The sequence below is a fragment of the Ruegeria sp. YTSC192 genome (genome assembly GCF_059609705.1).
The window spans coordinates 115,093-220,510 of record NZ_JBXWMG010000007.1 but is presented as its reverse complement, the minus strand read 5'-3'; the positions used below and the strand labels follow the sequence as shown (position 1 = coordinate 220,510).

Here is a 105,418-nt window from a genome sequence, read left to right as displayed (position 1 = left end):
CGCAGAATAAACGCGCCTATATCGCTTCGGGTAAAACCCGAAGCGCTATAAACACAAACAAAACAAGCGCCGCCAAAACAAAAGGCGGCGCTTTTTTGTTGCTTAACTATTGGCCCTTTGAATGGGCGCAACCGGTTATCCGGCGACGACACTTTGTCGTTGCACACCCAACCCAGCGATCCCAAGCTCCATCTTGTCACCGGGTTTCAGGTAGATTTGCGGATCTTGCCCCATGCCAACGCCCGGAGGCGTCCCGGTCGAGATCACGTCGCCCGGTTGCAGCGACATGAATTGCGACAGGTGCGAAATGACCGTCGCAACACCGAAATGCATCGTTCTGGTCGAACCATCCTGATAGCGATGCCCGTTCACCTCAAGATACATCGGCAGGTTTTGCGGATCCGAGACCTCATCCCGGGTCACCAGCCAGGGGCCGATGGGACCGAAGGTATCGGCGGACTTGCCCTTTACCCACTGGCCCGAGCGATGGAGTTGAAAATCACGCTCGGACAGGTCGTTGATCACACAGTACCCTGCGACATGATCCAGCGCTTGGTCTTCCGGGATATACTTGGCCTCTTTCCCGATGACGACGCCCAGTTCGACCTCCCAATCGGTTTTGACCGACCCGCGCGGAATTTCGACGGAATCGTCCGGGCCCATGATCGCCGAAGTGGCCTTGAAGAAAATCACCGGCTCTTGTGGCAGATCCATACCACTTTCGGCGGCGTGATCCGCGTAGTTCAGGCCGATACAGATAAACTTGCCAACCTGACCGACACACGCGCCGATGCGGGGGGTGCCTTCGACCTTTGGCAGCGTGGCCGGATCAATCGCCCGCAACCGCGCAAGCGTTTCATCCCCCAGCACCTCGCCCGAGATATCAGCGACCGCTCCCGAGAGATCACGGATCGTACCTTCGGCATCAAGCAGTCCAGGTTTTTCAGCGCCCTTTAGGCCATAACGGAGCAGTTTCATATCAATTTCCTTCGTTGCTTTGATCGTTCTGCCGCCGCTTAGGGTAACGGCTGTTCGATGGTTTTTCTGCTGAAATGCTCTGAAAGTCGCAAGGTGCGTTCGGCGGCGCTAAACATCCTCGGGCAGCAGATCGGTGGGAATGTCCTGATAGCAGACTGGCCGCAGGAAACGACGGATCGACAAAGTGCCTACCGAGGTCGCGCCGAAGTTTGTCGATGCCGGGTAGGGACCTCCGTGAACCATGCTATCGCAGACCTCGACCCCTGTGGGAAAGCTGTTGGCCAGCAGGCGCCCGGCCTTGCGTTCCAGCAACGGTAGCAACGCTTGCGCGTCGGCTTTGTCGCCCGGATCCAAATGCAATGTGCAGGTCAATTGGCCTTCGATGGCGCGGGCAATCTGCTGCATCTGAGCCGTGTCGCGGACGCGGACAACGATGCCGAGGGGGCCAAAGACCTCCTCCTGCAGTTTGTGATCGGTCAGCCAGCCATCGCCGGATACCGTGAACAGACAGGGCGCAGCATCGCGTTTTGCGCAGCTGGTGCCCATGATCTGAGTGACCCCGCTGCCCGCCGCGACGCGTGAAACCCCCTGACGGTAGGCTTCGGCGATGCCGTCAGTCAGCATGGTCTGCTCGGCCACTGCGGACAGGCCAGCTTCGGCGGCGGATTGAAACGCATCCGCCTCGGGGCCATCAACGATGACCGCAATACCGGGATTGGTGCAGAACTGACCAACACCCATGGTCAGCGAGCCAGACCAGCCGGTCCCGATTTCAGCCCCGCGCGCAGCGGCGGCTTGCGGCAGGATGAACATCGGATTGACCGAGCCAAGCTCGCCGAAGAACGGGATCGGTTCGTCACGTTGTGCGCAGAGGTCAAACAGGGCACGACCACCTGCAAGGCTACCGGTAAACCCAACCGCCCGGATCAGGGGATGCTGCACCAGACGCGTTCCCACGTCCCGCTTGCCGCCTTGTACCATCGAGAACACGCCGGGGTGAACGCCGGTTGCTTTGATGGCGGCATCAATGGCCTGCGCGACGATTTCACCCGTGCCGGGATGTGCTGAATGGCCTTTGACCACAACCGGGCATCCTGCGGCCAAAGCAGCCGCCGTGTCGCCCCCCGCGACCGAGAAGGCCAGCGGGAAGTTGGACGCGCCGAACACAGCCACGGGCCCCAGCGGGCGCTGTATCATGCGCAGGTCGGGGCGGGGCAGGGGCGCGCGGTCGGGCATGGCCGGGTCGTGGCGCATATCCAGATAGTCGCCCGCCTCAATGTGATCGGCGAACAATCGCAGCTGACCGACGGTACGGCCACGTTCGCCTTGCAAACGGGCCTCGGGCAGGCCGGTTTCTTGCGTTCCGATTTCAGTGATCGCATCGCCACGTGCGTCAATCTCGTCTGCAATTTCGCGCAACAACGCGGCGCGCTCGGCCCGGGTTGACCAACCGAACGAGGCAAAAGCTTCCTCGGCGGCGTCTACGGCACGGTCGACCAGTGCGGGCGTGCCTATGGCAAAGTCATGGCTGGGACCATGGGCGGGTTCCGATGCAAAAGTGGCGTCTGCGCCGACCCATTCGCCAGCGATCAGGTGTTTTCCAGTCAACATTTTCGTTCTCTCTTAAAGCAGGCCGCGTTGGGCGAGGTTTCGCATCAGGTGTGAGGTCCCGAAGGTCCATTCAGGGCATTCCGTGGACAGGCGCACCGTGTTTGTCAGCGCCCCAAGCTGGCTGTTGGCGATGGTGACGATATCGCCCAGTTTATGGGTGAAGCCGCCTCCGGGCGTGTCGCGGTCCTGGGTTGGGGCAAAGAGCGTGCCCAGAAACAGCATCAAACCGTCCGGATATTGGTGGTGCCGTCCGATCGTCTGTTTCACAAGATCCGCCGGATCGCGGCTGATCTGGGACATCGAAGACGCACCGTTCAGAACAAACCCGTCCGCCCCTGTGACAGTCAGCGTCAACTCGGCCTTGCGCACGTCGTCGAGGGTGAAGCCATCGTCGAACAGCCGGATCATTGGGCCGATCGCGCATGAGGCATTGTTGTCCTTGGCCTTGCTGAGCAACAGGGCCGAGCGCCCCTCGACATCGCGCAGGTTCACATCGTTGCCCAAGGTCGCGCCCTTGATTTCGCCGCTTGAAGTTACGGCCAGAACCACCTCGGGTTCGGGGTTGTTCCAGGTGGAAATCGGGTGCAGCCCGATATCTGCGCCCGCGCCGACCGAAGATAAAACCTGGGCTTTGGAGAATACTTCGGCATCCGGTCCGATCCCGACCTCAAGGTATTGGCTCCAGAGGCCCTCTTCGATCAGCGCCTCTTTGACTTTTGCGGCCTCATCCGAGCCGGGCGTGATATTGGACAGGCTGTCGCCAATCCGCGCGCCGATGCGCGACCGTATCGCCTCGGCTTTGGCTGGATCGCCTGCGGCTTGTTCCTCGATCACGCGCTCGACCATTGAACCGGCAAAGGTGACACCACAAGCTTTGATCGCTTGCAGGTCGCACGGCGCGAGCCATTGATGATCCCCGTCCAATGGGCCTAGGTCTTCGCCCTGCGCCGTACGGACGTAGCCTGCTGCATCGTCCCGCTCAAGGATATCCCGAGCGGTTGGTGCGACTTTCGATGTGATGTCGACCACACGGCCATCCCGCAAGGTGACGACGCAGGGGCCAATCCCGGCGCGCTCGATACGTCCGAGCCACAGCCCGTTGGTGTCCAGATTTGGAAGTGTCATATCAATCCCTGAGGTTATAGGCCCGCGCGGCGTTGCCACCCATGACGGCATCGCGTTCAGAGCGGCTGAGCTGGCTCAGCAAAAGGTCTGTGGTTTCCAGCCAGCGCTCAAAGCTGCTGGCCAATGTGCAAACCGGCCAGTCGCTGCCCCAGATCAGGCGCGACGGGCCGAAGGTGTTCAGAAGGTGGTCCACGTAAGGTCGCAAATCATCGACGGCCCAATCAGGGGCCGCTTCGGTGACAAGGCCGGACAGTTTGCACCATGCGTTGGTCTCACTGGCCAACGCTGCCAAATCCTCGGCCCATCCCTTGCGTATTGCGTCCCGGATCAACGGCTTGGAGCCGTGATCAATGACAACCTTCATGTCCGGATGGCGGGCCAGCAGCTTTCTGAGCGGTCCCAGATGCTGCGGCAAGGTCAATGCGTCGAACGTCAGTCCCCTTGCTGTCAGTTCGGTAAATGCGGGGGTCAGAGCGTCGCCGAGCATCCAGTCCGGGTCGGCAATGTCCTGTATCATCGGGCGCAGACCGACCAGCGAAGTGTGCGCATCCAGCGCCGCGATCTGAGTCACCACATCCGGGGCTTCAAAATCGACCCAACCCACAACACCTTTGATAAATGGGGTCTCATCGGCCAAGGACAACATATATTCCGTCTCGGCCACCGTCGGCGCGGCTTGCACCAGAACGGTGCCGTCAATCCCGGCGTCTTTCAGCAACGGCGCCAGATCATCAGGGGAAAAGTCGCGGTAGATCACGCCCAAGTCAGGCGTCAGCCAGCCATAGTCCCCCCGCGCCACGGCCCAGAAGTGCTGATGCGCGTCAATCCTCATCCGATCACGCCTTTTTTCAGGATGATATTGCCATAAAGCCTGCGTTCACCCGTTTGAACGATGACAAACGCGTTTGCCGCTCGCTCATAGAAGGCAAACCGTTCAAGTCCCTGAATCTTGGCGGGATTGTCCGCTGTCGCGTCGATGATGTCCTGAAAATCGGCAACGGCTTCGGGAAATGCGTCCGGGTCGCCAACCACTTGCATGGTCAGGGCCGGATCGCTCACGAACGTATCCAGCGGCATCACGGACAGCACCGCCCGCAGAACCTCACTGGCACTGGAACCATCCGCCCGGATGCAATCCGGGCCGGTGCTTGTACCCGGAAAGTTCGCATCGGCGAGTACGATATCATCGCCATGACCCATAGCCCTGAGCGCATGAAGAAGGCTGGGCGACAGAATGGGGTCGATGTTACGCAGCATTTGCATCCTCCCTCGGGAGAGGGGCGTCCGACCGGATCAACCCCTCGGACCGCAGATCAGACCAGAGGCTTGCGGGAATGTCCCGTTCCAGCAGCGAAACGTTGGATTGCACCTCGGCGGCACTGACAGCGCCCGGCACGACTGTTTTGACACAAGGATGGCCCAGCACGAATTGCAGCGCCGCCGCAATCAGAGGTGTGTCATGCGCAGTGCAAACCGCCTCGATCCTGCGGACGCGTTCCAGTATTTCCTCGGGCGCATCGGCGTAGTTGTATTTTGCCCCCGGCACCGCTCCGGTCGCGAGGATGCCAGAGTTATAGGGCCCGCCCAGAATGATCCCCACGTCGCGCTTTTCACAAAGGGGCAGGAAGCTGTCCAACGCCTCTTGTTCAAGCAGCGTATAACGACCGGCCAGCAGGAAGCCGTCGAAATCGCCCAGACCGAGCAGTTTTTCACACACCTGCCATTCGTTGACGCCTGCACCGATGGCGGCGATCTCTCCGGCGTCGCGCAGCTCGACAAGTGCGTTGTAGCCGCCGCCGTCGAACAGCTCACGGACCTTGGCGTCAGACATTTCCTGACTGCCCTGGCTGAACACGCAGACGTCATGGACCAGAAGGATGTCGGCATTCGCAACGCCGATCCGTTCGCGGCTGGCCTCATAAGAGCGCATCACGCCGTCATAGGTATAGTCGAAAACGATCCGTTTCTGCGGGACGTCTACAAAAGCCTCGGGCGTGACCTCATGGGGCTCGCAGTCCAGCAGCAGACGCCCGATCTTGGTGGACAGTTGGATATTTTCGCGCCCAAAGCGGGCAATCGCCTCGCCAAAGCGATGCTCGGATCGCCCAAGGCCGTATTGCGGTGCGGTATCAAAAAACCGAATACCCGCATCATAAGCGGCCTGCAGCGCCGCCTGCGCGTCTTCATCCGAAACCTTGCGGTACAGGTTTCCCAGCGGGGCACCGCCAAATCCCATCCGGGTCAGCGGAACGGGTCGCGCGGTGCGGTTGTTGAGCAATTCTGTTTTTGAAGCGGTCATCCTGCCTCGCTATGCGGTTGTTGGGTAAGATTGAAAAGTTGAGGTTTTTGCTGCCTGAGTTCCTCAATGCGCGGCATCAACTGCCCCAAATGGACGCGCATTGCGTCCTGAGCGGCCTGTTCATCGCGGCTGCAAATCGCGTCAAAGATGGCTTTGTGTTCCGCAAGCGTTTCTGCAATCCGTCCGGGGGTCGGCAGCAAAAGCATCCGCGCCCTGCTCACCTGTAGGGACACGTTCTGCGCCACGTTGGCGAGGCGACGAAAACCGGTGAAGTCCATCAGCATGCCGTGAAACTCTTCATCAGCCTGATAAAAGCCCGGAATATCTTCATCTTCGATCAAAAGCTCTTGCAGGCGCATGTTGCGGCTCAGGCGTTTGCGCTGATCTTCGGTCAGGTCCCGCGTCACTTTGGCGACGGTTGCCAGCTCCAATGCCTCACGCAGAAAAGCGCCTTCGCGAATTTCGTCCATCGAGAAATAGGACACGCGCGTCCCCGATTGCGGAATCACATCCACCAGACCTTCAGAGGCTAGCCGGGTGATGGCGTCGGCAACAGGCGCACGCGACACGCCCAGACGCTCGCAGACCGGGGCCTTCCGAAGCTTCGCGCCCGGCGGAAAATCCAGCGCAAGGATTGCCGCTTTTAAAGAGTAGTGTACCCGCTGCGCCAGCGATCCCTCGATCGCCGCAATCTCGGGCAGGAGAGAGACATCAATATCTTCGATCTTGTTCATACGCTAGGTTTAACATTCTAACATGTTAGTTGACAAGAGGGAGTCTAACACGTAGCAACATGAGCGAAGCAAGCGGGGAAGTGATGCAAGCGCACGATGGCAAAAATGTTCTGGAAAGGGCGGCGCGGGACGTCGTTCAGCTGAACCCTGATGACAATATTGTTATTGCCCTGCGTGACTTGCAGGTGGGCGAGCAGCCGTCACATGTGCCGACACCTCTGACCTCGCAAGTGGCCCGCGGACACAAGATTGCGACGATGCCGATTCGGGCTGGCGAAAATGTCATCCGCTACGGCCAGATCATTGGGCAGGCCAAAAGCGACATCGCACCGGGGGATCACATCCATGTCCACAATCTGGGGATGGGCGCGCATCAACAGGACTATTCCTATGCCAGTTCCAATACTCCGCTGCCGGCGCTGACTGCAGGTCGGACGTTTGACGGGTATCACCGTGCCGACGGTCGGGTAGGGACCCGCAACTATATTGGCATCCTGACCAGCGTGAATTGCTCGGGTTCGGTGGCAAGGTTCATTGCCGAAGCGGCCGAGAGGTCCGGTCTGCTGGACAGTTTTCCCAATGTGGATGGCATTGTGCCGATCGTGCATGGCACCGGCTGCGGTATGTCCAGCAAGGACGAAGGCTACGCCACCCTGTTCCGTACGTTGTCCGGCTATGCGCAGCACCCGAATTTTGGGGGTATCCTGCTGATCGGGCTGGGATGTGAGGTCATGCAGGTCGCAGACCTTGTCGGCGGGCGCCCGATCCGGCCCGACGGCGCGTTGCGTTACATGACCATTCAGAACGAGGGCGGCACGCGCCGCACCATCGAACGCGGGCTGGATGAGCTGCGGGGGATCGCCGAACTGGCCAATCAGGCGCAGCGTTCGCCTGCGCCCGTCAGCGCGATCACGGTTGGAATGCAATGCGGTGGGTCGGACGGGTATTCCGGGATCACGGCAAATCCGGCCCTTGGGTATGCCTCGGACCTGCTGGTGCGCCATGGCGGCACAACAATATTGTCTGAGACCTCAGAGATTTACGGGGCTGAACATCTTTTGACGCGCCGCGCCGAGACCATCGAAGTGGGCGAAAAGCTCATCGAGCGCATTCACTGGTGGGAAGACTACACTGCGCGCAATGGCGGCGAGATGGACAACAACCCAAGCCCCGGCAACAAGCGCGGCGGGCTGACGACCATTCTGGAGAAATCGCTTGGTGCTGTCGCAAAAGGCGGCACGGCCCCGCTGCGCGATGTCTATAAGTTCGGCGAGAAGGTGGACAAACACGGGTTCGTCTTCATGGACAGCCCCGGATTTGATCCATGCTCGGTCACGGGGCAGGTGGCATCAGGCGCGAACCTGATTGTGTTCACCACCGGGCGCGGTTCGGTGTCGGGCTATCAGCCGACACCTTGCATCAAACTGGCGACCAACTCGGAAATGTATGCCCGGATGGCCGACGACATGGATCTGAACTGCGGCGACATCGTCACCGATGGTGTCAGCATCGAGGCCAAGGGCGAAGAGCTGTTCGAGATACTGATCCGTGTCGCCTCGGGCGAGAAAACTAAAAGTGAGGAACTTGGCTTTGGGGGCGTGGAATTCGTCCCCTGGCAAATCGGCGCGGTGATGTAAGCCGCACCGCCCTTGGGGAGAGGGGCAGAATGGGAGGAGAAATGACGAAACTGGTCGACATGACGGGGATTGATAAGCACTTCCCCGGTGTGCATGCGCTGAAATCCGTGCAGTTCGATCTGTTTCCGGGTGAAGTTCACGCGCTGATGGGCGAGAACGGTGCCGGGAAAAGCACGCTGATGAAGATCCTCTCGGGGATCTATCAGCGCGACGGCGGCGATCTGGTGATCGAAGGGAAATCCGTTAGCCCAACCACCCCGCGCGAGGCGCAGGATCTGGGCATCGGTATCATCCATCAGGAACTGAGCCTGATGAATGACCTGACCGTTGCGCAGAATATCTTCATCGGACGCGAACCGCGCAAAAGCTTTGGTCGTCTGGACGAAGCCGCGCTGAATGCGCAAACGGCCGAGATCTTCGCCTCGATGAACCTGAACCTCGACCCCAAGGCTCTGGTTGGCAGCCTCACCATTGCAAAACAGCAGATGGTCGAGATCGCCAAGGCTTTGTCCTTCCGGTCGAAAGTTCTAATCATGGACGAGCCGACCGCAGCTCTGAACGACGCCGAAATCGCCGAGCTCTTCGTCATCATCCGCCGCCTCAAGTCTGAGGGTGTGGGCATCGTCTATATCAGCCACAAAATGGACGAGCTAAAGCAGATCTCGGACCGGGTCACGGTCATGCGCGACGGGGAATATGTGGGCACGGTTGGTGCCGCAGAGACCCCGATAAGCCAGATCATCGCAATGATGGTGGGGCGCGAAGTGAATGAGGAGCCCCTAGACGTTCCCGATCTGGGCGATGCAGAGATTTCTCTGCAAGTCACGGGCCTGAACCGCAGCAAAGAGATTCAGGATGTCAGCTTTTCGGTTCAGAAAGGTGAGATACTTGGCTTTGCCGGTCTGATGGGCGCTGGCCGGACCGAGGTCGCGCGAGCAATCTTCGGCGCTGATCCAAAAGATGCCGGAGAAATCCGGGTGCATGGTCAGGTAGTCTCGATCAAATCGCCAACCGATGCCGTGAAAGCGGGGATCGGGTATCTATCTGAGGATCGCAAGCATTTCGGCCTCGCCACGGGGATGAATGTGCGGGACAATATCGCGCTGGCCTCGATGGATCTTTTCACAAGCACCGGCGGCGTTCTGAACGACGGCGAAATCAGTACCACCGCCAAGGGCTATATCGCGCAGCTGGGCATCCGGACGCCATCGGATGTGCAAGAGGTTCGGCTGCTGTCCGGCGGTAATCAGCAAAAGGTGGTCATCGCCAAATGGCTGCTGCGCGATTGCGATATCCTGATCTTCGATGAACCCACACGGGGCATCGACGTCGGTGCAAAATCCGAAATCTACAAACTGCTCGAGGAGCTGGCTGAGCAGGGCAAGACGATCATCGTGATCTCGTCCGAATTGCCCGAGATCATGCGCCTTAGCCATCGTATCGCCGTGATGTGCGAAGGCCGGCTGACCGGCATTCTGCCCGGCGGAAAAGACACCACACAAGAAGACATCATGCATCTGGCCACGCAACGCGCGGCGGCGATGCAGGTAACAGGGACAATGCAATGACCACAGCTACGGATATCGACAAGAAAAAGCCCCTTGGGGGATTGTCGGAAAGCGGTGCCTACCAGAAACTACTGGCCTTCGCGAGCCTGATCGCGCTGCTTATCGGCTTTTCGATCGCGTCACCGAACTTCATGCAAACCTCGAACATGATTGCGATTTTGCAGGCGACCTCGGTCAATGGGGTGCTGGCTGTTGCCGCGACCCTGGTGATCATCACCGGCGGGATTGACCTGTCGGTCGGCACACTGATGACTTTCTGCGCCGTGATCGCGGGTGTCGTGCTGACCTATTTGGGCATGCCGTTGTTGGTGGGTGTTGTCGCCGCAATTGCGGCGGGTGCGCTCTGTGGCATGTGTTCGGGGACATTCGTCGCCAAGATGAAAATCCCGCCATTTATCGCCACACTTGGCATGATGCTGATCCTCAAAGGGCTGTCTTTGGTGATCTCGGGGACGCGGCCGATCTATTTCAACGACACGCCGGGCTTTGACCAGATCTCGCGCGGATCGCTGATCGGAGAGGTTTTTCCCGCACTACCCATCCCTAACGGCGTGCTGATCCTGTTCATCGTTGCCATCGCCGCCTCGTATATTCTGGGGCGCACGGTTCTGGGCCGCTATACATTTGCGCTGGGGTCAAACGAAGAGGCGGTGCGCCTGTCGGGCGTCAACACCGATATGTGGAAGATCCGCATTTATGCGCTGGCCGGAGCTATCTGCGGCATCGGCGGCATCCTGATCGCCTCGCGTCTGAACTCGGCACAGCCCGCATTGGGCCTTGGGTACGAGCTTGAGGCCATCGCGGCGGTTGTCATCGGTGGCACATCGCTCTCGGGCGGTCGCGGCACGATCCTAGGCACATTGATCGGCGCCTTGATCATGGCAGTGCTGACCAACGGGCTGCGGGTCCTGTCCGTCGCGCAGGAGTGGCAGACCGTTGTTACCGGCGCGATCATCATTCTGGCTGTTTATGCCGACATGGCACGGCGCAAGAAATCCGGTTGAAAACTACCAATCTTAGAACGACCAACTGTGGAGGAAAAAACATGTTTTCACGTCGTTTCATTCTGGGGGCGCTGAGTGCGGCCACCCTGGCAGGCCCCGCCTCGATGGCAGCTGCCGAAGAAATCTATATCCCGCTGGTATCCAAGGGCTTCCAGCACCAGTTCTGGCAGGCGGTGAAGTCCGGGGCCGAGCAGGCGGCGGATGAGTTTAACGTCACCATCACCTTCGAGGGTCCCGACAACGAAACCATGGTGGACCGTCAAATCGACATGCTGGCAGCAGCCCTGGCCAACAATCCCAAGGCCATCGGCTTTGCGGCGCTGGACAGCCAGGCGGCGATCCCGCTGCTGAAACAGGCCAACGACAAAGGTATTCCGATCATTGCCTTTGACAGCGGCGTCGACAGCGACATCCCGCTTTCGACCGCCACCACTGACAACCTTGCGGCGGCGGGTCTTGCTGCAGACAAGATGGCCGAGAAGATTGGCGGTAAAGGCAAGGTTGCCGTTGTGGCGCATGACCAGACCAGCCAGACCGGTATCGACCGCCGTGATGGCTTTGTGAACCGTATCGAAGAAAAATATCCCGATATCGAAGTCGTCACGGTTCAATACGGACAGGGTGATCACCTGAAGTCGACCGAGGTGACCAAGGCGATCCTGACCGCGAACCCAGATCTGAATGGTATCTTCGGTACCAACGAAGGTTCGGCCATTGGTGTTGTGAATGGGGTTCAGGAACTGGGCACCGAAGGTCTGGTCATCATCGGTTATGACAGCGGCAAGGCGCAGAAAGACGCGATCAAAAGCGGTCTAATGGCTGGTGCGATCACGCAAAACCCCGTTGGAATCGGCTATGAAACCGTCAAAGCTGCCGTTTCCGCCCTGAACGGGGAAGAAGTGCCGACCCTCATCGACACAGGCTTCTACTATTACGATGCCTCGAACATCGACGATCCGAAAATCGCGGCCGTCCTGTACGACTGAGACCACCCACTCACGATGAACTGTCCGGCCTGCCCTTACTGGGTGGGCCGGATGTTCTAGAGGCAGCTCGTGTCAACTATTGGCCATGTGTCCTAGGCTTGGGGTGCGGGCCCGAGTGACTCGCGTATTTTTGTCGTCGCCTTGAGCTGCACACTTGACACCGGCTCCTCTGCTTTTCGCAAAGTAACCAGCATACGGGCGGCCCCCACGCCCATGTTGCGATGCGGAACGTGAACCGTTGTCAGGGCCGGTGTTACGATCTCTGCTATTTCAATATCATCAAAACCCGTTATGGACACGTCCCGCGGCACTTCAAGCCCCATTTTTCGGGCCTGCCTGAGTGCCCCGGCGGCAAGCACGTCGTTGCCACACATGATCGCAGTCGGCCTGGGTTTCAGTTCCATCGCCGCCTCAAGGGCGCGGGCTCCGTTGTCGATCGAGTAGGGCGTTTCGATGACATGCAGGTTTCCGATATCCAGATTCCGAGACAGCATTGCTTGCTTTACGCCCTCACAGCGCAACCGAGCCCTGTCATTGCCCTCGCGCTCTGCCGTGACAAAGGCAATGGAGCGATGCCCAAGGTCAAGAACCTGTTCTGTCAGCGCCTGCATCGCGCTTCGGTTATCGAACCCGATGGACAGTTGCGTTTGGTCAGGATCATAGACCCAGGCAACTACACACGGGATACGTTGTTTCTTGAGGAACTCATAAACCTGCGGAGTTCGGTCAAAACCAATCAGCAACAACGCATCTGCACCGCGTGCTACAAGGCTGCGGATTTGTTCTTCTTCAAGCTCGGGGTTGTAGGACGAACTGGCGACGAGAAGGGTGATGCCGTGCCGCTGAAGTTCTTCCTGAAAGGCTTGCAGGCCACGTGCGAAGATGGCGTTTTCCATCGTCGGGACAATGGCACCAAACGTTCTGGTGCGTTTCGCAGCAAGGGCCTGAGCTCCGAAGTTCGGAGTATAGCCAAGTGTTTTGACCGCGCTTAGGACCCGTTCGCGGGTTTTCTCGGACACCATTTTGGGATTGTTGAGGCACCTTGAAACCGTCGCAGTCGAAACGCCTGCACGTTGCGCAACGTCTTCCAGCGTTGGTGAGTTCGCCGAGTCCTTGATTGGCGAGTCTGGAAAAGGTGCCTTCGTCATCTACCTAAATACACTTGTGGGTTTGACGCTCCATTTGCGCTCTTCGGATCGCGAGGTCAACCGGGGTGCCACTACAGGTACATTGCAAGCGCTTGCAATGCAAAATGTAAGCGCTTACAGTGAATTCGAATCGATGTGGAGGGGTTTGGCAATGTTCATATTCGCGGCCATTGCGCTATTTCTGGCGTTCCTGACCAACGTTGTTGCGGGTGCCTTTGGCTACGGCCAATTTCTGGGCGACGTAGGAGAGATGATTTTGCTGTTCGCGGCATCGCTCGCGTTCGTTGTCGTCACGCTCAGCAAAGAAACGGCCGCAAAATCAAAAAACAATAAATAACATGACCCATAGGGAGGAAAACATGGATCGTGATAAGCAGGAATTGGCTTCGGCTTCGCGCCGAAACTTCTTGAAGCTTGCAGGAAGCGGTAGCTTCACTGCGGCACTGGTAGCGGGGGCTGCGGGGACTTTGTGGTCCAGCGAGGCCGCAGCGCAAACCGCCAAGGAAGAGCGTGAACGCGAGGATACAGCGGAATTCACGATGACCCTTGCGACAGCGTATGTCTTGGGTGCGTCGCGCAGCTATCCGATCATGCAGTTGGACCTGAAGGAAAACATCCAGAACGCCACCAACGGCAAGGTCTATGTCAAGCTGGCGCCGGGTGGCCAGCTTGGGGCCGGTGGCGCCCTGGTGCAAGCGGTGCAGGCTGGCACCATCCAATGTGCGCAGCATTCCCTGTCGAATTTCGCGCCCTATGCCAGCGCGGCTGACCTGATCAACATGCCCTATTTCTGTGGCTCGAACCAGCGTTTCACCAACCTTGTGACCTCGGATGCGTGGAAAGCCGAAGTACACCCCAAGATCGAAGCCGCAGGTTTCAAGGCGCTTTTCTACATCAATATCGATCCACGCGTTGTGGCCGTGCGCAAAGGCGGCAACGCCGTGATCACACCCGGCGACATGGCGGGGGTCAAGTTCCGCGTGCCCGGATCAAAAATGCTGCAGCAGTACTATCGCATGGTCGGCGCAAACCCGACGCCGGTGGCCTGGGGTGAAACGCCTTCGGCGATCAAGCAGGGCGTTGCAGATGCTCTGGACCCGTCGGTTGGCGCGCTCTTTGTATTTGGCTTCAAGGACATCCTGAGCCATGTCACCTTTACCCAAGCGGTGCCGGACAGCCAGATTTACTCGATGAATCTGGAATGGTTCAACTCGCTGCCGTCGGACGTTCAGGACGGTATCGAATTCGCAGGCGAACTGACATCGCATCAGAACCTGGCCAAGGTTCCGTCTGCTCGCACCTACGCAATGGCGGAGCTGCGCAAGGCAGGTGTCGAGTTCCACAGCCTGAGCGAGGATCAGCTGGCGGAATGGCAGGCTGCGGGCGGGTACCAACTGTCCGAATGGGACGAGTTCAAGGTCGAACTGGCCGGTTCCATGGACAACTTTACCAAGCTGGAAGAAGCGGCTGGCACGAAAGGGCGCTACTACGTCCACGATGCTTGATACGCTTGGTCGCGTTTCAGGGGCGGCACATTAACCTGCCGCCCCACAGATTTGACGACAACTTGGAAATCCGGCTGCCGGCCGCCCTTGAGGTGCCGGTTAACGGGAGGATTGCATGCAAAGAATACTGCAAGAACTGAACCGGAATGCCGAGCGCTGGCTGCTGCTCGTGTTCTACACGATGCTGGTGGCAACGATGTTCATCGAGGTACTTCGGCGCGAATTGTTGTCCTATTCCTCGATCTGGGGCGAGGAAATCGTCCGATACTCTTTCATCTACCTCGCGTGGATCGGCGCTGCTGCTGCGGTTCGTGAACGCGGCCATATCCGCATTGACGTGATCATGCACTACGTCAGCCCACGTCTTAAGGCGTTGCTGTATCTTTTCGGCGATTTTGTGATGGTCGCCGTGTCGGTCGTGGCGCTCTATTATTCTTATGAAACGGTCCACGTTTCCGCAAAATTTGGATCCGTGACAGACGGGCTGCGCATCAGCCGTGTCTGGTTCCTGATGGCCGTTCCAATCGGGTTTGCACTGGTTCTGTTGCGCCTCTTCCAATCCATCCTCCGCGACATCGCGGACCTTCGTGCGGGTCGTCCTGTCTACGAAGGCGACAAACTGTTCGACTGAGGGGGCTGGACATGCTTTGGAACCAACTCGATCAATCCGTTATTCTCGGCTGGGATTTTTATGGCCCGGTCATCCTGTTCGTCGTCCTTGTCGCACTTGCCGTTCCCGTCTGGGCCGCCATCGGCTCGGCCGCGATCCTGATGCTTGTCTGGTCAGGGGCTCTGCCTTTGAGCCTCGTCGGGGAAAAGCTGTTCTCTGGCATCGACTTTTTCGCGCTGACGGCTGTGCCGCTGTTCATCTTAACAGGCGACGTCCTCGTCAGAACCGGGCTCAGTCGAAAATTTCTTGATGTGGCCGAGGCTCTAACACAATTCGCCAAGGGCGGCTTTGGATCAGCCACGGTGCTTGTCTGCGGTATGTTCGCCGCGATTTCGGGCTCGGACGCCGCAGGGGCAGCAGCTGTTGGCCGCATGACGATCGACCGGCTGGTCGAATCCGGCTACCCCCGGCCTTATGCCTGCGCTCTTGTTGCGGCTGGTGCCTGTACCGGTATCCTTATCCCGCCATCGATCGCCTATATCATCATCGGCCTTGTTTTGGGGATTTCTGCCTCGACACTGTTCCTGGCCGCTCTGATCCCCGGCATCGCGATCCTTCTGTCCATTCTTGCCACCAACATCATCATGAACCGCCTCAAGGGCTGGGAAGGTGGTGGCAACATCAGCATGGGCGAATACTTCTCGCGGCTAGGCAAAGCTCTGAAGTCCGGTTGGTATGCCTTTCTGGTGCCCGGCATCATCTTCTACGGCATCTTTTCAGGTCGTCTGACGCCGACCGAAGCAGGCGCTACAGCCGTGGTGGTGACGATCGTCATGGGGTTCATCCTGCGCACTCTGAGCCTGAGCGATTTTCCCGCGATGCTGGTCAGTTCAGCCAAGGTGAACGGGGTCATTCTGCCAATCATCGCCTTTTCGGCCCCCTTGGCCGAAGCACTGGCCATCATCGGTGTCCCGCAAGGCTTTGTGGCAGCCGCCACCTCGGTCAGTGACGAACCACTTGTCCTTATCCTGATGATGGTCGGCATCCTGATCGCAGCGGGCTGCGTTATGGAAACCACGCCGAACATCGTGATCCTCGCGCCGATCCTGAAGCCGTTGGCGGATGACATCGGCATGAACGAGATCCAGTTCTGCATCATGATGATCACCGCTTTGGGCGTTGGTTTTATCACGCCACCTTTGGGGCTGAACCTTTTCGTGGTCGCAGGAATAACGGGTGAGTCGATCCTGAAGATCGCTTATCGCGCGATCCCGTTCGTCCTGTTCATGCTGATCGTCACCCTGTTCATTGCCTACGTGCCGACGATCTCGACCGTTCTTCTGCCAGATATCTACAAGTAGGAAGCAATCAATGCCGAGAGAATATCTCAAAAAAGCGACGCTGACCTCGAAAAGCGATGCTTCGGAAACCAAGAAAATCGTCCGTGACATTCTTGATGAAATCGAGGCCGGCGGGGATGAGGCTGCCATGGCCTATGCCCGGAAGTTTGACAACTATGATGGCGAAATCCTGCTGTCCGCTGAAGCCATCGAGGCGGCGTCGGCTCTGGTACCCGAAAAGCTGAAGCAGGACATCCAGTTCAGCCACGCCAACGTTAAGAAATTCGCCGAGGCGCAGCTGGGCACGGTCAAGGACTTTGAAACCGAGGTCGTGCCGGGCTTTATCGCCGGTCAAAAGGCAATTCCGGTGGATGCCGCGGGCTGCTATGTGCCCGGAGGGCGATATAGCCATATCGCAAGTGCGATCATGACCGTCACCACGGCGAAAGTCGCTGGGTGCAAGAACATCGTCGCTTGTTCTCCACCACGTCCCGATGTGGGTATTGCGCCTGCTATCATCTATGCGGCGCATATCTGTGGGGCAGACAAAATCCTGGCCATGGGCGGTGTTCAGGGCGTTGCAGCGATGACGTTTGGTCTGTTTGGATTGCCCAAGGCCAATATTCTTGTGGGTCCGGGAAATCAGTTCGTGGCTGAGGCAAAGCGGATGCTGTTTGGCCGTGTCGGCATCGACATGATTGCCGGCCCGACCGACAGCCTGATCCTGGCCGATAAAACAGCCGATCCGATGGTGGTTGCAGCCGATCTCGTGGGGCAGGCCGAGCATGGCTATAACTCACCGGTTTGGCTGGTCACCGATGATCGCGCCCTGGCCGAAGAGGTCATGCAACTGGTGCCAGAGCTGATTGCAGATCTGCCGGAAGTAAACCGTGACAATGCCACCGCCGCCTGGCGCGATTACGCAGAGGTCATCCTGTGCGCGGACCGCGAGGAAATGGCAGCAACTTCCGATACTTACGCCCCCGAACACCTGACGGTGCAGGCCGAGGATCTGGATTGGTGGCTGGATCGCCTCAGCTGCTATGGATCGTTGTTTCTGGGCGAAGAAACCACCGTGGCCTTTGGTGACAAGGCGGCAGGGACAAACCACGTTCTTCCGACCTCGGGGGCGGCCAGCTACACAGGTGGCCTGAGTGTCCACAAGTACATGAAAATCGTGACCTGGCAGCGCGCGACTCGCGAAGGTGCTAAGCCCGTAGCCGAAGCGACCGCACGGATTGCACGCCTCGAAGGCATGGAGGGCCACGCACGCACGGCTGACATCCGCCTGAAAAAGTACTTCCCGGACGAAGAATTCACCCTGACGGCGGAAGGCTAAGCACTTGTCCGCATCTGGTTTATTCAGCGTTAGCGGCCGCGTGGCCGTGGTGACAGGTGCCAGTTCCGGCCTTGGGCGGCAGGCGGCCACTATCTTGGCAAAATCTGGTGCCAAGGTGGTGGGCGTGGCTCGCCGCGCCGAGGCACTGGCAAGCTGGTCCGACGAGTTGGATGGCGACGTGGCCGGGGTTGCTGGCGATGTTGCCGACCTTGAAAACCTGCCGGAACTGGTGCGCGAAATCTCCGCTCCTTTCGGCGCGCCGGATATTCTTGTTCACGCTGCGGGCCTCAACCCCAGACTGCCTGCCGAGGACCTGTCACCGGATATTTGGAATGCGACGCTTGCAGTCAACTTGTCTGCCCCGTTCTTCCTGAGCCAGGCTTTTGTTCCGGCCATGAAGGAAAAAGGCTGGGGGCGGATCGTCAACTTTGCCTCACTGCAATCCTTCCGGGCCTTTCCAAACGGTCTGCCTTATGGCGCATCAAAAGGCGGAGTGGCCCAAATGACGCGTGCAATGGCCGAGGCGTGGTCGTCTTCTGGGATTACCGCGAATGCGATTGGTCCGGGCTTTTTTGAGACCGAACTGACAGCAGCGGTCTTTGCAGATCCCGAACGGGCCGCACGAAACGCGGCCCTGACCTGCATGGGGCGCAACGGGGAACTCGACGATCTTGACGGGCCTCTGATCTTTCTGTGCTCAGAAGCCTCTCGCTATGTGACTGGCCAAATTCTGATGCTGGATGGGGGGTTCACCGCCAAATGAAAGCTCTTGTTTATACCGACGTTCAGGCCCTTTCCTATGAAGAGACCAGGGACCCAACCCCACTGCTGGGCGAAGCGCTGATCCGGGTGGAAAGCGTGGGTATCTGTGGCTCGGACATGCATGCCTATCTGGGTCACGACAACCGTCGCCCGGCCCCTCTTATCCTTGGGCACGAAGCGGCTGGCACCATCGTTGACGGACCCCGCGCAGGTGAACGTGTGACGATCAACCCTCTGGTCACCTGCGGTGCCTGCCCTGCATGTCTGTCCGGGCGTGAGAACCTGTGTCCCAAGCGCCAGATCATCTCGATGCCCCCGCGCGAGGGCGCCTTTGCCGAGCTTGTTCGGATTCCTGAAGCCAATCTGGTCACGGTTCCTGACGATGTTTCACTGGCCAAGGCCGCACTGGCCGAACCCATCGCCGTTGGCTGGCATGCGGCCCGGCTTGGTGTCGAGGTGTTGCATCCATCGGAACCCCGCCGCGCGCTGGTCATCGGCGGTGGAGCGATCGGTGTCGCTGCCGCTTTGTCCCTGCAAGCGATGGGGTTCGAGGACGTCGTGATCGTCGAAAGAAACGACGTCCGTCGAGAATACCTTGCCACCACCTGCGGGATGAAGGTCGCGCAAGAGGTCGAGGGCGAAGCCCCGCTGGTTGTGGACGCCGTCGGATTTGCAGCCACGCGGGCGGTGGCCTCGGCGGTTGCCGCACCCGGAGGCGTGGTTCTGCATATCGGACTGGGTGAAGACACCGGGGGTCTGGATGTGCGTCGCATGACGCTGCAGGAAATCACTTTTATCGGCACCTACACCTATACCGCACAAGATTTCCGCGACACCGCCGCCGCCATGTTCGAGGGCAGGCTGGGCGCGCTGGACTGGGTGGAAAGCCGCCCGTTGTCAGATGGCGCGCAAGCCTTCGAAGACATTCTGGCAGGGCGTGTCGCGGCCCCGAAAATCATTCTAAAACCTGACGCCTGAGGAGACTACAAATGGCTGAAATCCCCCACCTGCTTGTCCACGAACATGCCGACAATGTCGGTGTTGTCGTGGTCGAGGGCCTGACAGCCGGCACTGATATGCTGGTCTGTGTAACCCACGACAATTCGACCTTTCGCCTGACATCTGGCGCTGATGTGCCAATCGGCCACAAGATCGCGCTGAAAGACTTCAAGGACGGCGATACCGCGATCAAATACGGCGAAGACATCGGCAAGATCATCGCCGATATCCCCAAGGGTGCCCACGTCCACACTCACAATTGCAAAACGAAGCGCTGGTAAGGAGTCCGTCTCATGGCACTCGATTTCAAAAATATGTCCGTGCATGCTTACCGCCGCGAAAATGGCCGTGTAGGTGTTCGAAACCATGTGGTTATCCTGCCGGTCGACGATATCTCGAACGCGGCCTGTGAGGCCGTTGCCAACAACGTCAAAGGCACGCTGGCCATCCCGCATGCCTATGGTCGCTTGCAGTTTGGCGCGGATCTGGACCTGCATTTCCGCACCATGATTGGCACCGGGGCAAACCCGAATGTGGCCGCCGTTGTCGTGATCGGTATTGAGCCGGGTTGGACCAAACGGATTGCGGACGGCATTCGCGAAACCGGCAAACCGGTCGCCGAATTCTCGATCGAGCAGAAGGGTGACTTTGAAACCATCCGTCAGGCCAGCTGGGCCGCCAAGGAATTCGTACATCTGACCTCGGAATACCAGCGCGAAGAATGTGCGTTGAACGAGCTGTGGATCTCAACCAAATGCGGTGAGTCCGACACAACCACCGGTCTGGGGTCCTGCCCGACAGTTGGTAACATGTACGACAAGCTGCTGCCCGAAGGCATCACAGGCTTTTTCGGCGAGACCTCGGAAATTACTGGCGCTGAACACATCTGCCAGAAGCGCGCGATCAACGAAGAAGTTGGCGAGCGCTGGTACAAGATGTGGAAAGCCTATCAGGACGACGTGATCTTTGCGCACCAGACCGACGACCTGTCGGATTCCCAGCCGACCAAAGGCAACATCGAAGGCGGCCTGACCACGATCGAGGAAAAAGCCCTGGGCAACCTCGAAAAAATCGGTCGGACCTCGCAATATATCGACATCCTCGATGCCGCCGAAGCGCCAAGCGCGGGCGCGGGGCTTTACTTCATGGACAGCTCCTCGGCTGCGGCGGAGTGTGTGACCCTGATGGCGGCCGGTGGCGCCGTTATCCACACCTTCCCCACGGGTCAGGGCAATGTGGTGGGCAACCCGATTGTTCCGGTTGTCAAGATCACCGCGAACCCCCGGACCGTGCGCACGATGGGAGAGCACGTAGACGTTGACGTGTCGGGTATCCTGCGCCGGGAACAGACCATTGACGAAGCAGGCGATGCCTTGATCGAAATGATCCGCCGCACGGCCAATGGCCGCAACACAGCCGCCGAAGCTCTTGGCCATCGCGAGTTCTCGATGACCAAGCTCTATCGCAGCGCCTAAGTCGGGCAGGGGCGGCGCAAAGGCGCCGTCCCACCTAAAGACAAAACCATGGCACATATGGAAAACATCAGCCTTTCCGAGGCAAAAACTCTGATTTCAGGGGCATTGATGGCTGAGGGGGTTTCAAAGGAACACTCTGAATCCGTCGCCAATGCGCTGGTTGCGGCCGAAGCCGAAGGTCAGACGGGTCACGGGTTTTCGCGCCTTGGGGACTATGTCGCGCAGGTGCGCAGCGGCAAGATAAACCGGAACGCACACATTGCGTCGCGGCTGACCAGTCAAACCGCTGTTTTGACCGACGCCGATTTCGGTTTTGCATACCCGGCGCTGGATCATGCCATTTCACAAGGCATAAGCGTGGCGCGTTCATACGGCACAGCAACGATGTCGATCAAAAACTCACATCATGCGGGGGCACTGTCGGTGCAGGTCGAAAAACTCGCAGCTGCGGGTCTTGTAGGGCTGATGTTTGCCAATGCCCCGCCGGCAATCGCCCCCTGGGGTGCCGCGAGCCCGGTTTTTGGCACCAACCCCATCGCCTTTGCAACCCCGCGACACGATGCACCGCCACTGGTGATTGATTTGGCGCTGTCGCATGTTGCACGTGGCAAGGTCATGCATGCCAAAAAGACAGGCCAGCCCATCCCACCGGGCTGGGCCTTTGACAAAGACGGCAAGCCCACCACCGACCCGGCAGCCGCGCTGGCTGGTTCCATGGCACCAGCCGGAGGGGCAAAGGGAACCGTACTTGCCTTGATGGTCGAGGTTTTTGCCGCAGTTTTCACCGGCGCAAACCCAAGCCTGGGCGTGGCCTCGTTTTTTGACGCGGATGGTCCTGCTCCGGGCTCTGGTCAATTCCTGATTGCCATGAGGCCAGACAATCTGGACTCTTTTACGGACCGCCTCGATACGGTTCTGAACGTCATTGAAAGTCTTGAAGGCGCAAGGCTTCCGGGGGATCGGCGCGCAAAGTCGATCACCCGCGCGCAATCCCATGGCATAGCTGTTCCCCGCCAATATCTTGATCTGGCTCGTGACCTAGCGCGTGCAGATGTCTGAGCCCGCCAAAAGTTGCCGAGACCGCCTTTTCTGCGTTGCTGGTCAGTATGTCGACTGACCTGATGGACGCTTCAACCACCACCTGAAACGACAAAGGAACTGACTATGTACACGCACGTTCTGATCCCGGTTGCACTGGACCACGAAGGCGTTGTCGCCAAGAAAATCGCCACTGGGCGGCGTCTGCTTGCTGAAGGCGGCAAGATAACGTTGCTGACAGTGCTGGAAGACATACCCGGTTTTGTCGCCGAGTTTGTGGAATCCAAACCCGAAAACCACCTTACGTCGCGTATCAAGGACGAACTGGATCGTCTTGCTGGTGGCGCAGGTGATATTTCGACCGAAGTTGTCACTGGCAAGCCGGGTCTGAAGGTGGCGGAATATGCACGCGACAACCATGTTGATCTGGTAATTGTCGGATCTCACAAACCGGGTGTTCGTGATTATTTTCTGGGCTCGACAGCATCGCGTATTTCGCGCCGTGCGCCTTGTTCCGTTTTCATCCATCGGTGAGGGGCAGGGTGTCTCAGACCTTCAAAAGACCCGGCACTGCGCGCCCGAAAAAACAGACTCGGCTGTTGCTTGGCCAAAGCGACGGAAAAAACCTGAGCGAACAGCCCTATGACCGGCGCCGTTTGTCTTACGCCTCCACATTCAGCAACCCGGTTCAGCGACGAACGATCCAAGCGATCGAACTTGTCACAAGCAAATTCCATTTGTTGCGTCGCATCCGCAAATTCGAGGCAATGGGCGTTCCCTCCGGGCAACCGTTCTGGGGACAGGCCCTCAAGGTGATGGGCATTGCGCTGCAGACACCCGACGAAGAAATACGCCATATCCCACGCAGGGGGCCCGTGGTGGTGGTCGCCAACCATCCGCATGGGCTTGTCGATGGCATGATCCTGGCAGAGCTGATTGGTCGGGTTCGTACCGACTATAAAATTTTAACAAGGTCGCTGCTGACTGGTGTCGTTGAAATCGACCAGTTCATGATACCGGTGCCCTTCGATCATGAACCCGACGCACTTGAAAAGAGCCTTGAGATGCGCCGAAAAGCTATGGAGCATCTTGCCAGCGGAGGGTTGATTGCATTGTTCCCATCGGGGGTTGTTGCCTCGTCGGACAGTTGGTGGGGGCCTGCGGTCGAACGCGAATGGAATCCCTTTACAGCCAAGTTGATTCAGCGCTCTGGGGCCACAGTTGTCCCGATCCGCTTTCCCGGAAGCAACAGCCGCGCCTATCAAATCGCAAGCAACATCTCTGCCACCCTGCGCCAAGGGCTACTTCTATACGAAGTGCGGCACGCCTTGGACAAACCTCAGCGCCCTATCGTTGGTGACCCTGTTGCAAGAGACGAAGTTGAAAAACGGGCAAGCAACCCTCGGAAGCTGCTCAGCTTTTTAAGACAGCATACGGTCTCATTGACCAGTCGATACTGAACATCCGGGCAGCTGAAAGAAATAGGGTCAGCATTGAAGAAGCGCTTAAATTCCGGCGCCATTCATTTGGTTGCAGCAATCTTTTCTATCTTCACCGGAAATGAACATACCTTCGATCCGCTGTCCCTGCTCGCTACTGTTGTAAGAGGTCGCTTTTCAAAGAAAATGGCGATTGTTCAAGAAGCCCCAATTCCAAAGGCCCGCTTTGCCGCAGAACTCGTGGAGTTTGTTCAGGTAAATATCTTCTTGATCCACATTTCAAATAGCTTTCTGGCAACGTCATTTGGCTTTGATTTCTGTCCTCCGACAAGAAAATGACCTTGTTGGATCGGAATTGCACCACCGACAATTGATATGGCCCGGCCCGTTTCAATAGCTGTTTTCGCGAACCTTTCCAGAACCACAGCATATCCTCCACCAGAGGCCACAATATCGACAGCGGCGATGGTCGTATCCACTGCGATTGAAGACGGAGGGGGCGAATATTGAGTGTCAAAGGCCGACAGATATTTTGGCCACAAGTCCTGAAAGCCCAAAATCTGGATGTGAGGTCCCAGCAGAAGTTCCGTGGTCGAGAGTTTCCCCTCTCCGTTTCTGCTGGACGCAATTGGAACGATACGCTCATCCGAAACCCTCTCGAAGGGGGCATCGTTCCAGTCACCCTTTCCCAGGCGCAGTTCTACATCGACGTGTTCGCGGCCAGCGGATTCAGCCCAAATATTGGAAACCAACCTGATCGAGAATTTGGGATCGCTGCGGGTGAATTCGGGCAGCCGGTGCGCAAGAAACAGGGTCGCCGTGGAAATCGGCACTCTGACCACCAGTTCTTGCGACTGACTGGTTCCAAAAAGGCTGGTTGTCGATAGATCGATGTCGCCCAAAGCCCGCCGGACCGAGAAGGCATAAGCTTGACCCATTTCTGTCAGGCTGAGATGCCGCGCGGCGCGAAGGAACAGGGGGCAGCCAAGCTCTGCCTCCAGCGAACGCACATGCAGGCTGAGCGCGGATTGCGTGATGCCCAGCTCTTGCGCGGCGACAGTAAAGCTCAGGTGCCGGGCTGCGCATTCGAAAGACCGAAGCCAGATAAGGTTAGGAGAGTTCGGCATTCTTAGCACCTAAAATTTTCGCTGATAACTACGATTTTTATTCGTTTTACACGACACAAACAATGCTCATAAGTTTGGGCAAATTGCACCAATGCCGATCAAGGTTTCGGCTTGAGCCAGAGGAACGCACAAATGAAAGTTGGATTTATCGGTCTTGGGAATGTCGGCGGCAAACTGTCGGGATCTTTACTGCGCAATGGTGCTGATCTTACGGTTCACGATCTGGATGCCGATCTGGTCGCGGATTTCGTCAGTCGCGGCGCCAAAGCAGCCGAAGGCCCGGCCCAGCTGATGCGCGATTGCGACGCTGTCATTACCTGTCTGCCATCTCCTGCGGCCTCGGATGCGGTCATGCAACAGATGTTGCCCGAGGTGAAAGAGGGTAAAATCTGGATGGAGATGTCGACCACCGACGAGGAAGAGGTCAAGCGCCTCGGCGCGATGGTCATGGACGCAGGCGGTGCCGCGGTGGATTGTCCGGTTTCGGGTGGCTGTCACCGGGCCGCGACCGGCAATATCTCGATCTTTGCGGGATGTGACCGTGCAACCTTTGACCGAATTGCACCGTTCTTGAAAACCATGGGTCGCCGCATTCTGCACACTGGCGAGTTGGGTTCTGCTTCGGTTCTGAAGGTGGTAACCAACTATCTGGCCACCGCCAATCTTGTGACCTGTTGCGAAGCACTGGTGACCGCCAAGGCGGCAGGCATGGACCTCAACACCACCTATGAGGCGATGAAGATCTCCTCGGGCACGTCATTTGTACACGAAACCGAAAGTCAGGTGATCCTGAACGGGTCGCGCGACATCTCTTTCACCATGGACCTGGTGAAAAAGGATGCGGGTTTGTTTCAACAGGTGGCCGACCGCCACAATGTCCCTCTGGAAATTTCTCCCAAGCTGGTGGAAATCTTTGACGATGGCATCTCGCGCTACGGCGAACGCTGCTATTCGCCCAACATCATCAAACGCCTGGAAGAGGCTACCGGTCTCGACATCCGCGCACCGGGCTTCCCGCCTGAGATGCTGGACGATGAGCCCGAAGAGCCGGGTTACGAGGTGATCCCGCAGGGCTTAGACCTCAAGGCTGTGGAATAAGCCGGGAGGGCGGCACGCAACGGCCTTTGCTGGCCTTGTCAGCGCGCGGCAGGATTGGAACAAGAACGTGCGAAAGGCCTGACCGCCTTTTGCGATACTGTTCAGAATGCGACATTCCCAGATGCCGCGACCAGCAAAGTAGTGAAACCGGAAGGGCATGATAAACAGCGTCAACCGATAGTAGATCGCCGCCTGTTTCACGAATATCCAAGGACGCCCGCCATGCTGCAAGCAAGTTCAGACCGCCAGCGCACACCGGACGCAACATACTACATCAGCGAAGATGTGCTGGGAGTAGAACGCGAAAGGATATTTTTTGACAGCTGGCAGTTCGCTGGCCATATCTCGCAGGTGACGAACCCCGGTGATTTTGTCACCACGTCGATCTTTGATCAGAATATTCTGATCGTGCGCGGTCAGGACAATGAAATTCGCGCGTTTTACAATGTTTGCCCGCACCGCGGCCATCAGCTGGTGACAGGCGAAGGCAACAAACGTGTCATTACCTGCCCCTATCACGCATGGACTTTCGGGCTTGAGGGGAACCTGCGTGGTCTGAAGAAAGCGGCCAATACCAAGACGCCAGACCGCTCTGAGGTGTGCCTGTCATCAGTGCGCGTGGATCAGCTGGCTGGTTTCTTGTTTGTAAATCTCAGCCCGGAAGCCGCTCGGTTGGCCGATTTTGCTCCGGGGCTTGAGGCACAAATTCTTGAGACCTGTCCTGAATTGCCGGACCTCGTGCTGGAAGAGGGCGCCGCATTGGGCCACACTTATGAATGTGAGGCCAACTGGAAAGTGTTGTTGGACAATTATCTGGAATGCCACCATTGCGGGCCAGCCCATGACAGTTTCAACGACATGATGGATATCGCCAACAGCAAGTTCGAACTGTTTGAGAACTACACCTATCAGATTGCCCCAACGGCCCAAAAGACCCAGAGCAAGGCCTTTCCTCTGGACCTTGAACACGATGTTACCGTGGGCAATTTCTGGTTTCTTTTCCCGAACACGGTATTTGGCCAATTCCCCGGTACGCGTGGCTTTTATATCTCGCGATTTGATCCCGTAACGCCAGATTTGACCCAGCGTCGCACACTGTCCCTGATCACGGCCGAACCGACGGACCCGGATATGATGCGCCGCCACAAGCTGCGATCTGACTGGTCGGTAAATGTGGTCAGCCAGGAAGATCGCGCCCTGTGTGAAAACGTCCAACGCGGCATGCATCAACGTGGATATCAGCGAGGGTGGTATATCACCGACCCGGACGAGCATGGCATTTCCGAACATGCGATGCGTTACTTCCATGACCTGTATCTGACTGCGCTAGAGGCTTAACCCATGTGCGGAGCCACCCGGAAAGCAAGCCGAAAATACCCTTTTGAGCCGCCCCCTGTTGCGATCTGAGGCCCCTTCAGATCACGAAAAACAGGAGAAATGACATGACAACCGCTGATACCAATGCCGATGCCAAAGACAAACCTATAGACCCCGGCCCGATGAGCCGGGAATGGCACTGGCACCCGGACTTGCCGGTCAAATATGCGCCCTATTGGGCCTGGCCGCCGAAATTTGGCGCGTTGGCGAAATGGGTCTGGCAGAACTGGCTGCAATTCTCGGATCGGTCAATCTTTCTGGCTTTGGCGTTTCTGGTGGCGTTTGTGCTGCAACCGGTTGGACCGGATCAGGCAAGCCTGTCCTTTGGCTGGATCTGTCATGTATTTGTCCGCAACTGGATCTTGTTGCTGATCGTCGCCGGTGGTCTGCACATGTGGTTCTATGGGGTCGATGGGCAAGGCAAGCTGCTGAAATACGACCCGCGCCCCTACATGAAACGCAAGAACGCGCTGTATAAATTCGGCTACCAGACCTGGGACAATATGTACTACTCTCTGGTCTTCGGTGCGCCAATCCTGTCACTACTCGAGTGCTTTTTGCGCTGGATGTATGCCAATGACTATATCGGCACGCTCAGCTTTGCTGCCCATCCGATCTGGTTCATTGCCCTGTTTCCGATCTTGGCGATCTGGCAGAGCTTCCATTTCTACGCCGTGCATCTCTTTCTGCACCAGCCATTCATCTACAAGCACGTCCACGCCGTGCATCACCGCAATGTCAATACCGGCCCATGGTCGGGCATGTCGATGCATCCGGTTGAATCCTTCGGCTATCTCAGCGCCATCCTGATCGTGCTGATCCTGCCCAGCAACCCGGTGCATATGCTGTTTCTGGGCTATTGGCTGATGCTGGGTGCCGCGTCATCCCATTCCGGGTATGAGGCGATCTGGGCGCGTGACCGTCAGGCCTTGCTGATTGGTGCGTTTTTTCACCAGCTGCACCACCGCTACTACGAATGCAACTACGGCAACGCGGAAATGCCATGGGACAAGTGGTTCGGGACTTATCATGACGGATCCGAAGACGCGACAAAACGCACACGGAACCGCAAACGCGAAATGCACGTAAGGTAAAGTGCCATGAAGAAAATCTATACATATGGCGGCGAATACGCCCAGCGAAACCTGACTGTTGCAGATATTGTTGAGCGTAAAGCCAAGAATATCCCGATGACGCAGACGACTGCCACCAATGCAGAGGAGGCCGCCGCAGCCGAAGCTGCGGGAATCGACATGTTCTCGATGGTCAGCGAGGACATTCATGCAGTTCGTGCTGGTGCGCCCAATACTTTTGCGGTGAGTGCTGTGATGATGACCAGCTACGTCACCAATGACGAAATCCTGCGCGAGGCTGTCCGCGCCTGCGAAGCCGGGAGTGATGCCATCTACACCTGCCGTGGACTTGATGTCGTTGAAATGCTGTCGAAACAGGGAATGGCCGTTCAGGGACATCTGGGACTTGTTCCGCGCAAATCGACATTGGTAGGGGGTCTACGCACGATAGGAAAAACCGCCGAAGAGGCGATGCGCCTGTTTGAGGATTTCCGCAGGCTGGAAGATGCCGGGGCCTATGCTGTAGAAGTGGAATGTGTTGCCAGCGAGGCGCTGGCCGAGATCAAGAAACACAGCCGCCTTGTCACCCATTCAATCGGGTCAGGCCCTGCTGGTGACGTCACATTCCTGTTCATGGAAGATCTGGGCGGCGACGTTGAAAACCCGCCGCGTCACGCGAAGGCGTTTGGCGACATGCTCAGCATTCGCAACCAATTGCGCGAAGAACGTGACCGCGCACTCCGGGCATTTCGGGATGCCGTTCACGAAAGGCAGTTCCCGGACGCTGCTCATTCTGTTTCTATGCCTGCGCAGGAACGTGAAAAGCTCAGAGAAGCGCTGAGCCGTTGGAAATCAGTTCACAGTTGATGAACTCAGACAGAAAATGGGGAAAAATGCAAAATCGCAACATGCTCAACGGGGTGATGACCAGAGCTATTCATGCCGGAGAAGAGCCCGATCCGTCCACTGGAGCGTCGGCCCCGGCGTTGCATATGTCTTCGACATTTGTGACAGACCAGGTGGCCGGGTTTTCAGCCCATGATCTGGAAGACGAGGCACCCTATCTTTATGCGCGCTGGTCCAACCCCAATGTAAGAACGCTTGAAGCAAAGATCAGTGCGCTTGAAGGCACAGAAGATTGCCTTTGCCTTGCCTCGGGCATGGCCGCTGCAACCGGGATCTTCTTAACCTTTCTGTCTGCAGGCGATCATGTGGTCATGTCCGATGTCTCGTATGCGGGCGTTGCAGAACTTGCGCGTGATACCCTGCCGCGATTGGGGATCGAGGTCAGTCTTGTCGATATGTCCGACTTGGCCGCCGTGTCCGCGGCGATCCGGGCGAACACCCGCCTGGTTCACACCGAAAGCCCGGTAAACCCTATCGGTCGGTTGACCGATCTGGCGGCGGTCTCACGGATTGCCCATCAAGCGGGGGCACTTGTTTCTTGTGATGCAACCTTCGCCTCACCTCTGGGGCAGGCTCATGTTGAACTTGGCATCGATCTTATCATGCATTCCGTGACCAAATATATCGGGGGGCATGGCGATGCTGTCGGGGGCGCAATTGCCGGTAGCAGGGAATTGATTGCTAAAATTCGCAACGAAGCTGCCATCCATCACGGTAGCATCATGTCACCGTTCAATGCCTGGCTGATTGCGCGCGGAATGGCCACGCTGCCACTGCGTATGCGCGCCCATCAAGCGGGCGCTCAGGCGGTTGCCGAATGGTTGGAAACCCGCGCAGATGTGACGCAGGTTGTGTATCCGGGTCTTCCGTCCCACCCGCAGTTCGATCTGGCCCAACGCCAGATGAAAAACACATCAGGCATGATCAGCTTTCAGGTTGGCGATGCAGCCAAGGGCGAGGAATTGGCGCAAAAGATGATCGAGAGATTGCAGATCATCCACTATGCGGTGTCTCTTGGGCATCACCGCAGCCTCATCTTCTGGATGGAGACCGATGCTTTGATGACAACGTCTTTCAGGCTTAGCGGTCCACAGCTGGAAAGCTATCGCGCCTTTGCTGGAGACGGCGTTTTCCGTCTTTCCGTTGGGCTTGAGGACGCCGAAGATCTGATCGCTGATCTTGCACAGGTTCTCTAATTGCTCCAATCGGCTCACTTGTCGCTTCGGGTTAAACCCGAAACGACAAGTGACACGAATATCCCGAGAGCGCTGAAAGCGTGGCAGGGTAGCGGATTTCCGGGTGGACGGCACGAATCCTCGGAACACAGGAAAAGTGGGCCTTCACCGACACGTGCCAAAGCCCGCTGCCCAGCTATGCCAAAGGCGCGCAATGGGCAATGAAGACCGAAGTTTTTCATACGGATTGAGGACGACATGACTAAATCACAGGGCCGTCTGGCCGGAAAGAAAGCACTGGTAACGGCCGCAGGGCAGGGTATTGGTCGCGCCAGTGTCGAAAAATATGTGGCCGAAGGCGCGCAGGTTATCGCCTGTGATATCAATGATGCAACGGTCACGGAACTGGCTGCGATCGAGGGTGTGACCGCACTGAAGCTGGACGTCACCGATGCGGATGCCGTGGCTGAGGTCGTCTCAACCTCCGGCGCTTTGGACGTATTGTTCAACTGCGCCGGGTTCGTCGGTGCCGGGTCCATTCTGGATTGCGACGATGATCAATGGGATTTCAGCTTTGATCTGAACGTCAAGGCGATGTACCGGCTGGCCAAGCTGGTTCTACCCGGCATGTTGGAGCAGGGCGGTGGCGCGATCATCAATATGTCCTCGGTCGCTTCGTCGATCAAGGGCGTGCCGAACCGCTTCTCGTATTGTGCGTCCAAAGCGGCCGTGATTGGCCTGACCAAGTCCATCGCTGCCGACTTCATCACGCAAGGTGTCCGTTGCAACGCGATCTGCCCCGGTACCGTCGACAGCCCCAGCCTGCACGACCGCCTTCGCGCGACTGGCGACTATGAGCAGGCGATGAAAGACTTCATCGCGCGTCAACCTATGGGCCGCATCGGCCACGCAGACGAGATTGCTGCTCTGGCCGTCTATCTCGCCAGCGACGAGGCCGCATTCACCACCGGACAGACCTTCGCCATCGATGGAGGCTGGACCGTATGATACGGAAAATCTGAGAGAAAACCGCTGTGTTTTGGTCCGGTTGTTCAAGAAAAACCGGGCCTGATGGCCGATATTGTTCTTTACCGAACCCAAATGGCAGAAACCCGTTTTTCTGCTTGGTTTGCAAAAACGCCTGCGTCAGCGGCCACCTTTATCGCGTCGTGCCCCAGACAAGTTCGCCGCCATCAATGGCGTCGCGTAGGCGACGTTGGGTGACAGCGCCCCAACCAGATACATAAAATGCACTGCGCTCGATGATCAAAGGCGTAGCAATGCCCGTTTGGCGAGAGAACTTTGTTAATAATTTACCATAATCATCATTATGCGTCACATCAGCTTTATCGGCGCCCGCTACTCTGAAGTGCGGCTACTAGAAAACGATGTGTTACTTAGTTGGAGAAAATCGCATGGCACAAGCTTCTCTGGACATAAAAAGCTACGCGAACGCGTTGTGAACGCTACCTTTTTCCGGTCCAACCTGACAACTGTTCAGCGCCAGACTAGACTTCGCATTCAACAGACAATTGCCCTGATTGTCAAATTTTCGCAGAGAGAGTTGTCACCTCCTTCTGGCTGGTTCGCTCCCCGGAACCAGAGCATATGTAGACGGGCACGGCTTTTCTTCAGGAGCACACATGAGCACGCAGTACTACGCACCCCATGGCGGACACCCCGGCCAAGACCAACTGCTGACAGACCGCGCCGTGTTTACGGATGCTTATGCCGTGATCCCCAAGGGCACCATGCGGGACATCGTGACAAGCTTCCTGCCGTTCTGGGACGATACACGCCTGTGGGTGATCTCGCGCCCACTGACAGGATTTGCCGAGACATTCTCGCAATATATCATGGAGGTGCAGCCGGGCGGAGGTTCTGACCGGCCCGAGACCGACCCCGAGGCCCAAGGCGTGCTGTTCGTAGTCGAAGGCACCGCGACACTGATCGCTGAAGGAACGCGCCATGAGCTGACCCCTGGCGGCTATGCTTATCTTCCTCCCGGATGCGACTGGACCCTGCGCAACCACTCTGAAAACACCTTGCGATTTCATTGGATTCGCAAAGCCTATGAGGCCGTTGAAGGGCTGGACACGCCGGATGTTCTTGTGCTGAACGAAAACGATATCGCGCCGACGCCGATGCCCGGCACTGATGGGAAATGGGCGACAACGCGTTTTGTCGACCCGAGCGACCTACGCCACGACATGCATGTGACCGTCGTGACGTTCGAACCCGGTGCGGTCATCCCGTTCCTCGAAACCCATGTCATGGAACACGGTCTTTACGTGCTTGAGGGAAAGGCGGTGTATCGGCTCAACAATGACTGGGTCGAGGTCGAGGCCGGAGACTACATGTGGCTGCGCGCGTTCTGCCCACAGGCCTGCTATGCAGGCGGCCCGGGAAAGTTCCGGTACCTGCTCTATAAGGATGTGAACCGACACATGCCTCTGCGCCTTGGATCTGCCGCCAACCGGCGATAGAACTCTCTCAGTTCACAGTGCCTCCGATGGCCTGGGTCAGCGCCCGGCCCGCCTCGATCACGGGGCGGCTGAGTTGTTCGATCCCGTCCTCGCGCACCCGGCTGGTTGGTCCAGAAACAGAAATCCCTGCTACTGCTTCACCGTTCACGTCGAATACCGGCGCCGCGATACAGCGCATGCCTTCGTTCTTTTCTTCATTGTCGATCGAAAAGCCTCGCGCGCGGATAGAATTCAGATCGTGCTTTAGGCTTTCTACAGTCGTAATCGATCGGTCCGTGAATGCCTGCAATTCGAACGAGGCCAGCAACCTGTCCAATCGGTCCTCATCCATATGCGCCAGCAGGACCTTCCCGATCCCTGATGCGTGCATGGGCGACAATGTTCCGGGCGGAAAAAAGGCCCGAATGCTGGCATGCGTTTCCACCTGGCTTAGAAAGAGGACGGAACCTTCTTTCTGAATGCCCAGATTGGCGGTCTCACCCGTGGCTTCCATCAGCTTGCGCATTACCGGCCTTGCCCGGTCCACAAGGCTGGTGCGCCTCAGGAACCGCGCCCCGATGACGAAGGCACGGGGGCCGATATGCCAGATCTGTTCGACAGGATCAAACTCGACCAGCCCCCTGCCCTCAAGCGTGACAAGGATGCGGTAGACCGTGGCCGGGGACTGCTGCATTTCATCGGACAACATCGTTAGCGACTTGCCTTGCGCCTCGCTCAGATACTCGAAAACCTCCATCGCCCGGTCGAGGGATTTGATCGTGTTCTGAGCCGTTTTGTCATCCCAACCCCGCGGCCTTCCCCTGGCTTTTCGAAGGGAACCAGCGCCATTTTTTTGAGAAACCATAAGAACCTTCAGAGCCATTCGAAATATTAATTCATCATATGAAAAATATAAGTATCTGACAATTAATATTTAAATTGCTCATCATGTGTTTTGAAAAACGTTTTCAAAAAAATTTTCCTACAGAAGACTTGCACATATGGTGACCTCAACGACGGAAGGAGACCATCCATGAGCTTTCAAAACCCCGTTTTCATTCCGGGCCCGACCAATATCCCTGAAAGCCTGCGCAAGGCCTGTGACATGCCCACGATCGACCACCGGTCGCCGCTGTTTGGGCAAATCCTGCACCCTGCCCGTGCGGGTGTTCGGAAAGTTCTGAAAAGCGACAGCGCCGAGGTATTCATCTTTCCCTCGACCGGGACAGGCGGCTGGGAAACAGCGTTGACCAATACCCTATCCGCCGGAGACAAGGTTCTGGCCGCGCGCAACGGTATGTTCAGCCATCGCTGGATTGACATGTGCCAGCGCCACGGCCTGAACGTCGAGATCGTCGAAACTCCTTGGGGCCAGGGCCTGCCCACTGACCGATACGAAGAGATCCTGACCGCCGACACGAACCACGAAATCAAGGCGGTTCTTGCCACCCACAATGAGACGGCAACCGGCGTAAAGTCGGATATCGCAGCTGTGCGCAAGGCGCTGAACGCGGTAGGGCATCCCGCGTTGCTGTTCGTTGATGGCGTCTCGTCCATCGCGTCGATGGATTTCCGCTTTGATGAGTGGGGCGTCGATGTGGCCGTTACCGGATCGCAAAAAGGGTTCATGCTGCCCGCAGGCCTCGCGATCACAGGCTTTAGCCAGAAGGCGATGGACGCGACCAAAACCGGCACCCTGCCCCGCACTTTCTTTGACGTCCATGACATGGCCAAGGGCTACGCAAACAACGCCTATCCCTACACGCCTGCCGTCGGCTTGATGAATGGCCTCAACCAAGCCTGTGACATGTTGCTGACGGAAGGGTTGGAGAACGTCTTTGCCCGCCATACCCGCATCGCCGAAGGCGTGCGTGCCGCCGTCGGCGCGTGGGGGCTGGAGCTTTGTGCCACGAACCCTGCGGTCTATTCCGACACGGTCAGCGCGATCCGCACGCCGGATGGTTTCAACGCGACCGATATCGTCACCCATGCGGCCGAGAAATATGGTGTCGCCTTTGGCGTGGGCCTTGGCGAAGTCGCGGGCAAGGTCTTCCGGATCGGACATCTGGGCAGCCTGACCGACGTCATGGCCCTGTCGGGGATCGCTACGGCTGAAATGTGCATGGTCGATCTGGGTTTGAACATCCAACTGGGTTCGGGCGTGGCTGCGGCGCAGGATTACTATCGCGGTCATCCAGCCGCCGTTCAGAAGGACGCTGCATGATGAAGGACCTCTCCATGTATATCCCGACCTATGAGGACATGCTCGAAGCGCATACCCGGATCGAGCCTTACATCCGCCGGACCCCGGTTCGGACCTCGGATTACCTGAATGAATTGACGGGCGCCCAGCTGTTCTTCAAATGCGAGAACTTTCAGGAACCGGGTGCCTTCAAGGTACGCGGCGCCACCAACGCGGTGTTCGGCCTTGACGAGGAACAGGCGAATAAAGGTGTTGCCACCCATTCCTCTGGCAACCACGCGTCATGCTTGTCCTACGCCGCAATGAAGCGCGGCATTCCGTGCAACGTTGTCATGCCGCGCACGGCACCTCAGGCCAAGAAAGACACGGTGCGTCGCTACGGAGGCAAAATCACCGAGTGTGAGCCTTCGACCACCTCGCGCGAGGCGACATTCGCCCAGGTTCAGGCGGCCACGCGCGGGGATTTTGTCCATCCATACAACGATCCGCGGGTGATCGCAGGACAAGGGACTTGTTCACGTGAGTTCATCGAACAGACCGATGGTCTGGACGCAGTGGTAGCCCCCATCGGCGGCGGCGGCATGGTGTCCGGCACTTGCCTGACCCTGTCCACCCTTGCGCCTGAAACCGCAATCATTGCGGCGGAACCCGAGCAGGCGGATGACGCCTATCGCAGTTTCAAAGCGGGTCACATCATTGCCGATGACGCGCCGAAGACCATCGCTGACGGCCTGTTGGTCCCCCTGAAAGATCTCACGTGGCACTTCGTGTCGAACCACGTCTCCGAGATCTACACGGCCTCGGAACAAGAGATCATCGACGCGATGAAGCTGACGTGGAAACACCTGCGGATCGTGATGGAGCCGTCCTCGGCTGTGCCTTTGGCCACGATCCTCAAGAACCCTGACGCGTTCAAAGGCAAGCGGGTTGGCCTGATCATCACCGGTGGCAATGTCGATCTGGACAAGCTGCCCTGGCTGAACACCTGACCCAGTCGCAACAGACATCAATCCCGACACAGGAATACGGACATGAAAGATATGACCAATCTCGATGCATTCGAAGTAGGCTATGACATTCCGGCCAAGCCCGGAATGGATGAAGCAGATATCCAGACCCCCAGCCTCGTGCTGGATCTCGATGCGCTGGAACGCAATATCAAGAAGATGGGTGACTATGCCAAGGCCCACGGTATGCGCCACCGCGTCCACGGCAAAATGCACAAATCCGTCGATGTGGCGAAACTTCAGGAACGCATCGGCGGAGCAGTGGGCGTGTGCTGTCAGAAGGTTTCGGAGGCCGAAGTTTTTGTGCGTGGTGGGATCAAGGATGTGTTGGTGTCGAACCAGGTGCGCGACCCCGCCAAGATCGACCGCCTGGCCAGCCTGCCAAAACTCGGCAGTCGCATCATTGTATGTGTCGACGATGTTGACAATATCGCAGATCTTTCCGGTGCAGCCGTCGATCACGGTACTCAGCTTGAGGTCTTCGTCGAGATCGACTGCGGCGCGGGACGGTGCGGCGTGACTACGACACCTCAGGTGATCGAAATCGCCAAAGCCGTCGAGGCGGCCGACAACCTCAAATTCACCGGCATTCAGGCCTATCAGGGTGCGATGCAGCATCTCGACAACTTTGATGCGCGCAAGGAAAAGCTGGATACCGCAATTGCGATGGTCAAAGACGCCGTTGACGGCCTTAAGGCGGAAGGCATCGATTGCGAGCTGGTTTCCGGCGGTGGTACCGGCTCTTACTACTTCGAGTCTAACTCGGGCGTATATAATGAGCTTCAATGCGGGTCCTACGCCTTCATGGATGCCGACTATGGTCGCATTCTGGACAAGGACGGTAATCGCATCGACCGGGGAGAGTGGGAGAACGCCTTGTTCATTCTGACCAGCGTCATGAGCCACGCCAAGGCAGACAAGGCAATTGTCGATGCGGGCCTCAAGGCGCAATCGGTGGACAGCGGCTTGCCCGTCGTGTTTGGACGTGACGATGTCGAGTACATCAAATGTTCGGACGAACATGGCGTTGTGATGGATACAGATGGTGTTCTCAAGGTCAACGACAAGCTCAAGCTGGTGCCCGGTCACTGCGACCCGACCGCCAATGTGCATGATTGGTATGTCGGCGTGCGCAAGGGCAAGGTCGAGGCCGTCTGGCCCGTATCCGCCCGCGGTCGCGCCTATTAAGGCCCGACAATCAAAGAAATACGGCTCGATAGTAGCCTGAGCCTTGCCCGTGTGCCTCCTCTCCCTTCGGGACAAGTGCAAGGGCGAACGAATTCCAAGTGGAGATTGACATGTTGATCGTACCCGAGCGCGAGATCGCCGGATTGATGACCCGCCAAGCGGCCTTTGATGCCGTCGAAAGCGTCTTTGCAGCAATGGCCGCAGGCGATGCCTATAACTTCCCTGTCGTGCGTGAGGCCATCGGCTATGAGGACGCTCTGTATGGCTTCAAGGGTGGTTTTGACCGCGCCGGCCTGACTTTGGGCCTGAAGGCCGGTGGCTACTGGCCGAACAATCTTGAGAAACGCGGTTTGATCAACCATCAGTCCACAGTTTTCCTGTTCGATCCCGACACTGGCAAACCTTCGGCGATGGTTGGAGGCAATCTGCTGACGGCGCTGCGCACGGCGGCAGCCTCGTCCGTGTCGATCAAACATCTAGCGCGCTCAGACGCAAAGGTGATCGGCATGATCGGGGCGGGCCATCAGGCCGGTTTTCAACTGCGCGCGGCACTGGAACAGCGTAGCTTCGAAAAGGTCATCGGCTGGAACTATCACCCGGAAATGCTGCCCAATATCGAGAAGGTCGCTGTTGACGCAGGTGTCCCGTTTGAGGCGGTCGAACTTGACGGGATGACCGAAGCGGATGTGATCATCTCGATCACTTCAGCCTTTGCGCCGTCGCTGATGGCGCACCATGTCAGCCCCGGAACGCATGTGGCCTGCATGGGAACAGACACCAAGGGCAAGCAAGAGGTCGAATCCGCCCTGCTGGCCAAGGCGCGCGTCTTCACTGACGAGGTCGCGCAATCCGTCACAATCGGCGAAGCACAGCACGCCGTGGCCGAAGGCCTGATCCGCCAAAGCGACATCGCGCAGCTTGGTGCGGTCATCAATGGAACGCATGAGGGCCGCTCGGCAGATGATCAGATCACAGTGTTCGACGGCACGGGCGTTGGCCTTCAAGATCTAGCGGTGGCCGCATCTGTTGTGGACCTTGCCGTCCAGAAGGGGGTCGCAGTCGAGGTCGATTTCTGACGCCAGAAACAGGCGCTGATGCATAGGTCAGAGCTGCCAGTCGCGCTCGGTTTGAAACAAATGGGTTGGCCGACGGTTGGGGTAACGCCCCGGCCAATGTCTATACGCAGGGAAATCGCGATACGCCTCGCATTTTTTCGCGTTATTATTCGACGATAAGGAACGGCACCTCGAACCAATGCTCCTGCAGGTTGGGTCCGGTGCCAATTCTGTCCACGACCGCAAAAAGCCCCGGATCATGGAGCGGGGTCAGTACCCCGTGCCAGGTGTTGCGGTGATAATTCACCCCCTGCCCCGGCGCAGTTATGAACGCAATCGGATGCCCGGGTTTTCCGTTTTCATCGGAGGCCACAACCACAACGAACGGCTTTTCGGACAATGGTAGAAACGCCTGGCTGCCCTCAGGGTGACGCTCCATCATATCAAGCGTGATCGGCAGGCTGAAAGCCTCGGACTGGAACACGCTGATCCCGGCGCGGCCGTTTTGGAAATCCAACTCCGCGCGGTCATGATAGCGAGCGCATTTGCCCTGATTGATGTACTTGTCCACCTCACCCGCCGCTTGGATCACATCTCCAAACGGTGCAAAGGCATCGGAGGTCAGGGGCTGCAGCTTCAACTCGATGGTCATTCCGAGAACTTCTCGATCAAGCGCAACTCGGCGATCCGTTCGACCTGACGGCAGGCTTCGTCGAACTCGGTGTCCCGATCACTGTCAATGCGACGGTGAAAGGCCTCCAGGATGCTGGCCTTCGTGTTGTCCTTGACGGCGATGATGAAAGGAAAGCCGAATTTGGTCGTGTAGGCCTCATTCAACACGGTGAAGGCCTCGCGCTCTTCATCGGTCAGCATGTCAAGACCTGCCCCGGCCTGTTCCGCCGTGCTTTCCTTGGTCAACCGCCCTGCCGCGGCAAGCTTGCCTGCCAGATCGGGGTGCGCGGTCAGAACGCCAAGGCGCTGTTCGGTCGTGGCCGTGCGGAAAACACGCGCAAGCACGTTGTGAACACCAGCCGCATTGTCATGGGTCGGTCCGAGTTCAAGGTCAAACGCGCCTTCGGCAATCCATGGGCTGTGTTCGAACACGCCGCCAAATTCGGACACAAAGGTGGGCTGGTCCATTTCGGACGGGGTGAGGCCTTGCATCGGAGGGTGCTCCTTTGCCCAGTGATCGGCGATTTTCTCACGCGTCGCGAACCAGACGCCGTCGTGTTTTCTGAAATAGTCCAGCGCGCGTTTCAGCGCCATGGCGCGACCGGGACGGCCAATCAAGCGGCAGTGCAACCCGATCGACAGCATTTTCGGCATGCCCGCCGTGCCCTCGGCATAGAGCATGTCGAAACTGTCCTTCAGATAGCTTTCGAACTGCGCACCATTGGTATACCCGGCCTGAATCGCAAAACGCATGTCGTTGCAATCCATAGTATAAGGCACGATCAGTTGATCCTTGCCCCCTGCCTTGATCCAATAGGGCAGATCATCGGCATAGCTATCCGCGATATAGGCAAAGTCACCCTCTTGCGCGGCAAGATCGATCGTATTCATCGAACACCGACCAGTATACCAACCGCGCGGAGGCTGGCCGGTGACTTCGGTGTGCAAACGGATGGCTTCGCGGATCTGGGCGCGCTCGTCTTGCGGGTCCATATCCTTGTGTTCGATCCACTTCAGCCCGTGGCTCGCGATCTCCCAGCCTGCATGCTTCATTGCTGCAACCTGCGCCGGGGCACGCGCCAAGGCGGTCGCCACGCCATAAACGGTCACGGGCAGGTCCTGCAAAAGGTGGTGAACACGCCAGAACCCGGCCCGGCTGCCGTATTCGTAAATCGATTCCATGTTCCAGTGACGTTGCCCCTGCCAGGGGGCCGCGCCGGTGATCTCGGACAGAAATGCCTCAGATGCGGCATCGCCGTGCAAGACGTTGTTTTCGCCACCTTCTTCGTAGTTCAACACGATTTGAATCGCGATCCGGGCCCCATTGGGCCAGTTGGCTTTGGGCATTTGGCTGCCATAGCCGGTCATATCTCTTGGATAAGGCTTCACATCTGTTTCCTTCTTCTTGAGTTCCTCAATACTCTGGATAATCGAAGAAATTTTTCAAAAAATACGAAAAGCAGCTTCGGATAGTCTGGCTTTGCCCTCGGAGGGGAAAACAGACTAAGGGATAAGCAACTTGAGGAGTGGCACAAATGACCGGTTACCTTACCACACATGTCCTGGATACCGCGCGGGGATGCCCCGCCGAAGGGCTGAAAATCGAGCTGTACCGTATCAATGGCACAGACCGCACCTTGCTGAAAGCACTGGTGACAAATGACGACGGCAGAACCGACGAACAGATTTTACCGCAATCCGAGTTCTCAACGGGCGAATACGAGCTGATCTTTCATGCCGGGGCGTACCTTGATGCATCGGGCACCCCGCCTGAAGACCCTCGCTTTCTGGATGTGATCCCGATCCGGTTCGGGATGTCAGAACAATCTCATTACCACGTGCCTCTGCTTCTTTCCCCCTTTGGATACTCAACCTATCGCGGCAGCTGAGTACCCTGCCCTAGGAATTCGCAGCAGCGACCGAAGATCCGATACGCTCTATGATGAACTCCATGAAAAGCCGTGTTTTGGGGTCTTGCATGCGGCGGTGGGTGAACAGACATGCCATCTGAATAGGTTCCGGCGGCGTTTCTGTTGCAACCGGAACCAGATTTCCGGCCTTGAGATGCTGCGCGATCTCGAAGATCGGCTTTAGTGCGATCCCGTGGCCCGCAAGCGCCCAATCGGTCAATACATCGCCATCGTCCGATTCATAGCGACCAGAGACACGGAACCGCTTTGGCCCTGCCTGCGTCCTGAGAAGCCATTGAAACTCGGTCGCGCCGGGAAAGCGCAGATTGAGGCATTCGTGTTTGTCGGCGATCAAATCGTCGCCACTTGCAGGCATCCCACGTTTCTTGATGTATTTCGGGGATGCGCACAGAACCCTTTCCACATCGGCGATTTTGCGAATGCGCAGGTTGCTGTCCTCGGGTTGCCCGAGGAAGAACGCAAGATCCAGACCTTCTGTCGTCAGATCGACTTTGCGATCTGTCAGCCTCAGCCTGACATTGACCTCAGGATACTCGGCCAGAAACTTCGGCACCTGCGGCGCGATCAACCTGCGACCCACGCCCAATGGCGCAGCAACGTAGAGAGACCCTTTCAGATTCTCGGTAATATTGACGATCTGAGCCTCGGCATTTTCAACGGCCACAAGAATTTCGGCCGCCCCCCGGTAAAACGATTGCCCCTGTTCGGTCGGTGTAAGGCTGCGCGTCGTGCGTTGAAACAGCCGCACGCCCAGATGCTCTTCCAGTTGCGATATCCGCGCCGAGGTGACAGCCGGAGAAACCCTCAGATCACGGCCTGCGGCAGACATGCTGCCCAATTCGTAGACCCGGACAAAGGTTCTGATGTTATCTAGATAGGACATTTTTTTGCATTTTTTGATACTGCTTGATCTTTGCTAGCAATACCAGAATAAAGCAGTCTCGCATAGAGTGAGGGCAAGCAAAGAATCTTAGGAGCAAACCCATGTATGATCTGGCCGTAATGTGGGAGTGGATCGCCTTTTCCGTCCGCTGGCTGCATGTGATCACGGCAATGGCGTGGATTGGGGCATCGTTCTACTTTATCGCGCTGGACCTGATGCTTAAGCCGAACCCTGCTCTGCCGGATGGGGCCCATGGCGAGGAATGGGAGGTCCATGGCGGCGGGTTTTACCACACCGTAAAATACATGGTAGCCCCCGCCCGAATGCCCGAGCATCTGACATGGCACAAATGGCAAAGCTACACGACATGGCTGTCCGGCGCCGCGCTTCTGATGATCATCTATTGGGTCGGAGGGGAGCTGTTCCTGCTGGACCCGACCAAGGTTGATCTGGCGCTGTGGCAGGGAGTTCTGATCTCGGCCGGGTCGTTGACCATTGGTTGGTTGCTCTATGACCAGATGTGCAAATCCAGGCTGAGCGATCATCCCACTGTTCTGATGCTGTTGTTGTTCGTGATCCTGGTGATCATGTCCTGGGGCTATAACCAGATATTCACCGGACGGGCCGCGCTGCTGCATCTTGGGGCGTTTACCGCAACGATCATGACGGCCAATGTGTTCTTTCAGATCATGCCGAACCAGCGCATCGTGGTCGCAGACCTCAAGGCGGGTCGGACCCCGGACGCCAAATACGGCAAGATCGCCAAGGTACGCTCGACGCATAATAACTATCTGACCTTGCCGGTCGTGTTTCTGATGCTGTCGAACCACTACCCGCTTGCGTTCGGCACCGAGTATTCATGGATCATTGCAAGCCTGATCTTCCTGACCGGTGTCACCATTCGGCACTATTTCAATACGATGCATGCGACCGGAACAGGCCCCCATTGGACCTGGGCAGTTACGGTCCTTCTGATGATCGCAATTGCATGGCTGTCCTCGGTCCGGTCCGGCGAGACTTGGGAAGAGGCCGAAGCGCGCGAACTGACACCGTATGAACAAAAATTCGCCTCGGCCGAGGGGTTCGAGGCCGCTTATGACACGGTTTTGGGCAACTGCTCTATGTGTCACGCGCGCGAGCCGGTCTACGGCACAATGAAATGGGCACCCAAGAAGGTGTATCTTGAAACGCCCGGCGATGTCGCCCGTCAGGCCGACCAAATCTATCTGCAAGCCGGGATCAGCCACGCGATGCCGCCGCCAGCTGCGGTTCAAATGGACGACGAAGCCCGTCAGACCATCATCGCATGGGTGCGTGAAGCCAGAGGACAGTAGGCCCTGATTTTTAGTCGGCAATCAAGGACCCACCGGGCGCTGTTTCCAAAGAACCTATTGCTGTGCTGCACGATGTGTTTGACGAACGGACATATCTTGGGGGTTTGACGTTTCTTGCGCAGATACCCTCTGCCGATCCCTTAACATGCGGTGCCTTGCTTCGGTTTGATTGCCTCATTTCTACGCGCGCCTGTCATGATCTCGCGTTTACGCCTCAAACTTCAAGGCAATGCTTTCGTGCGTCGCAACGCTTTGACAGCACAGTATATATCCATTCGAGATATCGTCATCTTCAAGTGCAACTCGGTTCCGCATATGAACGGCCCCTTCGGTAAGCCGGGCCATGCAGGCACCGCAGACACCGGACTGGCAACTGAAGGGTGGCTTCAACCCTTTCAGTTGGGCCGCTTCCAATATGGTCTGACCTGCAGCGACCGGTACGTCATGCCAAGCACCATTCAGGTTTATGCGCGCCGTCGCCGCGACCCCTGACACGCTCAGATCGCGTTTGACGTCGCCACCAAAGCTTTCGATGTGAATGCGATCGTCCGGTACGTCCAAGTTCTGAAGCGCCGACCGCAGGTCCGTGTTCATGCTGTTCGGGCCGCAGATCCAGTACTGCGCGTCCTGCGCCACGGGTGGGGTCTCGGAAATAGCGGCCTGAACGGCGTTTGCTTCCAGCCGCCCAGTGCGCCAGGGGCTGAACCAACTGAGCAAGAAGGGGTGAGACAGAACATGGCGTAAAGAGAAGCGTTCTGGGTATTGCTCTTGAATGCGCTGCAACTCATCCAGAAAAAGGATGCTGTTCGCGTTGGTGTTGCCGAAGACCAAATGTGCAACGGAATGCGGCTCTGTCGTCAAAACGGCATTGATCATCGCGTACAGAGGCGTGATGCCACTGCCTGCGCCAAAGAAATAGTGCGTGCGGCGTTTCAGGGGGCCGGGCGTTAAGGTGAACTGTCCAAAGGGGGGCATAACCTCGATGGTATCCCCTGTCGACAGAGTTTCGCCGATATGGTTCGACACGATCCCGCCATTCACACGTTTCACAGTGATGCGCAGAGCAGAGCCGGGAGGGTTCGAAATGGTGTAGCTGCGCCTGTGTTCCTGTCCTTCGATCAGAAATCTGATCGTCAGATGTTGCCCGGCTATCCATTGAAAAAGATCAGCCAATGTAGCAGGGACATCAAAGGTGACACTCGTGGCTGCACCGCCGATTTCCATGCGAATGTCAGATACGGTTAGTGGATAAAAGTCGCGTCGCATAAAATCACCCGATCACCGGTAATCATAAGTTGTGGCCAATGACCGGATCACTATCCCGCCAATGTGGGGTTCAAAGACAAACTCATCCGGTTGATGCACTTCGCCCGCATTTCCCTGCCAATCATATTCGACATCCGTCACTGCGGTTGCGTGGTGGACCTCATCTTCGATGCGGGTGGCTTGAATGGGCGTCATGATCCGTCCCCGCCATTCTTCATGAATTCCAAGACGGTTTTCTGGTGCTGGGTAATCGGACTTTCGCCAATCCCGGCGGGGCCAATCTCCAGATACGGGCTTTTCAGGGATTTCTGCTGTTGTTCGCAGGCATAGATATCTTCGGTTGTGAAATCTCCGGATGCCATCGGGTCGCCTTCGCCTGCGACATCGTCTCCTTGGTACTTCGCACCGCCAAAGTCCTTCCAAAAACCCCGGCTTTTCCACTGTTGTTTCTGAAACGCCCAGTCCGATGCATTGGCCAGCTTGGTGCGGTTTTCGATGCGCGTCAGGTCCGGTGCGAGTGGCGTGATGATAAACAGGTTCCAGCTTTCCTCACTGGCCCCGATACCAATGCCCGGAAACAGCATTGGAACCCAGGCACCGACATAGGGTTTTGGGATCGTGCGCGGCATCGGCAGGTTCGCGTCGTGGTCCTTGGCGTATTCCGCTGACGGGGGCTCCCAAAAGTGATAGTGCGGCCCCTTCCACCCGTATTCCGCCTTGGCATGGTCATACATATGCAAGGTGTTCGAATGCAGGTGGCTCAGGTGATAGACGTCGATGTAATTCTCGACAACGATCTTCCAATTGGCCTTGATCTCATAGGTGTTCCGGCCTTCGGTGTACTCTACCAGCTCCTCCGGTTTGTGCGGGCCAAGGAATGGATCGATCTCGCCGAACCACTCTGCAAGCGTGGGCGCGTTCGGATCGGGATGAACGAACAACATACCGCGCCAAACGTCTACGCTGGCCGGTTTGAGGCCAAGGCAGGATTTATCAACACCACCCGGAAATTCCGACGCCTCATCGGGAACCGAGATCAGATTGCCTTCCAGATCATAGGTCCAATCGTGGTAGGGACACGTTAGCGCCTTTTGCGTCTTTCCGACCGCGCGGATAAGCTGTGTACCGCGATGGCGGCAAATATTGTGAAAGGCCCGCAGCCGGTGATCGCGCCCCATGATGACAAACAGGTTGTTAAGCCCTGCCTGCACCGACAGATAGTGCCCGGGGCCTTCGATATCCTCAACCAATCCTGCAAAACGCCAGGTGCGTGAGAAGATTTGTTGTTGTTCTCGGTCGAACCAATCCTGCGAGGTATAGGCTTCGACCGGCAGGTGATGATACATTTTGGTCATCTTTATCCCTCAGGTCATCAGATGGGCGTATTGCGGAAAAAGGCTGGCGGCGAGCATCATCAGTCCTGACAAAGCCCAAAGGCAGACTATGGCCCAGAAGAGAACTGGATCATCGTCTCGGTTGATCTCGAACACCAGAAAAGCCTGACCATTCAGGATGGTTGGTATGGTCCACCACAGAAAGAGCAGCCCCCAGATCCAATAGAGACCCAAGGCAGAAGCAGCCAGCAGGACAGGCAGAGCGACATAGTTCGCGGTTCTGGCGCGGCTCATTCCTCGGCCTCCAGCGTAGAGGCCAGCAAAGACGCCGCCAGTTTCAATTCCGCACGCCAGACTTTGGGTGGATTCAGTGGCGACAGGGCATCCATGCTGACAAAGATTGCGGAAATACCCTGAGTCACGGCCCGAATGCTGGTATCCGGCGCGTCAGGGGCGGCGCGTCTCAGGACATTCTCAACCACGCCAAAGAAAGAACTCAGGCTGTCCATGAGATCCTGCCGCAATTCCGGGCGATCAGGGACAACAGTCACCAGCGCCTGATACGCCAACATCAACCGCGGATCAGTTCCGCTGTTTTCGGCAAAGAGAGCGTCCACAAGATCGGTTGGCGTTGCTCTGTCTGGCAGGGCCTGTCGCAGGCCGTCCAGCGACATCGCAAAACCTTCAAGGGTGTACTCGGCAAGTGCGGCAATCATTTCGTCCTTGTTGCCAAGATAATGGCGCAGCAGGGGGCGCTTGACGCCTGCCTCCTCTGCAATCCGTTCCTGGGTCGCACCGTCAAGGCCGAACCGCGCCACACATGTAAGGTAGGCATCCAGGATTTCCTGAGATCGTTGGTCTTTCAGAGATGGTCTTGGCATTGCGGCCTCATAAATTGTCATTGATGACAAATAATGATTTGAGATTATTTGTCAATCATGACAATTTATTTTGAGACCAGCGCATGAAAGGAAACTATATTTGGGAGGGGCTAGATTGAGGGGCCGGCCATCATCCTCTGCGGTCGCGAGCGCAACAGCCCGCCCCTCAGCTTTTTCAACATGACCACAAACCGGTTCGGGAAAGAATGTTCAGCCCTGGCAAAATAACCGCAAAACACCGTCACAACGACTCGATGTTTCCCAAAAGAATAGAGGTCATATCCACCGCAAATGAGCCGTCTTGGACAGTAACATCCATCTGAGTGTCATAGTTCACCGCATTTCGCGTTATCCCCGAGAGGTCGGTGTCTGCGTCCAGAAAAACCCATTTCGCGGGATATGGCGATGTTTGTCCGACCGCCGCCTGCAGGATGGAAAGCGCGTCCAACGCGTTGACGGCACCGTCCTGGGTGATATCGGCGGCAATCAGGTTCTCTGGGGCCGCCGGACCCCATGTCGGATCCAGACCGACCGAGATTCGCAGAACCTGCAACGCATCCAATGCGTTGACCCGCCCGCTCGCTGTTGAATAGGTTTTGACGACCTCCAGCTCTCCGGCCAATGTCCCGTTCGGAACGTTCAGATCAAAGCGTCCGGTCTCATCCGTGGTTGCGGTTACGGTGCCGCCTCCGGTCGGAGTGAACTTGACCTCGGCATCTGCAAGACCCGGATTGGCGGTCTCGGAATCGACGCTCAAGCGACCCTGAATGCCGTCCGAGCTTGCAGGCTCCAACCCGCCGAACGTACCGAAATCCACCGGAATGTGGTCTGGTCCACCGAACCCGGAGCCAAAAACCTCTTCTTTCGTCAATGGCGCACCGGTTGAGGATATCACGTGGACGACCTCATTCAGGTACTGGATGTCGGCCCCTTGGGATGTGGCGGTAAAGGTCAATTGATCGGGGGTGCGCAGCAGCAGATAGTCGAACATGTCCAATTGATCGGTGCCGGCTTCGAAATCCGTGATCGTCGTGGGGTCGCTGCCGTATTGCATGACGAATATGTCAGCCCCTGCCCCACCTGTCAGTGTCGTCTCACCACTGCCAGCGATGAGGATGTCATCTCCGTCCCCGCCGGACAGATGGGCATCCAGCACGCCCGCACTGAGCATGTCGTCCTGTGCCGTGCCCGTGACTGGCCCGTTGCCCTCCCGCACGACGCCAAGATTGGCCAGAGAGACACTCAGCTGTGTCAGTCCGGGATCCTGCTGCGATGTCGCCAGCACCTGAAGCTCATCACCAATATGGGCGAGGCTGAGGGTCTGGACGTTCCCCAAACCGCTGTCCAATGTGTCGGCAAAGCTATCCAGATAGACCAGCTTTCCATTCGGGGTCAGCGTGAACAGGCTGACACCATCGTCGGACCCACCCGCCACGACGAACGCGCGGCCATTCACTTCGATCACCGACAGGTCCTGCACGGATTCAAACCGGGTGTTCAGCGTATCGAGTACATGATCCTTGGGGATCAACCGTCCGTCGCTGCGCAATCCCATCACGCTGAGGGAATTGCTGCCCGACCCCGCCACGATGACCCAGGATTGGCCATAGGCCTCGACCACCTCAATCGCCGTGGGCGTGGATATCCCCATCGTTGAAACAGCGGCGCTGTTGTCCAGGGCACTGAGGCTGCCGTCACTTGCGGAAACATCAAAGACGGCGATTTCACTATTCGCAGCATTCGCGGCAATCACAAATTGGTCGCTGCCGACCGTTGCGGCATGCATCGAATCGGCTTGGCCGGATACCAGCGAAACGACCGCAAGCGTGCCGTCTGGATTGATCGCATAGCTGCCGATCTGATCGGTATCTTCATGCGCAAGGGTCAGATAGCTCTGCCCTCCGACGGTCAGTTGCGCCATGGCCGAGATGTCTCCGCCACCGACAAGCATTCCGGCTTCCTGCAGGTCGCCAAAGGTACCATCCGCGTTGAGCGTGTACCCCACCAAACCCGTTGCATTGTTAATATCAAGGGCCAGTTGGTCTTCTGCGCCCAGTGTGATGGGCACGCCGGTTCGGCCCACTTGATACAGGATCGGACCACTGTGATAGACCGTATCCACCAGCTGCGGCCCGGCCCCTTCGATGAGACGCCACGCGGCAACGCCACCGAACGGACCGGTGACGGAATAGAGATACGTATCTCCGTTAAACGTTTTTAAAGCCGTATCGCCGATACCTGAATCGAGCGCCGGGCTTCCCGTTGCAACCACAGTTTCGAATTGAAGCATCACCTTGATCACCCCTGATGCCACCCCTGGCAATGACCCAAGGATGATCTGATGCCCGGACCGAAACAAAAGCGGGAATGTGGTGAAAACGAGGAGTTCGGCTTCAGTTTAACTCAATTTTTCCAGGTTCGCCCGCGGTGGCAACCGGAAGGCAAGACAGATGAAAAAGCGTCATGTCGGGGACGGCCTTCCCAGGATCGCGGACACCAAATCTGAGGGGCAAGATGATGAAGACACCTGAGCGCCATACCAATACGCCAGCCGATCTTTCAGGGGCAGACCGTGATCGCCACAAACGCTCGTGGATCGAGCGCAACCTGCGCAAGCTGTCCGGACGCGGCATTGCGGGCGGCTTGGTGTCGACCTTGCTGGCCCTTCCGGCTTTTGCGCAGGCGACGGTCGAGGAACTCTATGCTTTTCAATTCGCGGATACGATCCCGGGTGTGAAATCTGCAAAGTTGACGGATAACGGGGATCTGCTGCTGAAAATGCTCGATGGTCGCACCATGATTGTTGCGGCTGAACATGTTCAGGTCCTCGAAAGCGGCTCGATCATGGTTGCCGAGGCGGTAGTTTCACAGATCGTCGAATTCAGCGCCGTTGCCGAGGCCGGAGCCGCCTCAGCCGCTGGCGGTCTGGGCGGAATGGGCGCTGTTGCGGGGGGTATTGGCCTTGCTGGCGCGGCGGCTGCAGGTGCCGGAGGCGGCGGCGGCGGCGGCGGTGACGATCCAGCCCCTGCGCCAACTTTCCCAACGTTGAATCTGGCAGAGTTGCAGGCAACGTCCCTCAGCAACACTCTGACCAACGCAACTGCGCCGGACGATGCGACCTCGGTCGAAGTTACGATCGGTTCCCTGACCAAAACCGTAACACCGGATTCAGAGGGGAACTGGACTGTCACCCTCACGGCGCCCGAGGCAAGTGCCTTGCCCCAAGGCCAGTCCTCGGTGACTGTCCGAATGCTTGATACCCTGGGTGACGAGATATCCACTTCGACGGCAACCGTGGTCGTAGACACCATCCCACCAACGCTCAGCATTGACGGTTTCTCGGCCGGGGCTGTGATGAATGCCGCTGAACAGGGAACGGATCTTGTCGTAAGTGGCGGAACAGACGCCGAAGATAGGCAGTCGGTAAACGTTTCAGTGAATGGTCAGACCTACACCGGCGCGGTTTCCAACGGCCAATGGTCAGCAACCGTACCCGCCGCCGATTTGGCCACACTTGCGGATGGGGCGACCATCAGCGTGACAGCAGATGTGTCGGACCGCGCTGGCAACCCGGCGACTCAGGCCAGCAACAGCTTTGATACAGACTTTTCTGCGCCGACACTCACGCTCGACCCGGTTGGCGGTGGGTCCATCGACCTTATTGATGTAACCGGTGATCTGATCGTGACAGGCGCAACGTCGGCGGAAGACAACCAAACCGTAACGCTTGTATTGGATGGACAGTCCTTTACCGGCTCAACACTGGGCGGCAATTGGTCCGTCACCATACCCAGCGCGGATCTTGCCGGGCTGACGACGGGCACTTCGGCAGACATCAGCGTTTCGGTTGCGGATGCGGCTGGAAACCCAGCGTCCATTGTGACGGCCACGGTGCCCGTCGACCTCTCTGGCCCATCCATCGCCATTTCGCCCCTATCCGTGGGTGCAATCCTGAACGCCGCCGAGACCGGTTCAGATCTGACTATTTCAGGCACAACGGGAAATGTTGGCGACAACCAGCAGGTTTCCATCACGCTGAACGGCCAGACCTATACAGACCTCGTTTCCGGTGGCACCTGGAGCGTGTCCGTCCCATCTGCTCATCTGGTCGCTTTGGCAGATGGCGGTGATTTTACGATTGCTGCCAATGTGTCCGACGCGGACGGGCTGGCGGCACCGCAGGCAACAACGCAATTGTCCAAGGATGTCAGCGCTCCGACGGTTACCATCGACAACTTCTCGGACGGGGCCGTGTTGAACGCAGCCGAGCGAGGAACGGATCTGACCATTTCGGGCTCCACCACTGCCGAAGATGACCAAACCGTGACCGTTGGAGTGAACGGACAGACCTACACCGCCGAGGCCTCGGGTGGATCTTGGGCCGTTACAGTACCAGCCGCTGACCTGTCACTTCTGGCGGACGGAGCAACGATCGCCGTGACAGCGGATGTCGCAGATATCGCCGAAAACCCGGCTATTCAGGCAACAAGCAGCTTCGATACGGATTTCACCGATCCGAACCTTGCGATTACGAATGTTTCGGACGGCCCGATCATGAACGCCGCCGAGCGGGCAACGGACCTGACCATTTCAGGCACGAGCGATGCAGGCGATGGAGCTGTCGTTTCTATCACAATCGCGCGCGCCGATGGCACTGTTGACGTCAGCGACACCGCAACTGTCACCGGTGGCAATTGGACTTTGGTGGCAAGCGCAGCCGATCTTTTGGGGCTTCAGGACCTGGAAAGCTATACCATCACCGCGACGGTGGCGGATGCGGCTGGAAATACGTCCCAGACCACAACGGGCTTCACTACCGATTTTGCGGCGCCCAGTATAACTCTTGATCCACTGTCCGTCGGGGCAATTCTGGATGTCGTGGAACGCGGGCAAGATCTGACGGTTTCAGGTGTGACAACAGCTGAAAACGGTCAGACCGTAACGATCACCCTGGACAGTGAGACGTACACAACCACTGCTACGAACGGAAGTTGGAGTATGAACATTCCAAGCAGCGATCTGGCAACTTTGGCTGACAGCACCAGCTTCCAGGTCTCGGCATCGGTTGAGGACACTGCCGGAAATACGTCCAACATGGCAACAGACTCTTTCACAACCGATTTCCGGCCAACGCTGAGCCTCGACCCGATCGGAACCAATGGAGCGATCTCTCTCGCTGATGCACAAAGCTCCGGGATTACAATCAGTGGCTCATCGGTCGGACTGACCGCCGGACAGACGGTAGATATTCTTTTGGGCGGCGCATCCGTCGGGACCGCGACTGTCGCTGCAAATGGAACATGGTCTGCGCCTGTCGCGGCCTCTGCATTTGTCGCGACGAGCGCCGGGACGGATCTGAATTTCTCGGCCCAAGCAACTGTCGCAGGGGGGCCTGATCCCGCTCCGGTGAGCGCCGAAGCCACGGCTCATACACAGGCAGCCTATGTGATCTCGGAAGTGGGCAGAAGTGGCTCGACTGTTCAGTTCGCGGTTTATTCGGAAGCCGATCGGGATCTGTCGAGCGGCCTGTTTGTAGACATGAGACTGGAATTCGACTCCACTCAGGTCACCTTTGACAGCGGGTCCGTTATCAACAATCCCGAATTGTCTCTTGCCGTGAACGCATCCAACCCAAACTTTGTCAATTTCGCCGGAGCAACACTCAGTTTTTCCGATTTGTCGGCTCCTCTCGTTCGGTTTTCCGTCGACATTCAGGACATCAATCAACCCTTTGAGCTGAAGATCGTCACGCCGAATGGGGGCGATTCAGTCTACCAGACTGGGACGGCCACTGACGATATGCTGGACGCAAGCAATGTGGATACGATCATCAGAGGTGGCGACGGTGACGATACAATTGATCTGTCAGAGGCTGGTCGTGACATCGTTGTGTTCGAAGCAGACCCGGCAGCCAATGGCACGGATATCATCACGGGGTTCAGCATCGGAACTGCGGCGGAAGTCGCAGATGCCCTGATGTTCCGAGGCCTCGATGTTGCCACGTTGCGGGGCACGGGAACGGATGTCGAGTTCCTGAGCCAAGGCGACAATCTGGGCACAGATACAGGCTTCATCGGGTTCACGACCATCCTCGGCAACCTGGACGCCAACACCATTGAAACAGCATTGGAAAGCCTGGTCGGGGCCCAAGCCGGAGACGAGATTTACGCCTTGGCGACCGATGGAACTGACGCAAAACTCGTTAAGGCAAGTTTCTCGGCGTCAGATGACGTTGCTGTCGATACGCTTGCTGTGTTTGACGGCTTGCATGATCTGACCAGTCTGAACGCGGACAACATCCTTCATACCGATCCTACAGGTGCCACGGCCTGATCCTTTGCAGGGATCAGTCGGAATATTGGAAGGCAGCCATGTCAAACATCCACCCTATACCGCTCTCATTCCAGAGATATGGGCACAAGTTCTGGAAACGCTTCACTTCGTTCGACCATGCGAGGCAAGTTACAGAGTGTTCGGTTGTTGAGGCTGAGGCCTTTCCTATCGCGGCTGCTTTTCCCCTCGTGTTTCGCAAAATAGAAAACAGGATGGAGCCGGTCGCACTATTTTCCCTAACGGGCGCGCCAGTAAACCCGTTTGTCTCTGAGACAGGCATATGGCTGGCACCCTACTTGCCTTCGGCGCTGCGGTGCCCGCCCTTCGATGCCAAACCAATACCAAGCGATGGACAGCTAAAAGACGCGCAATTTCAGTTGCTGGTCGACGAAACCCTGAATCTGATCAGTGATGACCCCCGAGATGAGGCCTTTTACCACGAAACCGGAAAGCTTTCTTCCAGTCTTGAAGCCGTTATGGCGTTCTTCCAAGGTCGCATGGCTTCAGCGCAAACCACAAAGGCGATTTGTGATGTGCTTGCGGATCAGAACATGTTTGACCCGCTCACCCAATACGAGGGCTGCACTTTGCCAACTGGCTGCTGGGGTGTCTCGTCAGGACGATTGAACAGTTTGACAAGCGAGCAACTGGCTACGCTATCGGCTTGTGGGGCTCTACGACTAGTCTACGCGCATCAAATCTCACTTTCTCACATATCCTGGTTGACCCAAGCGCAATCGCGAATGACCCAAAACCCGCGTTCTGTGGACCATGAACGGAATGCGAATGCCGAAGGCCTATTGTCTGCGTTGGCCGACGCGCAAACTAATGAAACCTTTTGGGACCGACATCTAAAGATACACGCCTGTGCGCAATGATCCGCAATTGCTGAGCTGTGCGACCTAAATCAAAAAAACATCCGGTCAACGGACACACAACATTTCTTCGCAGCCCTAACTTGCCGGAGAGGACCTGATTCATGAAACGGTACAACACCCAACCGGACACATCACAACTGACGGAACTCGAAACGTGCATGCTGCATGTGGGCGAGACACTTGAACGTCCAATATCAAAGGCGTCTCTCTTTGCTGCGCAGTCAGATTTGAAGGCAGGCCTTTCGATAAGTGATGCTCTGACCCTTGCACGTCAAAACGGACTTCAGGCAGGGTACGGCACGCGGCTTTTGAGCAAACTAGATAGTGACTTGTCACCAGCCATACTGTTGCTGGAGGGTGGGCGTTCAGTTGTCTATCATGGACGTAGTAACGATGGCATGCTGTTGGTGTTCGACCCTTGCCTAGGGCATGGAATCGGAAAAATCCCCGAACAACAGTTGGCAAAGACGTACACGGGCTATGCAATCCTGTTTCGCCGCGGCCATCAAGACATCTCCAGAAACGGCGGCACCCAAAGGTCCGGACATTGGTTCTGGTCTGCACTGGCAGCCAGCCGATGGTCTTATTTCCAGGTTGTCCTCGCGGCAGCGCTGGCCAATCTTCTAGGACTATCCACATCAATCTTCATTATGGTCGTTTATGACCGTGTTCTTCCAAATGAAGCGACGGAATCTCTGATTGCATTGACAATCGGAGTCGGCCTCGCCCTTGGCTTTGATTTCTTGCTCAAGGTTCTGAGGGCCGGCTTCATCGATCAGGCCGGTCAGAAGGCTGATCGGCTGATGGGTCGACAAATTTTTGACACGTTGCTCAATATTCAAATGAAATCCCGCACCGGATCAACCGGCGCAATGGCAAATACGGTGCGCGAGTTCGAAACTCTGCGCGAATTTTTCACATCCGCAACACTGGTTGCGGTTGTCGACTTACCTTTCATTGCGCTGTTTGTCTTCGTGATCTACCTGGTGGGTGGGCCGCTGGCTGTTGTCCCTGCCATGGCGGTGCCTGTCGTGCTGCTGACCGGTTTGCTTGCCCAGCCCATGCTATCGCGGCTGGCCGAACGGCAGTTCAAGGATGGTCAATCCAAGCAGTCTGTTCTTGTCGAGGCCGTCTCTGGGCTTGAGACCATTAAAACCACCTCTGCTGACCGACAGATGCGCGCCCGTTGGGACGGCGCGATCGAGAGGCAGTCAAACCACGGAGTTCGCAGTCGCGCGATTACGCAATTCGCCCTGAATCTGACCGGCCTCACGCAACAGGTGGCGCAAGTGCTGATCGTTTTCTATGGCGTCTTTCTGGTCACGGAAGGACAGGCCAGCATGGGCGCTCTGATCGCCGCAGTCATGCTGACCGGTCGCGCATTGGCACCCCTTGGACAGGTGGCGCAAACCTTGACGCGGTACAATCAGGCACGCAGTGCTTACCGGAACCTCAACCAGATTATGCGAGCAGAGAGTGAGCGCCCAGATGGAAGAAGCTGGATCGGGCGTTCGACCTTCAACGGCGCAATTTCCTTCAGCAACGTCCATTTCGCTTATCCGGATCAGGCCGAAGACACCTTGAAAGGTGTTTCCTTCACCATCAACCCTGGGGAAAAAGTCGCAATTCTTGGTCAAATCGGCTCAGGAAAAAGTACGATCGCGCGACTTTTGTTGGGCCTTTATGCCCCCCGGGTCGGATCGGTGATGCTGGACGGATTGGACATTCGGCAAATTGACCCTGGTGATCTAAGGCGGGGCGTCGGCTCTGTGCTGCAGGATGTTTGGCTGTTTTCCGGTTCCATTCGCGAAAACATCTCCAGTGGCACCATCAGACCCAGTGACAAGGACGTGATAGAAGCCGGGCAGATTGCCGGGGTTGAGGACTTTGTGTCGCGCCATCCCGCAGGCTATGACCAACAGCTTGCCGAAAGGGGTGAAGGGCTTTCAGGCGGGCAAAGACAAGCAATTGCCCTAGCACGGGCCTTGATTGGAAAACCGTCGGTTTTACTGTTGGACGAGCCGACGAGCGCGATGGATGTTCAAACCGAAGCGCGTGTTCTGAACCGCCTAAAGCAGGCGACCCCAGGCACGACGATGGTGATCGTCACGCATCGCCCAAGCCTGTTGGAACTGGTCGATCGCGTAATCGTCATTGACGACGGTCAAATCGCGAAAGACGGACCAAAGGGCCTTTTGTCACAACATGCACGTCAAAACAGGAGGCATCTGAATGTCGCAGCATCATGATCTTGCCTCATTGGCACGCGCGACGCGCGGAACCTCGCCCATGCGAAATTCCCTTCTGCTTCTGACTATTCTCACATGCCTCCTTACAGCTGGGCTTTGGGCCTATCTGACTGAGTTGGACGACGTAACGCGCGTGGATGGTCGCGTCGTACCATCTGGGGACATCCAGATCATCGAGGCAACAGAACCAGGCGTTCTGAAGGCGTTGCACGTGCGTGAGGGTCAAGTGGTTCAAGCTGGCACCTTGCTGATGGAGTTCGACACAACCCAGATCGACAGCCAATTGAACCAGGAACAACAACGCGCCTTTGGCCTGATGGCTCGGATTCAGCGGTTACACTCCGAGATCGAGGGCCAGGACCTTCAGTTTGACACTGCGCTCGTCACAGGCGCACCGGATGTCGTCAAATCTGAAACGGCTTTGTATCAGGGTCGGCAAGCCGAATTGCAGGCGGAGATTGATATCTTGCTGCGACAGCAACAACAACGCCATCGCGAATATGAAGAAGGGCTTGTGGATCAGGCTACAGCAGAAGAAACCCTGAGCGTTCTGGCGGAAGAGCGTGCAATGATGGCACCCCTGGTCGCCAGCAAAATGGAACCCGCGACCACGCTTTTGGCGTTAAAGCGCAGTGAGGCAGAATGGAAGGGTCGTCGCGTCAGAGCCATAGCAGCGACCAGCCGACTAAAGTCCGGTCTGGAAGAGATTGACGACCGGATTCGGGCAGCGCGCAACAGATTTCGAAGCAATGCCCTGACCGACCTTGCGCTCGCAACGGCTGAGCTATCTGCCCTGCAGCCAATGCTGCCAGCCTTGCAGGATCGGGCATCCCGAGCCAGGGTTCAATCCCCGGCGCGCGGCATCGTGAACCGCATCCATCGTACCACGCTAGGTGGCCTTGCGCGCACCGGAGAGGAACTGGTCGAAATCGTTCCACTGGATGACAGTTTGCTGATCGAAGCCTATGTTCGCCCCCAGGATATCGCGTTTCTTCACGCGGGACAGCCCGTCAAAGTCAAAATCACCGCCTATGATTTCGCGCGCTATGGCGGTCTGGACGGAGAAATTGTTCGAATTGGCGCAGATACCATCACCCGGTCCGAGCGCAATGAGGAAGAGGTCTTTGTCATCGAGATCCGAACGAAGGGAACGATGCTCGACGCCTCGGGGGTCGCCGTCGAAATCATCCCGGGCATGATTGCCGAGGTCGATATTCTGGCAGGGCGCAAAACCGTGCTGGATTACTTGATCCAACCCGTGGTGAAGATCAAGGACCAAGCACTTCGGGAATAACTCGGGCTTGGTTCTGGCCCATCCCTGGAGCTATATCGTTTCGGGTTAAATCTGAGACATCAAGCATCACTTAACACGTTGAAATCTATTATTTTTCAACAGCGTCAAGTGATTCAAGTTCTCAACATAATGTTGTAGCGCAATTGTAGGAGTTTCACGATTCTGGCTTTTTGAATTGCTGGTCAAACAGACGCCGGAAAGCGCCATTTTCTTCCAGCAACACATTCAAGGCCCCTTGTTCGACGATTTGACCATCCTGAACGACCATGATGTTGTCCGCTTCCAGAACGGTCGACAACCGGTGGGCGATCACGATTGTCGTAACCCCTTCAGTCAGCTTGTCCAATGCCTCTTTGACCAGAGTTTCGGATTCTGCGTCCAGCGCGCTTGTCGCCTCATCCAGCAGAAGGATTTCCGCTTTGCGCAAAATCGCCCGGGCAATTGCGATCCGCTGTTTTTGGCCTCCGGACAGAAACGCACCATTTTCACCAACTTGTGTGTCATAGCCATTTGGCAATTGAGTGATGAAATCATGCGCATGCGCGGCGCGTGCAGCGGCAACAATCTCTTCATCCGACGCGTCAGGCGCCACATAACGCAGGTTATCCATGACGGTTGTCGAGAACAGGAACGTGTCCTGCCCGACATATGAAATTTTCCGGCGCAGTGATGCAAAGCTGACTTCGGTCAAATCCTGGCCGTCAATCTCAACATAGCCCTGATTGGGGTCATAAAACCGCATGATCAAACCAAAAATCGTGGATTTCCCGCCACCGGATTGACCGACAAGAGCCGTGGTCTTGCCAGCTTCGAAGGTGACATCCATATCTTTGATAACAGGCAATGCGCCTTGATACCCGAAGGTCACATCACGCAAGCGGATTTCGCCCGGACCATTGACCATCTCTTTGGGTTCTGAATGCTCCTGCATCGAATCCTGCTCATCGAGCAGCTCGAACATCATACCAATCGGCACCATGCAAGTCTCGATCGAAACCCGCATTTTCGACAAGCGTTTGGCTGGTTCATAGGCCATCAACAAAGCCGTGATAAACGACATCAACTGACCGGCTGTCGGAGGCTCAGATCCTCCGATCCCCAAAGTGCTGATAACCAGAATACCGGCGATAGCCAGACCTGCGAGAAACTCCATCAACGGGCTGGCGATGGCCTGCAAAGAGGCGATGTCGTTCGAGCGTTTCTCAACACGTTTGATCGCAGTGTTCATCCGATCGGTCATTCGGTTTTCAAGGCTGAACACCTTGATAACTTTGATCCCGTTCGATGTTTCCTGCAGGACCTGAATGATTTCAGAGAGGTATTTCAACTCGGCCTGCATTATTCGCCGTACGTTCTTCAACAGATAGCGCACGCTTATCAAAGCAACCGGGCCAACCACGAAAAACAGTACGGACAACAAGGGTTGCTGGTAGATCATGACAATAATCAGACCTACAAGCGTTAGCGCGTCGCGCACGAAACTGGTCACGATGATGTTTACCAGGTTCCGGGCGGCCCCCGCCCCTGCGGTGACCCTCATCAACAGGTTCGAAGACTCAATCTCTGCAAAATACCCGATACCGCGCTGCAGCAGCCGATCATACAGCCGCTCCTGCTGGACCGCGATAATGCGGTTGCCCGCGCGCGCCAGAAAAATCGACTGAATATAGGATGCAAACGCCTTGGCCCCGAACAGCCCGACCACAACAAGCGCAATCCAATGTGCCTGTGACCTCATTTCTGGTGTGGTCATGGCATCGACGATGTTTTCCATCATCCAAGCCGTACCAGCGGTGGTGGCGGCTACGATAACCATCGCAAGCATCGCGACGCCGTACATCCAACCTTGCTTGCGTAGGCTTTCCACGACAAGCCGACCGATATAGCCCGATCGCCATTTTGCCCAGGCCTTGCCGATCATTGCACTCTCCAGATCGTCAGTGTCGCCACCCTGAATGAGCAGCCGCACGGTTACACAGAGATAACTCGGATCTCTGCCCCTCGGTCGTCGAGGTCGCTTTAGTTAATCAGGACGAGCCCGAGATTCCAGCCCAACCGCGCAGATATCCTTGAAGCCGGGTCAAATGCGCGCACTGGGACCTTCATTGCCAGGTTACATCACCAAGGAAAATATAGCCCGCGCCATAGATCGTTTTGATCAATCGCGGGTTTTTGGGATCTTCACCCAGCTTGGTTCTGAGGCGGGAAATGCGCACATCCATTGCACGATCAAAGCTTTCGCCAGCCGCACCGCCCAGCGTTTCCTGCATCTGGGCGCGGCTGATCAGACGTTTGGGGCTTTCCAGAAACAGACGCAGTACTTCACCTTCGGCATGGCTGAACGCGGTTTCTGTGCCGCTCTGATCCTCGATAACATAGCGGTCAAAATGTGCGACCCAACCGTTGAAGGCGGCAGTTTCCGAATGTGTCACCTGCCCCTTCGGAGACCGCAACCGCGCCCGCACGCGCGCAACGACTTCGGCGGGGTCGAAAGGCTTGGTTATATAGTCGTCGGCGCCAAGCTCTAGCCCCGTGACCCGGTCCTGCACCTGCGCGCGTCCTGAAATGATGATGACGGCAGAGCCCTGTTCCAGTGCAAGGCGATGCACCAGCGCCAGACCATCCGTATCCGGCAGGGACAGATCGACCAGGCAGACATCGGGCGTCACGCGGTTCAACGCGGCCTCGAACTCTCGGGCCCGTGAAAAGCTCTGGGTTCGAAAACCTGCGTCTTGCAGGGTCTCCGTCAGAATATGGCGGATTTCGGGCTCATCATCCAGAATGGTGACCAACGGTTGAGTCATCAAGCAGCCTCGGTTCGGATCAAAGCCGAAAGTTGTTTGGGGGTGAATGGTTTGTGCAAGACGGGCACCCGCCCGATTGCGCGTTTCAGCATAGGGTCAGTCGATGGCAGCGACGTCATCAAAATACATGGCAGCCGGGGTTTGAGGCGTTCCATCAGATCCAGCCCGGTTGCATCACCTTCCAATCGGATATCGGAAAGGACCAGAACAATGTCATCCAGTTCGCTCACCAAGGTCAGCGCTTCGTCGACCGAGGTCGCCTCGATGACCGAAAATCCAAAGCCGATCAGCATGTCGCGAAACTGAAGGCGCAAGTCCTGATTGTCTTCGACCAGCAGCACCAATCCGCCGCGCATGGGGGGTGCCGGACGGTACGGAAGCCGCAAGACAACCGATGCGCCCGAGGGTGTGTTCTTAAGACTCAGGTCCCCTCCGGCCAGTTTCACCGTGTCATAGACCATCGGCAAACCAAGACCGGACCCATCGCTGCCTTTGGTGGTAAAAAACGGATTGAGGGCTTTGTCCAGCGCTTCGGGCGAGAACCCCGGCCCGGTATCAGAGACCGCAATCTCAACCCAAATCGCACCAATCGTATGGGCGCTGATAGTGATCTGACCGTTGTTTCCGCAAGCATCGCGCGCATTCAGGACCAAATTCAGCAAGGCATCCTGCACCATGCCCGGATCCAGCATCAGGGCCTGATCCGGCAGAGTGTTGACCACCGACAGCCCCACCCCGCGCGGCAGAGAAGGTGAGGCGAGAATACGGAGATCCTCAAGCAGTTGAAGCATATCTGTCGCTTTGGGCTGCGGCGTCCGGTTCCCCGTCATATCCGCGATCCGGTTTAACAGCTGCCCGCCGCGCTGGGCGGTCTGACGGGTTGCCGCAATCAGCTCATGCGCTTCTTCGGGCAGGTTCATCTTGTCCAGCCGTCCCTGCATCCCCAGAATGATAGTCAGTAAGTTCGAAAAATCATGCGCCAGCCCGCTGGTCATCTGCGCGGCCATCTCGCGGCGGCGGGTTTGTTGCAACGCGACACGAGTTTGCGTTTCCTCGGTGATGTCTACGGACATAATGTACACCCCACCTTCCCCATCCGGGGTAAAGGACACGCGAATGCGGCGGGCGTCCTGTTCTTCCGTGAACTCGAAAACCGAGGTTTCTCCACCGTAGGCTTTTGACAGATGCGGCTCGACTCGTGAAAAGGCGTGTCGGCCAAGGGCGTCGGAGATATGCAGCCCTAGAATATCAGATGGGCGCCCCGGCAGCACCGAACTGAGCCGCCGGTTTGAATAGTCATAGAGTCCATCAGTATCGAGATGTGCGATATGAGCGGGCATCATCTCGGTCGTCATGCGCGTGCGGGCTTCGATCTCGGTCAGTTCGCGCTTGGCCTCTTCCAACGCAGCAATGGTGGCGGCAAGCTTGCGGTTGGTGGCCGAAAGTTCCTCGGTATGGCTGAGCAGTTGATCCGAAAGCTCCTCGGATCGGGCGCGCAGCAGGTTTTCGGCGCGCTTGGTGTTTGTGATATCGGTATAGACAGCGACCCACCCACCTTGCGGCAAAGGTGATCCTTCAACGGCGACAACCTGCCCGTTCTGTCGGACGCGCTCCATGTAATGTGGCTCAAACGCCATGGCTTGCTCGACGCGCTGCTGTACCATTTCGTCTACATCGCCCTCGGACCCGTATTCTCCGCGGGTGACCAGAAAATGGATCGTGTCGCGAAACAACGCGCCCGGTTGCACGAGATCGTCGGGAAGGCTGAACATCTCTTGAAAGCGTCGGTTGCTGAGAACCAGACGCAACTTACTGTCATAGATCGACAGCGCCTGACCAATCAAATTCAGCCCAGCCGTCGTCATCGCCTTGATGCGTTTTTCGCTAACGGTCAAGATCGCCCTCCCTGCGGTCTATCCGTAGCATCAGATTTGAACTTGGTGTAGGGGCGAACGCCCAGGCGGTTATTTTGTCCCACAATCGCCAAGCTGGTCCGCACCAAACAACCGTGGCGTGCTGGCTGCACGTGTCGCAGCGGCGCACTCCCTGATTTGTAAATCTGGTAACAAAGGCATACAACCATTGCAGATTCAGGCTTTTTTGCATCACATACAAACATGAGCAGCCCAACCATTTCCGCCGAACGCGAAAGCGATGGCACTCGGATCCGAATTGCAGGTGAAATGCTGACGCAATCGCTTGCTTTGGTTGAGGGGCCCTTTGCGGGCATTCAGCCAGAGGGCGGGCATGTCACGCTGGACCTGTCGGATGTCGAAGCATTGGATACCAGCGGCGCGTGGCTGGTTGCGGACCTTGCGAAACGTTTCACGACGGCCGGGGCGAAACTTGAATTCCGAGGCGTTCAACCGGCCCATGTGGCGTTGATCGAGACCGTATCGCAAAACATCTCTGACCATCCCGGAAAACTGGCCCCGCCCCGCAATGCGGTGGATTGGGTGGCAGGTGTGGGTCAGAAAACAGTTGGCGCGTGGAAAGACACGCTTTCGATCCTTGCGTTTTTGGGTCTGACGCTGCATCGGCTTGCGCGCACGCTGGTCATGCCCTGGCGTTTGCGCCGGGCTGCTCTGTTTACGCATATGGAGGAGACCGGTCTCAAGGCCCTGCCCATCGTGGCGTTGATGGGGTTTTTGATCGGCGTTGTTCTGGCCTTTCAGGGGGCGACGCAGCTGAAACAATTCGGTGCCGAGATTTTCGTGGTCGAGTTGATCTCGATCTCGGTACTACGAGAGCTTGGGATCCTTCTAACCGCTATCATCGTTGCCGGTCGGTCCGGTTCGGCCTTTACCGCCTCAATCGGGTCGATGAAGGTGCAGGAAGAAATTGACGCCATGCGCACGCTGGGTCTGGACCCGATCGAAGTGCTGGTGGTGCCACGTGTTCTGGCCCTTTTGATCATGCTCCCCATTCTGGGTTTTGTCGCCGATCTGGCGGGCCTGTTCGGCGGCGGATTGATGAGCTGGATCGACCTCGGCATCAGCCCCGGCATGTTCGTCACCCGTTTGAACGAAAGCACAGATGTCTGGCAATTGGCGATTGGCTTGATCAAAGCGCCCTTCTTCGCGCTGGTCATCGGCGTGATCGCCTGCTGGCAGGCCATGCAAGTCAAAGGCTCGGCCCAGAGCGTGGGTCAGCGCACCACCGCCTCGGTCGTGCAGTCGATTTTCATGGTGATCGCCATCGACGCCCTGTTTTCGATCTTCTTCTCTGAGATTGGGATCTGACATGGACGGTACGGTGCAGCACCAGACCACTCAGGCAGATGCGCAACACGAGGCGGTGATCCGCGTGCGTGGGCTGCGCAATCAGTTCGGGCCGCAGGTTGTTCATGACAATCTGGATCTCGATGTCTGGCGGGGCGAGGTCTTGGGCATCGTCGGCGGTTCGGGCACTGGTAAATCGGTACTGCTGCGCACGATTGTGGGGCTGAACACGCCAGCGGCAGGCAGCATCGAGGTTCTGGGCGTAGATGTTCTGAATGGCCCCGAGGAAGACCGCCGCCGTATCGAACGCCACTGGGGCGTGGCATTTCAGGATGGCGCGCTGTTTTCCTCACTGACCGTTTTGCAGAACGTCATGGCCCCTCTGCGCGAACATACGGGCTTAAGCGAAAAGCTGATGGAATCGCTTGGTGCGTTGAAGATCAGCCTTGTAGGCCTGCCACAGCTGAGTTGCGGCAAGTTTCCATCCGAACTTTCGGGCGGGATGCGCAAACGGGCCGCGCTGGCCCGCGCCTTGGCGATGGACCCTGAGATCGTGTTTCTCGATGAACCCACCGCCGGTTTGGACCCAATCGGGGCCGCCGCCTATGATGAGTTGATCCGAGAGCTGCAGCAGGCATTGGGCCTGACGGTTTTCATGGTCACGCATGATCTGGACAGTCTTTATGCCATCTGCGACCGCATCGCGGTACTTGCAGAAAAACGCGTACTGGTTGAAGGTCCGATAGAAGAGATGACCAAGGTCGACCATCCTTGGGTTCAGGAATACTTCACAGGCCCCCGCGCCCGCGCGGCACAGCAGAAGGGGTAAGGCAGGTAACGCGATGGAAACCCGAGCGAATTATATCCTGATCGGCGCATTCACCCTTGCAGGGCTTTTGGGTGCATTTGGCTTTTTCCTGTGGCTCGCCAAGTTCGAGGTGACCCGGCAATACGCTTACTATGACGTGCTATTCGACAACGTATCGGGCCTGTCGGCCGCTGGGGGGGTCAGTTTCAATGGCCTTCCGGTCGGACAGGTGATCTCATTGAATCTGGACGATGACGACCCCTCGAAAGTACGGGTGAGGATTGAGGTTGATGCGGGTATCCCCGTTACCGAAGACACGATCGCTCAATTGCAGTCGCTTGGTGTCACCGGCGTCGGCTATGTCGAATTGACCGGGGGATCGACCACTGCCGCCCGTCTGCCGCAAAACAGCGTGATCAAAAGCAAACGCAGTACGATACAATCGCTGTTCGAAGGCGCCCCGAAGGTTCTGGACGAAGCAATCACTTTGTTGCAGGAGCTGAACTCGGTCGTTGACGAAAAGAACCGCAAGGCCGTCTCGGAAATTTTGGACAATCTCGCTTCGGCCACCGGGCGTTTGGACAAAACGATGTCAGATTTCGAGACCGTATCCGGAAATATTGGCAATGCCGCGAAAGATATCGGAGATTTCACCAAACGCCTCGACCCGTTGATCGCCGCAGCCGAAACCACGTTGCAGACAGGTACCGAGACGCTGAAATCGGTCAAGACGGCGGCGGACTCGGCGAAAGGGGCCCTGGATGAGGCCAAGACCACTCTGAAAACGGCAAACAGCGTTATTGCAGAGGACGTGAAACCCTTTATCCAACGCGGTTCCGAGCTTGCTGACAACCTGACGCAATTGACGCAAGAGGCCAGTGTTTCGCTGGGTGTGATCACAGAAACTGTCGCGAATGCCAACACCACACTTGCGTCGATCACCACCGCGATGGACTCGACCAAAGGCGTATTGGCCTCGGCCGAGCGTGCCTTTGACACGGCCAATCGGGTAATAGACGAAGACGTGGCTCCTGTGGCCGAAGACATCCGGAAAGCCGCCAATCAGGTGACCGAAACCGTCTCGAACATCACCAACAAGATCGACCAGATCTCGGACGATGTCCTCAGCGCCTCGAATTCGGCGAAAGAGCTGCTGGGCACGGTGGACAAGATCGTGCAGGACAATAGCCGACAGGTGTCGAATTTCCTGCGCGTTGGCCTGCCTCAATTCGTGCGATTTGTCGAAGAGGCGCAACGTCTGGTCATTTCTCTCGACCGGTTGGTTGATAAAGTAGAACGAGACCCGGCACGGTTCCTGCTGGGCACCCAGGCATCGGAGTTCCGTCAATGATAAGGCCGCTGTTACTAACCCTGACCTTGGCCTTGCTTGGGGCCTGCACTGGATTGGATACGTTGCGACAAGCGTCGAAGCCCAACAACCTGTATCTGCTGACGCCCAAAAGCACGTTCTCATCCGCGCTGCCGAGGGTCCAAAAGCAGATCGTTGTGCAAGAGCCGACAGCAACCGCCGCTGTAAATACAGACCAGATCGCCATTCAACCCACAGCGCTGCAAGTTCAATACCTGCCGCAAGCCCGCTGGGTCGATCGCGCACCTCTGATTGTACAGGCGCTGATGGTCGAAAGCTTTGAAAACTCGGGCAAGGTGGCGGCGGTGGGTCGATCCACGGTTGGCCTGCGCGCCGACTACGTTGTCCAGCCGGACCTGCGCGAGTTTCAGGGTCTTGTTGTGTCCGAGACCGAGAACTCTAAAACCGTGCGGGTCGAGGTCCGCATGAACATCAAGATCATTGATGAGTTCGAAGACAAGATCATCGCTTCGAGCTCTTTCCGCGAATTTGTCGTGTCAGCAAGTGACCAAACACCTGATCTGGTAGAAGCCTTCGACGTCGCATTGGGAAAGACCATGCGTGATGCGGTTGAATGGAGCGTGCGCAAAATTCACGCGCACGCGGCCAACAACACCAGAGATTCAGTACAATAGAGTCCCCGTGATACGTCAGAAATGTTGCGCCGAAGCGCGTTTCCAGTTTTCTTCGAACTCGGCTGGTACTGCGTCGGCCAGCAAAGCGCCCTCCTCTAGTATTGTGTGCATTTCAGCGTAGGAATGCTCACGTTCATCAGCGGTGCGACGCAGAATGTCGCGCGGATGAAGCTCGGCCACTGTTGATTTACCCATTGCGCCCAAAAGCTCGCGAAAGCTCTCTAAGGTGGCTTCGTGGTAACGATGAACCCGTTTGCGTTTTTGCTGCACATTTACCGCACGCCCCCGGACAGGGTCTTGGGTTGCCACACCGGATGGGCAGCGGTTGGTGTTGCAATGCAACGCCTGAATACACCCGACCGCAAACATCATGGCACGCGCGGCGTTGCACATATCGGCCCCCAGCGCGAATTTTTCGACCAGATCATAGCCTGTCGCCACTTTGCCTGCGCAAATGATGCGGATTTTGTCGCGCAAGCCCACACCCCGAAGGCAGTTGTTCACGAAGATCAACGCCTCGTTCAGCGGCATTCCAAGCCGGTTCGTGAACTCGACCGGAGCAGCCCCCGTACCCCCTTCGGATCCGTCAATGGTGATGAAATCGGGCAGGATCCCGGTTTCCAGCATCGCTTTGCAGATTGCCATGAACTCGGACGGGTTGCCGATGCACAGCTTGAAGCCAACCGGTTTGCCACCTGACATCTCGCGCAGATGCTGCACAAATTCCAGTAACTCGGTCGGGCCATCAAAGGCGGAATGAACCGGCGGGGAAATGACGTCCTGATGTTCTGGGACGCCTCGGATTTCGGCGATCTCTTTATCGACTTTGGCGGCAGGCAAGACCCCCCCGTGCGACGGCTTGGCACCCTGAGACAGCTTGATTTCGATCGCTTTGACCACGTCCTTAGAGGCCTTTTCCGCGAATTTGTCCTTGTCGAACCCTCCGTCACGGGTTCGGCATCCGAAATAACCGGTTCCGATCTGCCAGAAAATGTCACCGCCTTCAGCCAGATGGTGCGGAGACAACCCGCCTTCGCCCGTATTATGTGCAAACCCCCCATCTTTGGCCCCGCCATTCAAAGCACGAATGGCATTGGCGCTAAGCGCACCGAAACTCATAGCCGAGACATTCAGGCGCGACGCGCTATACGGTTTTTCACATTGCGGCCCGCCCAGCATGATGCGTTCTTCACTTTCGTCCACGTGTTTTGGGGCCAGCGAATGATTGGCGCGGTGGTAGCCCACGGTCGTGATATCGTATTGCGTGCCAAAGGCTTGCGTATCAACCTGACCTTTGGCGCGGGAATAGATCAGACTGCGCACAATCCGGTTATAGGGACGGCCGCTTTCGTTGGTTTCTACGAAATACTGGCGGATTTCAGGGCTGACAAACTCCAACATATACCGGAAATGGCCCAGCACGGGATAGTTGTTCAGCACGTTGTGCCTTGTCGTCAGAATGTCATACGTCCCGATCACCGCGTAGGGCACCAGAAAAAACAACAGCCAATGCGCTGGATGCCAAACAAAGCCCAAAAGCAGAGCCAGAGGCAAACAGACGAAGCTGAGAAAGTAATAAAGCCTGCGTACAACCATTCCTGATCTCCTTGGGTAAGCTGTATTTGGAGGGCGGCGTAAAATCCATTCAGATCAAAACCGAAAGTGTTGGGCCCAAGTGAAACAGCTTGGCTTTTGATTGCAACCCCCCAGACAGTTTGCAATCAAAGGAGACGCGTTTGTGAAACCGCGTTACGAGTTTGATCGATCTGGTGTTTTTAGGGCGCGACGCCTGACAGGTCGGTATAAAGGACAGGCAGAGTGAGCACACGGAACTCTCAACCAGCGAAACAAGGGCACGTCTTGATGTTTCTGGCCGTCTTTGCCGGTGGTGCCCTGGGCTCCGTGATACGAGAGGTTTTCTCGGTGGAAATCCTCGGCGCTTCGGTCCTGACGGCGACATTCGGGATCAATGTTTTCGCCTGTTTCATCCTTGGCTGGCTGTATTCCATTCGTCACCGGGTTCACGCCCATGTTTTACATCTTGGGGCGATCGGGTTTTGTGGCGGCCTGTCCACGTTTTCTTCGTTTGTGGCCGAGCTTGAGCGGTTGGCCGCAAACACGTTCGGGGCGGCAGTGGCGGCGGCCGGGTTGGAGATTGCAGTCGGTCTGGCCGCCGCAATCGCAGGTGAGGCCCTCGGGCGGCGTTTCTATGCAGATCGGGGGTCCAAATGACGGATCTGTATCTGCATGTTCTGTTTGGCCTGGGCGGCGGGTTGGGCGCTGTGTTCCGACATTGGGTGGCGTTACGGGTCACGCATGATCTGCCTCTGTCCACCTTGATCGTGAATGTGCTTGGCAGCCTGTTGCTGGGGCTTTGGCTTGGCTATCTGGGAGGTCCCGTCGAAATGGGCGAGGAGCAAAAAAGGCTGGTTTTTGGCTTTTGCGGTGGGTTCACCACGTTTTCCAGCTTCGCCTATCAATCGCTGGAGCTGCGCCGCAAGCAGACGCTGGCTCTGGCCGCAGGCAACATCGTCGTCAGCCTTGTGATGTGCTGGGGTGCGTTGTGGTTGGGGCTTGCCATAGCGCGCTGACGCCCCTTCTACATTGCGTGCATATGCATTCGGGCCGCAAGGTTGCCCAAGACCCAGATCGTGCCGAGAATGATGATCAACAGAACAAGGGTCGAGAATAGGATCAGATCCAGATCCTCGCGGCTGCTGCGACGACGATCAATGTGCAGGAAATAGACCAGTTGAAAGATCAGCTGCGCCAGACCCAACAGGCCGATGGTCAGATACACCCCGGTCGTTTCAATGCCGAAGACATACGCAACACCAAACATCGCAAGTGTCAGCAGCAGCGAGCCTCCGTAGCCGACAAAATAGCGCCGCCGCTCGCGTCGATGCATTTCAGAGCGTTCATCCATAGGTCAGACCCCCGAAATAGACGATTGTGATGATGCCGATCCAGATCAGGTCGAGAAAGTGCCAAAACAACGCCAGCCGTACGACACGTGAGATCACCTGATCCGTCATACCCATGACGCGCAGTTGAATGCCCAGAACAACCAGCCAGACACAGCCCGCTGCCACGTGCAGACCGTGCAACGGCACCAAGCCATAGAAGGCAGAAAGGAAGCCACTGCGCTGTGGAATGCCTCCTTTTTCGAACATTGCCATGAAGTCTCGGATTTCCAGAACAAGGAAGCTGAGACCCAGGAACAGTGTTATTCCGAACCACAGAACAATCTTTGGCCGTGGCAGGTTGTATTTCAGAGCCAGCATGGCCAATCCGACGGTCAGGCTGCTGGTCAACAGGATCAAGGTCTGCGCAAAGATGCTTTTGAGATCGAACAGTTCATGCGGGCCGGGACCACCGGCTTGCGCGTCAATCATCGTGATGTAGATCGCGAACATCAGGCCGAAATAGACCAGATCGCTCATCAGAAAGACCCAAAAGCCGAAGGTGACGACTTCGGACGCTTTGTGCGCGCTGGCGTGGCGTTCCCCGAGGTTGATGCCGGGATAGCTATGGGTCGGGGCGCGTTTCATGTCACAACCTCCATATCGGGTCGGGCGAGGCCCCGGTTTTCCGTCGCCATCTCGTGGTCGCGATCCACGGCGGTTTCGCTGTGAACCAGTGCGAGCCAGGCTTCATGGTCCTTGCGGACCTCCTCGGCGGGGATGGTGATTTCGGTGCTGGTGTCGAAGGTCCAGATGATGAAGGCAAGGATCATTACAACCGCCATCAACGCCGCCAGCCACCAGATCCACCAGACCAGCGCGAACATCCAGATGCCGCTGGTCACGCAAAGGATGAATCCGATCCCGGTATTGCGCGGCATCTCGATATCCTCATACGCGTCCGGGGTGGGATAACCCGCGCCGCGCTCTTTGGCGGTGGCGAAATCATCCCGCGCGGTCACTTGTGGGATGATGAAAAAGTTATAGGGCGGTGGCGGTGCCGGGATGGACCACTCCAACGAGCGGCCATCCCATGGGTCGCCTACAGGAACGCGGGTTTTGTCGCGGTCGCGAATGCTGACCCAAAGCTGAGCCAGAACCGACAGCAGCGCGGCTGTGATGACCAATGCGCCGATCACGGCGACGATCATATAGGGGTGAAAGCTTGGATCCTCCCAACTGAACGAACGGCGCGGCATGCCCATCAGGCCGACAAAGTAGAGCGGCAAGAAGGTCAGCATGAATCCAATAGTCCAGAGCGCAACCGTCACCCTGCCCCATCCTTCATGCAGGCGAAAGCCAAACGCCTTCGGGAACCAATAGTTATAGGCCGCGAGCAAGCCAAACAGTACGCCAGGCAGCAGAACATTGTGGAAATGCGCCACCAGAAACAGGGTGTTGTGGACCTGATAGTCAACGGTTGGATTGGCCAAGATCACTCCGCTAAGGCCGCCAATGACGAACAGCATTAGAAAAGCCAGTCCATAGAGCATCGGCACCGAGAAACGGATACGCCCCCTCCAGAGTGTGGCCATCCAGTCATAGACCTTCACGCCGGTAGGGATGGCAATCAGCATGGTCGCGATGCCGAACACGGCATTGATCAGCGCGCTTTGGCCCATGGTGAAGAAGTGGTGCAGCCAAACGGTGAAAGACAGCACCGCGATGGACATGGTGGCAATCACCAGCGAGGTATAGCCATAGATGCGCTTGGCCGAAAAGGTCGCGAAAATTTCCGAATAGATGCCATAGGCGGGCAGGACCAGCAGGTAGACCTCGGGGTGACCGAACAGCCAGAACAGGTTGGCATAGTTCATCATGTTGCCGCCGAGGTCGTTTGTGAAGAAGTGAAAATCAAGGTAGCGGTCAGCGGCCAGCATCAAAGCCGCAACCCCGAGCGGCGGCATCGCAAAGACAATAAGGATCGAGCTGCAGATGATCGTCCAGCAATACATCGGCAGCCGCATGAAGGTCATGCCCGGTGCCCGCAGCTTGTAGATCGTGACGGCAAAATTTATCCCGGTCAGAGTCGTTCCGATCCCCGACACAACTATGGCCCAGATCCAATAGTCCGGCCCCACACCCGGATTAAACGCGGCCCCGGTATAGGGCGGATAAGCGGTCCATCCCCCGGTCGAGAACTCTCCGACCACCAGCGATACCATCAGCATCATGCCCGCCGAGACCGTCAGCCCAAGGCTGATCTGGTTCATCACCGGAAAGGCGACGTCCCGCGCGCCGATCATTAGCGGGATGACGTAATTCGCGATACCAAAGACAAAAGGCACAGCGACAAAGAAAATCATGATCGTGCCGTGCGTGCTGAAGAGTTCGGCAAAATGCTCGGCCTCAAGGAAACCGTCACCCGGCCCCGCGGCCTGCTGGGCACGCATGACAACGCCTTCCAACACCCCTCGGGCCAGCATGACGATGGCAAAGACGATATACATGATGCCGATTTTCTTGTGGTCAGCACTGGTCAGCCAGTCGCACCACAGCGGCCCCCACAGCCGAAACCACGACAGCAGAATGACAACGGCGGCCGCTCCGACTATGACCACGGCGGCGGCGGCATTGGCGACGATCTCATTTGCGTTGGGGTTCTGGATCAGCCCGGCAATGGGAAACGCGTCCCAACTGAGGCGACCGAAAAATCCATTATCAGATGTCATTGGCCTACCCCCTGCCCGAATGAGGCTGTTCCCGGCTGCTGATCATGCGGCAGGGCTTTGCCAGAGTGATAGCGATGCAGAACAGAACCAAACAAATCGCCCTCGCCCAGGCGGAAATACAATGCGTTTTCAGGCATATCTGAGGTTCCGAGGGCCTGCTGCACCTCATCCCGATCCGAGCGCATGGCGACTGTGTTGTACGTCGCCTCATCCAACACGATGCCGTTCTGGCGCACAGCTTCGACCCAAGCGTCAAAATCCTCTGGCGACAGGGCAAGCGTCTCGAACTTCTGTTTCGTGAATCCGCGCCCGTTATATTGCGTATTCTCGCCCTGCATCTGTTCAGGCCGATCGGCAACCAAATGCAGTTGAGTGGTCATGCCCGGCATCGCGTAAATCTGCCCCGCCAAAGCCGGGATCATGAACGACTGCATGACGGTGTCTGTTGTCAGGGTCAGAGCGATCTGTTTCTTAACCGGAATACCCATCTCACCCACGGTAGCGATCCCCAGATCGGGATAGATGAACAACCATTTCCAATCGAGGCCAACGACCTGAACCTGAACGGCAGGCTCATCCCCAAAGGGTGCCGCGTAAGGGTCCAGACGATGGGTCGCTTTCCACAGGTAGACCGACAAAATCACGACGATCAGCACCGGAACGCCCCACATCACCATCTCGAGCCGGGGCGAGAAGTCCCAATCTGGTCGATAGGCAGCCGTACCACCCATTCGGCGGCGATATCGCAGCGCAATAAGCGGAACCAGAACAAGAACAGGCACAACAGCGATCAAAATCAACCATGTTGCCCGCAAAAGATGTGCTTTCTGCACCGCCGCGATTGGTCCCTGAGGGTCCATGAAGCTGTCACTGGCACCTGCGGTCGTGGCCGACGACACCACCAATAGGGCTAGCAGCATCGCCGCCGATATGAGGGCCGTTCTGACCTTGGTCATAGGCGACTGTCCTCTTTCGCATCTGTTTCAGTGCAACTATCGACAAAGGCAGAAGATTTCTCAAGGCTTTTGATCGCAGCCTTCAAGCTGCTACCAATGGTGCTCTGGTTTCGGTTGACTTGCAGGCATCCTCGGGACACAGCTTGGCTACGATGCGTATTCTCATTTTGATTTTTTGCCTTGCCATCCAGCCCCTGGCGGCCAACGCGCAAGATCGCGCCAAGGTTGAGCGACAGTTTCAAGCCTGGTTGCAGGAAACGGTATGGCCGCAAGCACGCGCCGAGGGCGTTTCGCGCAAGACCATGACACGGGCGCTGTCCGGCGTGACATTGAAATGGGACCTTCCGGATCTGGTGCCACCGGGCAGTCCTCCGCGGTCCTCAAAGCCACAATCACAGGCCGAATTCGGAGCCCCCGCACGCTATTTCAAAGCCGGTTCTTTGCAGGGCGCGACCGCGCAGGGGCGCAAAATGGCCAAACGCTACGCGGCAGTGCTTGCCCGTGCTGAGGCCGAAACCGGCGTTCCGGCACGCATAATCCTCGCCATCTGGGGGCGTGAAAGCGGCTATGGCCAAGTGGCGATCCCGCACAACGCATTTCAGGTCCTGGCGACAAAAGGTTTCATGAGCACCCGCTCGCAGTATTTCACATCCGAGTTGCTGGCTGCTTTGCAAATCGCCGAAGCAGGGCATTTGAATGGCCGTGAAATGAAAAGCAGCTGGGCCGGGGCGCTGGGGCAGCCGCAGTTCATGCCCTCGAATTTTCTGACCTACGCCGTAGACGGAGACGGCGATTCCAACCCAGATATCTGGCAGTCCGAAGAAGACACCATCGCCTCGATTGCCAACTACCTGTCGCGGCACGGCTGGGTTTCGGGCCGTGATTGGGGGTTCGAGGTCGTTGTGCCCGATGCGATCAGCTGCGCGTTGGAGGGGCCTGATCAGGGGCGCGCAATCGAGGAATGGGCCTCGATGGGGATCAGGCGCACTTCGGGTCGCCCATTTCCCGCGCATGAACTGCCTGGCGAGGGGTTTCTCATGATGCCTGCTGGCCGAACCGGGCCTGCATTTTTGGTGACCCAAAATTTCTATGTCCTGAAAGAATACAACAAGAGCGATCTATATGCGCTATTCGTAGGGCACGTTGGGGACAGGATTGCCTTCGGTGTCGGAGATTTCGCGGCGCGCTGGGGCCGTGTTGATCCGCTATACCGATCAGAAATCGCAGCGATGCAAAGAGGGCTGGAGAGTCTTGGCCATGATGTCGGCGGTTCGGATGGGCTGCCGGGTTTCAAAACGCGACGCTCAATCGGGCGCTGGCAGAAAATGCAAGGCCGGGCTGAAACGTGTTTCCCTGACCGCGCGCTTATCTCTGAACTTGGGCAATAGCCAACAGCTATACAGCCCTTATATGTCAACAATATGGAAATTTATTAACGATTACTTCCTAGATCGAGCCAATAAATCGCCGTATCTAAACCGGCCTTTTATACGGCCTGTTCTTTGACCGAACATGGCGAACAAGCATAGTGCGGCTTTTTAGAATCAACCTGTTATGAATGGATCGCCCAGATCGTGACACCAGATCGCTTCATTGCAGCAGCCTCGTGGATCAAGATGCCAGCCCCAGAACACAAAAGCTGACGACATAACTGTCTTTTGACTTGCTGTTCACGCCATGGCACGATCTGACCGATTTAAGCTCAGGTCTCCCAGGCAATATTGAATGATCCGGCTCCAAAGCCTAAGAGGAATAACCCGACTGGTGTCGACCACGAGGGGCAACTAGATTGAGAGGCACTATGACACGCAAGGTCACCAAGGCGATTTTCCCTGTAGCGGGGCTTGGAACACGCTTTTTGCCCGCGACGAAATCCGTCCCGAAAGAGATCATGACGCTGGTTGACCGCCCTCTGGTCCAGTACGCCATCGACGAAGCCCGCGCCGCAGGGATCACCGAGTTTATTTTTGTCACGTCCCGCGGGAAATCCGCGCTTGAGGACTATTTCGACCACAACCTTGTTCTGGAACAAGAGTTGAAAAACAAAGGCAAGGACAAGCTGCTGGAAACGCTGAACGCGACGAATATGGAAAGCGGCGCCATCGCCTATATCCGCCAGCACAAGGCGCTTGGACTTGGCCACGCGGTCTGGTGCGCGCGCCGCCTGATCGGGGATGAACCTTTCGCCGTCATGCTGCCCGATGACGTCATCGCCGCTGACAAGCCCTGTTTGCAGCAGATGATCGAAGCTTATGAGGAAACCGGCGGCAACATGGTTGCCGCGATGGAGGTTCCGCCTGAACAGACCAGCTCTTACGGGGTGTTGGATGTGGGCGACAATGTGGGCACCGTCGTGCGCACGCGCGGCATGGTCGAAAAACCCAAGCCCGAGGACGCGCCTTCTAACCTCGCGGTAATCGGACGCTATGTGCTTGGGCCCTCGGTTCTGTACAATTTGAACCAGAAGAAAAAAGGCAGCGGTGGAGAGATCCAGCTGACCGACGCAATTGCGGAAGATATCTGCAACGGCGTTCCTGTTTTTGGCTACAAATTTGACGGCCAGCGGTTCGATTGCGGATCGAAAGCCGGGTTCCTGCAGGCAACAGTCGCGTTTGCGCTGGCCCGCGACGATCTGCGCGATGACCTGAGTGCATATCTACACGACATTGTCTCGGCAGAGAAAGCCGCCCAGTAACCTGGCAACACGACACGCAAAAGAAAGACGTTTCGCGATCATGACAACCGTATACCCAGTAATTCTGTGCGGGGGGTCTGGAACCCGTTTGTGGCCGCTGTCCCGGAAAAGTTATCCCAAGCAGTTTGTGCCCTTGCTGGGCGAAAACAGCCTGCTGCAGGATTGCGCCCTTAGAATGAGTGGACCAGAAGCTGCGCCTTATGCCAAACCTGTCGTCCTTACGAACGAAGCGTTTCGGTTCGTCGTACCGGAGCAATTGACCGAGATCGGCATAGACCCCGGCCCGGTCCTGATCGAACCCGAGGGGCGAAACACCGCACCCGCCGTTCTGGCCGCCGCCCTTTTCCTGAATGCAACCGATCCGGATGCGGTGATGCTGGTGGCCCCTTCAGATCATGTGGTTCCTGATCCCAGCGCATTTCACGACGCGGTGGCCGAAGGTTTGCGCACGATTGCCGAACGCGGGGATCTGTTGACCTTTGGCATCACTCCGGATCGACCGGAAACCGGCTATGGCTATCTGAAACTCAGCCAAACGCCCGAGACCCGCGCCGTGCCTCTGGACCGGTTTGTAGAAAAGCCCGATCTTGAAACCGCCCAATCCATGCTGGCCGATGGCACCTATCTGTGGAACTCAGGCATCTTTCTGTTCGCCGTTCGCGACATCATTGCCGCGTTCGAACAGCACGCCCCTGCGCTGATGAGCCCTGTCAAAAAAGCTGTCGAAAACGCCAAAACTGACCTTGGGTTCCTCAGGCTGGATGCCGAGGCGTGGTCTCAGGTCGAAGATATTTCAATCGACTATGCCGTGATGGAGAAAGCGAACAACCTGAGCGTTGTGCCCTATGCGGCCGGATGGTCGGATGTCGGCAGCTGGTCCGCGGTGCAAGAGCTGACGCATCCGGATGCGGACGGCGTGGCAATATCTGGCGAGGTCACGGCGATTGACTGCCAAAACGTGCTGGTCCGTTCGGAATCTCCGGCGCAGGAGGTTGTGGCGCTGGGTTTGCAGAACGTGATAACCGTCGCCATGCCCGACGCTGTTCTGGTCGCCAGCATGGACAAGGCGCAGGATGTCAAAAAGGCGGTGACCGCACTGAAAGCCAAAGGTGCAAAACAGGCCGAATCCCTGCCAGTGGATCATCGCCCCTGGGGCTGGTTCGAAAGTCTGGTGATCGGAGACCGGTTTCAGGTCAAACGTATCCATGTCCATCCCGGCGCGGCGCTCAGCCTGCAGTCGCATCACCACCGGTCCGAACACTGGATCGTGGTGGAAGGTACCGCCAAGGTCACGATCGACGAGGAAGAGCGTCTGATTTCCGAAAACCAGTCTGTCTACATTCCTTTGGGCGCGGTCCATCGGATGGAAAACCCCGGCAAGGTGCCCATGGTTCTGATCGAGGTCCAGACGGGCACGTATCTGGGTGAGGATGACATTATCCGCTACGAGGACATATATTCACGCAGTTAAACTGTAAGAATTCATATTTTTGCACGAGATTCAGGCAAAAAGGTAAACTGAAAAACCTCCGGGCGTTCGCTTCGGTCAGACAGAATTCACGCGTCCTGCGGCAGGGTGGCGCGCAACGAAATGTCGGACCGACAGCCTAAGGAGGACACCCGTGTCTCAGACCTCACCCCGATTGAACCTGCCGTTTTTGCAGCCGTCTCAGGCGCAGAAACATGTCACCCATAACGAGGCCCTGCGCCAGTTGGACCTCGTGGTGCAGCTGAGCGTTGTGTCGACCAGCAGCACAAATCCACCCGCCGCCCCGGAACAGGGTGAGATTCATGGGCTGGGCGCGAACCCGACCGGAGAGTGGGATGGGCACGCAGGCGAGTTGGTCGCCTGGATCGATACGGCCTGGCACTTTCTGACGCCGCAGATAGGGTGGCGCGCCTGGGATCAAGCCGACGGGCAGGTGAAACTGTGGGATGGCAGCGCGTGGATCACCCCTCCGATCGAAACTTCGAACTTGCCGGGCATAGGTGTTGCAACCAGCTATGACAGCACCAACCGCCTATCCGTTCGTGGCCCTGCGACATTGCTGAGTCATGAGGGCGGAGGCCATCAGCTGAAGATCAACAAGTCCGCCTCTGGCGAAACAGCGTCCTTGCTGTTTCAGTCCAACTGGACAGGTCACGCTGAGATGGGCCTTTCCGGCAGCACCGGGTTCTCGATCAAGGTGTCACCGGACGGTGGCAGTTGGACGGACGCCCTGAGCCTTGATCCCACTACAGGTATCGCCAGCGGCGCGTCTGTTCAAAACAGCCCGACGGATACCACCACCGGACGCTTGATGCGGGCCGATTATGGGTACGGACCCGGCAATCTGCTGGGCTCAGTGTCTGAAAATGCGGGCGCTCCGACGGGTGCAGTGATTGAACGCGGCAGCACTGCAACGGGCGACTATGTCCGTTTCGCTGATGGCACTCAGATTTGTACCGCAACCCTGACCGCCACAGGTTGTACCACTGCTGAAGGCGCGCTGTTTGCCAGCAATACCGAGACGTGGGCATTCCCGGTCGTTTTTGCAGCGACTCCATCCATCAGCGGTAGCGGTGGCAGCACGGGCCGGTTCGTCGGGGCTGACGAACCGTCGACCAGCCAAGTTGTGTGCAAGGTTCTTTCGACCACATCAGATGCAACAGCCCGCGCGCCGTGCGTGATCGCAATTGGACGTTGGTTCTGAGGAAGTGGCCCGGACCTTGGGGTTCGGGCCTCTATTTCGCGCGAAGATCGACCTGAGACTGTTCAAGGAACCAAGCGTAGGTTTCGCGAATACCGTCCTCAAGACCGATTGACGCCGTCCATCCCATATCCGCCAGACGGGACACATCCATCAACTTGCGTAGGGTCCCGTCGGGTTTTGAGGTATCCTGCGTGATACGACCCTTGAATCCGGTGACCTGCGCAACCAGCGCCGCAAGCTCGGCAATCGAGATGTCTGACCCGCACCCGACGTTGATGTGGCTGAGCATCGGCTGCGTGTTTGCCTCGTAAACGTCATGCGGCAGGTCCAGCACGAACAGAGACGCCTCGGCCATATCATCCACGTGCAAGAATTCGCGACGGGGTTTGCCTGTGCCCCAGATCACAACCTCATCCACACCGTCCCGCTGTGCTTCGTGGAAACGGCGGATCAGGGCGGGCAGCACATGGCTGTTTTCGGGATGGAAATTGTCCCCCGGCCCATAGAGGTTGGTCGGCATGACCGAGCGATAGTCCACACCATGCTGCCGGTTATAGCTTTCGCACAGCTTAATTCCGGCGATCTTGGCCACGGCGTAGGGTTCGTTGGTCGGTTCCAGAATGCCCGTCAGCAGAGCGTTTTCACGCATCGGCTGTTCCGCCGCGCGTGGATAGATGCAGGAGCTGCCAAGCTGTAGCAGGTGTTTGACACCAGCCTCAAATGCCTGATGGATTACATTGCATTCAATCATCAGGTTTTTGTAAATGAAATCCGCCGGGTAGGTATTGTTGGCATGAATGCCACCGACCTTGGCGGCGGCCAGTACAACCACATCGGGCGCCTCGGCCTGCATGAAATCGCGCACCGCAGCTTGATCGGTCAAGTCCAGTTCGGAATGCGTGCGGGTGATCAGGCTCAGAGCCTCGCCTGCCGCCCGTCGCTCCTGCAATTTGCGCAGGATGGCACCGCCAACCATGCCGCGGTGCCCCGCTACGTAAATTTTGCGCATGGTCGTTTCCTCAGCCGTTTTCCAAGCTCATGGGCATCTCATAGCCGTGTTGCTTCAGCAATGCATGGCGCTGCGCGGTCTTGAGGTCTTCGCGCACCATCTCTTCGCACATGTCCTGTACGGTCAACTCCGGCACCCAGCCCAGTTTCTGTTTGGCCTTGGATGGATCACCCAACAGGGTCTCCACTTCGGCCGGACGGAAGTACCGGGGGTTGATCCGCATCACCACATCCCCGGGTTTCAGCGCCGGAGCATTGTCGCCCTTCACCGCCTTGACGGTCGCAATCTCATCAACGCCTTCGCCGGTGAATTCCAGCGTCACGCCCAGTTCGGCAGCGGACCATTCGATGAACTGGCGCACGGAATATTGGACCCCGGTCGCGATCACGAAATCCTCGGGCGTGTCCTGCTGCAGCATCAGCCACTGCATGCGAACATAGTCCTTGGCATGGCCCCAGTCCCGCAGGCTGTCGATATTGCCCATATGCAGGCAATCTTCGAGGCCCTGCGCGATATTCGCCAGACCACGCGTGATCTTACGGGTCACAAACGTTTCGCCCCGGCGTGGGCTTTCGTGATTGAACAATATGCCGTTGCAGGCATACATCCCGTAAGCCTCACGGTAATTCACCGTAATCCAGTACGAATAAAGCTTGGCCACAGCATAAGGCGAGCGCGGGTGGAACGGCGTGGTCTCACGCTGAGGCGTTTCCTGCACCAGCCCATAAAGCTCGGACGTGGAGGCCTGATAAAAGCGGCACTTCTCTTCCAGTCCCAGAAACCGGATCGCCTCAAGCAGGCGCAAAGTACCAATCGCATCCACATCCGCTGTGTATTCGGGGGCTTCGAAGCTGACCGCCACATGCGATTGGGCTCCGAGGTTGTAGACCTCATCAGGCTGAACCTGCTGAATGATCCGCGTCAGGTTGGACGTATCGCTCAAATCGCCATAGTGCAGATGCAGCTTTGGGTTCGGCTCATGCGGATCCTGATAGATATGATCAATCCGCTGCGTGTTGAATGAAGAGGCACGCCGCTTGATGCCATGAACCTCATAGCCTTTTTCCAGCAGGAACTCGGCCAGATACGATCCGTCCTGGCCGGTAATACCGGTGATCAATGCGGTTTTGGTCATAGCTAAGCCTCGTTTCCACAAATGCATCTGTTTGACGTCTCAAAAACAGCAAGTGCGTATGGAATGCAACCCAAGGCGACAATCTGGCATTGCACCTGCCCAAGATTTCTTTGATTGTGCAGGCGCATTTCGGCCGAGACAAAAAGAGGAATTCGAGCTTGCGTATTGCGATGATCGGCACCGGCTATGTGGGTTTGGTGTCAGGTGTGTGTTTTTCGGATTTCGGCCATGATGTGATCTGCGTCGACAAGTCCGAGCAGAAAATCCAGATGCTGCAAGCCGGTGAGGTTCCGATTTACGAGCCGGGCCTGGACACCCTCATGGCCAAGAATGTGGCCGCCGGGCGGCTTAGTTTTACGACCAACCTGCAAGACGCCGTAGACGAAGCGGAGGCTGTTTTCATCGCTGTTGGCACGCCGACACGACGCGGGGACGGTCACGCCGATCTGACCTATGTGATGGCAGCAGCCGAAGAGATCGCCAACGCGTTGACCGGCTATGCGGTGATCGTGACAAAGTCCACCGTACCCGTCGGCACCAACCGCAAGGTGCAGCAGGTTGTCACTGCTGCCAATCCGACTGCGCAGTTCGATGTGGCCTCGAACCCGGAATTCCTGCGCGAAGGGGCCGCAATCGACGATTTCATGCGCCCCGATCGGGTTGTTGTTGGTGTGGAAAACGACCGCGCTGCCGAGGTGATGGCCGAGATCTACCGCCCGCTTTATTTGCGTGACTTCCCGATCCTGACCACCGATCTGGAAAGCGCCGAGATGATCAAATACGCCGCCAACGCGTTCCTCGCGACCAAGATTACCTTCATCAACGAGATCGCTGGTTTGTGCGAGAAGGTGGGCGCCGACGTCAAGGAGGTGTCGCGCGGGATCGGGTTGGATGGTCGGATCGGCAATAAATTCCTGCATGCCGGGCCCGGCTATGGCGGATCGTGCTTTCCGAAGGATACCGCAGCGCTGGCCCGGATCGGGCAGGAACACGCGCATCCCATGCAGATCACCGAGGCTGTGATCCGCGTGAATGACGGTGTGAAAAAGCGAATGATCGACAAGATCCGCGACGCCTGCGATGACAGTTTCAACCGAAAGACCGTGACCGTACTGGGGGTGACGTTCAAACCCAACACCGACGATATGCGCGATGCCCCGTCCCTGACCATCATTCCGGCCCTGATCGGCGGAGGGGCCACAGTGCGCGTGGTCGACCCGCAAGGCCGTGCTGAGGGCGAGGCGCTGTTGCCCGGCGTGGATTGGTGTGACGACCCATACGCTGCGGCCAAGGATGCCGATGTCGTTGTTCTTTTGACCGAATGGAACGAGTTCCGCGCCCTGAACCTGAGCGAACTTGGTGGTGCGATGAAGACGCCGCGCATGGTGGATCTGCGCAACGTCTACTCTCAGGACAGTGTCGAAAAAGCAGGTTTTGAAACCTATGTGGGCGTTGGGCGTTAACCGCCCAACTCAACCTGCATAAAGTGGAACCGACGCATCTGCCCCTTCGACCAGTGCTTTGCTCTGATCCCGCCGCACTTGCTCATACGTTGCTAATGCATCGGATGAGAACAATTCTGTAGGTGCTTGAACCGGAACAAAATTGCTGTGTTTGTCCGAACCCCTTGCCAGCAGCGCATAATCACGGTCCGCCACCAATTGTTGCGCGCCTGGGCTGAGATAGCGGATGGCCAGTCCGATCCGCCGGTCCTCGGACTGGTTCGGCCCTGAACCGTGGATCGTCAGCCCGTGATGCAGCGACATCTGACCGGGCGCGAGCTCGATATGGGTCTTGTCGGTCTCGGCAACCTCGACAGCCACCTCTTGCCCGCGGGACAACAGGTTCGTTTCCGAATATGTATCGGTATGCGGCAAGATCGGGTTCTTATGGCTGGCGCGCACGAAATCCATACACCCGCTGCGCTCTGTCGCCGGGGACAGAGCGATCCAGGCCGTGACCTGATCCGGCGTTTCCCCCATACCCCAATAGGTCAGGTCCTGATGCATACCAACCGTTTGCACGGTGTTGGCCTCTTTGATGAAAAACTCGGCCGACCAGATCATGATATCGGGGCCCAGAACGCCCTCGACTACATCCAGAACGCGAGGATTCTGCGCAATCCGCGCTGCCAGTGGCATGACCAGATGCGCATTGACCCTTTTGTAGGTGTTCAAAGGCAGGGGCAGATCAGCCTCAAGCCAGTCGCGTTCAATCTGTTCCAACTCGGCCCGGAAACCGGCGGCCTCGGCTTCGGAAAAAACAGAGAGGGGAAAGAGATAGCCATCCTCCCAATATTGGTTGGATTGTTGTTGCGTTAACGTCGTCGCCATGGGGTCACCTACTCGCTGTATGCGCAAAGGGTATCCGTGCGTGGACACAGGTCAAAACCAAACCTCTTGCCTGTCAGGCTAAGTCTAGCTTAGCCTGCGCTACATGTTGCCTCGCATCCCATCCCTCAACTGGTTACGCGTGTTCGAAGCAGCCGCCCGCACAGAGAGTTTTTCCCGCGCGGCGGCTCAACTTAACATGTCGCCAGCAGCCGTCAGCCAGCAGGTCAAGGCCCTTGAGACCCGGCTGGGCACGCCCTTGTTTCATCGCCATGCCCATGCTGTCACACTGACGGAAGCCGGACGCGCCTATCTGCCCTCGGTCCAGCAGTCGTTACTGATGCTGGAAACGGCCACCACCGGCCTGTTCGGCGAGACGCGGGAACAGAGACTTTACGTTCAGTCGGTTCTGTTGTTTGCTCATGGGGTTTTGGCAAAAGGCCTGCCCGCTTTTCAGGCCGCGCACCCTCAGATCAATCTTTCGCTGACCACCGGCAATGCGAATTCGGATTTCACCAACCGGTTCACCGATCTCCAGATCGTGTTTGGCAACCCCGCGCTGTTTGGCACCGAAGGCGATGAGCTGCTCTGCGAGGTTCTGTTTCCCGTTGCCCCGCCCGAGATAGCCGCCCAGATCCACACCCCGCAGGACCTGCTGCAATTCACCCTGATCGAAGTCTCAACCCACCGCGCCAGTTGGCTTTATTGGTTCGAAATGCTGCGCCTGTCGGCGGGGCAGGCCCGGTTCTTCTTTGCCGACAACTCGATCATGGCGGCCGAGCTGTCCGCCAGCGGGCTTGGGGTCGCACTGGCCCGCGCGCCCGCATCCGACCGTATCATGGAGGGCTCAGGACTGGTGCCTTGCCTACCCGACACGCAGGTCAGCGGGCAAGAGGCCTATCATCTGATCTATCCATCGCGCACGGATTTGCGCCCGCCGGCCCGCCTGTTTCGCGACTGGCTGCTGGACTACAGCGCCGCCGTCCAAACCCGGTAACGCCCCTGCCCGGTGACCTCGCGGACCAACCCGCGACGGGTGAAACGATCGATATTGCGCTGTACTGCAGCGCGCGAGGCTTGTGTAAGTTCCTCGGCAAGAGGGGCCGAAACCATAGGCCATGCCCGCAAAGCGTCGATCAGCAAAGGCGGCGTTCGACCGCTGAGGTCAGCTGTTGCCTCCTTCGCCCGCGCCTCCCACGCATTGATCCGGTCCAGATGCAACAAGGCTGCGAGCGCGGCCTGTCCGGCCCCGAGAATCCAGGCGGACAGTTTTTCCTCGGGTGCCCCGGCACCGCGCAGCGCACCCGGCCCAGACAGGGCCAGCGGCATGAAAAGCGCCCCGCCCCGCGCCATCGAAGCCGCATGCCGCGCAGCAATAACAGCCGCTTCCGTATCCTGACCGGGGCTTTGAGAGACAGCCCGCCACGCATGAAAAGCGATCGCGGCCTGCGTGACAGGGTGCAGAGCCTCGACACTGCGCATCACGTCAGACAGGTCTGCAATGGCCTCCGGCACGTCTTCGATCCCTTGCGCCATCCGGTCCAGAAATGCGGTCAGCCCGGCCTCCCAGCCTTCATTGGAAGGTGCTGCGCCTGACGACAGGCGGCGCACCGCCCACCCTGCCCGATACAAGGACTGCACATCATCACCGGTTGCGCCGATCCGCAGACTTGTCCAAAGCGCCAAACGTTCGACACTAATCCGATCGCCCGTCCACCATCCCAGATCGGATACATCCATCAAGGCCAGACGATGGGTCCACCCATCCGGTCCCGCACGCAGCCGCTCATCCAACGCGCCAAAGGTCACCGCCAGATCGGCAAGCTCGGATGACAGCCCGGCTTGCGCGGCCTGCCACTCTCTGGGATCGAACAGCTGTCGTTGATCGGCCCGAGGGCCAGGTGTCAGGAGATCATCCTGTGGCGCGCCCTCCTCGGGCGGGAGAAACCAGAGATCCTCGTCATCCTCAGGGTCACCATCATAGATGCTGCGCGGCCCGAGATCTTCGAGCTCTTCATCGGGGTCGGATGCGGCAGGTTTGGGTTTCATCCGCACATTCTTCGGCTATTTCCGGCCACTCACAAGGGGTTTCCTTCAGGATATTCAGCTTTACCACCTTTGGCTGGCAAATACAGTCAACGGGCGCACACTTAGTCGCTCGCCGTTGATCCGGGTTGAAAAACAGAGTTAGCCCTGACAGCCGCCCAATGCCCACCGGCGCAAGTTGACCTTCAAACCGCCGCCAAACGGGTGCTGCTTGGCCACATTGCCTGCCGCTGGACGTTTGACATAGGTCTGCGCCTGATCGCACAGGGCCTCTTGCGTCCACTGGTGGCAATTCGAACAGTTTTGCTCTTTCCACAACTCATCCGGCAGCCCGTCAATCGGAGGAAACTGAGGCGAGCCTGCGACTAGTTCCTCGATCGACTTGCCCCGAACATGAGTGTTGCCGAACGTCAGGATGGATTGCATCGTGACCGCGGCATCGGCATCGATACTGCCTGAGTTCTGCGCCTCGGGCGCTTCGACATTAGGTTCCGCTTTGCGAGTCACCGTCTCGCTTTCCAACTGCAGGGCAGCCAGACGTTCGACCGCCTGATCCGCGAAAGCGCCACTGGGAAAGCTGTGCAGGTAGACCTCGTAGGAATGGGTCGTGTCGTCGACTTGCGCCAGTTCGAACATCAGGCGATCTGTCTCGGTCGCTTCCGGAGCTTCTTGCGATGGCTCTGGTATGGGCAAAGTCCCAAAGGACTCGGCCAGAACCGTCTGCAGCAGGTCATCGGTCTGGGATGCGTGAATACTGTCGGGAAACGCCCGCTGGAACAGTATGATCTTCACCGGATCACGGCTGTTCACAGCCTCCTGCCACAGTTCTTCCTCGGTCTTTTCCGGTTGTGCGATCAGGGTTTCATTCGCACGCGCAAAGGCAAAATCCTGCGTCAGAGACGAGGTATCCCACGGCGTTTGCAGCCCGCGCGTTTCACTTAGAACATCAACGCGGACTTTTTTGAATAACTGTTCGATCGCCATACCGGGCGTTTCGATATGCTGCGCAAGGCTCAGCGTGAACGGGCTGTTGCCGGTTTCGCCGTCCAGCGCAACGCCGCCGGGATCGGTGGCATAGGCCAGAAAAGTGCCGGTCGGGGCTTTCATCTCGGCCAGACCGTTGTCATCCATATCTACCAGATCTTCGAACGGGTTGTTCCGGCAGGCGTCCAGAATGACGATATTCGTTTGGTTGTTGGCCGAGGCCATCTGATGCAAAACCGAACGTGCCTCAACCGCCATCAGATCCAGATCGGCCGGATCGGACAGGGACACATCCACGGGCAGAAGATAGTTCGAGCCGAAAGACTGTACCCCGTGACCCGCATAGTAAAACAGACCCACCGCCGTTTCGCCGCCCTTGCGCAGATCACGTCCGAACTGGGCAATGGCGCGCTTCATTTCGATCTGAGTGCTGTCGGACAGGTGGCGCACCTCAAACCCGAGCTTAGTCAGCTTTTCTGCCATCAGCCGCGCATCATTGATCGGATTGTCCAGGGCCGAGACCGAACCATAGTCAGAGTTTCCAACCACCAGCGCGATTCGCGGCTCGGCCCAGACTGAGCCGGTCCAGAGCATTGCGATCATCGCAAAAAGGGTTCTAACTACGCGTTGCACCTTTGATTTTTTACCTTTTTCTGATTTCATGGTTCGTGACCCCTTGGGCAACACTCAACCTCGAAACATACTAATTTTCTTTTTTGGCTTTCTTATGGCCTCGACCTGAAATATCCCAACTATAGTGTCAAGACTAGGAAGAGGTTCACACATGCCGCGATTAAACTTGATGCGAAACACTTTTGCGTTGACCACGTTGATTCTGGCGAACACGGCCTGGGGTCAAAGCGCCGATCCATTCGAACATGGTTGGAAACTGGATGCCGCGGCCTCGGAGCTGCAATTTCTGTCGGTCAAAAAGAACGCAATTGCCGAAAACAGCGGCTTTGCAACCCTGACAGGTGTGATCAGCGCGGATGGCAGTGCCGATATCCGGATCCAGATGGACAGTGTCGATACCAAGATTGATCTGCGCAACGTGCGCATGCGGTTCCTGTTTTTCGAGACCTTCAACTTCCCCGAGGCGGTGATAACCGCCCAATTGCCGCCCGAACAGCTGGTCGATCTGCACCAGACCCGGCACAAGATCATAGACCTGCCCTATAGCCTGTCGTTGCACGGGGTGAAAAAAGACAGCGTGGCACAGGTGGCCATCACTCTGGTCGACAATGACAGGGTGGCCGTGGCCAATACGACGCCGATCGCAATTGCCCTACCCGATTTCAACCTTGAGGAAGGACGCGGCAAGCTTGAAGAGGCTGCAGGCGTTGATATTCTGCCTTTCGGCTTTGTCAGCTTCGGGTTCGTGTTCGACCGCGCCCAACCCGGCACGCCACCTCAGCTCGAGGTCGCCTCGGCCACACCGGGGGCCGCCGCGCTTGAGACCAAAGGCAATCTGGACCGCGAAGCCTGTGAGGGGCGGATGGATATCCTGTCGCGTACCGGCAATATCTACTTCAACTCGGGCAGTGCGCGGCTGAGCAATGACTCGATCCCGCTGCTGACCAATCTGCACGACATTGTCGACCGGTGTCCGGACCTGAAGATCGAGATCGGCGGACACACGGACAGCGACGGCTCGGATGAGGCGAACCGTGTTCTCAGTGAACGGCGCGCGCAGGCGGTCAACACCTATTTGGTCGATCAGGGGATCGCACCGGAACGTCTGCTGACGGTTGGTTATGGCGAAAGCCGCCCGGTTGTTTCGAATGACACCGCAGACGGAAAACGCCGCAACCGACGGATTGAGTTCGTACCGGTGAATTAACGTCAGTTACCGGCCAGAATGATCGGGTCGAACCCACCACTGCGCCAAAGCTGCAGGGCCGATATGAAATTCGGCCCCGGCACGCCGTCGATGGTGCTGTTGTAATAGCCCGCCTTTTGCAACAACCGTTGCACCTCCATCAGGGTGTCGCGCGACCATTGGTCTGAGGCGAGGGATAGCTGATCGAGAATCGCGCCGTTATCTTCGGCCGCTCCGCGCAGCAGCATGCGTGCCGCTTCCAACGGATCACGAGGGACGCCGCGCCCTTCATCCAGAAGGATCGCTGCCGCCAGATAACCCTGATATTCGCCATCGCGCGCGGCCTTCTGGAAGTAACCCAATGCCTGCTCGGGCTCACCAGCGGCACCATCTTGCGCCAACACCCCAAGATTGAACGTCGCCTTGGCCGACCCACCGTCAGCGGCCTGCTGCAAAAGTGCGATGGCGCGCGCGTCGTCTTTGGGTACGATCTGGCCTTCAAACAAGGTGACGGCAAGGTTGATCATGGCATCGGCGCTGCCTCCAGCCGCCGCGCGCTCGTACAGATCCAGCGCCGTGGCCATGTCCTGGGGAACGCCTGTTCCACCTTCATGCAATTGCGCCAGCGAGACCATCGCCCGCAAATCCCCCTCAGCAGCGGCCTGTTTATAGAGGGTCACGGCACGTTCGACATCCCCCGCCGCAATCGTCGCCCGCGCCAGCAGCGCCACGTAATGCGACAGCTCCGGCGACTGGGCCGCCGCCGCGCTGCACGCCTGAATGGCCGTCAGCGCGTTTTCCTGCAACCGGCTGAAGGGAACGCCCGTGATGCTGGCCGTCCGGTCGCGGGGATGGGTCGCGAGCCGTTCGCAAATGCCGCCCGGCGTGCTGTCCTCGGGCCGTGGGATCGAAGCGATCAGCCGCTGTGCCTGTGCGACATGGCTGCCATCGGGGTACTGCTCCAGATAAAACTCCAGCAAGGGTCGCATTCGACTGCGTTGCGCCAGCTTCCAAAGGCGCTCGGCCTGTTCGTCCTGTCCCTCGACACTCAGCGCACGGGTCTGGGTGCCGCCCTGCCCGGCTTCGTCCAGAAAGGCAAAAACCTCTGTGGCATGCGCGCCTTGCGGGTAGCGGTCAATATAAAGCTGCATCAATGAGGCATCCTGCGCATTGGCCGCCACCTGCCACAGCAAGGTTTCTTCGGACGCTGTCACCGGGCTGTTGTCAAACCGAAACTGCCGCGTCAGCGAGGAATTGTCCCACGGAATCTGCCGCCCCCCGGTTGCCGCCAGAACATCCTTGCGGACCGAGATCAGCAAATCCGAGATATCCTGACCCGGAGTATAGATATGGCTTAGCAGGGCTTCGGTGAAAAAACTGTTCCGCCCGGTGCCATCGAAAGCCACGTTGTCGGGCTGCGTGGCGTAGGCGAACAGAAAATCGGCGGCGCTGCCGACACGCGCCAAACCTTCATCAACGCGCAGCACACCGTCTTCGAACGGATTGTCGCGGCAGGCGTCCAGAAACACCAGACGAATACCGTCGGACCGCTCCATCCGCGAGACGAACTCCTCCATAGCCACGGTCTGCTCCGGAATATCCGCGGCACCGGTCAGATTAGCGTCGACCGGGACCAGATAGTTGCGCCCATCCACCTGAAAGCCGTGGCCTGCATAAAACAGCAAAGAGATATCGGAGTCCGCAGCCGTCGCGCCATAGGATTCAGCCAGCGACAGCATCTCATCCCGCGTCAGATCGGTGCCCAGAAACACGTCAAACCCCAGCCCCTCAAGCGCGATGGCCAGATCCGAGGCATCGTTGATCGGATTGTCGAGCGACCCGACCGTCTGGTAATCCGAATTCCCGATGATCAGCGCCACACGTTTGTCGGCCAGCGCCGCGAGGGCGCTGAACAGGGTCAAAAGCATGGCCGCACAAAGACGGATCAGGAACATGGGCACAGAGCCTCCGTAGGGTTACAGACCGATAGCGCGCGACAGGCCAATCTCGGCCTGACCAACAGCTGCCACGATTGTATCTACCTGCTGGTTCTGGATGCTGACAAGCTCGGGGTCGGTTGCTCGTATCAATGTGATCGCCTTGCGGATTTCGCGCTGTGCCTGACGGATCTGACGGCGCGCTTCCTGCACGGCCTCGCGGCGGATCGTCTCACGCTCCTCGGCGGTGGTGGCCAGTGCCAGGCGACGGTTGGCATCTTCGCCCGCAGCACGAATGCCCGCACTTGCGCCACGAATGATATCGCCAACCGATTCCAGACCCGGCGGCAGCCCCTGCACAACCGCATCAAGGTCCGAGGCATATTCGTCCATCGCCTCGGCAATACAGGCCAGATAGGCGCTGACATTGTTGCCCTGCTCGGCGCAGGACGAGATGACCTCGTCGAAATCCTGCGACGCGTTTTCAACCGTTCCAAGCGCGGCTTCGGCCTCGGCGGTGGTTGTGGTTGCGGTACCTCCGCCTCCGCCGCCGCCTCCTCCTCCGGTGATAGTCGTATCGACGGTCGGGGTGATTTCAATGGTTGGGGTTGGCGGGGTTGGAATGACAATGTTCCCGATGATCGCCGTGCCCGGCACGGACACGACCGAGAAGAACTCTTCCGCGCTGCTCAGAAGCGAGCGGGTGTCCAGGGTGTAGCTGGTGGTCCCGTTTTCCGTACTGTCGAAGGTCAGCGACTGGAAAATCGGCGATGTATCCAGAGTATCACCCGCAAAACCAAAGCGATAAACAGACGTTCCGCCAAAGACCGACCCGGTTCCGGTGGTGTTCTCGGCCTCACCTTCCGGGATCAGCAACGTGTCGGGTATGACAAACACAACCGGAGAGGTCGTGTAATGCAACGGGTTGTCGCCATCTTCAACGTCACTGGATCCCGGTGCCCATGTCGTGCTGAAATCCCACCCTTGCGCCGAGGCGAGATTGAAGAAACCAACCGTATCTTGCAACTGCGCCGTGGTCAGCGCGGTGCCACCCGCACTGGTGCCCAGACCCGAGGACACGCTATTCCAGAAGGATGCCGTGACCGATCCTGAATTCCGGCCGACCAAGCCGCCAATGGCGGACGTATCAGGCCCGGAATAGCTTGCCCCGCCGGTGGAATAACTGCGCGTCACCGTGCCGCCATTGTTGAAGCCCACAAGCCCGCCGAAACTGGTCGAAATGTCGGGGTCCGACGCTTGGTTGACGCCCGACACGCTGCCACTGGCGTAGGAATCCTGCACAACGCCTGTGTTTTCACCGACCAGACCACCGACAGCGAAATCGCCAAAGCCCGCGCCGCTCACTGTTCCCGATGCGTGGGACCGTGTGATGGTGCCCGAGTTTTCGCCGACCAGACCACCGGCATGTATTGTGTCGGATTCAAGGGGCTCTGCAGTCACGCTGGCGGTCGAAAAACTGTCGACAATTGTGCCCCGGTTGACACCGACCAGACCGCCGGCCTCGTCCTCTTCGCTGCGGAAACTGCCTGAGACTGAGACACCCGATATCGTTCCCGTATTTGTCCCAGCCAGAATACCACCGCCACCCGAAGACACGGTGGCCCCGTTGATACGAAGGTTTTGCACGGTGCCGCCCAGCGTATTGAACAGCCCGCCGAACTGCGATGTCGATATGGTCAGACCGTTGATCGAAAGCCGGTTCCCCTCCAACGTGCCGCCAGTAAAGTCAATGGGATCGAAAGAGCTGAGCGGGGACGCGTCGATGCTGTTGGCCAGCGCATAGTTGTTACCACTCGAAATCCCTTGCAGGCCGAACACATCCGTCAACAGGTAAGGAGAGCCTGCCGACCCGGTCCCCCCCAACGCGCGGGTAAAGGTGGCCCCCGATGCGATATCGAGCGTACCTGCCGAAAAACTGGGAAGCGTGCTGCTGACCTGAGACCACGCGCCATTTGTCAGCGTGAAGGTTCCAACGTTGATGGTGCCTCCTGCCCCTGTGCCGATCGTGGTGCCCGCGTTCAGCTCCAGCTCGCCTCCGGTGGCAGTGATCGCCGCGTTCAGCGCAATCGAGTCGTTGGCAAGCAGCGTCAACCGAGAGCCATTGGACCAGGTGATCGGGTCATCTACCGTGATGGTCCCAATCTGCGAGTCGTCGCCCCCAAGGTCAATCGGGTCTCCGTCCGGCTGCAACGTACCGGTTCCGGCTGTCGTCAGCGTTACGTTACCAAGCCCAAGGTTCATTTCAATTGTATCGGGCGTGACCGAACCCGGACCCGTTGCCGTATCAGAGACCGTGATATTCGTGGGGTCCAGCAGCAGTGTTCCAAACGCACCAAACGGCGCCCGCGTATCGGTTAGGCCGTCGTAGTTGAGCGCGAATTTGCCCGACACTTCGACAAAACCGCCATCCCCGGCCAGATCGCCCCCGCGGGCCGAGTTGAAGCCTGAGAACGATGTGTAGTCATCCGACCAGACGATGATCAGACCGCCATCGCCCTGATCGCCGCCATTGGCGCTGATTACCGTTGCGCCATCGACCAGCGTGGTGCTGGCCCGCTGCAGGTCACCACCCCCTTGCAGGTCACCCCCAACGCGGATTTCCCCGCCCTGTCCTGTGCCCGCACCGTCTGCGCTCAGGGCCGCACCGGCCAGTTCGATGGCTTCACCGGTAATCGTGATCGACCCACCGCTTTGATCGCGGGCCACCGGACGCGGAGACGCCTCGACCAATGTCGCCCGCGCCGAGGTATCAATGCGACCCGTGACCTGCACGGCGCCGCCGCTGCCGCCCAGAACAACCGCTCCGGACACACCACCGACCGATCGTGCCTCGATCACGCCGGACATATTCACGACCCGACGCGCCGCATCACGCGCGCTGGCAGCCTTGAGGTGGACGACACCACCATCCGCCTCGATCCGGCCCGAATTGGTGACCAGAGCCTCCATCGCGGCGTCATCGCTGTTTGAGGGAAGCGCAACCTGTAGAAAGCCGTCGCCGGATACGTCCAGCGTCACTTGCTCGCCTGCGCCAAGTCCCACCTTGCCCATCGGCACCCGGATCACACCCGAGTTTGACACATTGCCTCCGATCAAGGCCGCATAGCCGCCGGGAACAACCTGAATCGTACCCGCGTTCTCGACCCCGGCCGAGGCCCCGTTACCATTGTAGTGATAACGGCCATTCAGAAAGTCATCGTCCGTGATGTTCAGGGTCGAGGCCAAAAACCCGCCGGTATTCACATGGCCGTTCGGGCCGATGAAAATACCGTTCGGATTGACCAGATGCACTTGCCCGTTGGCGTTCAGCTGACCGTGGATCTGACTGGTCGTATTCCCGGTAACCCGGTTCAGGATCACGCTTTGCGCGACCGGCTGATTGATATTCACGGTCGAACCGGAACCAATCGAAAACCCGTTCCAGTTCACAATGGCCGCGTTCGACCCCTGCGTGATGTTCATCTGATTGCCGCTGGGTTGGCTGATCGCGACATCGCCTGCTGCCACCGTCCCTCCGGTCGGCAGGGATTGCGCCAGCGCGGTCGTGCCCCATAGCACGGCAGAGGCTGACAAAAGAATGCAGCGTGAGACTGTCATGGCTGCGCTGCCATCAGAAGCGGCGGCTGGCAGTGATGCTGAACCGGTTTCCATCTTCCCCGAGGTCATCACGTTCCCCTCTCCCATATTCCACTCGTACCGACCCGGACCGATAGGTCGAGTCCTCAATCGTAAACACATCAAAGCCCAGACCGTAGGCATATGCCCGGGTTGTGCCTTGTTCCAGAACAGTGGGTTGTTCCAAACCTAACACGCCGTAGGCCCCAAAAACATAGGGCTTGAAAAGGATCGGGAAGCCGGCCACTTGCGTCTGCTGCGACCGGCCAAGCTCGGCCCGGGCAACCCAGCCGTCATCCCCGCGCAGATCGCCCGCGTCGAAGGCCGACAACTCACTGGAGCTGGCAACACTGAACTGTTCCGACGTGACCAGCGGATCGCCAAAGCTGGATTGAAGCCGGCCATTCACGTTCACGGACCAATTGGCATTCAACGGGCGCTGATACTGCGCCGACAGCACAAGTTTGGTGAACTGTGCGCTGGCGCCCAGCCGTGACAAGGGCGTATCCCCAGCCCCGACCGAGGCACTGGCCCCAAACGCGTCCAACCCGCGCGACAGAACCGCCCCGGCGGACAGGAACGCACCATTGTCATAGGTCCAGCTTGCATCAAGCGTGGCCCGCAACACGCTGAGATCATCCTCATAAATCGGCAGCGAGCCAGAGCTGGCAATCAAATCCTGCGAGTCGCTGATCCGGTCCAGGATCAGCTGCGACGACAGGTTGTAGCGACGCGTGCGAATCCAGGGATAATAGAGCCGCAGAGAAAAGCGTTCGAATGTGCTGGTGTTTGGCACCAGCTCTGCGTCCGGCTGCGCCTCGCTCAGGGTGTATTCGGCGTTGAACGTCATTCCGTCATACCCGATCGGAAAGACCGCCCCTGCGGCTGCGATCCGGTATTGTGCATCGCTTGAGAAGAACCGCTTGGGCGAGCCGCCGACGCGGAAATAGAAGGTCTCACCCATCTCCAGCGCGCCGTTGACCTCAAGCCCGAGGTTCAAGTTCCCCGGACCAAGCTCATCCGAAAGCGTATTGTCAAAGCCGTACGAGCCGGTGATCTCTTTGAACTCGCCATCCAGCGTCAGAACGGTACCGCCCCTCGCATCCCCCGCCGACAGGGTCGAGGCCAATCGCAGGCCAAACGTATCCCCGGCCAGCAAGAGCGCACGTTCGATCTGTTGTAGCTTGACGCCCCGTTCACCGATCAGAGGTTTGGTGATCATCACCACCCTCTCACGCGCCTGCTGAGGCACTTTTTTGGCATCAATGCGCTCAATGAACCCGTCAATCACAACGATGCGCAGCGTACCCCCATCCCGCAGGGTCTGCTGCGGCAAGACCACTCGGCTAAGGACAAAACCAGCGTTGGTATACGCGCTTTCCAATCGGTTGGTGGCGGCGAAAATCTCGGACACGGCCACGCGCTTGCCGGTCAGGCGTTCAATGAAGGCTGCATTTGCTGTCTCCATCTGGGGCAGACCATCTTCGATCTGCACCTGACCAACGGTCACAAACAGCCTGTCTGCGCCTTCAGGCACCGGCGCGCCCGGATCACGCGCCACGGTCACAGGGCCGGTGCTGCGCTGATTCTGAGGCTGGAAAGTAGACGGAGCAAGATTCGCCGCGCTTTGCGCCTGCGCCACTTTCGAAACAACACTCGACGCGATCACGACTAAGGACGCCAAAACCAGAAAACGACAGATCCGCGTCATGTCAGAAAAACACCCCTTACCCATACCGACCCGAACCAATGGGCCAGAAACGTGTCAAGGAAATCCCAATCAAGGGACCATAGCAAGGTCAATCTGGACATTCCGCAGCCCCCTTTGGAATCGTTGACACTTTATTTACGCTACACCCAATCGCGTCTGTGACGGACTTCACAATGCGTAGGCGAAACGCGATCAGAGCAGCCCGGCCTCGAGCCACTCTTCGATCTTGTTGCGACTGATTTCGAAATGCATCGAATCCTCGCGGCCCCAGGCGGCGCCCCAGACCCAGCCTTCCTCGCGGAAGAAATCCGCCAGAATGGTCAGACCCAACTGGGTTTTGCCGTCGCCCAGCGTATCCAGAACGCCGTCGATATTCAGATCAACCGCAAGGCCGTAAGCATGGGCCGAGGCCGAAGACGTCGCCCCGCGAATACGGCGCACGCACAAGGACCCGGCCGTATTGATACGCGCATAAAGGTCAGGATCGGTGCGTTGGATGTTCTCGAACACAGTCCGCAGTGAATCAACCGCAGGCTTTAGCATCCGCACCCGAACCGGACCGACCTCTTCCAGTACCAATAGCTCCTCAAGGCGTGGATTGGTCATCGACTGGCATTCATCCGTCAGATCCTCGCGCGGCAGGCCAAATGTTTCGCGCAAAAAGGACGAGCCGGCCAAGTCCAGTTCCCGGTTCACCTTGTTGCGATTGGCGATCAGCACGACCTGCGCATAGGCGTCGATGATCTCATTAGGCGTCGAGCTGTCAAACCCATAGTCATCAGCGGCCGAGTTGTCCTGCGGGACAATCCCGGCCCCATTTTGAGTGCGCGATACCTCAAGCGAAAGGCGTTCGACCTGCTCGCGCATATCGTCCAGCTGCTGGCTCAGCATCTCAATCTCGATCCGGGCACCTGAGTCGATGGCGGGACCTTCGAAATTCTCGTCAAGCGGGACGACCAAAGGGAAGACGTACCAGATAATTGGGGCCAGAATGATGGCCAATCCCAGAATGATCGCAGGAACGATGCGCATTTGCCTGATATTTCCTGTATTCTGCCACCTTATAAGATGAACTTAAATCGCTGGGCGCACGATGTCACGCTATAGACCTAAATATGTCCAGCGCTTGTGTGACATTCTTCATTGTCGGTTGTCGGGTGGGGGGCTAGTGTTCCTCTCAAACACGGAAAGGTTAGGGTTATGTCCGCATTTGCATCATGGAAGTTCATCGGGGCCTCGGCATTTGCCGTCCTGTGTACCGCTCAGTTTGCTCTGGCGCAGTCAGGCGAGTTGACGGCAGACGAAATCACCGACGCGTTCAACAAGCAAAAGACGCGCGGCCTTGTCATCGTGCCGTCGAATACCGGCGAAACGGCAGAGGCTGAAGCTGAAACCACCGTCGCCGCCGCGCCCACCGAATATCAGCCGGTCGCAAGCGAAGATCAGGTCAATATCCAGGTCCGTTTCGATTTCGCCTCAGCCGCGCTGCGCGAGGATGAAAAGCCCAAGCTTTCGTCGCTGTGTCAGGCGATGAAGAACGTGGATGTGAATGTGTTCCAGATCATCGGCCACACCGACAGCGCTGGCTCGGCTGAATACAACCAGAACCTGTCGCTGCTGCGCGCCAAAGAGGTCAAGCGCTTTCTGGTTGGCGATTGCGGTATCTCGGAACAGCGGCTAGAGGTGCTGGGCGTGGGCGAGGCTGAACCTCTGAACAAGGCTGATCCGCGCGCCGACGAAAACCGTCGCGTTGAATTCCAGGCCCTCGGCTGATCACACCACCACTCTAACCAAACCGAGGACAGCATGACGGACTCCCGCGCAGGCGACCTGTTTCAGCCGGGCGATCTGGTGAACAATACCTATCGGATCGAAGCGATACTTGGGCGGGGCGGTACTTCTGACGTCTATCGAGCCCGCTCCGAGATTTCGGGGCGGCTTGCCGCTTTGAAAGTTCTGAAAGCGGAGTTTTCCAGCAATGATGACTATCTGGTCCTGCTGACCCGCGAGGAAGAAATCCGCGATATCCGTCACGATGCGGTTGTCCGCTATTCTGAAAACAACCGAACCGGCGACGGCCATGTCTATCTGGTGATGGACTATGTCGATGGGCCGGGCCTTGACCAGAAACTCAAGACCGGGCCAATGTCGGCAGGCGATGTGCTGACCGTGTGCAAACGGGTCTGCGAGGGGCTCGAGGCCGCCCATGCCCGCAACATCGTCCACCGCGATCTGAGCCCCGACAACATCATCCTGCGCGACGGCGACCCGGCGCAGGCGGTGATCATTGATTTCGGCATCGCCAAGGATACAAACCCCGGCGCCGAAACCATTGTGGGCGGTGAGTTTGCCGGGAAATACGCCTATGCCGCACCCGAGCAGCTATCTGGCAAAACCGACCCGCGCACCGATATCTATTCACTGGGCGCCTTGCTACTGGCCAATTTCCGGGGGCAAAAGGCCGATGCAGGGCGCAACCTGCTGGAAGTTGTTGAAAAAAAGAAAGAACCGCTGAACACCGAAGATGTGCCGGAACCGCTGAAGTCGATCCTCGACAAGATGACGGCTCCGGACCCGGATGATCGGTATCAAAGTGCCGGTGATGTTCTACGCGCTTTGGCTGCAGCTCGGAACGGATCGGCCGCGCCTCAGGACGATCTGGATGATGCCACCGTGATCGCCCCGCGCGCAGCCCCGGCTGCTGCCCCGGTTACGCAACCAGACCCAAAACCCAAACCCACCCCTTCCAAGACTGAGCCTGCCAAATCCTCGCGCGGAGGCGTGGTGGCCGCTGTCGGCGCGCTTGCGGTCGTGGGAATTGGCGCAGGTGGCTATTTCGGCGGGTTGTTCGACAGCTTCCTTGCGCCGCAATATCCGACTGTATCGCCCTATACTCTGGTCGCAGATAAACGCCCCGGTCAGGCCCCGCGCGCCGTAGGCTTTGTACCGTCCGAGACCGTGCGGAATGCCATGACGGGTGAGATCACATCCGAAGGGGGCAATGTTGATCTTACATTGGCCTCAGGTGACATTTCCGACACCTGGGGAACAGCGGTGACCGGCGTTATCGACGCAGCCATGGATCTGGACGAATGGCGCTTCGTGGTCGAAGGCAATGAGGCCCGTCTGACCGGGCAAACCACCGATCAGGCCCTGCATGCCGAGCTGGAGCAGCTCTACTCGGCCGGTCTGCCCGCCGGGTTGCAAGGCACCGCAGATATCGAGCTGGAGTCGCTGTTCCTGTCCGCAGATGAGGTCCGACCTATCCTGTCCGGTCTGGCCGATTGCGGCGCGTTGAAACTGATCGACGCACCCAGCACGGGCTACGGCCCCGAAACGCCGATCAAGGTTGGCGGAACGCTGGCCTCAAGGGACAGCCTGGTCGGGCTGGATACTGCGCTGACGGCCCTCGCAGGGTCTCGCCCTATCGATCTTGAACAGGTCACGCTGCTGAACCCGACCCTGTGTCTGATTGAAAACTTCCTGCCCTCGGCGCCCACCAGTGATATCTCGATCGCGTTCTTCAACGGAGAGCAAGGCAACGCCCCCAATCCGACCGGCGATTTCATTGTCGGACAAAACCCGGTCATTGATGTCGACCTGCCGGGTGATGTGCAGGATGGGTATCTCGCTGTCTCGGTTCTGGATGTGTCAGGCAATGTGTTCCACCTGTTGCCCAACGTCACCCGCCAAGACAACGATATCGCCTCTCTGCGCGACGGAGAATCCGGGCCGATTTCCGTCCGCGTGGCCTATTCGATTGATGAAAGCCAGGACAATGGCGGCATCGCCTTTCAGGTCGATGACACTGCGCTGGGGAAAAGCAAGGTGATCGTTCTGCATACTGACAACCAGCTGTTCAGCACTATACGCCCAACAGCGGAGTCCGCCGCCGGCTATGCCGAGGCCCTGCGCGAGCAGGACCGCAATGTTGAAACGCAAATTCTGTCTCTGGACAGCCGCATTCTGACAACGCTGGAGCAATAGGCTCTGGCGTCGTTCCTGCGTCAAAATGTGAAGTTAAAGGATGTCGACGACAATCACTGTGATGTTGTCGGCCCCACCTCCATCCAGCGCGATCTGAACCAACTGATCCGAGACAGTCTCGACCGGCATATCCGACAGCGCCTTTTCCAGCATCGGGAAGGTCGCATATTTACTGAGCCCGTCTGAGCAGATCAGAAAACGGTCACCGGGCTGAACCTCACCGCGGACCTTGTCCAGTTCAAGAACCTCCCCAACGCCCACGGCCCGCGTGATCGCGTTGGATTGCGGGTGCTGCTCGGCCTCGTCCCAGCTCATCTGCCCAGCCAGCACCAGGTCCGCCACGACCGAGTGATCGGTGCTGAGCATCTGGATTTTGCCCTCACGCAGCAGGTAGATGCGACTGTCCCCGGCCCAAAGCCCCACGAAATGCCCGTTGGCCAGCATCATACACGCAACTGTCGTGCCAATCGTGCCGCCACCTCGGGCGTCCGCCTCTTGCCGGATCACGGCATGGGCGCGCTGGATCGCGTCCCGCAATGCGGTCAACCGATCCGCAGGGGCCAAACCGGGCGGGATTGCTGCAACCATATCTGCGACCAATCGGCTGGCATAGTCACCCGCATCATGCCCGCCCATCCCGTCAGCCACCAACCAGAGGCTTTCTTCGGGCAACGCCAGCACCGCATCTTCGTTGACCTTCCGCCTGAGGCCCACATGGCTGCGTGCGCTGTACCGAACGCGGTGGCTTGAATTCATATTGGTCGTGCCTCGGTCCACAATGCGGCGTGAAGGTTAAACAAGCCTTGCATGTTTGCCCCATCCGGTAAACCTTCGCAGATCATCATTCGGGGGACGCCGCCGATTTCGGTGCTCCAAACGCTTGGGGTGCGATATCTTTGCGACATCAAGCCCGCTGCAAGATCAGGTAGCAGGCTGTCGGACACGTCCCCGCGGGTCAGAACCATCGTGTTCCCAAGCGCACGCACAGGGGCTGCCGGTTGCTGCGTTGGGTCCGGCAAAGCGGCCAGACCTTCGGCCAGCTTGTCGCGGGTCATGTCATCCTCAAGCGCGGCAAGCGCCAGATCTTCGAGCTGTCGGTAGACTTCGGCCGCGCGGAAATGCGCCAACGCGGCAGACCCTTCGTTCGAAACGCCGGCGACCAAGGTCAAGGGAAACCGCCGTCCGACCCGATCCACCGAAGGCATCAGAACCCCCAGCATCTTTTGCGGCCCGGCCAACCCCGGAGACAGACAAAACCGCCAGATCGGAGCGGACATGTAGTGGGAATCCCACGCCTCAGCCAAGGTTTCTGACGCGGCCAACATGCTGCGCTGTATCCACTCATCCCACGGCTGCACAAACGCCTGTGACACCCCGAGGCGGAAGAAATCTCCGACCGAGGGCATCTTGCCGAATGCACCAAACCCGCCTGTCTGCATCAGAACGACTTGGGACAGCTGAATTTCTGCAGCGCTGGCAGGGCGAAGGGGTTGATGACCGACCCTGACTGCAACTGGAAGATTGCGATGCGACCACCGACATTGAAGATCACCTTCTTGCGGTCGGACACATTGGTGCGCCGTACCTCGGCCGCGTCCAGCAGACGGAACCAGGCCCAGGGGCCGTCCTTGGACAGAACGCTTTCGATATTGCGTTTTTCCGGCTCAAAACTGACGCGCGCCAGCCCAACCGAGCCAGGCCATGTCACAGCAAGGGGTGAGGGCAAACCGCCGCGATGTTTGAACTCCAGCACTTGGCCATCAATCTCAAGCTTGACGCCTTTGGCCTTTGGGTCCAGTGCCTCGGGCATAATCTGGAACTGGATTTGCGGCTGTGGACCTGCAGCAAAGAAAGCCTCCTTGATCTCGGCTGCGTTCTGGAACTGGGTCAGAACCGCCTGACTGATGCCCAGATCGGTCGCATTGACCCCGGACTTCCACGACCATGGCCGCGTGCGCATATCCACATGTTTGGCGAGGTTTTCATTGAAGAACGAGTCGATCAGACCTTGCGGGCCGAACAACTTGCCGAAGTCACCCATCGCAACATCCGCACCCGAGCGGCGGTTGAACGGATAGCGATCCCCGACAACCTGCTCGCAGAACGGCAAAACCGTCGATTGCCACCGCGCGTTGATGGACGAGCGGGTGCTATCCGAGGTGATCCCGGACGAACCGTCGATGATCTGCAATGCCCAGCGTTCCATCGGGCCGGGAATACGGGCGGCCTCTTGCTGGAACTGCTGCAAGGCCTGCCCGGTTTCGCCACCGGAGACACCGCTGAACGACATTTTGTTCAGCTCCTGATACACACCTGTCAGCGACCCCATCAGCATGTCCAACTGCGAAGGCTGCCCCTCTTGCCGCTCAACCAATTGATGCAGCCAATCAAAGCGATCCTCGACATACTGTCCCGGCGCCTGCACCGGCTCACCGGCATTGACACCGCTGGTTTTGGCCAAGGCCTCCAACAGGATCTGCGTCTGGGCTGAGGTCGCGGATTGCAGTTCAATAGAAGCAACCCCCGCGACACCCTCGCTAACCGCATCATTGCCGGACAGGATCGAACGGTTTTCGGTCAGTTTCGTCTCATCCGAGATCGAATTCAGGACATTCACGATAGGTGAAGTCGGACCTGACAGCACATTGGTGACCTCAACCGCGTGGCTGAGGCTTTCCATCGGCACGATGTCGATATCGCCCAGCATCGCATCATAGCGCGCGATGTAGTCGTTGTAGTACAGGTCCAGAACATCGCGGCTGAGGGCAGCGAGCGCTTGCTCGGTCTGTTCGGCCTCACCGCGTGGGCCCAGAACCCAGCTTTCCTTTTGCACGCGTTTGGCGACACCGATCGCCTCTCCAAGGAAGACGTTATTGAAGCCATTGTAGGTAAATATGCCCTCGATCCCGTCGTTCAGAGGTTTCCCGGAGGACCGCACCAGAACGCGACCAACAGCGGGGCCGCCCACTTCGGTGATCCGCCACTCCGGCAGCGCTGTGGCCGCAGGGCTGGAGACGATGCCGTTATAGACACGCTGCGCCAGCGGGAGTTCCGACAGGATACCCTGAATCTGATCCACCATCGGGCCATTCAGAGCGATCTCTTGCATCGGCTGGCTCAGCATGGCGTCGAGGTGATCGTTCAGGTCAGCGCGGAATTCCTCACGCGATGGGCCGGGGAAGGACACGCTCCAGTCAATGTTCATCCATTCCTTGACCAGATCCTGGTTCATCGGCCCTTGCAGGCCTAGCATCAGATAGACCTTCAGCGCTTCATACAACACATCGGCGTTGTTGATGTTGGCACTCATCTGCTCTTCGAGACGCAGCAGAAGACGCGGCAACAGGCGCTGGTTCAACGCAGCACGGTAGGTTTGCGCCGCCTGTGTGCCGATCACATCGCCCTGATAGAGACCATAGGTCAGTCGAGTTTCGGGCTCTGGATCCGATAGCGTCGGATTGGCCGGCAGATCGCGCAACGTGTTCAGAGCTTGCACGACCGGAACCAGATCGGTGTCGCCAACGGGGCTGGGCGGCAAAGTCGCAGCGGCGGCCTGATAGGCGGATACACCCTCCTGAGCCTCGGCAATCAGATCGGTGTTGCCCATGAAGCTGCGCACCAGCAAGGCACCGACCGTGACAGCGGCAATGACGGTCGCAGCAATCGAGGCCCATTTGGTGATCTTGTAGCGCTTTTCGACCTTGTCATCGGCGCTGACCAACCCGGCCTCACGGAAAATCACCTGATCGAACAGGCGCGTCAGGAAATAGGATCGACCCGATCCCTGCCCCGAGCCGATAGCCTGACGGCCAATCCCAAAGGTGCGCGCCATGCCCAGCATCAGGCGATCAATCGGTGTGCCTTCTTGCGTGCCCGAGGTGAAATACACCCCGCGCAGCATGTGACGATGCTGATATCGGCTGTCCTGAAACACCTCGGCCAGAAACTCATGCGCGACTTTGCGGACCGAGGCGACCTGCATTGGGAACCCGGCAATCAGCGCGCGGCGCTGCGGGTCCGTCTCGGTCTGCATCCGCTCCAACGACTGCGAGTTCAGACGACCCAGAAGCAGGGCGAATTCTTCATCAAATGCCGCGACCGGAGATTGCTCGCTGCGCGATTTGTCCAATGGCAGGGTAAAGCCCCAAACCTGTTCGCGATCTTCCTTGCCCAGATTGTCGTGAAACTCGGCAAAGCCTGCGATCAGGTCGGCCTTGGTAAACAGGATATAAACTGGGAACCGCACGCCCAGCTTTTCACGCAGCTCTTCCAGCCTGCGACGGACGGCTTTGGCGTGTTCTTTCTGCGTGACCTCGTCCTGCAAGGACAGGTCAGACAGCGAAATCGCAATCATCGCGCCATTGATCGGCTGCCGTTTGCGGTATTTCTTGAGCAGGTTGAGGAACCCGATCCAGGCCGCATTGTCGACCTCGGCATCGCTTTCCTGCGTGGTGTAGCGCCCGGCCGTGTCGATCAGAACGGCGTTCTCGGTGAACCACCAGTCGCAGTTCCGCGTGCCGCCGACACCGCCAATCGCAGTCTTGCCTAGCTCATCGGCCAGCGGGAAGTTCAGGCCCGAATTCACAATCGCCGTCGTTTTGCCCGCACCCGGAGGGCCGATCATGACGTACCACGGCAGCTCATTCAGATGGCGCCGACCGTTTTTTGACTTGCGCAATGCCGCCATCGCGGTTTTCAGTTTTCCGCGAAGCTCGGAAATCTCGCTGTCGATCATGTCGCCGCCGTCGGCGACGGATTCGGTGATCTCTTCCGTCAGCTTCTTTTCGCGACGTCGGCGCAGCAGGAATATGGTCAGACCGATCAGGAAGAAGACCAGATAGATCACCCCGCACCAGATCAGGCGCGTCCCAACTCCGTCCAGCGGCCGCCACTCATCCGAGCCGATCCACGGGCCGAAATAGTACAGACACCCGGCCAGAACCGTCGCCGTGAAGAACAGCACGGTGTAGATCGACATGAAAACATATCTCAGAACGCGGCGGATCATCAGTTCTCCTCCTGAACCAGCAGGACTTCAATCCGGCGGTTCGTGGCCCGGCCTTCGCGGGTCGAGTTGTCGGCAATCGGTTCGCTATCGGCACGGCCTTCGGCGCTGAGGCGGTCAGGATCGGAAATCTCACCCGCCATCTGATTCATCACCGATTTGGCCCGTGCCAGAGACAGTGCAAGGTTGGACGGAAAGCGGGATGAGCGGATCGGCACGTTGTCCGAATGCCCGGTCACGATCACCCCTCCGGGTTCTCCGTCCAAGGCAACCGCCACGCGGCGCACCGGTTCCTTGAATTTGTCCTGCAGGTGATCCGACCCCGACCCGAACATGCCCGATCCCTTGATGCGGATAATCAGCGTGTTCCCCTTCTCAAAGACCTCAACCAGCCCTTCGTCGATCTCGGGCTGCAGGAAAGCTACGACCTTTTCGACCTGCGGCTGGGCTTGAGGCGGTGGCGGAGGTGGCGGCGGCGCGCGGCGCTGCAGCTCTGTCACCCGGCCAGCATCAATCACCGACATCTGCCCCACAAGGTTTTCTGTCTTGTTGGACAGCAGATAAGACAACCCACCAAATTCGATCAGCAGCAGCAGCGCGGTCACGCCAACAGCGATCCAGACCGGCTTCCAAAGGCTGAGGGCGCGATAGGGTTTGTCGACCCCTTCCCAATGCGGGGCAAGATCCCGTTCCACGTCGCCACGCTGCGCGCGAATGATCCGCGCCAGACCCTGACGGATCTGCATATGCTTGTCCGAACCACCCTGTTCGACGCGCAAACGCCCCTCGAACCCAAGCGAGAGGCACATGTAAACGAATTCCAGCAGCTCAATATTGTTGGCCGGGTCCTGCTCGAGGCGTGCCAGCAGGTCATAGAAGCGATCACCGCCGACGGTCTCACGATGGAAGGTGCCGACCAGAGACTGGGTGGCCCAGCTGGATTGACCGCCCCACGGTGTGTTCAAAACAACGTCGTCCAAAGTCGCGCACAAAGCATAGCGAGCGATCTTGACGGTCTGCGCCGCAATGCCTGCCTGCAAAGCTGCATTTTCGAACGCGCGCACCTCGGCCACAACGCTTTGGCGCAGCTTGTCCGGGTCCATATGTTGCGCGCGGTTGCGAATGCGGCTGATCAAGGAAAACAGCGACGCCGCGCAGGCATTCAGCCGGTTCATGCCGGTGATTGCGACCTCTTCACCAGCAGGCGCAGGCCGCGATTGAGGCGTCTGGGATTGAGGCACCCCGTATCCCGCGCCGCCCGGCGCAGGTTGCTCCATGGGCTCGGCCTGTGGTGCCTGCATCGGATCAGGGTATCCGGCCGGTTGCTGCGGAACCGGCTGTTGCTGCATCCCGCCCGCCTGACGTCGCCCACCGGGATTGGGGCGAATGACCGTCTTGTCGGTGTCGTCCGGTTCGGCAAATGGATCTTTGTCGGACATTCTTTGACCTGTTTCCTCAAGGCTTCCGCGTTGCGAGTGTGACCCACATATCAAGCCCTATCAAATTGTTTCGGCACCGCCAGTGACCACGTTCACTCTTATTGGTTGCGGATCGCCCACAGCTCCATCTCAAGTCCCGGATATTGCCCGGACACATGAACCGCGATCCCACCCGAAGTGGTCATCTTGCCCCAATAGGGGCTGGCGGCATCCAATTCGAAATAGACGACGCCGGAAT

General features: G+C 57.9%; 89 protein-coding genes (1 of these 89 cut by a window edge). 48 read left to right on the top strand and 41 right to left on the bottom strand.

What is annotated here, in order from left to right:
• Window positions 1–135: 135 nt before the first annotated feature.
• The 7 genes from AC2FD8_RS12415 to AC2FD8_RS12385 form a co-directional block, all read right to left on the bottom strand.
• The gene (locus AC2FD8_RS12415) at window positions 136–978 is read right to left on the bottom strand and encodes a fumarylacetoacetate hydrolase family protein (RefSeq protein WP_496856535.1); all 843 of its coding nucleotides are present in this window, start codon (window positions 976–978) and stop codon (window positions 136–138) included.
• 108 nt (window positions 979–1,086) lie between these two features.
• A complete protein-coding gene (locus AC2FD8_RS12410; protein WP_496856533.1) occupies window positions 1,087–2,589 on the bottom strand; it encodes an aldehyde dehydrogenase (NADP(+)) in 1,503 nt (500 codons plus the stop codon).
• A gap of 12 nt (window positions 2,590–2,601) precedes the next feature.
• On the bottom strand, window positions 2,602–3,714 hold the full coding sequence (locus AC2FD8_RS12405; protein ID WP_496856531.1) for a fumarylacetoacetate hydrolase family protein: 1,113 nt from the start codon (window positions 3,712–3,714) through the stop codon (window positions 2,602–2,604).
• A 1-nt stretch (window position 3,715) separates the two neighbouring features.
• Complete coding sequence (locus AC2FD8_RS12400) at window positions 3,716–4,546, bottom strand: amidohydrolase family protein (RefSeq protein WP_496856529.1); 831 nt, start codon at window positions 4,544–4,546, stop codon at window positions 3,716–3,718.
• Window positions 4,543–4,971, bottom strand: coding sequence for an RbsD/FucU family protein (locus AC2FD8_RS12395; RefSeq protein WP_496856527.1), 429 nt, complete (start codon window positions 4,969–4,971; stop codon window positions 4,543–4,545). The genes AC2FD8_RS12400 and AC2FD8_RS12395 overlap by 4 nt, the downstream gene beginning before the upstream one ends.
• A complete protein-coding gene (locus AC2FD8_RS12390) occupies window positions 4,961–6,013 on the bottom strand; it encodes an aldo/keto reductase (RefSeq protein WP_496856525.1) in 1,053 nt (350 codons plus the stop codon). Before AC2FD8_RS12390 ends, AC2FD8_RS12395 begins: the two co-directional genes overlap by 11 nt.
• A complete protein-coding gene (locus AC2FD8_RS12385) occupies window positions 6,010–6,747 on the bottom strand; it encodes a GntR family transcriptional regulator (protein WP_496856523.1) in 738 nt (245 codons plus the stop codon). The genes AC2FD8_RS12390 and AC2FD8_RS12385 overlap by 4 nt, the downstream gene beginning before the upstream one ends.
• Before the next feature lie 83 nt (window positions 6,748–6,830).
• Between AC2FD8_RS12385 and AC2FD8_RS12380 the strand changes: the two genes are divergently transcribed.
• From AC2FD8_RS12380 to AC2FD8_RS12365, 4 genes are read left to right on the top strand one after another with little or no spacing between them, the layout of a single operon-like run.
• The gene (locus tag AC2FD8_RS12380) at window positions 6,831–8,384 is read left to right on the top strand and encodes a UxaA family hydrolase (protein WP_496856548.1); all 1,554 of its coding nucleotides are present in this window, start codon (window positions 6,831–6,833) and stop codon (window positions 8,382–8,384) included.
• Window positions 8,385–8,425: 41 nt separating this feature from the next.
• Entirely contained in the window at window positions 8,426–9,952 is a 1,527-nt protein-coding gene (locus AC2FD8_RS12375) for a sugar ABC transporter ATP-binding protein (RefSeq protein ID WP_496856521.1), read from the top strand.
• Window positions 9,949–10,956: an ABC transporter permease gene (locus AC2FD8_RS12370; RefSeq protein ID WP_496856519.1), complete on the top strand. Its 1,008-nt coding sequence runs from the start codon at window positions 9,949–9,951 to the stop codon at window positions 10,954–10,956. The genes AC2FD8_RS12375 and AC2FD8_RS12370 overlap by 4 nt, the downstream gene beginning before the upstream one ends.
• A 41-nt stretch (window positions 10,957–10,997) precedes the next feature.
• Window positions 10,998–11,942: an ABC transporter substrate-binding protein gene (locus AC2FD8_RS12365; RefSeq protein ID WP_496856518.1), complete on the top strand. Its 945-nt coding sequence runs from the start codon at window positions 10,998–11,000 to the stop codon at window positions 11,940–11,942.
• A gap of 92 nt (window positions 11,943–12,034) precedes the next feature.
• On the opposite strand, the gene AC2FD8_RS12360 is transcribed toward AC2FD8_RS12365, so the two are convergent.
• Window positions 12,035–13,090, bottom strand: a complete 1,056-nt coding sequence (locus AC2FD8_RS12360) for a LacI family DNA-binding transcriptional regulator (protein WP_496856516.1) — start codon at window positions 13,088–13,090, stop codon at window positions 12,035–12,037.
• A 97-nt stretch (window positions 13,091–13,187) separates the two neighbouring features.
• Between AC2FD8_RS12360 and AC2FD8_RS12355 the strand changes: the two genes are divergently transcribed.
• The 12 genes from AC2FD8_RS12355 (at window position 13,188) to AC2FD8_RS12300 (ending at window position 23,618) form a co-directional block, all read left to right on the top strand.
• Complete coding sequence (locus AC2FD8_RS12355) at window positions 13,188–13,427, top strand: hypothetical protein (RefSeq protein ID WP_496856515.1); 240 nt, start codon at window positions 13,188–13,190, stop codon at window positions 13,425–13,427.
• 22 nt (window positions 13,428–13,449) lie between these two features.
• Window positions 13,450–14,595: a TRAP transporter substrate-binding protein gene (locus AC2FD8_RS12350; RefSeq protein ID WP_496856513.1), complete on the top strand. Its 1,146-nt coding sequence runs from the start codon at window positions 13,450–13,452 to the stop codon at window positions 14,593–14,595.
• 115 nt (window positions 14,596–14,710) lie between these two features.
• A complete protein-coding gene (locus AC2FD8_RS12345) occupies window positions 14,711–15,226 on the top strand; it encodes a TRAP transporter small permease (RefSeq protein ID WP_496856511.1) in 516 nt (171 codons plus the stop codon).
• An 11-nt stretch (window positions 15,227–15,237) separates the two neighbouring features.
• Window positions 15,238–16,566: a TRAP transporter large permease gene (locus AC2FD8_RS12340; RefSeq protein ID WP_170643943.1), complete on the top strand. Its 1,329-nt coding sequence runs from the start codon at window positions 15,238–15,240 to the stop codon at window positions 16,564–16,566.
• A 10-nt stretch (window positions 16,567–16,576) separates the two neighbouring features.
• A complete protein-coding gene (hisD, locus tag AC2FD8_RS12335; RefSeq protein ID WP_496856509.1) occupies window positions 16,577–17,884 on the top strand; it encodes a histidinol dehydrogenase in 1,308 nt (435 codons plus the stop codon).
• 4 nt (window positions 17,885–17,888) lie between these two features.
• Window positions 17,889–18,647 carry an SDR family NAD(P)-dependent oxidoreductase gene (locus AC2FD8_RS12330; protein ID WP_496856507.1) on the top strand — a complete coding sequence of 253 codons (759 nt, stop codon included), beginning with the start codon at window positions 17,889–17,891 and terminating at the stop codon, window positions 18,645–18,647.
• The gene (locus AC2FD8_RS12325) at window positions 18,644–19,624 is read left to right on the top strand and encodes an alcohol dehydrogenase catalytic domain-containing protein (RefSeq protein ID WP_496856505.1); all 981 of its coding nucleotides are present in this window, start codon (window positions 18,644–18,646) and stop codon (window positions 19,622–19,624) included. The genes AC2FD8_RS12330 and AC2FD8_RS12325 overlap by 4 nt, the downstream gene beginning before the upstream one ends.
• 11 nt (window positions 19,625–19,635) lie before the next feature.
• A complete protein-coding gene (locus AC2FD8_RS12320; RefSeq protein WP_353338535.1) occupies window positions 19,636–19,926 on the top strand; it encodes a UxaA family hydrolase in 291 nt (96 codons plus the stop codon).
• Between the two features lie 12 nt (window positions 19,927–19,938).
• Window positions 19,939–21,120: a UxaA family hydrolase gene (locus tag AC2FD8_RS12315; protein WP_496856503.1), complete on the top strand. Its 1,182-nt coding sequence runs from the start codon at window positions 19,939–19,941 to the stop codon at window positions 21,118–21,120.
• A gap of 48 nt (window positions 21,121–21,168) precedes the next feature.
• Entirely contained in the window at window positions 21,169–22,179 is a 1,011-nt protein-coding gene (locus AC2FD8_RS12310) for an Ldh family oxidoreductase (protein ID WP_496874304.1), read from the top strand.
• Between the two features lie 105 nt (window positions 22,180–22,284).
• A complete protein-coding gene (locus AC2FD8_RS12305) occupies window positions 22,285–22,692 on the top strand; it encodes a universal stress protein (protein ID WP_496856500.1) in 408 nt (135 codons plus the stop codon).
• Window positions 22,693–22,754: 62 nt separating this feature from the next.
• Window positions 22,755–23,618: a lysophospholipid acyltransferase family protein gene (locus AC2FD8_RS12300; protein ID WP_496856546.1), complete on the top strand. Its 864-nt coding sequence runs from the start codon at window positions 22,755–22,757 to the stop codon at window positions 23,616–23,618.
• 230 nt (window positions 23,619–23,848) lie between these two features.
• On the opposite strand, the gene AC2FD8_RS12295 is transcribed toward AC2FD8_RS12300, so the two are convergent.
• Entirely contained in the window at window positions 23,849–24,724 is an 876-nt protein-coding gene (locus AC2FD8_RS12295) for a LysR family transcriptional regulator (RefSeq protein ID WP_496856498.1), read from the bottom strand.
• Between the two features lie 132 nt (window positions 24,725–24,856).
• Here AC2FD8_RS12295 and AC2FD8_RS12290 point away from each other — a divergent pair, with 132 nt between their 5' ends.
• The 7 genes from AC2FD8_RS12290 to AC2FD8_RS12260 all read left to right on the top strand — a co-directional run bounded on the left by AC2FD8_RS12290 (window position 24,857) and on the right by AC2FD8_RS12260 (window position 32,839).
• On the top strand, window positions 24,857–25,822 hold the full coding sequence (locus AC2FD8_RS12290) for an NAD(P)-dependent oxidoreductase (RefSeq protein WP_496856496.1): 966 nt from the start codon (window positions 24,857–24,859) through the stop codon (window positions 25,820–25,822).
• Between the two features lie 222 nt (window positions 25,823–26,044).
• Window positions 26,045–27,160 (top strand): aromatic ring-hydroxylating oxygenase subunit alpha, encoded by a 1,116-nt coding sequence (locus AC2FD8_RS12285; RefSeq protein WP_496856494.1) that lies wholly within the window; start codon window positions 26,045–26,047, stop codon window positions 27,158–27,160.
• A 104-nt stretch (window positions 27,161–27,264) separates the two neighbouring features.
• Window positions 27,265–28,293 carry a sterol desaturase family protein gene (locus AC2FD8_RS12280; RefSeq protein WP_496856492.1) on the top strand — a complete coding sequence of 343 codons (1,029 nt, stop codon included), beginning with the start codon at window positions 27,265–27,267 and terminating at the stop codon, window positions 28,291–28,293.
• A 6-nt stretch (window positions 28,294–28,299) separates the two neighbouring features.
• Window positions 28,300–29,139, top strand: coding sequence for a 3-methyl-2-oxobutanoate hydroxymethyltransferase (locus AC2FD8_RS12275; protein ID WP_496856490.1), 840 nt, complete (start codon window positions 28,300–28,302; stop codon window positions 29,137–29,139).
• A gap of 56 nt (window positions 29,140–29,195) precedes the next feature.
• Window positions 29,196–30,374, top strand: coding sequence for a trans-sulfuration enzyme family protein (locus tag AC2FD8_RS12270; protein WP_496856488.1), 1,179 nt, complete (start codon window positions 29,196–29,198; stop codon window positions 30,372–30,374).
• 237 nt (window positions 30,375–30,611) lie between these two features.
• Window positions 30,612–31,361 (top strand): SDR family oxidoreductase, encoded by a 750-nt coding sequence (locus AC2FD8_RS12265; RefSeq protein ID WP_496856486.1) that lies wholly within the window; start codon window positions 30,612–30,614, stop codon window positions 31,359–31,361.
• Window positions 31,362–31,996: 635 nt separating this feature from the next.
• Entirely contained in the window at window positions 31,997–32,839 is an 843-nt protein-coding gene (locus tag AC2FD8_RS12260) for a bifunctional allantoicase/(S)-ureidoglycine aminohydrolase (protein WP_496856484.1), read from the top strand.
• Window positions 32,840–32,846: 7 nt separating this feature from the next.
• Here AC2FD8_RS12260 and bhcR read toward each other — a convergent pair whose 3' ends face one another.
• Entirely contained in the window at window positions 32,847–33,683 is an 837-nt protein-coding gene (gene bhcR, locus AC2FD8_RS12255; protein ID WP_496856482.1) for an HTH-type transcriptional regulator BhcR, read from the bottom strand.
• 168 nt (window positions 33,684–33,851) lie between these two features.
• On the opposite strand from bhcR, the gene bhcA reads away from it, so the two are divergent.
• The 4 genes from bhcA (at window position 33,852) to bhcD (ending at window position 38,292) form a co-directional block, all read left to right on the top strand.
• Window positions 33,852–35,042, top strand: a complete 1,191-nt coding sequence (gene bhcA / locus AC2FD8_RS12250; RefSeq protein ID WP_496856480.1) for an L-aspartate--glyoxylate aminotransferase BhcA — start codon at window positions 33,852–33,854, stop codon at window positions 35,040–35,042.
• Window positions 35,042–36,010: a beta-hydroxyaspartate dehydratase BhcB gene (gene bhcB / locus AC2FD8_RS12245; protein ID WP_496856544.1), complete on the top strand. Its 969-nt coding sequence runs from the start codon at window positions 35,042–35,044 to the stop codon at window positions 36,008–36,010. Before bhcA ends, bhcB begins: the two co-directional genes overlap by 1 nt.
• Before the next feature lie 42 nt (window positions 36,011–36,052).
• Entirely contained in the window at window positions 36,053–37,216 is a 1,164-nt protein-coding gene (gene bhcC, locus AC2FD8_RS12240) for a 3-hydroxy-D-aspartate aldolase BhcC (protein ID WP_496856478.1), read from the top strand.
• A 110-nt stretch (window positions 37,217–37,326) separates the two neighbouring features.
• On the top strand, window positions 37,327–38,292 hold the full coding sequence (gene bhcD, locus AC2FD8_RS12235; RefSeq protein WP_496856476.1) for an iminosuccinate reductase BhcD: 966 nt from the start codon (window positions 37,327–37,329) through the stop codon (window positions 38,290–38,292).
• Window positions 38,293–38,437: 145 nt separating this feature from the next.
• On the opposite strand, the gene AC2FD8_RS12230 is transcribed toward bhcD, so the two are convergent.
• A complete protein-coding gene (locus AC2FD8_RS12230) occupies window positions 38,438–38,923 on the bottom strand; it encodes an ureidoglycolate lyase (protein WP_496856475.1) in 486 nt (161 codons plus the stop codon).
• Window positions 38,920–40,332, bottom strand: a complete 1,413-nt coding sequence (gene puuE / locus AC2FD8_RS12225) for an allantoinase PuuE (RefSeq protein ID WP_496856473.1) — start codon at window positions 40,330–40,332, stop codon at window positions 38,920–38,922. The genes AC2FD8_RS12230 and puuE overlap by 4 nt, the downstream gene beginning before the upstream one ends.
• A 146-nt stretch (window positions 40,333–40,478) precedes the next feature.
• Here puuE and uraH point away from each other — a divergent pair, with 146 nt between their 5' ends.
• Window positions 40,479–40,832: a hydroxyisourate hydrolase gene (gene uraH, locus AC2FD8_RS12220; RefSeq protein WP_496856471.1), complete on the top strand. Its 354-nt coding sequence runs from the start codon at window positions 40,479–40,481 to the stop codon at window positions 40,830–40,832.
• A gap of 10 nt (window positions 40,833–40,842) precedes the next feature.
• Here the strand turns inward: uraH and AC2FD8_RS12215 are convergent, their stop codons facing one another.
• On the bottom strand, window positions 40,843–41,757 hold the full coding sequence (locus tag AC2FD8_RS12215) for a LysR family transcriptional regulator (protein ID WP_496856469.1): 915 nt from the start codon (window positions 41,755–41,757) through the stop codon (window positions 40,843–40,845).
• A gap of 101 nt (window positions 41,758–41,858) precedes the next feature.
• Here AC2FD8_RS12215 and AC2FD8_RS12210 point away from each other — a divergent pair, with 101 nt between their 5' ends.
• Window positions 41,859–43,091: a urate hydroxylase PuuD gene (locus AC2FD8_RS12210; protein ID WP_496856467.1), complete on the top strand. Its 1,233-nt coding sequence runs from the start codon at window positions 41,859–41,861 to the stop codon at window positions 43,089–43,091.
• A 207-nt stretch (window positions 43,092–43,298) separates the two neighbouring features.
• On the opposite strand, the gene AC2FD8_RS12205 is transcribed toward AC2FD8_RS12210, so the two are convergent.
• The 6 genes from AC2FD8_RS12205 to AC2FD8_RS12180 all read right to left on the bottom strand — a co-directional run bounded on the left by AC2FD8_RS12205 (window position 43,299) and on the right by AC2FD8_RS12180 (window position 48,862).
• Window positions 43,299–44,357: a 2Fe-2S iron-sulfur cluster-binding protein gene (locus AC2FD8_RS12205; protein ID WP_496856465.1), complete on the bottom strand. Its 1,059-nt coding sequence runs from the start codon at window positions 44,355–44,357 to the stop codon at window positions 43,299–43,301.
• A gap of 12 nt (window positions 44,358–44,369) precedes the next feature.
• Entirely contained in the window at window positions 44,370–44,552 is a 183-nt protein-coding gene (locus AC2FD8_RS12200) for a hypothetical protein (RefSeq protein ID WP_496856463.1), read from the bottom strand.
• Window positions 44,549–45,712 carry an aromatic ring-hydroxylating oxygenase subunit alpha gene (locus AC2FD8_RS12195; RefSeq protein ID WP_496856461.1) on the bottom strand — a complete coding sequence of 388 codons (1,164 nt, stop codon included), beginning with the start codon at window positions 45,710–45,712 and terminating at the stop codon, window positions 44,549–44,551. Before AC2FD8_RS12195 ends, AC2FD8_RS12200 begins: the two co-directional genes overlap by 4 nt.
• Window positions 45,713–45,721: 9 nt before the next feature.
• Window positions 45,722–45,985, bottom strand: coding sequence for a hypothetical protein (locus tag AC2FD8_RS12190; protein ID WP_496856459.1), 264 nt, complete (start codon window positions 45,983–45,985; stop codon window positions 45,722–45,724).
• On the bottom strand, window positions 45,982–46,572 hold the full coding sequence (locus AC2FD8_RS12185) for a TetR/AcrR family transcriptional regulator (protein WP_496856456.1): 591 nt from the start codon (window positions 46,570–46,572) through the stop codon (window positions 45,982–45,984). The genes AC2FD8_RS12190 and AC2FD8_RS12185 overlap by 4 nt, the downstream gene beginning before the upstream one ends.
• Before the next feature lie 241 nt (window positions 46,573–46,813).
• Window positions 46,814–48,862, bottom strand: coding sequence for a dockerin type I domain-containing protein (locus AC2FD8_RS12180; RefSeq protein ID WP_496856542.1), 2,049 nt, complete (start codon window positions 48,860–48,862; stop codon window positions 46,814–46,816).
• 227 nt (window positions 48,863–49,089) lie between these two features.
• On the opposite strand from AC2FD8_RS12180, the gene AC2FD8_RS12175 reads away from it, so the two are divergent.
• The 4 genes from AC2FD8_RS12175 to AC2FD8_RS12160 all read left to right on the top strand — a co-directional run bounded on the left by AC2FD8_RS12175 (window position 49,090) and on the right by AC2FD8_RS12160 (window position 57,326).
• Window positions 49,090–52,905 carry an Ig-like domain-containing protein gene (locus tag AC2FD8_RS12175; RefSeq protein WP_496874303.1) on the top strand — a complete coding sequence of 1,272 codons (3,816 nt, stop codon included), beginning with the start codon at window positions 49,090–49,092 and terminating at the stop codon, window positions 52,903–52,905.
• 38 nt (window positions 52,906–52,943) lie between these two features.
• Window positions 52,944–53,783, top strand: a complete 840-nt coding sequence (locus tag AC2FD8_RS12170) for a SapC family protein (protein WP_496856453.1) — start codon at window positions 52,944–52,946, stop codon at window positions 53,781–53,783.
• A 101-nt stretch (window positions 53,784–53,884) separates the two neighbouring features.
• Window positions 53,885–56,032 (top strand): type I secretion system permease/ATPase, encoded by a 2,148-nt coding sequence (locus AC2FD8_RS12165; protein ID WP_496856451.1) that lies wholly within the window; start codon window positions 53,885–53,887, stop codon window positions 56,030–56,032.
• Window positions 56,016–57,326: an HlyD family type I secretion periplasmic adaptor subunit gene (locus AC2FD8_RS12160; RefSeq protein ID WP_496856449.1), complete on the top strand. Its 1,311-nt coding sequence runs from the start codon at window positions 56,016–56,018 to the stop codon at window positions 57,324–57,326. Before AC2FD8_RS12165 ends, AC2FD8_RS12160 begins: the two co-directional genes overlap by 17 nt.
• A gap of 154 nt (window positions 57,327–57,480) precedes the next feature.
• Here the strand turns inward: AC2FD8_RS12160 and AC2FD8_RS12155 are convergent, their stop codons facing one another.
• From AC2FD8_RS12155 to AC2FD8_RS12145, 3 genes are all read right to left on the bottom strand, one after another.
• On the bottom strand, window positions 57,481–59,247 hold the full coding sequence (locus tag AC2FD8_RS12155; RefSeq protein ID WP_496856447.1) for an ABC transporter ATP-binding protein: 1,767 nt from the start codon (window positions 59,245–59,247) through the stop codon (window positions 57,481–57,483).
• A 181-nt stretch (window positions 59,248–59,428) separates the two neighbouring features.
• Complete coding sequence (locus tag AC2FD8_RS12150; protein WP_496856445.1) at window positions 59,429–60,130, bottom strand: response regulator transcription factor; 702 nt, start codon at window positions 60,128–60,130, stop codon at window positions 59,429–59,431.
• Window positions 60,130–61,995: a PAS-domain containing protein gene (locus tag AC2FD8_RS12145; protein WP_496856540.1), complete on the bottom strand. Its 1,866-nt coding sequence runs from the start codon at window positions 61,993–61,995 to the stop codon at window positions 60,130–60,132. Before AC2FD8_RS12145 ends, AC2FD8_RS12150 begins: the two co-directional genes overlap by 1 nt.
• A gap of 252 nt (window positions 61,996–62,247) precedes the next feature.
• On the opposite strand from AC2FD8_RS12145, the gene AC2FD8_RS12140 reads away from it, so the two are divergent.
• Genes AC2FD8_RS12140 through AC2FD8_RS12125 form a run of 4 tightly spaced genes read left to right on the top strand, consistent with a single transcriptional unit; the run spans window position 62,248 to window position 66,163 of the window.
• Window positions 62,248–63,372 carry an MlaE family lipid ABC transporter permease subunit gene (locus AC2FD8_RS12140; protein WP_496856443.1) on the top strand — a complete coding sequence of 375 codons (1,125 nt, stop codon included), beginning with the start codon at window positions 62,248–62,250 and terminating at the stop codon, window positions 63,370–63,372.
• 1 nt (window position 63,373) lies between these two features.
• Window positions 63,374–64,180 (top strand): ABC transporter ATP-binding protein, encoded by an 807-nt coding sequence (locus AC2FD8_RS12135; RefSeq protein ID WP_496856441.1) that lies wholly within the window; start codon window positions 63,374–63,376, stop codon window positions 64,178–64,180.
• 13 nt (window positions 64,181–64,193) lie between these two features.
• A complete protein-coding gene (locus AC2FD8_RS12130) occupies window positions 64,194–65,510 on the top strand; it encodes an MlaD family protein (protein ID WP_496856439.1) in 1,317 nt (438 codons plus the stop codon).
• Window positions 65,507–66,163 (top strand): ABC-type transport auxiliary lipoprotein family protein, encoded by a 657-nt coding sequence (locus AC2FD8_RS12125; RefSeq protein WP_496856438.1) that lies wholly within the window; start codon window positions 65,507–65,509, stop codon window positions 66,161–66,163. The genes AC2FD8_RS12130 and AC2FD8_RS12125 overlap by 4 nt, the downstream gene beginning before the upstream one ends.
• Window positions 66,164–66,178: 15 nt before the next feature.
• Here the strand turns inward: AC2FD8_RS12125 and AC2FD8_RS12120 are convergent, their stop codons facing one another.
• On the bottom strand, window positions 66,179–67,759 hold the full coding sequence (locus AC2FD8_RS12120) for an FMN-binding glutamate synthase family protein (protein WP_496856436.1): 1,581 nt from the start codon (window positions 67,757–67,759) through the stop codon (window positions 66,179–66,181).
• A gap of 267 nt (window positions 67,760–68,026) precedes the next feature.
• On the opposite strand from AC2FD8_RS12120, the gene AC2FD8_RS12115 reads away from it, so the two are divergent.
• Window positions 68,027–68,395 carry a fluoride efflux transporter FluC gene (locus AC2FD8_RS12115; RefSeq protein ID WP_496856435.1) on the top strand — a complete coding sequence of 123 codons (369 nt, stop codon included), beginning with the start codon at window positions 68,027–68,029 and terminating at the stop codon, window positions 68,393–68,395.
• Window positions 68,392–68,754: a fluoride efflux transporter CrcB gene (gene crcB, locus AC2FD8_RS12110; protein WP_496856434.1), complete on the top strand. Its 363-nt coding sequence runs from the start codon at window positions 68,392–68,394 to the stop codon at window positions 68,752–68,754. The genes AC2FD8_RS12115 and crcB overlap by 4 nt, the downstream gene beginning before the upstream one ends.
• A gap of 8 nt (window positions 68,755–68,762) precedes the next feature.
• Here crcB and AC2FD8_RS12105 read toward each other — a convergent pair whose 3' ends face one another.
• Genes AC2FD8_RS12105 through AC2FD8_RS12090 form a run of 4 tightly spaced genes read right to left on the bottom strand, consistent with a single transcriptional unit; the run spans window position 68,763 to window position 72,754 of the window.
• On the bottom strand, window positions 68,763–69,089 hold the full coding sequence (locus tag AC2FD8_RS12105; protein WP_496856432.1) for a cytochrome o ubiquinol oxidase subunit IV: 327 nt from the start codon (window positions 69,087–69,089) through the stop codon (window positions 68,763–68,765).
• Complete coding sequence (locus tag AC2FD8_RS12100; RefSeq protein ID WP_496856430.1) at window positions 69,082–69,714, bottom strand: cytochrome c oxidase subunit 3; 633 nt, start codon at window positions 69,712–69,714, stop codon at window positions 69,082–69,084. The genes AC2FD8_RS12105 and AC2FD8_RS12100 overlap by 8 nt, the downstream gene beginning before the upstream one ends.
• A complete protein-coding gene (locus tag AC2FD8_RS12095) occupies window positions 69,711–71,798 on the bottom strand; it encodes a cbb3-type cytochrome c oxidase subunit I (RefSeq protein WP_496856428.1) in 2,088 nt (695 codons plus the stop codon). Before AC2FD8_RS12095 ends, AC2FD8_RS12100 begins: the two co-directional genes overlap by 4 nt.
• Window positions 71,795–72,754: a cytochrome ubiquinol oxidase subunit II family protein gene (locus AC2FD8_RS12090; RefSeq protein WP_496856426.1), complete on the bottom strand. Its 960-nt coding sequence runs from the start codon at window positions 72,752–72,754 to the stop codon at window positions 71,795–71,797. Before AC2FD8_RS12090 ends, AC2FD8_RS12095 begins: the two co-directional genes overlap by 4 nt.
• A 152-nt stretch (window positions 72,755–72,906) precedes the next feature.
• On the opposite strand from AC2FD8_RS12090, the gene AC2FD8_RS12085 reads away from it, so the two are divergent.
• From AC2FD8_RS12085 to AC2FD8_RS12070, 4 genes are all read left to right on the top strand, one after another.
• The gene (locus AC2FD8_RS12085) at window positions 72,907–74,142 is read left to right on the top strand and encodes a lytic murein transglycosylase (RefSeq protein WP_496856424.1); all 1,236 of its coding nucleotides are present in this window, start codon (window positions 72,907–72,909) and stop codon (window positions 74,140–74,142) included.
• A 413-nt stretch (window positions 74,143–74,555) separates the two neighbouring features.
• Window positions 74,556–75,449: a UTP--glucose-1-phosphate uridylyltransferase GalU gene (gene galU / locus AC2FD8_RS12080; RefSeq protein WP_496856422.1), complete on the top strand. Its 894-nt coding sequence runs from the start codon at window positions 74,556–74,558 to the stop codon at window positions 75,447–75,449.
• Window positions 75,450–75,489: 40 nt separating this feature from the next.
• Complete coding sequence (locus tag AC2FD8_RS12075; protein ID WP_496856421.1) at window positions 75,490–76,920, top strand: mannose-1-phosphate guanylyltransferase/mannose-6-phosphate isomerase; 1,431 nt, start codon at window positions 75,490–75,492, stop codon at window positions 76,918–76,920.
• Window positions 76,921–77,071: 151 nt separating this feature from the next.
• Window positions 77,072–78,142 (top strand): DUF2793 domain-containing protein, encoded by a 1,071-nt coding sequence (locus tag AC2FD8_RS12070; protein WP_496856419.1) that lies wholly within the window; start codon window positions 77,072–77,074, stop codon window positions 78,140–78,142.
• Window positions 78,143–78,173: 31 nt separating this feature from the next.
• On the opposite strand, the gene fcl is transcribed toward AC2FD8_RS12070, so the two are convergent.
• Together fcl and gmd are read right to left on the bottom strand one after the other, a co-directional pair.
• Window positions 78,174–79,151 carry a GDP-L-fucose synthase gene (gene fcl, locus AC2FD8_RS12065; RefSeq protein ID WP_496856417.1) on the bottom strand — a complete coding sequence of 326 codons (978 nt, stop codon included), beginning with the start codon at window positions 79,149–79,151 and terminating at the stop codon, window positions 78,174–78,176.
• Window positions 79,152–79,161: 10 nt separating this feature from the next.
• Entirely contained in the window at window positions 79,162–80,286 is a 1,125-nt protein-coding gene (gene gmd, locus AC2FD8_RS12060) for a GDP-mannose 4,6-dehydratase (RefSeq protein ID WP_496856415.1), read from the bottom strand.
• Window positions 80,287–80,444: 158 nt separating this feature from the next.
• Between gmd and AC2FD8_RS12055 the strand changes: the two genes are divergently transcribed.
• On the top strand, window positions 80,445–81,749 hold the full coding sequence (locus AC2FD8_RS12055) for a UDP-glucose dehydrogenase family protein (protein WP_496856414.1): 1,305 nt from the start codon (window positions 80,445–80,447) through the stop codon (window positions 81,747–81,749).
• A 9-nt stretch (window positions 81,750–81,758) separates the two neighbouring features.
• Here the strand turns inward: AC2FD8_RS12055 and AC2FD8_RS12050 are convergent, their stop codons facing one another.
• Complete coding sequence (locus AC2FD8_RS12050; RefSeq protein WP_496856412.1) at window positions 81,759–82,619, bottom strand: phytanoyl-CoA dioxygenase family protein; 861 nt, start codon at window positions 82,617–82,619, stop codon at window positions 81,759–81,761.
• A 103-nt stretch (window positions 82,620–82,722) separates the two neighbouring features.
• Between AC2FD8_RS12050 and AC2FD8_RS12045 the strand changes: the two genes are divergently transcribed.
• Window positions 82,723–83,613 (top strand): LysR family transcriptional regulator, encoded by an 891-nt coding sequence (locus tag AC2FD8_RS12045; protein ID WP_496856410.1) that lies wholly within the window; start codon window positions 82,723–82,725, stop codon window positions 83,611–83,613.
• On the opposite strand, the gene AC2FD8_RS12040 is transcribed toward AC2FD8_RS12045, so the two are convergent.
• Together AC2FD8_RS12040 and AC2FD8_RS12035 are read right to left on the bottom strand one after the other, a co-directional pair.
• Window positions 83,586–84,665 (bottom strand): helix-turn-helix domain-containing protein, encoded by a 1,080-nt coding sequence (locus AC2FD8_RS12040; protein WP_496856408.1) that lies wholly within the window; start codon window positions 84,663–84,665, stop codon window positions 83,586–83,588. The genes AC2FD8_RS12045 and AC2FD8_RS12040 overlap by 28 nt on opposite strands.
• A 138-nt stretch (window positions 84,666–84,803) precedes the next feature.
• A complete protein-coding gene (locus AC2FD8_RS12035; RefSeq protein WP_496856406.1) occupies window positions 84,804–86,309 on the bottom strand; it encodes a caspase family protein in 1,506 nt (501 codons plus the stop codon).
• A 139-nt stretch (window positions 86,310–86,448) separates the two neighbouring features.
• Between AC2FD8_RS12035 and AC2FD8_RS12030 the strand changes: the two genes are divergently transcribed.
• Complete coding sequence (locus AC2FD8_RS12030; protein ID WP_496874302.1) at window positions 86,449–87,486, top strand: OmpA family protein; 1,038 nt, start codon at window positions 86,449–86,451, stop codon at window positions 87,484–87,486.
• A gap of 2 nt (window positions 87,487–87,488) precedes the next feature.
• On the opposite strand, the gene AC2FD8_RS12025 is transcribed toward AC2FD8_RS12030, so the two are convergent.
• From AC2FD8_RS12025 to AC2FD8_RS12010, 4 genes are all read right to left on the bottom strand, one after another.
• Entirely contained in the window at window positions 87,489–89,420 is a 1,932-nt protein-coding gene (locus AC2FD8_RS12025; RefSeq protein WP_496856402.1) for a caspase family protein, read from the bottom strand.
• A 21-nt stretch (window positions 89,421–89,441) separates the two neighbouring features.
• Window positions 89,442–93,089: a two-partner secretion domain-containing protein gene (locus tag AC2FD8_RS12020; RefSeq protein WP_496856401.1), complete on the bottom strand. Its 3,648-nt coding sequence runs from the start codon at window positions 93,087–93,089 to the stop codon at window positions 89,442–89,444.
• On the bottom strand, window positions 93,034–94,749 hold the full coding sequence (locus AC2FD8_RS12015; RefSeq protein WP_496856399.1) for a ShlB/FhaC/HecB family hemolysin secretion/activation protein: 1,716 nt from the start codon (window positions 94,747–94,749) through the stop codon (window positions 93,034–93,036). The genes AC2FD8_RS12020 and AC2FD8_RS12015 overlap by 56 nt, the downstream gene beginning before the upstream one ends.
• A 192-nt stretch (window positions 94,750–94,941) precedes the next feature.
• A complete protein-coding gene (locus AC2FD8_RS12010) occupies window positions 94,942–95,781 on the bottom strand; it encodes a M15 family metallopeptidase (protein ID WP_496856397.1) in 840 nt (279 codons plus the stop codon).
• A gap of 168 nt (window positions 95,782–95,949) precedes the next feature.
• Between AC2FD8_RS12010 and AC2FD8_RS12005 the strand changes: the two genes are divergently transcribed.
• The gene (locus AC2FD8_RS12005; protein WP_496856395.1) at window positions 95,950–96,522 is read left to right on the top strand and encodes an OmpA family protein; all 573 of its coding nucleotides are present in this window, start codon (window positions 95,950–95,952) and stop codon (window positions 96,520–96,522) included.
• A 33-nt stretch (window positions 96,523–96,555) separates the two neighbouring features.
• Window positions 96,556–98,736: a serine/threonine protein kinase gene (locus tag AC2FD8_RS12000; protein ID WP_496856393.1), complete on the top strand. Its 2,181-nt coding sequence runs from the start codon at window positions 96,556–96,558 to the stop codon at window positions 98,734–98,736.
• 33 nt (window positions 98,737–98,769) lie between these two features.
• On the opposite strand, the gene AC2FD8_RS11995 is transcribed toward AC2FD8_RS12000, so the two are convergent.
• From AC2FD8_RS11995 to tssK, 5 genes are all read right to left on the bottom strand, one after another.
• On the bottom strand, window positions 98,770–99,492 hold the full coding sequence (locus AC2FD8_RS11995) for a PP2C family protein-serine/threonine phosphatase (protein WP_496856391.1): 723 nt from the start codon (window positions 99,490–99,492) through the stop codon (window positions 98,770–98,772).
• A complete protein-coding gene (tagF, locus tag AC2FD8_RS11990; RefSeq protein WP_496856389.1) occupies window positions 99,489–100,175 on the bottom strand; it encodes a type VI secretion system-associated protein TagF in 687 nt (228 codons plus the stop codon). Before tagF ends, AC2FD8_RS11995 begins: the two co-directional genes overlap by 4 nt.
• On the bottom strand, window positions 100,175–103,744 hold the full coding sequence (gene tssM / locus AC2FD8_RS11985) for a type VI secretion system membrane subunit TssM (RefSeq protein WP_496856387.1): 3,570 nt from the start codon (window positions 103,742–103,744) through the stop codon (window positions 100,175–100,177). Before tssM ends, tagF begins: the two co-directional genes overlap by 1 nt.
• The gene (gene icmH, locus AC2FD8_RS11980; protein ID WP_496856385.1) at window positions 103,744–105,180 is read right to left on the bottom strand and encodes a type IVB secretion system protein IcmH/DotU; all 1,437 of its coding nucleotides are present in this window, start codon (window positions 105,178–105,180) and stop codon (window positions 103,744–103,746) included. Before icmH ends, tssM begins: the two co-directional genes overlap by 1 nt.
• A 98-nt stretch (window positions 105,181–105,278) precedes the next feature.
• Window positions 105,279–105,418 carry the 3' end of a type VI secretion system baseplate subunit TssK gene (tssK, locus tag AC2FD8_RS11975; RefSeq protein WP_170378397.1) on the bottom strand. 1,201 nt of this gene lie beyond the right edge of the window, so only the last 140 of its 1,341 coding nucleotides appear in the window; its start codon lies beyond the right edge, outside the window; its stop codon occupies window positions 105,279–105,281.

Bases quoted from the DNA above. Each gene is read 5' to 3' on its own strand.
- AC2FD8_RS12415 (WP_496856535.1), bottom strand. From the start codon at position 978: ATGAAACTGCTCCGTTATGGCCTAAAGGGCGCTGAAAAACCTGGACTG.
- AC2FD8_RS12410 (WP_496856533.1), bottom strand. From the start codon at position 2,589: ATGTTGACTGGAAAACACCTGATCGCTGGCGAATGGGTCGGCGCAGAC.
- AC2FD8_RS12405 (WP_496856531.1), bottom strand. From the start codon at position 3,714: ATGACACTTCCAAATCTGGACACCAACGGGCTGTGGCTCGGACGTATC.
- AC2FD8_RS12400 (WP_496856529.1), bottom strand. From the start codon at position 4,546: ATGAGGATTGACGCGCATCAGCACTTCTGGGCCGTGGCGCGGGGGGAC.
- AC2FD8_RS12395 (WP_496856527.1), bottom strand. From the start codon at position 4,971: ATGCTGCGTAACATCGACCCCATTCTGTCGCCCAGCCTTCTTCATGCG.
- AC2FD8_RS12390 (WP_496856525.1), bottom strand. From the start codon at position 6,013: ATGACCGCTTCAAAAACAGAATTGCTCAACAACCGCACCGCGCGACCC.
- AC2FD8_RS12385 (WP_496856523.1), bottom strand. From the start codon at position 6,747: ATGAACAAGATCGAAGATATTGATGTCTCTCTCCTGCCCGAGATTGCG.
- AC2FD8_RS12380 (WP_496856548.1), top strand. From the start codon at position 6,831: ATGCAAGCGCACGATGGCAAAAATGTTCTGGAAAGGGCGGCGCGGGAC.
- AC2FD8_RS12375 (WP_496856521.1), top strand. From the start codon at position 8,426: ATGACGAAACTGGTCGACATGACGGGGATTGATAAGCACTTCCCCGGT.
- AC2FD8_RS12370 (WP_496856519.1), top strand. From the start codon at position 9,949: ATGACCACAGCTACGGATATCGACAAGAAAAAGCCCCTTGGGGGATTG.
- AC2FD8_RS12365 (WP_496856518.1), top strand. From the start codon at position 10,998: ATGTTTTCACGTCGTTTCATTCTGGGGGCGCTGAGTGCGGCCACCCTG.
- AC2FD8_RS12360 (WP_496856516.1), bottom strand. From the start codon at position 13,090: ATGACGAAGGCACCTTTTCCAGACTCGCCAATCAAGGACTCGGCGAAC.
- AC2FD8_RS12355 (WP_496856515.1), top strand. From the start codon at position 13,188: ATGCAAAATGTAAGCGCTTACAGTGAATTCGAATCGATGTGGAGGGGT.
- AC2FD8_RS12350 (WP_496856513.1), top strand. From the start codon at position 13,450: ATGGATCGTGATAAGCAGGAATTGGCTTCGGCTTCGCGCCGAAACTTC.
- AC2FD8_RS12345 (WP_496856511.1), top strand. From the start codon at position 14,711: ATGCAAAGAATACTGCAAGAACTGAACCGGAATGCCGAGCGCTGGCTG.
- AC2FD8_RS12340 (WP_170643943.1), top strand. From the start codon at position 15,238: ATGCTTTGGAACCAACTCGATCAATCCGTTATTCTCGGCTGGGATTTT.
- hisD (WP_496856509.1), top strand. From the start codon at position 16,577: ATGCCGAGAGAATATCTCAAAAAAGCGACGCTGACCTCGAAAAGCGAT.
- AC2FD8_RS12325 (WP_496856505.1), top strand. From the start codon at position 18,644: ATGAAAGCTCTTGTTTATACCGACGTTCAGGCCCTTTCCTATGAAGAG.
- AC2FD8_RS12320 (WP_353338535.1), top strand. From the start codon at position 19,636: ATGGCTGAAATCCCCCACCTGCTTGTCCACGAACATGCCGACAATGTC.
- AC2FD8_RS12315 (WP_496856503.1), top strand. From the start codon at position 19,939: ATGGCACTCGATTTCAAAAATATGTCCGTGCATGCTTACCGCCGCGAA.
- AC2FD8_RS12310 (WP_496874304.1), top strand. From the start codon at position 21,169: ATGGCACATATGGAAAACATCAGCCTTTCCGAGGCAAAAACTCTGATT.
- AC2FD8_RS12305 (WP_496856500.1), top strand. From the start codon at position 22,285: ATGTACACGCACGTTCTGATCCCGGTTGCACTGGACCACGAAGGCGTT.
- AC2FD8_RS12295 (WP_496856498.1), bottom strand. From the start codon at position 24,724: ATGCCGAACTCTCCTAACCTTATCTGGCTTCGGTCTTTCGAATGCGCA.
- AC2FD8_RS12290 (WP_496856496.1), top strand. From the start codon at position 24,857: ATGAAAGTTGGATTTATCGGTCTTGGGAATGTCGGCGGCAAACTGTCG.
- AC2FD8_RS12285 (WP_496856494.1), top strand. From the start codon at position 26,045: ATGCTGCAAGCAAGTTCAGACCGCCAGCGCACACCGGACGCAACATAC.
- AC2FD8_RS12280 (WP_496856492.1), top strand. From the start codon at position 27,265: ATGACAACCGCTGATACCAATGCCGATGCCAAAGACAAACCTATAGAC.
- AC2FD8_RS12275 (WP_496856490.1), top strand. From the start codon at position 28,300: ATGAAGAAAATCTATACATATGGCGGCGAATACGCCCAGCGAAACCTG.
- AC2FD8_RS12270 (WP_496856488.1), top strand. From the start codon at position 29,196: ATGACCAGAGCTATTCATGCCGGAGAAGAGCCCGATCCGTCCACTGGA.
- AC2FD8_RS12265 (WP_496856486.1), top strand. From the start codon at position 30,612: ATGACTAAATCACAGGGCCGTCTGGCCGGAAAGAAAGCACTGGTAACG.
- AC2FD8_RS12260 (WP_496856484.1), top strand. From the start codon at position 31,997: ATGAGCACGCAGTACTACGCACCCCATGGCGGACACCCCGGCCAAGAC.
- bhcR (WP_496856482.1), bottom strand. From the start codon at position 33,683: ATGGTTTCTCAAAAAAATGGCGCTGGTTCCCTTCGAAAAGCCAGGGGA.
- bhcA (WP_496856480.1), top strand. From the start codon at position 33,852: ATGAGCTTTCAAAACCCCGTTTTCATTCCGGGCCCGACCAATATCCCT.
- bhcB (WP_496856544.1), top strand. From the start codon at position 35,042: ATGAAGGACCTCTCCATGTATATCCCGACCTATGAGGACATGCTCGAA.
- bhcC (WP_496856478.1), top strand. From the start codon at position 36,053: ATGAAAGATATGACCAATCTCGATGCATTCGAAGTAGGCTATGACATT.
- bhcD (WP_496856476.1), top strand. From the start codon at position 37,327: ATGTTGATCGTACCCGAGCGCGAGATCGCCGGATTGATGACCCGCCAA.
- AC2FD8_RS12230 (WP_496856475.1), bottom strand. From the start codon at position 38,923: ATGACCATCGAGTTGAAGCTGCAGCCCCTGACCTCCGATGCCTTTGCA.
- uraH (WP_496856471.1), top strand. From the start codon at position 40,479: ATGACCGGTTACCTTACCACACATGTCCTGGATACCGCGCGGGGATGC.
- AC2FD8_RS12215 (WP_496856469.1), bottom strand. From the start codon at position 41,757: ATGTCCTATCTAGATAACATCAGAACCTTTGTCCGGGTCTACGAATTG.
- AC2FD8_RS12210 (WP_496856467.1), top strand. From the start codon at position 41,859: ATGTATGATCTGGCCGTAATGTGGGAGTGGATCGCCTTTTCCGTCCGC.
- AC2FD8_RS12205 (WP_496856465.1), bottom strand. From the start codon at position 44,357: ATGCGACGCGACTTTTATCCACTAACCGTATCTGACATTCGCATGGAA.
- AC2FD8_RS12200 (WP_496856463.1), bottom strand. From the start codon at position 44,552: ATGACGCCCATTCAAGCCACCCGCATCGAAGATGAGGTCCACCACGCA.
- AC2FD8_RS12195 (WP_496856461.1), bottom strand. From the start codon at position 45,712: ATGACCAAAATGTATCATCACCTGCCGGTCGAAGCCTATACCTCGCAG.
- AC2FD8_RS12190 (WP_496856459.1), bottom strand. From the start codon at position 45,985: ATGAGCCGCGCCAGAACCGCGAACTATGTCGCTCTGCCTGTCCTGCTG.
- AC2FD8_RS12185 (WP_496856456.1), bottom strand. From the start codon at position 46,572: ATGCCAAGACCATCTCTGAAAGACCAACGATCTCAGGAAATCCTGGAT.
- AC2FD8_RS12180 (WP_496856542.1), bottom strand. From the start codon at position 48,862: ATGCTTCAATTCGAAACTGTGGTTGCAACGGGAAGCCCGGCGCTCGAT.
- AC2FD8_RS12175 (WP_496874303.1), top strand. From the start codon at position 49,090: ATGAAGACACCTGAGCGCCATACCAATACGCCAGCCGATCTTTCAGGG.
- AC2FD8_RS12170 (WP_496856453.1), top strand. From the start codon at position 52,944: ATGTCAAACATCCACCCTATACCGCTCTCATTCCAGAGATATGGGCAC.
- AC2FD8_RS12165 (WP_496856451.1), top strand. From the start codon at position 53,885: ATGAAACGGTACAACACCCAACCGGACACATCACAACTGACGGAACTC.
- AC2FD8_RS12160 (WP_496856449.1), top strand. From the start codon at position 56,016: ATGTCGCAGCATCATGATCTTGCCTCATTGGCACGCGCGACGCGCGGA.
- AC2FD8_RS12155 (WP_496856447.1), bottom strand. From the start codon at position 59,247: ATGATCGGCAAGGCCTGGGCAAAATGGCGATCGGGCTATATCGGTCGG.
- AC2FD8_RS12150 (WP_496856445.1), bottom strand. From the start codon at position 60,130: ATGACTCAACCGTTGGTCACCATTCTGGATGATGAGCCCGAAATCCGC.
- AC2FD8_RS12145 (WP_496856540.1), bottom strand. From the start codon at position 61,995: ATGACGACGGCTGGGCTGAATTTGATTGGTCAGGCGCTGTCGATCTAT.
- AC2FD8_RS12140 (WP_496856443.1), top strand. From the start codon at position 62,248: ATGAGCAGCCCAACCATTTCCGCCGAACGCGAAAGCGATGGCACTCGG.
- AC2FD8_RS12135 (WP_496856441.1), top strand. From the start codon at position 63,374: ATGGACGGTACGGTGCAGCACCAGACCACTCAGGCAGATGCGCAACAC.
- AC2FD8_RS12130 (WP_496856439.1), top strand. From the start codon at position 64,194: ATGGAAACCCGAGCGAATTATATCCTGATCGGCGCATTCACCCTTGCA.
- AC2FD8_RS12125 (WP_496856438.1), top strand. From the start codon at position 65,507: ATGATAAGGCCGCTGTTACTAACCCTGACCTTGGCCTTGCTTGGGGCC.
- AC2FD8_RS12120 (WP_496856436.1), bottom strand. From the start codon at position 67,759: ATGGTTGTACGCAGGCTTTATTACTTTCTCAGCTTCGTCTGTTTGCCT.
- AC2FD8_RS12115 (WP_496856435.1), top strand. From the start codon at position 68,027: ATGTTTCTGGCCGTCTTTGCCGGTGGTGCCCTGGGCTCCGTGATACGA.
- crcB (WP_496856434.1), top strand. From the start codon at position 68,392: ATGACGGATCTGTATCTGCATGTTCTGTTTGGCCTGGGCGGCGGGTTG.
- AC2FD8_RS12105 (WP_496856432.1), bottom strand. From the start codon at position 69,089: ATGGATGAACGCTCTGAAATGCATCGACGCGAGCGGCGGCGCTATTTT.
- AC2FD8_RS12100 (WP_496856430.1), bottom strand. From the start codon at position 69,714: ATGAAACGCGCCCCGACCCATAGCTATCCCGGCATCAACCTCGGGGAA.
- AC2FD8_RS12095 (WP_496856428.1), bottom strand. From the start codon at position 71,798: ATGACATCTGATAATGGATTTTTCGGTCGCCTCAGTTGGGACGCGTTT.
- AC2FD8_RS12090 (WP_496856426.1), bottom strand. From the start codon at position 72,754: ATGACCAAGGTCAGAACGGCCCTCATATCGGCGGCGATGCTGCTAGCC.
- AC2FD8_RS12085 (WP_496856424.1), top strand. From the start codon at position 72,907: ATGCGTATTCTCATTTTGATTTTTTGCCTTGCCATCCAGCCCCTGGCG.
- galU (WP_496856422.1), top strand. From the start codon at position 74,556: ATGACACGCAAGGTCACCAAGGCGATTTTCCCTGTAGCGGGGCTTGGA.
- AC2FD8_RS12075 (WP_496856421.1), top strand. From the start codon at position 75,490: ATGACAACCGTATACCCAGTAATTCTGTGCGGGGGGTCTGGAACCCGT.
- fcl (WP_496856417.1), bottom strand. From the start codon at position 79,151: ATGCGCAAAATTTACGTAGCGGGGCACCGCGGCATGGTTGGCGGTGCC.
- gmd (WP_496856415.1), bottom strand. From the start codon at position 80,286: ATGACCAAAACCGCATTGATCACCGGTATTACCGGCCAGGACGGATCG.
- AC2FD8_RS12050 (WP_496856412.1), bottom strand. From the start codon at position 82,619: ATGGCGACGACGTTAACGCAACAACAATCCAACCAATATTGGGAGGAT.
- AC2FD8_RS12045 (WP_496856410.1), top strand. From the start codon at position 82,723: ATGTTGCCTCGCATCCCATCCCTCAACTGGTTACGCGTGTTCGAAGCA.
- AC2FD8_RS12040 (WP_496856408.1), bottom strand. From the start codon at position 84,665: ATGAAACCCAAACCTGCCGCATCCGACCCCGATGAAGAGCTCGAAGAT.
- AC2FD8_RS12035 (WP_496856406.1), bottom strand. From the start codon at position 86,309: ATGAAATCAGAAAAAGGTAAAAAATCAAAGGTGCAACGCGTAGTTAGA.
- AC2FD8_RS12030 (WP_496874302.1), top strand. From the start codon at position 86,449: ATGCGAAACACTTTTGCGTTGACCACGTTGATTCTGGCGAACACGGCC.
- AC2FD8_RS12025 (WP_496856402.1), bottom strand. From the start codon at position 89,420: ATGTTCCTGATCCGTCTTTGTGCGGCCATGCTTTTGACCCTGTTCAGC.
- AC2FD8_RS12020 (WP_496856401.1), bottom strand. From the start codon at position 93,089: ATGACCTCGGGGAAGATGGAAACCGGTTCAGCATCACTGCCAGCCGCC.
- AC2FD8_RS12015 (WP_496856399.1), bottom strand. From the start codon at position 94,749: ATGACGCGGATCTGTCGTTTTCTGGTTTTGGCGTCCTTAGTCGTGATC.
- AC2FD8_RS12010 (WP_496856397.1), bottom strand. From the start codon at position 95,781: ATGCGCATCGTTCCTGCGATCATTCTGGGATTGGCCATCATTCTGGCC.
- AC2FD8_RS12005 (WP_496856395.1), top strand. From the start codon at position 95,950: ATGTCCGCATTTGCATCATGGAAGTTCATCGGGGCCTCGGCATTTGCC.
- AC2FD8_RS12000 (WP_496856393.1), top strand. From the start codon at position 96,556: ATGACGGACTCCCGCGCAGGCGACCTGTTTCAGCCGGGCGATCTGGTG.
- AC2FD8_RS11995 (WP_496856391.1), bottom strand. From the start codon at position 99,492: ATGAATTCAAGCCACCGCGTTCGGTACAGCGCACGCAGCCATGTGGGC.
- tagF (WP_496856389.1), bottom strand. From the start codon at position 100,175: ATGCAGACAGGCGGGTTTGGTGCATTCGGCAAGATGCCCTCGGTCGGA.
- tssM (WP_496856387.1), bottom strand. From the start codon at position 103,744: ATGATCCGCCGCGTTCTGAGATATGTTTTCATGTCGATCTACACCGTG.
- icmH (WP_496856385.1), bottom strand. From the start codon at position 105,180: ATGTCCGACAAAGATCCATTTGCCGAACCGGACGACACCGACAAGACG.